The organism is Microbulbifer agarilyticus (assembly GCF_001999945.1).
Classification (GTDB): Bacteria; Pseudomonadota; Gammaproteobacteria; order Pseudomonadales; family Cellvibrionaceae; genus Microbulbifer; species Microbulbifer agarilyticus_A.
In genome coordinates, this window is the sequence record NZ_CP019650.1 from 807,401 (window position 1) to 922,743 (window position 115,343).

The following is a 115,343-nucleotide window of genomic DNA, read 5'->3' on the forward strand; positions in this document are numbered from 1 at the left end:
GGCAGCCGCAGTTGCTGTGTTGCTGCTGGCAGCGACGATAATTCTGGATGTGGGCGAATGCCAGCAGTGTAGCGCCGGCCAGGGTGAGCCCCTTCTCTACCAGTTCACCAGCATTCTCGCCCAGGACTAAGGCGAGCACCAGCAGCGCCAGCCCGGCAATCCCCATTGCGGCAAAACGATACTGCTTGTGGACCTTACAGCCCATAGCTAATGCATAGATACTAGTTGGCAGCACGGCCGCTACCATCCACTGATGGAATTGTTCGCCAGCAATGCTCAAGGTGGCAATACTCGGCACAAATAGGATCAATAGCGGCATCATAAGGCAATGCGCCGTACAAAGAATCGACAAGCCGATTGCGGCTTTATCGGTGGAGTACTGAAGTGTTGTCATTTGTCAGCTTGAATTTGGTTGGGTCACATCCGGGCGTGTGGCGCATCGATGTTGGGGCTGTTGTAATGCGGTGCTATCCAGTGGGCAGGCACTGCTGTGTCTGGGGGAGGTCTACAATGATATCATGATGATATGTTGCAGCATAACTTTTGTGTGTTTTTACTGAGCTGGATCGTGGGTTGCGTATCGGTAGACATCCCGTTTTCGAGCAATCGCGGGGCCCGGAAAGAAACTAGACTGAAAGGCGATCTCCCAATTTTTCTGTCATTTTGTTTAAAGGGATGCCGCGGAAATGCAGAGATTCCTGCTTGTCGCATTGAGTTTGTTCGCTTTTGGCCTGCTTTTCGCGGAAAGCAGTCACGCGGAGAAAAGCGTATTCGACCTGAGTGTGGTGGAGCGCAAGAACTTCGAACCGGCGATTCCCCGGCCCCATCAGGAAGAACTTGCGGCGAAAAAGCTGGAAGAGTTTGAACAGCGCGCCGGGCAGAAGCCGAATATCCTTATCTTTCTTGTGGATGATATGGGCTGGGGGGACCCGGGCGCCTTTGGTGGTGGCATCGCCATTGGTGCGCCCACGCCGAATATCGACAAGCTAGCACGCGAAGGCCTGAAGCTTACCTCGATGTACTCCCAGCCGACCTGTACCTCCTCTCGTGCCGCTTTGATGACCGGGCGCTTGCCGGTGCGCAGTGGTCTGGTACGCCCAATTCTCACCGGTGATGTTGTCACCAAAAACCCGTGGCGAATCGAGCAATCCAGCGGCAAGATGCTCACCTCCGCCGGCTACAAGACCGCGGTAATTGGCAAGTGGCATATTGGTGAGGCAGAAGGGATGCTGCCCCATGAAGTGGGCTTCGATTACTTCTTTGGCTTGCCGTCGGTACAGTCGGATTACACCCAGTTCCTGTTAAAGCGCCAGTACTCCGACATGATCAATAACCCGGAGCTGCACGAACTGGCGTTTACCCTGCGCCCGGAAGGGTTGATCGAGGGGGAAAAGGGTGGCCGGCGCAAGGTCGCGTACCCGATCAATACCGTCGACGATATGCGTATGGTTGACCAGGTGCTGAGGGATAAATCACTCAAATTTTTGAAGGACGCCAAAGCGAAAGGCACACCATTCTATCTGGTCCACTCTTTCTCAAAAATTCACAACGACTCTCTGGTGGCGCCCTCATACATTGGCAAAAGCCCGGCCGCCATGCCGGTGCGTGATGCGATGGTTGAGGTCGACGACATTGTCGGTGAGATCATGCAGGCATTGGAAGAGAATGGGCAGCTGGAGAACACCATTGTGTATTTCACCTCGGACAACGGCGCCAATGAAGACGTCTGGCCGGACTCCGGTTACCACCCATGGCGTGGCGGCAAAGGCACCACCTGGGAGGGTGGCGTCAGAGTGCCCGGTATTGTGTTTTGGAAAGGCATGATTGAGCCGGGGCAGGTCAGCAATGAACTGGTGGACCTCACCGACCTGTATATGACGTCCCTGCGCATGGCAGGTGTCCTCGATAATTTACCCAATGATCTCTATTTCGATGGCATAGACCAGACTGCATTTTTCCTGGCGCCCAACGGCCATTCGCGGCGCCAAGTAGTCTACATGTGGAACCGCTACGACTTCTGCGCGCTGCGCTGGCGCGACTACAAAGTGCACTTCAAAATCTTCGATGTAAAAGTACCACGGCGTAACCTCGATGCCAGCGTATTGTCCGACGTGGGTACTGCGCTCTGGGTGTTTAACCTCAATGTCGACCCCAAGGAGATGTCCAGCACCGGACATCAGTTCTTCGAGTGGGGAATGCCCCAGGCAGTGAAGTTTTCCAAACAGCACCAGGCGACCATGAAGGAATATCGCAACACGGATATCGGCCTCGGTTTGTAAGCAGCTGTTTACTACTCTTCCTGTTGCATCTGTTCATACATCCCGGGGCGCCAATCTTCTTTCTGCAGGTTGTGCTTCTCCATATATTTATCAAGCGCTGGGTCCTGGGCCTCGAAGCCAGGCCGCCAGCGTCCGGCGTTCATCGATTCACTGAGCGGGTTTGGCTGCCCTTTTTCCGGCGGCGGCTGCTGGGCGGTGCCGGGTACCGACCAGGCGTCGTCAGTTGAAACTGCCATGCGCTCGACGATGTCATCCTTCGTCACATTCCATACCATCATATCGGTAGCCATGGACAGCGGCCCGTCATAGGTCTCGCGGATACTCTGGTAAATCTGATAGCGGGTATCCGGCTCATTAAAAAAGTGAAAGGCCACCGCGTGCCGCGGCTGGATGGTGCTCATGATCTTGCCGAATGCCTGAGGGGAAGTATGAAATTCGCAACAGGTGCGCCAGCCCAATTGTGGTGGTTGGTTGTACAGGCGGACGAACTGTTCGGGGGTGTGCATGGATTCGTGTATTGCCAGATCCACATCTTTTCCGTGTTCGATAAACCAACGGTTCGGCACCGTGTCGCCACTGAAGAACACGCTTAGACCGGCATATTCGAGCTTGTAACTTACCGGCCCGTCGCCGGCATGCACCGCCGGATAGGAGCGAATCGTTACCCCGTTGTGCTGATACACCACCTGGTCCACCACCGCATAGTCAAACTCGGTCACGTCCAGTTGACCGGGAATCGGACTGATCTTGTACTCGCGCGTGACCTTGTCCCAGTTCACGAACTTAAGGAAATGCTCCATGGCATAAGCCGTGCCCATTTCCGGGTCTGCCCCACTTGGACCCCAAATACGCAATGCATTTGGCCGGCCCGCGGTCCAGCCGCCCGCCCACAAACTCAGGAGGTCACCCATATGGTCGGTGTGTAAATGGGAGAGAAAAACCTTGTCGAGGTACTGGTAGGGAATCATCAGGCTGGCCACATTGGCCATAGAGCCGGTGCCAATATCAAACAGAAATTTGTCTCCGTTTCCCACTTCAATCAGAAAGCAGCTTGCGGCTTGCCCACGCCGTGCTGCCGGCATTCCGGTGCCGCATGCCACTACGCGGATTTCGTCTTTCGATAGTGCTTCAGTGCCTGGGTAATAGACGTAGCGGTCCGGAGCAGTACCGGTTGGCGATGTGACTTCACCACCTGCGGCTTCGGCGGAGGGGATCGTAGTCAATGAATAGATACTGCTCAGCCAGAACGCCAAGGCGCCGAATGTTGCACCCAGCAGAAATATAAGAAGAGTCGGACGAAGAGATGAGTGAATATGAGAACGCTGCGCCATCCCGATATCCTTGCGGAGTCATGCTAATTAGCAACAAGCGTAGTGGAATGATTGCGGCACTTTTTGAAAACGATGACTACTTGTGGAGGAGTATGTAAGAGTCTTCCTCCAGTACTGACTCTGATCTGCCGAGGTCGTGATCTGGCGTGTAGTGCTTGGCCAACTCAAAATAGTTGTAGTGGGCCGTCAGTTGGTAGTGAGGTAGGTTTTCGTAGAATGATCTCGGCAGTGCCGTTGGCTGAAAATTGGGATTGTTGAATTGGCGCTGAAAATAGATCGCGAGATCTCGGTAGGCTGCCTTGCGAGATTCTTCCGGCCGAAATGACATGGCAGCGAGAGTGTCGCCTTTTTTCTGGATTTCCCCCAACCCTTTAAACAGTGTGTTTACCGCAGGCTGTGGCAAATAATAAAGCAGCCCCTCCATCAAAATAAATGAGGGTCTTCCCGCAATCCACTGATCGAGTTGTGCGGTCAGCTTTTGGATAGCTTGCGGTACCGCAAGATCACTGGCGATAAAAGTGATATCGCGCTTTGGCAGTGCACCGCTGTCTTCTAATTCCTGTAGTTTTTTCTGCTTATACTCTCCCATAAATCGCTGGTCGACTTCGCAGGTCGCGATAGGGGTGGGAAGCAGGTAGGGGTAATTGGTGAAGCCCGCACCGAGGTTCACAAAAACACCCTGTGGGTGTTGTGTTGAAAACCCACTGAGCAAGTCCAGAAATAGGCGGTGCCTGAGGCAGTGGACAAAGGGCTCGGAGGGCAGGGTGTCGTCACAGTGTTGTCGCGTCGTCGCTCTGACACTGTCGGTAACCCAAAGGCTGGCGAAATGGTCGCGACTGAGCGTGATATTACTCTCGCGAAAGCAGTTCCACAGAAAAGCGGTATCTTCCAGGTTGTTATTGCCGTCGGTGAACATAATCGATACTTGGGTGGCTTATTCGCTGGTCTTCTCGTCGGGAGCTTCGTCATTTCCCTTCTGAATGGCCGGCCCTTCCTCGCCAATCATTGCATCCGTGAACTGCTTGTGGGTCCCGTCGCAGTAAGGGATGTTGGCCGACTGTTTACATTGGCATAGATAGAAACTTCCTGTTTTCTCCGGGGTAAACAGCTTGGGTTTTAGTCCGGTTCCTGCGTGAGATCCATCGCAAAATGGCTGATTACCTGACTTGCCGCAGACACAGAAGAAATACTCTTTGCTTTTTTCGAGAGTCACTTTACAGGGCTTGTTGTTGGCAATGACTGGGTTCATCCTTTGCTCGATCCATTCACTTTATTAGGGAGTGACTCTAGTTATACACCGAGTAGCCAAGCTTTGGATCAAGGCACGTTTTGAAAGCCTATCTTGGAAGAGGTTTGCCCGCCACCGCTATGTCGTAAGCGGGGCACGGAAATTTATCGTAACAACTACTATTCAACATTCCGGTTTTGTGACGTCGGTGAAATTATGGATGGGTTGAGAATTTAGACCTGATTTTTGCTGCACGAGGTGTTGGTCTGGCTGGGGACTAAGCTGCTTACAGGTGTCAAAGAGTACTGAATTGAGTGGGTTTCCCTGTTTGGATGGTTGTCTCTTAGAGGTGTTTTAATGCGTCTGTTTTACATTGTCTGCGTGCTGGTTCTTCCTTTGCTTTTTGGCGGTGGGGGCACGTTCGCACGAGAGACCGATCAGGGGGGGATGACGATTTTTGTCGCCAAAGACATTATCACAATGGAAGATTCCATGCCCCGGGCAAGCGCTGTAGCAGTAGCCGATGGGCGTATCGTTGCTGTGGGGAGTCTTGACTCACTAAAAAGCTGGATTGATGCCAGAGGGGCAAAAATCGATCGGCGTTTCGAAGATAAGGTTTTGATGCCGGGCTTTATTGATCCTCATGTGCATCCTTCGCTTCCTGCAGTTCTTACGCAATTCCCATTTCTTGCCCCTGATGACTGGGAGCTACCTACTGGTACCTTTCCTGGAGCCACGACACCGGAGGCCTATTTGGTTGCACTCAAGAATCAAGCCAAAGAATATTTTGACGATCCTGACCGGGATGACAAGGTACCGTTTATTTCCTGGGGATATCATCAACTCTGGCATGGTGAAATAAACCGGAAAAAACTCAACGAAATATTTGGTGACAAGCCTGTTTTACTTTGGCATCGATCTTTTCACGAGTTAATTGGTAACGATGCGGCTTATGATCTCATTGGTGTCACAGAGTCTGATGTTGCCAATGTTGAAGAGGCGGACTGGGAAAGTGGCCGGGTGTGGGAGAATGGCTTTGTGGCGGTTCTGCCAAAGCTGACCTTTCTATTTGAACCTGAGCGCTACAAAAAAGGTATGAAAAATTTTGCGCTGATGCTGCAGCAGGGCGGTGTTACTAGTGCCATGGATATGGGGGTCGGAATATTTGGTGACCCGGAAGGGGAGATGGCCTTAATCAAGGAAACCATGGGTAAGGATGTACCTGCCCGTGTCGTTCTGACTCCCATTATCACTTACTTTATCGCTGAAAAGATGTCACCACAGGCTGCGTTAAAAAAGACGGAAGAGTGGGAAAAGGGTTCAACAGATAACGTAATTTTTGATAAGCACTTCAAGCTGATGATGGATGGGGCGATTTACTCTGGGCTTTCTCAATACAAGTACCCAGGTTATTTGGATGGCCATGAGGGCGTGTGGATGGCGCCGCTCGATGTGACCTACGACTTTGCCAAAACGTTTTGGAATGCTGGGTACCAGTTGCATGCGCACACCAACGGAGATAAAAGCGCTGAGGCATTGCTGGATATTCTGCGAAAATTACAGGAACAAAACCCGCGCGTGGATCATCGCATGACGCTCGAACATTTCGCTTATGCAACTAAAGACCAGTTAAAGCAAATGGAGGCGCTCGGTATGATGGTTTCGGCAAACCCTTATTACCAGTTTATATTGTCCGACATGTATGCCGACAAATGGTTAGGTGAGGATCGGGCGCGCAATATGGTCCCGTTGGGAGATGCTCAGAAACTCGGAATCAATGTGTCGCTGCATTCGGATAACCCTATGGCACCTCTCAATCCACTGTTGCTTGCATGGACGGCGACTAATCGCACCACAATAGGTGGTAAAAAAAATAATGAATCGCAGAAACTCAGTCTGGATGAGGCGTTACAAGCCATTACAATCAATGCGGCATGGCAGATGCGAATGGAAGATGAAATCGGCTCCATTCGTGCAGGTAAGAAAGCCGACTTTGTGGTCTTGGAAGAAGATCCCTATGAGGTTGGCCCTGAGGGGCTAAAAGATATCGAAATTTGGGGGACTGTGTTCGAAGGCAAGGTCTACCCGCTGGTAAATGGGGTGAGAGGTGACAGTGAGTAACGCCTGCGGCGGATAAATACCCATTGGTTGCATGCGGGCGGAGTTCCCTGCTTTGCCGCATTCCCGGTGCATCGTCATTGACGGTTTAATCGAACGATTCTTTCCGCCCATTGGTCTTGCCATGATGGATGGTGGCCTTGCGTTGTCGCTTAGCGTTTTTTTTTTCCGGAGACCGCAGTCGCGTTGTCGACATTCGCCCAGCACACCTGCTTATACTGAAAACATACGGCCAAAATTTGTAGCTATGTAAATATTTTGCCTCGATCCAGCTAAAGAGATGGAGGCGTCAGAGGTAGATTGTGAGTGTTGAAGCACCAGTAGAGCAAACCTACAGTAAGCGCGGTATGTGGACGGTGTTGGCGATGACGGCCATGTGTATGACCGTGGTCGCTTACAACACAACCGCCATTACCACGGTTATCCCAATGCTACGCAAAGACCTGGACCTCTCGCCCAGCGAGGTCCAGGGCATCATGGCGGTGTATATGGTGGCGACATCATCACTGATGCCGATCATGGGGCGCTGTGCTGATTTGTTCGGACGCGTGCGTATCTTCGTCCTGGGTATGTTGACCTTTGCCTGTGGCTCGCTGCTTGTTGCCATCTCGACCGGTGGTACCGAAATGTTGCTCGGGCGCATGCTGCAGGGGTTCGGCGCTTCGTCCCTGTTCGGCACCTCGCTTTCCCTGCTGACTTCCGCGACTCCTCCCAAAAACCGACCGGTGATTGTCGGCGTATGGGGCGCCATGATTGCACTGGGGATGAGCCTTGGGCCAATTATCGGTGGTGCGCTTGGGCAGTACCTGAACTGGCGCTGGATCTTTTACATGGATCTTATTGTGCTTGGGTTGGCGCTTGTCCTTGTGCGCATTGTGTCGAGCAATAAATACGTGCCGGCAACACAAAGACTCAATAAATCGCTGGATATTCTCGGCGGGATTCTGCTGATTCTGACCTTGGGGCCGATTGCTTATGGCCTTGCGAATAGCTCGCTTGCAGGTTGGTCAAGCCCGGTAACTCTTGCCTCTATCGGTATCGGTCTGGTATCCGGTATTGCGTTTTGGTGGCGTGAGCAGCACTGCGAGAGTCCGCTACTGCACCTCGACTATTTTCGGCATCCGCGTTTTAAAATGGCGGCGCTGGGCATCTTTATCGCCGGTTTTAACCTGCTCGGTTTTTTCATCTTCTACAACCTTTTCGTGCAGTCCCCAGCTGCGTTCGGGATGAGCCCGGTTGAGGCCGGTGCTGCGGTTCTGCCGATGACCGCGGTTATGTTGGTCTTCTCTATTTGGGGGCCGAAGATCCTCGGGCCTTATAGTTACCGCTGGCCGATTACCGTTGGCATGCTGTGTCTGGCGCTTAGCGGGATTTTGTTGTCGACGGTGTCCAACGACTCTACTTACCGCGACACCTGGTGGATGCTACTGGTGACCGGGGTCGGCTTTGGTCTCACCATTCCGCTTTTGCCGCGTATCGGTTTGCGCCTCTGTGCGGAGGAGCATACCGGGCAGGCATCGGGCATGGTCAACGCCTGCCTGACCTTCGGTGCGTCGGTAGGCTCTGTGGTGGCCGGTGCGGCGCACGTGGCATCGATTCGAAAGCACCTGGAAACCGTACTACACGCGTTGCCGGGCAAGTCCGAGCAGCGGCATGAATTGGCACAAGCGCTCGCCAATGGATCCAACAGCGACATATTGACCAAGCTCGGAACGTTAAAACCCGAGACCAGCCACGCATTACAGCAGGCCCTGCGTGATGTACAGGACGATGCATTTGGTGCCGCGATGCTGACCTGCTCTGTGGTATCTATTGTCGGGGTGGTCATCGCGCTGTATTTGATGCGCGGTCCGGTGCCGGAGGAGGGGAGCGCGAAGGAGCTTTTGCGGCACTGATCAAATATGAGAAAGATAATTGCAGTGTTAGTCACGATTTAATGAAAAGGCTCCCATCCGGGAGCCTTTTCATTACGAGTTGGATTCTATATGTGGTTACTCGAGTTCCGCTACATCCGTTCGCTCAGCAGAAATTGCTCGCTTGAACTCCTCGGACTTGGCGTCACGCAGCGCTATACACTGATCAATTATTTCAAGGCTTTGGTCAGCTGCCCTGGTTATGCCCGGAATTTTTTCTTCGGCTCCAGAGAAGAAACTGACGGCCTTTTCCCGTTGCGCTTCGTCACAGAATTGGTTTGCGGCAGATGCGGTGTAATGTTTGAATAGTCCACCGATGCCATCTACTACTAGATCAGTATTGGCTACCAAAAAGTCAAAGCTTCGGTCCTGCAAATCCCGGTTGTGTGGTAACACGAACACAATCATACGTGCTCTATCAAATCCGGATAGACGATCATCAAATAGTAATTCAGAGAATATGTGATCGATATACTGCTCATCTTTTGACTTTGATAGAGCATACAGAAGTCGGTCGCGAAGCAATTTATCTGATGTCGAAAGTGCAACATCCTCCATGCGTATAAGGACATCATAATCTGCCTTATTGGCGGTGCCGCGCAGTGCGACATTGATCCAGTCATCAGGCATAGACGATGTTTCTTCGCCGTCTTCAATTGAAACAAGATACTCTTGTCCCAGTTTATTGAGTGCTTCAACTACTTGCGTAGATCCAGCCTCCATCGCCATAACATCAATGGTGTCCCGTCGATCCAGGCGTGTAAGAGGAGTATCCTCAGAAGAGTACTCCATGCGTAGATTGTCCAATCTTTGTGCATACATATCTTCGACAAAAATGCGATAGTCGTCTGTGGCCTCTCCATCGAGTAAGCTTAAACGAAGTTTCGGTAGCACACTTGCCACAGAAGATGTCACTTCGTAACTCGAATGTTTTGCGAGTGCACGCAGTATGTCGACGTAGGCTCCCGATTTCAGTTTGCCCGCTTTGAAGGCCGACGTAGAACTGTCTGAGAGGTTTACTAATTCCGCCACCGTCAGAGAATTCCGATGTGCCATTAGCTTGGCCCAGTTTTCGGCGTCAAGGTTCCAGCGGTAGTAGCCTGTGCTTCCGGCATTCGGCATCAGGTATTCGGGACAGGATGACAGTGCAAATTCGGTATTTCGTTCTGAAATCAGTTGGCAAGCTTCGCCGCTGTCTGTCTTGTAGCAGAATGGCAGCTGCCAAGTGGTAGCTACAGGATAGCTGGCGCCGAGAGGGCGATACCGCGATTGCCGGGCAGCTAATGTAGCGCCATTGTCCTCACATCTAACCTCGACATCGAGCATCGGTGCGCCGACTTCCGTAACAAAACTTTGCAATACCTGTTGTAGCCGCGGTTCTTTCGAGCCTGTCGCCATCGATTCGAAGAATTGTGAGGAGTTGGCGACGCTATGTTCAAATCGCTGGATATGATGTCGTACACCTTCACGGAAACGCTCTTCACCCACAAAGGCCTCCACCATACTTAGCACGGCTGCGCCCTTGTTATAGGTCACTCCGTCAAAGGTTTTTCCTATCTCAGCATTGTCCAGGACAGGCTGCTGAATTTGACGTGTAGCTGCAGTCGAGTCTTGGTTAATTGTACCCAAACTATCCTTTTGCTTGGCGATATCCATGCTGAGTTCCGGACGAACCGCATGGGCTACTTTGATCGATAGCCAGGAAGCAAAAGATTCGTTTAGCCAAATGTCTTCCCACCAGTGTGGAGTGACCAAATTTCCAAACCACATATGGGCGAGTTCGTGGGCGTGTACTTCATAAAACCACCTTAGCGATGCAGGGGTTGAGTGTTCGTTGACTAGTAGACCGCTTTCTCCATACACAATCGCTCCTGGATTTTCCATAGCGCCACCGAATTGTGGGTGCGCGATCAGGTCGATTTTTTCATAGGGATACGGTGTGCCGAAGTAATTCTCGAGCTCTTCCAGCAGAGGCTGAGTATTGCGCAGTGCATACTCGGCCTTGTCGCGTTTGCCTTTAGTCACAATGGCGCGGAGTGGTACTTCGTAATCACGCAACTCGGTCGCGGGAAGATTATCCCAATCGTAGATATCGAATGGGCCTACCGCGAAAGCCAGCAGGTAGGTTGGTAAAGGTTTAGTAGTGGCAAAAATATGTCGAATATTGCCTTCGTCTCCTGATACCTCATTCATAACTGGAGTATTGAAGATAACCACATTTTTATCGGCAGAGGTTACCTCAACCAAGAAGGGTGTTTTGAACTGGGGATCATCAAACCCAGGGAATACTCGGCGCGCATCGATGGCCTGCATCTGCGAGAAAACATAGTGCTCTCCGTTTTCCTCAATACTGTGGAGCGCTGCGGATGATTTACTAAACGGAGCCGTGTAGTTGAATCGCAATTCACCAGTACCGGATACTTGGGTGGAAAAAGATACGCTGGAAACCCCCAATCTGTTGGCTTGTTCATACGAGCCGACGAAAGTCTGCTCTCCCTGCGCAAATGTGACTGAGTTCACCTGTAAGTCCTGGCCGTGCAACCAGATTTTGTTCGTCGCTTTCTCAATGTTGACCGATATCCGTGCTATACCGGAGAACTCGGCCTGTTCCGGTTGGATGTTTAGCGATAGGAAATATTCTTGTGGTTGGACATTGGTGCCAAGACTGCCTAATGGCATGGGCTCTTCGTAGGCTTCCTTTTCGGGGCTGCAGCCGGCAAAGGTAAAAATGAGCACCATTAGAAGTGCAACTCGGGTTCGCATTGCGTCTCTCCCTGTTTTTTCTGGTTAATGATTTACCTCTCTACTTCTATAAACAGCGCTTTATTAACCTTTATTTTATCCAAGCGCGCAATTACACGTGGTTGCATACTTGTACCCGTGTGTAATTGCGCACATTGTCGTCAAGGCTCTCTTCACATTTATTAGTGTGCAATGACTCATAAGGGCTAACGTGCGCCGTTGAAATCGAATGGCCTTGCGGGTGGTTTATGCTTTCTATAAGCAGGCATGTGATGCGTGAAGGAATTACTCGGGGTTAATACACAGGGTGAGGGAGGTATGCTATGGCGACAAATCGAGAAATTGGCAAGACGGGGCTGAAAGTACCATCCATCTGTTTTGGCTCAACAGGCCTGGGCAGTATTCCCGATTTATACGGTTATGAGGTGGAAGAAGCCCGCGCACTGGATACCATACGCGCGATCCTCGAGCGGCCAGATGGCTTTATCGATACCGCACCTGTCTACGCGATGGGGCGTAGCGAGGAGCGTATTGGCAAGGTGGTCAGCGAGCTCGGCGGTTGGCCGGAGGGCAGGGTGCTGGCGACCAAGCTGGATATGGACGGTGAAAGCCGCGTTTTTGATGGCCATCAGGCGCGCAAGTCGTTCGAACAAAGTCTCGAGGCGCTGTGTGTCGACCGCGTGGATATTCTGTATGTGCACGATGTGGAGTACGCCGCGGATCTATCGGATGTCACCCGCGAAGGCGGCGCGCTGGATGTATTGTTCAAACTCAAAGAGGAAGGCCTGGCGACTGCGGTGGGCCTTGCGGCGGGTAATATCGATGTGATGACGCCGATCGTGCGCGACCGTGACTTCGATGCGCTGCTCACCCATAACCGGCATACACTGGTGAACAACAACGCGGCACCAATGATTGAACTGGCCAAATCAAAGGGCATCTCGGTACTTAACGCGGCGCCTTTTGGTGGCGGCATATTGTCAAAAGGCAGTTCTGTTCAGAATCATTACGCCTATCGCGAGGCCGACGAGAAGACGCTGGCATTAGTGGGGGCGGTCGAAGAGATCTGTGTCCGTCACGATGTGCCGCTGGGCGCGGTCGCCCTGCAATCCTCGCTGAGGGACCCGGATATTACGTCCACCGTGTGTGGGGTGAGCTGGCCTGAGCATGTGCGCCAGGCCTATGAGTGGGCCGACTGGCCTATCGATGATGCAGTTTGGCAGGAGCTTGCCAAGATCAAACCTTCCGATGCCAATCCAGAGGCTGTGACAGGCTGATGTAGTGATACCACGCCCTAGGTGCTGGCTTTCTTGGTGTATTGCTGCAGGAAGGTTGTGAGTGCGGTATCCACCACCCGTGTCTCTTCATTTCGGGCAAGCCTGGGTGCCCCAGTAAGCAGTTGTGGCCAGAAGGCAAAGGTGTCCAGGATTCCCTGAATATGCCGACCGGCATACATCACATCCTTCTTCTCCAGGCGGCCATCTACGGCCGCCGCTTCCAACCAGTGCAACAGCGGCCCCGGTGTGGCATTCAGTAACTCGGTTAGTTGTTGCGCGCGCTCCGGGTCGGCCAATACCTCGGGGATACCGATACGCGCGAGTGTGACGTAGGCAGGGTCTGCAAGGATCTCCAGCTTCGCATGTAGCAGTGAACGCAGCTGCGGCTCCAGCGGCGTATCGGGCTGGTAAGTCTGGTTTACCTGCGCCACGCATCGTTCCGCCAATCCTCCCAACACGTGCGCAAACAGCACCTCTTTGGTGGGGAAGTGCCGGTACAGGGTCCGCTTGGATACCTCCGCTTGTTCCGCCACCTGGTGCATGGCCGTGGTCGCGAAACCTTTCTTCAGGAACAGGTCGTGGGCGGTGTCCAGAATCTGTTGTCGCTTCTGCTCAGAAACTTTCACTGTCTCAACTCTCATTAGTTACGCCTGTGTATCACAACGATGGCTTACACAGGCGTGGCGCAAGTATCCGTCGGACCCTGCGGTATATCGCTAAGATCGGAGGTTAGAGCGTTGCAAGCCAAAGGTAAACACCTGTGTTTACTTTTTCTCGGGCTTGACGCAATATGGCCTGAAGCTGAATTTGGGGCAGAATCGAGTCATGAAAAAGCGAATAGTTGGCCTGCTGGGGGCGGGCATTGTGCTGGTGGTGGCAATTGCCAGTGTCCGCGCGGTATTGGTGTATCCAGACCGGCAGTTAGTAATCAAAAATCCACAGCCACCGCTTGCGCTGAATGCGGAGCAAGCAGCGCAGCGTCTAGCGGATGTCATCCGCTTTCCAACCATTACCCAGGATGAAGCGCCATACCTGGAGCCGCAGCCATTTATCGATTTTCACCACTATCTGGAAGCGCAATACCCCGCGGTGACTGCGTTTGCTACACGCCATGTGTTTAACGAATACTCTCTGGTGTATGAGTTCCCCGGCACCAATCCAGAGCTGAAGCCCATTCTGTTGATGGGGCATATGGATGTGGTCTCTGTGGATGAGGACACCTTGTCCGACTGGACGCACCCGCCGTTTGCCGGCGTTATCAGCGATGGCCAGATCTGGGGCCGCGGTGCCATCGATAATAAAGCCAGTGTGATGGCATTGATGGAGGCCATGGAGCACCTGCTGCAAACCGGCGCGCTGCCCGAGCGCAGTATCTTTTTCTCCTTTGGCCACGATGAAGAAATCGGCGGTAAAAACGGCGCTGCAGAAATTGCGCGCTACTTTGCCAGTCGCGAGCTTAATTTCGAATTTGTGCTGGATGAGGGCGGTGCAATTACCGAGGGCCTGATGCCGGGCTTCGAGCAGCCGATAGCCGTCATTGGCGTTGCCGAGAAAGGCTTTGTGAATGTGCGATTGGTAGTGGAACAGCCCGGGGGCCATTCATCCAAGCCGCCCGCCAGCACCGGCGCTGGTATTCTGGCGCGCGCGATTGTGAACTTGGAAGAAAACCAATTCCCCACCACGCTCAAGTTTACCAATATGACATTTGATGCGGTTGGCCACTACGCAGGCTTTGGTGCCCGCTTTGGCATGGCAAACCAGTGGCTGACTGGCCCAATGGTTGAATCCGCGATCCTCGCTAACGAGAGCAGTGCCTCCGGCATTCGCACCTCGACCGCTGCCACCATGCTCAAAGGCAGCAGCAAGTCCAATATCCTGCCGACCCGCGCCAGTGCGGTGGTGAACTTCCGCATTATGCCCGGCGAAACAGCCGAGTCCGTCGTCGCGCGGGTGCGTTCGATCATCGACGATCCCCGAGTTTCCATTGAGCCGTTCATGGCCAGTAACCCATCGGCAGTGTCGAGCACCGATGCCTACGGCTACCGACTGATCGAAAAGAACATCCGTGAGTTGGATCCGAATGTGCTGGTAGCTCCGTATCTGGTACAAGGTGGTACCGACTCCAAACATTTCTATGGTTTGTCGGATGCGGTATACCGCTTCTTGATGGTGCGCGTTACCCCCGAAACGGTAAATACTTTCCACGGTATCGATGAGCGACTAGGCGTGGAAGATTACGCGAACGGTATTCGCTTTTTTGTCATGCTGCTTGAGCAGTCGTCTTTTCCCGATAAAGACCAGCGCGGTGGCGAAGCCACGGCAAAAGCTCACTAAATAAAACCCAAAAACGAAAACGGATAACAGAGGTTATAGATTGTGAAAAAAATCCTAAAGTACACCGGTGGCACTTTGCTCGCCGCCATCGTCGCAGCCGGTGGTATTGCCACGCATGAAGTGGTCGCGGAGAAACCCTTTTCCTTCCGTGTGTTTATCGATCGCCCGCTAGTGAGCATGGCATTTGACAGCCCAGAGATGCTGACCTCCCTCGGCTTTCTCGAGTCCATGGGAATCAAAGGCCACAACGCTCGCCTGGACGAAACAGATCCCGAAAAAACCGCACAGATGTTTGCCGACTTTAAACAGTTTCGCGCGACACTGGATCGCTATGAGGGACTGGACGAAAACGAAGAATTGACCCGCGACATCGCCACATATCTCGCAGATATGATCATTGCTGTGGAGCCTTATCGCTACCACACCTACCCGGTGAATCAGCTGTTCGGTGTGCAGAATGGCTATCCAAGCTTCATGGAAGCGCAGCATCGTGTGGAAGACCTTGAAGACGCACAGAACTATCTGTCACGCCTGCAGGCAGTGGAGTCGAAATTCGGTGCGCAACTGGCGGACCTCAAGGTGCGTGAAAAGCGCGGCATCGTTCCCCCGCGCTTCGTGATTGATCGCGTGCTCGATGAGATGCGCGGTTTTGTGGAAACGCCGGCGCAAGAGAATATTCTCTATACCGCACTGGTGAAAAAGCTCGATGAAGCCGAAGATATTGACGCGGAAGCCGGGGTGCAGATTCTTGCCACCGCCGAGCAGCACATCGAGCAGTATGTGTATCCCGCCTATCAGGACATGATTGGTTATTTCTCCAACCTTTCAGACCGCGCTGGCAATGACCACGGCTACTGGCACCTACCCGAGGGCGAAGAGGTCTACAAACTCGCTCTGAAAATGTTTACCACCACCGACTACACCCCGGATCAAATCCATGAACTGGGCCTGTCCGAGGTGCAGCGTATTCAATCGGAAATTCTCACCATCTTGAATGGCGAGGGTTTCGATACCTCCGTTGGCTTCACCGCGACCATGGCAGACCTCGCCGCGCGTCCAGAGTTTTATTATGAGGACACTGAGGAAGGCCGTGCGCAGATTCTGGAGGACTACCAAAAGATCCTCGACGAAATTGATGCGGGCATCGATGGTGCCTTCCGTGTGCGCCCTAAGGCGGGCATGGAAGTAGTGCGTATTCCTGAATTCAAGGAGAAGACCGCACCGGGTGCTTACTACGAACAGCCGGCACTGGATGGCAGCCGCCCCGGTCGCTTCTTTGCCAACCTGTACGATATCAAGGCCACTCCGAAATATGGCATGCGCACGCTTGCCTATCACGAGGGTATCCCTGGGCATCACTTCCAGATCGCCATCGCCATGGAGCTAGAAGGTATGCCATTCATGCGCCGCATGGCCCCGTTTACCGCCTACATCGAAGGCTGGGCCCTATATGCGGAGCAGGTTGCGTGGGAACTCGGCTATCAGGATAACCCCTACGACAACGTGGGCCGTTTAGTCGGCGAGCTGTTCCGCGCGGTGCGCCTGGTTGTCGATACCGGTATTCACCACAAGCGCTGGACCCGTGAGCAGGGCATCGAATACATGCTGGCCAATACCGGTATGGCGGAGAGCGATGTGGTCTCCGAAATCGAGCGCTATATCGTTATGCCCGGCCAGGCGACCTCGTACAAGATCGGTATGATCAAGATTCTGGAGTTGCGTGAGAAAGCCATGCAAGAACTGGGTGACCAGTTTGATCTGCGCGACTTCCACGATGTAGTGTTGAAGAATGGTGCGGTGCCGCTGGATATTCTGGAGAAGATTGTTGACCGGTATATTGCAGAAACCAAAAGCACTGTTTAGGTGGCCTCTATCCGGTGACCGAAGTTGGTGACTGGTACAAAGTAGCGTGGATTACGTGAATGCCCCGTAGATTCATGGAGCGGGGCATTCAACTGATACGCCAGATCAATTACTTACCAAATTAATCTGATACTTACCGCTATAGAGCTTTACAAGTGAAAGTTCAGCCCCAGGTATGGTCCCTTTGCATCAACATGAAGAGTAAGTGAATCCAGCTCGCTCGAGTCGATAGTCAGTGTGCGGTAGCCCGCTTCAATGGCGAGGTCACCTGCGGGAAGGAAGTCCCAGCGTACCTTTGCAGTGAGGTCTGCAAATCTATCGAGATCGTATTGGGTGGCATTCCCCTGTGCAATTATCGACCATCCGGTGAATGGCAAATCGAAGCGAGCGCTACCGTATACCATTGGTACCGTGCCCTTAAAGGTTGGATCGCTTGAAGTGAAGTTACCCAGCCAGGTATAGCCGTCATAAAATCCGTTAAAGTAGCGAGCGGTCAGTCCGAGGTCGAGATTTACCCAGTTATCAAGAACTTCATAGTAAAAGGTTGCGTCTGTGTGCGAGAGATCCAGCTTATTGAGGCCGGACTCGCCAACAGATTCAATCTTGCTGTTCGCTAACATTACATTAGGTAGTGGTGAGAACGGATGTTCCAGAGCCAGCTGAACGAACGTATTGCTCTCTTTCGAATACTCGTCAACGCTTGAAAACTCAAATATTTCGCCATTGTAAGTTGGTTGCCAAGCGCCAGCTGTAATGTCGACGCCAAGAACCGTATCAGCATTTGCAGCGCTAGACGCCAGAGCAGCGAATAAGGCTAAAGTAGATTTTATAAACTTCATTTTTAAGACCCCCTGTTAAAAGTGCGCAAATACTACAGTTTTTTGTTTTTCTAGTCATCTTGCGGTTTGTTGGGGCTTGTTACTGCAAGAACGATCCTCAATTAATAGGTTAAGCGCCTTTACTCTTAGGGGGCCAATGATTTATGGATGTAATAGGTTACTCGCCACCAGCTTAAATTCCAGAGTCCGGTGGCAAGTTCCAAACAATCTCCGAATTACATTACTGCTCTTTATACTTCTTCATTTTTGTGCGATCCATGCCCTTTTCATAGTCCGCCGGTTCCCAGTATAGAGTGACTCTTACATTGTCGATCTGCTGGCCAGTGTTGTTGCGAAAAACGATTAAATCGTCAGCTTCCTTTTGTGCCACTTTGCGGAATGCTGCTTTATGTTCTTCTGGTGCGCTAACACTGATCACCCGGGGTTCAACTCCGATGCCGGTTCCTCTTACATCCATTTCTACCACCGCCGACGCCGTAATGCCTAGATCCTCCAAGCCCTCCGGGTAAGGGGGGAAGTGATTTTTGATTGTGGATAATTTTGGGTGTCCGGAGAGGGTGATTTCGTTGGTTGACGGTCGAATGGAGTGAGGCAGAAGATGAATTGTTCTAATCGGCATTCTCTCTTTTGCTTTCTTGCGTGCTTCATCCGATGTGCCGACGCCAGCAAGATGGAAGCGAAAAATTCGTTCTGCCCCATTCAAGTTGGCGTTTTCATTCGAGAAAGGCAGGCGTTTCAAATAGTTGGTTGCTGATCGAACAAATGCCTGTTCATGTCCACCTGAGGTGACAGTTTGCAGCACATTGACGGTTGCTAGTTCGCCATCCACCACATCAAATTGCAGATGAACCTCTCCCTGTATGCCTTCATAAAATGCTGCGCGTGGGAACTCGAAATATACTAGTTTCGCATCTTGTAGGTTCAAAGTTGTTGGCGAACTTGCGGAAACCTGCCCCCACAGCAAGGCCAGGGATACCATAAAGGCACTGACACCTCCGGCTAAGATTCGCGCAGCTTTTGATGGCTTAAAAGCATTTTTCAAACGATTAATCCGTTTAATCATGGTCACTTTATCTCCGTAGTGTGATTGGATTGCCCAAAAACCATTCCAGTGCTCGTAAGACTGCAACATAGCCTTGGAATATTGGATTTTTTTATCTTTATTTGCCCCTAACAATACCTCTTCATCACATGCGCATTCCTGCGTCAATCGGAACCGCAGGTATACGAACCAAACGACAGGGTTAAACCAGAAAACAACGACGAGAATAAGTGCGAACAGATTCCAGAGGTTGTCATAGCGTTTTGCATGCACAAGTTCATGGGCAAAAACATAATCCAGCTGGTGGTCCGTATAGCTTTTCTTGAAATCGACGGGGAGTATGATTTCGGGGCTGAAAATCCCTTTCAGGATCGGCCCTCTGACTTTTTGCGAGGTATAAAAGATACCGTCGGGTAAACGGTCGTAGAACTGGGTATCAACGATCGGCTTTTTCGGCAACGTAGATAATTTGGCCAAGCCAATAACTAGTGCTGCTACAAGAAGGGATACCCCAGCTAGCCACACCCAAGCAACGAAGTTGTTACTGGGAGCAGTCAAAACCTGCTGATTTTGTAAGCTGTTCACCGCTTCTATGGTACTGATTACCGGTGCCTGGATTATTGGCGCTGACTCTAGCGCAGGTTGCCAGCTGTCGTGTGAAATCGAAGGCAAGTTGGCAACCAGAAGAGCCACGGGAATAAGGGCGTAAAGACGATAGGTAAATCTCGAACCCATACGCCTTGCCAGAGCGAGATCGCTAAGCCAGGTGACGAGGAGAATAAAAGTAAGTACTTCCTGCTGCGCAAAGACCCAGTTAATCATTATCTTTTTCCCACTGTTTGATAATGTCTTTGAGTTCTTCGATGTCTGACTTTTTCAAGTCACCGCCTTTTACGAACCCGGATACCAGCATGGACAGCTGGCCTCCAAACAGCCGGTCAACCAGCTTTTTACCCTGCTTTACCTGGTATTCTTCGCGCTCGAAGCAAGGGGAGTAGTAATAGGTCCTATCCCTTTGTTCGTAGCTGATAGCGCCCTTCTTGGCTAGGCGGCTGAGTAATGTCTTTACCGTGCGCTCCTGCCAGTCTTTGTGTGATTGCAGTCGTTGATATATTTCGCGGGCATTCGCTGGTGCACCATTCCACAGTGCCTCCATCACTTCGTACTCAGCTTCTGTAATTTCCATGGGCGGCCCCTTAATGATTACATCTGTAGTCTTTGTGATTACAAATGTAGTCTTTTGTGGTTTTGTGTGAAACGATTTTTACGGGATAAAAAAGGCTCTTTATATTCTTTTTAGAAATATTGCCTTGTGTGCTGAATAGCTCTGATGCTCAGGAGGCTAGGGTTTTTGTTCAAATTCTCCGTATATCTCTGCTTTTTCTATCGAAGGCAAGACCAGATGATTCCGGTTACGCCCTGATCGAAGCTAATCGTCAGGCACCGCTCTACAGCTACTTACTGCCCTGAGCCGTTTGAGCCTGAACTAGAGTTACTGGATATTCCCCAGTAATTGATGGTGTCGTAGTGAATCTTCTGAATCAGTCTGGTGCGGGAAAGTTGTACGAGAAAAACGGCTTCCTGATTCCGGTTCTCTCTGGTGGATCCCACGACATGGGAGTGCAATACGGCGCCCTGATGGTCGACGCTATGCAAAAAACTTGGGACGTACTGATAAAGCCCCAGCTGGATTCCGGAATACTCATGCAAGAGGAAATGCAGCGTTGGGCACGCCGTGCCTATATCTCCTGTTCAACTCGTAACCGCCAGTGGTACGACGGCGTTGCGCAAGGTTCATCCTGGCCGACCGAAAATGTTTGTATGCTCGACCAGGTGATGGAATATGGCATCTTCCAGTCCAAGTGCCATTCCTTCGCCGGTTGTACCTCAATCCTGTCCTGGGGCAAGCACTCTGCCAACGGGAATATGTATATCGGGCGCAACATGGACTGGAGCGAAACCTTCAATGAGTTTCCACAGGTGTTAACTGTACGCAAACCCACCGACGGTTCTTATCGCTTTGCGGCGCTCGGCTGGCCCGGCATGTATTGCCCGTTTACCGTGATTAACGAACATGGCGTATATCTGGATGTGCACGATGGCACGAGTATGGGCGGCTCTGTGGTTTATGTGGAGCGGCCTTCAATCCTCAACGAGCTGACGGACATGATGAGTGAGGCGCACACACTGTCGAGCCTTGTGACGCGCCTGAACGGCATCCTGATCAGCACCTCGATGATCCTGTCGATCGGCGATGAGCACCGCGGGGCGTCCATGGAGTGCTCTTCCCTCGGCGGCAATCGCCTGCGTTCGCCCGATGATCATTCGCTGGTGGTGGTGAATTCCTTTATGGGGGAGCACTGGGGGCTGGGTAAACGCGAGACGGTGAGTAATTCCCTGCGTCGTTTTGCGAATATGACCGAACGCCTGAAAGAGAATACCGGCGCGGTGGACGCGGACAAGGTGCGCGAACTGATGGACCTGCGTCTGTTCAATGACGATGGTACTTTCGCGGCTAATGGTGGGTCGACCAAGCCAATAAAGCAGGATGCCGACTTAACCACCCACCAAATGGTGACCGATGTCGCACAGCGCACCTTGTGGCTGAAGGTGCCAGTGCCCGATTACTTCAGCGACTGGACCGCCATCGACCTGAAGCAATTGTGGAATTGAACGTTTCAGGCCGGGGTGGTGACTGTGTGTAAGAAAGGTTACTCCCCGGGCAATTCGATCACAGCCTCGTAGGGGTTTTGCTCCCGCGCCGGCACGGTTTCCGCACTGGGAATCATCGGGAAGTTCGGCGTGAATGTGACCAGTGCCTGGCCGAGCTGATACAGCAGTTGCACGTTGCCATCTGCCTTGGCCGAGCCATCTTCGATCGCCGCTTTCAGCGTCTTCTTGCCCATCATGACCTGCTCGAGGTCGGAGCGATTGATACGCAAGGTCAGGTCTGGGTCATCAACCTCGAAGCCCTCGATGTTGGTTAGTGTGCCGTCGGATAACTCAATCGCATACTTCTCATCGTTGTCGGGTGTTATGAGGGTCATACGGAAGCCGAGATCTTCCACTTTTCCTGGGTCAAGACGCACGCCGAGAAAATCCAGGAACTGCCCGGTAGTCATCGCACGAATAACGTCGGGGCTGCTGGTGCTGGGCGGAGCACCCTTGGGCAAACCGTTGCGCAGTTCATAAGCGCCCTGCAAAAAGCTGTTGCGCAGGCCGGGGTTCTCCTGCTGGTAACCAATTTGCTCCCATACATCGGCCAGTAGTAGTCGCGCATCGCGATTGTTGGGTTCTGCCTGTACCAGCTTGTCGAGAATTTCCTGTGCAAGGAAGTAGTCGCCCGCGTCGTGCAGCTTTTGACCCTCGCGCAGAATTTTGTCCGAGCCGCCCATCATCTTCACATAGAGTGGAGCGGAGTCTGCGGGCGACAGTGGAATCAGGGTGGCGGGGTTGCCGTCCCAGTAACCCAGGTAGCGATTAATCACTGCGCGGCTGTTGTGCTCTGGTGAACCGTGATAGCCGCGGTTGTACCACTGCTTGGCGATTCCCTCGGGAGTTTCAAACACATTGTGAATTTGGTTAATGGTAACGCCCTGGTTTGCGTGGAACAGCGAGTAGTTGTTCATGTTGGCGTAGAGGTCGCGTTGCCCACGCAGCACTTCCTGTACGCGCTCATTACCCCAGCGTGGCCAGTGGTGAGAGGCCATCATCACATCGGCGTTGCGCCCATAGCGGTACAGCGCGCGGTTGATATGTTGCGACCATACGTGCGGGTCGCGCACCAGCGCGCCGCGCAGGGTGTACACATTGTGGAAAACACCGGTGACGTCTTCCCCGGTCCAGTAGACTTTGTCCTTGGGGAACCAGATATGCGCTTGCGAGGGCGCTTCGCCGCCCGGCGTGTTCATGAATTCCATTTCCACGCCGTCCACCGTCAGCGTTTCAAAGTCGTCTTCGATGATCGTGGTAGGTTGGATCAGGCCGGTCGCGCCATTGGCGACGTTCATATTCAGGCCCTGGCCGGCATGGCCAAACGGACTGGCGGGAAGTTGGGTGCCGTATTGATACTGCACCCGTCGGTTCATGGCGTTGCCGGCGAAAACATTTTCCGACACCGCGTGTTCCATAAAGCCGCGCGGTGCAATGATCTTCACCTTGCCCGCTTCCACGTCTTTCTCATCGACAATACCGCGCACGCCACCCCAGTGGTCAACGTGGGAGTGGGAATACACCACCGCGACGATCGGGCGCTCACCCAACTCCGCATCCACCAGTGCCTTTGCTGCGGCCGCCACCTCCGGTGCCGTCAACGGGTCCAATACGATCCAGCCAGTTTTGCCGCGCACGAAAGTGATATTGGCAAGGTCGAAACCGCGCACCTGGTAGAAGCCGGGAATCACCTCGAACAGGCCCACCTTCATATTCAATCGGGATACCCGCTGTAGCGACGGATGAATGCTCGGGAAATCCTTGTCGCTGCGGAAGAAGTCGTAGCGGTCGAGGTCCCACACCACATTGCCTTCCGGGCCAGTTACCTTCCAGTTGTCCGGCTTGGCGATAAACCCTTTATTGGCTTCGTCAAAGTCGCGCTTGTCGTCGAACGGCAGGTTGGCGCTGTCTTCGGCAATCACCTTGAGCGTGTGTTCTGACGGCGGCTTGCCCAGCGGGTCGAAGTGTTTCGGTGCGTCGTCTGCGGCGTGTAGCGGGTAAGTCGCCGAGAGGCCGAGAATAAAGAACAGGACGAAAAGCGGGCATCGGATATTGTGTGAATTATGCACAGGCGGCTCTTCCGGTAGCTTGCGGTAAGTTGGGGTCTCAATTGTGACTCGAGTATAGACACCGTCCCCCGTATTCCGGCGCCAAGCAGGTTTCCGCAGGCGTTTTTGACAAACCGCATGGCAGCACCGTGCGCGCAATGGCTTGATAGATGTAATCGTGTCCGCCATCCAATCGGAGCAGACGGTCCCGGTGATATACCTAACCTGACAAATTATGTGTAAGTGAGCTGTGTTATGAGTGAGTCTGAGATCAAGTGGGATATGGCCGCGGAACTGTCGATGGACTTTGTCCCGGCGTTTGTACGCGGCACTGTAAAGAAGAAAGTGGAGGCCGCCGCGCGTGAGCGGGGCATCACCGAGATCACCGTCGATTTCATTGAAGAAATCCGCAAAGAAAAAGGCCGCTAAGTCACGGTTTTATCCGCCCACTGCCTCAGCTTCCTTTATCCTAGGAGTGTCAATGTTGGCCTGAACTGGAAGCAATGCACACGGATAAGGATTCTGAAACGCTGTTTATCGGCTGGGATGTAGGGGGCTGGAACTGCGACAACAACGCTAACAGCCGCGACGCGCTGGTTGTTCTGGACCGCGGACGCAATGTCCTCGGTCGTCCATGGCGCGGTAACCTGCGAGCCATAATCAACGAGGCCGGCTCCACCCAAGCGTGGGTCCGCGCGTTACTCGATTGCTGTGGCGTCGAGCCTGCCGGTGACTTGCCGCCAGTAATACTGGCAATCGATACCCCGCTCGGCTTCTCCCAAGCCTTTCAACAGCTTGTCTCTGGCGGCTCCGCAGCCGGCGCAATTAATGAGTCGGCCACAAACCCCTACCTGTTCCGCTATACGGAACAATTCCTCTTTCGACATGGCCTGCGCCCACTGTCTCCCGTCAAAGATATGATCGGCAGCCAGGCCACCAAGGGCATGCATGCACTCGCCCGCTTTGCCCCCGAATCCACTGTTGCCGGCGTCTGGCTGGGTGGCTCTGAACTCACAGCGTTTGAAGCCTATCCATCCGCATGCAAACCATCGCCATTGGTGCGCAAGCTACTAAAGGACTACCGGACCACACCTGCGAAGCCCGCGGTGGATGAGTGGGACATGGTGGGCTATGAATTTGGCATCGACCACGAAGACAAACGCGATGCCCTGTTATGTGCACTCGTCGCCTGGTTGTTTCACTCTGAGCCGGATGCTCTGTGCTTCCCGGACGCGAATACACCGGCGGGCGAGGGCTGGATATTTGCGCCGCGGGACGGCCTCAGAGACCTAACGGACATCGAAGCTTAGCTGGAATAGTCTTGGGCCGACATTTGCTCGATCAGTGTAACGCCAGTCCAAAAGGCTCTATATCGTAGCCGCACATGCTCTTGTCATCGATCTGGCGGATATTTTCCCTTCGGCTAATCTTATAGAAGGCGCTTGTTTTAACTTGAGCGGGGTCTTCTATGCGTTTTCCCTCCCGGCCACTCATTTCAAAAGGTGGCAAATCAATTGTGTGTAAGTCTCTTTGGGGCGCCATTGTGGTGTTGGCCTCACTGGCGGTTAGTACGATATGCAACGCGAAAGAAGGGCCCGACGAAGATCAGGCGAGGGCAATGGCCAAGGAGGCCTACCTATTCACCTACCCCCTGGTTATGAACTACCGGACTATGTACAAGCAGGCCATTGAAGGCGACCGGGAATTCGGGACGTGGGTACATTTGGGGACCTCAAGCCCGAAAGATACCGATATCGTCACACCGAACAACGATACCCCTTACTCCTATGTTTGGGTGGACTTGCGCGCTGAACCATGGGTTCTGACCCTGCCAAAAATCGAGAAGGATCGGTTCTATACCAGCCAGTGGGACGACCTCTGGGGGTACGTCTTAGACAACCCCGGCTCGGTAAACGACGGCAATGATGGCATCACTGTTTTGTTGGCATCACCGGAGTGGAAGGGTGAAAAGCCTGCGGGGGTTGATCGAATTATCCGTGGTGAAAGCGACTTTCTTGGCTCTCTGACCCGCACCCAGCTTATTGAAAGTAAAGGTGGCCTTAACAAGGTAAAGGAAATTCAGCAGGCATACAAACTGGAACCGCTAAGCAATTACTTGGGAAAAGCCCCACCCAAGGCTGCTCCAAATATCGACTGGCCAAGCTGGGAAGAGGGCGCGGAAGATACGGACAAGTACTGGGATTACGTCAGCTTTATTCTTCCGCTGACTTCCCGTAACGACGCCGATGGCGCTATGTATGAGAAGCTGGGCGAGCTCGGTATGGATGCGAAGGGGGGCTGGAAGTTCAGTGAGCTGCCTGCGGCTACTCAAAAAGCGTTGCGCCAGGGTATCAAAGACGCGCAGGAGCAGATGGACCGTGTTGGCCGAGGAAAGTACGACCCCGCCGATTTCTTTGGCGATCGCAAACGCATCGGTACCGATTATGCAAATCGTGCGCAGGGGGTCTACCTCGGTATCTTCGGTAACGTTCCTGAGCAATCGATTTACCTGACCAACCCCAACGACATGAACGGCAAAGAAACCGACGGTAGCAAAGCCTCCTATACCGTAACCTTCCCAAAAGGACAGGAGCCACCTGTGGATTACTTCTGGTCCTACACCATGTATCGGTTACCGGAGCGCTATTTGGTGGATAACCCCATCAACCGCTATTCCATCGGCTCAAGTACCAAAGGGCTTAAACGTAATCCTGACGGCTCACTTACGCTCTACTTTTCCCATGAGTCACCGGGAAAAGACAAAGAAAGCAACTGGTTACCGGCACCCGATGGGCCCTTCTGGCTTGTATTACGGACTTATGGGCCGAGCAAAGAAATTCGGGAAGGTATCTACAAGCAACCAGATTATGTTCCACAAGAACTGAAGTAGTACTTGCTATGTTGAGAATCAATCGGGAGAGGTTTCGAACATGATTCGTAATAAGTTTATTGCTGCAATACTACTGTTTTCACTCGGTGTTGGCTGTAGTAGTGATCGGCAGGAAAAGCCCAATGCGGATACTGCAGCGGCGGAGCGCACGAAGTCCTCCGGGAATGCGACGGACTCGACTGCAGAAAGCTCTGAAACCGGTGCGCCGCAAGGTGGGGAAACTCTCGATACCCGTATCGGTAAACTCTCTTTTACCCACGATTTTGTCAATGGGTATCCGACAAAAGAAACGGTAGAAAAACTGTTTGATACGATGGATTTCCAGCGCGCAACCCAGGCATATCTTTGGGCAATCCCTCTTGTATCCTTCGCTCAATGGCAACATGAGCATGAAAATGTTTTCAATGCGGAATCCGGCGATATCGTTTTTTACCCGGATTATGTATCCAAACTCGGGTTGCTGACCGCCAACGCCACAACCCCGTACGCGCTGAGTTTTATTCGACTTAACGAAACCGGCCCGATTGTAGTCGAGATGCCGGAAGCGGAAGTGCGTGGTGCCATGCACAGTATGTGGCAAACCGCGATTGCGCCAATGACGGAGCCGGGCAAATACGTGTTTTACGCACCCGGCACAGAGGCGCCACAGGTGCCCGATGGCTACAAGACTTTCGAGTCTCCCACCAATAGCGTCTTCTTTGGTATTCGCCTCATGAGCAAAGACGAAGACGTACGCAAGGATGCGTTGTCGAAAATCGAGATCTATCCTCTCGCCGAAGAAGGATCAGCAGCCGACACCAAGGTGATCGAGGCGGGCGACAAGCATTGGGAGGGGTGGCAGCCTCGGGGCATTACGTATTTCGAGCGCCTCGCGGATATCCTGAATCGCGAGCCGGTGGAAGAGCGTGATCGTTTCTTTCACGCGATGTTGAAGCCGTTGGGTATCGAAAAGGGCAAGCCGTTCAACCCGGATGCGCGTCAGAAAGAAATCCTTACCGAGGCCGCACTAGTGGGCGAGGCGATGGCCAAGGCGAACGACTTCGAAAACCCGCGCCTTGAACAGTCCATCTATCATGACGGCAGTCACTGGGAGATTGCCACGGTGTCACCTCCGAACCAGCGTTGGGAAAATTACGATGCGTTGGACGGTCGCGCTGCATGGTTCTATGAGGCGGTGACCAATGATCCGGCCATGCAGTCAAAGACTCCTGGGAAGGATCAGATTTATCTTGCGGCTTACAAAGACACCGATGGTGATTGGCTCGATGGCGCCAACCAGTACAAACTGCACGTATTGCCAAACGCGCCGGCCGCCGAGTTCTGGTCCACGACTGTCTACGATGTCGCAACACGTGCGCTGATTGATAACGAGCAGCGAATTGCCGACAAATCATCCCGTATGGACCTGATCGAAAATGATGACGGGTCCTTCGATATCTATTTCGGCCCAACACCGCCGCCAGGAAAAGAGAAAAACTGGATTCCGACAGTGCCCGGCCGGGCATGGTTTACCTACTTCCGTTTTTATTCACCAACAGAGGCGTACTTCGATCGCTCCTGGGTATTGTCCGATATAGAAAAAGCAAACTGGTGATAATGTTTGTAGATGACTTTCGGAAACAATTCGTGAAGGTGTCCTATGAATCAAAGCCGCAATGCGAATCGTCAGATTACTCTGGCATCTCGCCCACATGGCGCGCCAACACCAGCCGATTTCAATTTTGTTAGAACTGCAATTCCGACCCCTGGTGACGGAGAAATCCTACTGCGAACCATTTACTTATCGCTCGACCCATATATGCGCGGGCGCATGAGTGATGCGAAGTCCTACGCGGAACCCGTCGCCATTGGTGAGGTGATGGTGGGCGGCAGTATCTGCCGCGTAGAGGAATCGAAGCATTCCGGTTTTAAAAAGGGCGATCTGGTGGTTGCCTTTGGCGGCTGGCAGGACTATAGCCTCTCGGATGGTGAAGGTGTCATCAAACTGGATAGCGCCATGCCCAACCCATCCTATGGTTTGGGTGTATTGGGTATGCCCGGGTTAACTGCGTATATGGGCTTGATGGATATTGGCCAGCCCAAAGCCGGAGAAACCCTCGTTGTTGCTGCAGCGACGGGTGCGGTGGGTAGCCTGGTGGGCCAGATTGGGAAAATTCAGGGCTGCAAAGTGGTAGGTATTGCCGGTAGCCAGGAGAAGTGCGACTACGCGGTGAATGAACTGGGTTTTGATGCCTGCCTGAATCACCATGCGGAGGATCTGGACGAGCAGCTTGCCAAGGCCTGTCCGGCCGGTATTGATGTGTATTATGAAAATGTTGGTGGCAAGGTGTTTGATGCGGTGCTGCCATTAATTAACCCCAAAGCGCGCATCCCTCTGTGTGGACTGATCGCCCAATACAATGCAACCGAGTTGCCTGCCGGCCCGGATCGCATGCCGATGCTGATGGGTAATCTATTGGTGAAGCGTGCCAAGATGCAGGGCTTTATCGTATTTGACGACTACGGGCACCGCTATGACGAATTTCAGCAGGCCATGTTGCCCTGGTTGATGTCGGGGAAAATCAAATACAGGGAAGACAAAGTGACGGGCCTTGAAAATGCTGTAGAGGCTTTCATTGGTTTACTGCAAGGTGAAAACTTCGGCAAGCTGGTGGTAGAGGTTGGCCCTGATCAGTTGGCTTAAAGCGCACCTCAGGTGCCAGAGGAGCGCTTAACGATGCCCGACGTCTCTGCAAGCCCCGCTCGTGTAACACTGTTCGCTACAGGCCTTGCGACGTTAGCGATTTCTGCGCTTTTCGTAGGCATGGTTCGAGACTTTCTCGTCGCACTTTTACTTGCTGCAATCTTTAGCGCGATGGCGGCGCCCCTTCAGGAAAAAGTAAGCGCTGCCGTCGGGGGGCGACAGGGGATTGCCGCTGTCATCACCCTTGTCATCTTATTGATAGGCGTGTTGGTGCCGACCCTCGCAATCGTGTTTATTGCCGCAACCCAAGCCAGCGATTTGGTCGCGGGAATTGGTAGTTTTATTCAGCGGCTGGACACGGACTGGACGACAATCCAGCTCCCCGACTGGGTTCCGTTTCGGGAAGAAATCGAAGCACTCGGTCCACAGCTCGCGGCGAAGGCTGGCGAACTTGCCAGTAGGCTGGCTTCACTCTTCTTGTCTGTCGTTTCCGCGGCCACCAAAGGGACAGCACATTTTTTCCTGAACCTTTTTGTCATGGCGTATGCAATGGTGTTTTTCCTGCAGGAGAAGACGACCGTGCTGGCGCAGCTTGCCCGCTATACCGGGTTGACGATCGACGCACAAAATCGGCTGGTCGATAGAGTGGTCTCCGTGAGCTGTGCGACCATAAAGGGGACTTTGGTGATCGGGGTTGTGCAGGGTGCCTTGGGTGGCATTGCTTTTTCGATCGTAGGTATCCAAGCGGCGGCATTTTGGGGCGTAGTGATGGCCTTCGCCTCGATTATTCCGGCCGTCGGCCCCTCCATCATATGGATTCCTGCTGTCCTCTATTTAGCATTTGCCGGCGAAACCGTTAGTGCAATCGGACTGGCGGCTTGGTGCGCTATCGTGGTTGGTTTGGCGGATAACCTGCTTCGTCCATGGTTAGTTGGTCGCGAAGCCAAACTGAGCGACCTGATGGTGCTGATCGGCACTTTTGGCGGTCTTGCCATGTTCGGCGCAGTTGGTTTGATCATTGGACCGGTCATCACCGGCGTTTTTATTACCGTATGGGACATCTTTCAGAAAGCGCTCGCGACCGCTCTCGCCGCTCCTGTACAGTCCTCAGTCGAGTCCAACACAGACGGAGGACCATCGGCTGGAAAGCAGCCGGGTAGCGTTTAAATCATGAATTAACGACCAGCTATCTGCTGGTCAATTCGCTCACTCTCCAAGCCATTTCGATCCACCGCGACAACCGCAATGGCTGTGACCTCATCCTGTTGCCTGAACTGATGGCTGAGGATGTCTTTGTTAAAAATCCTGTAGCGCCACTTGCTGCCCGCTTGGTAGTACAGCAGCCAGCGTGCTGCCGCCTCATCACCGCGAGGTTGCCAGCTGACACTCAGCCCATCGGTGTTTGACTGATAGCGCACCTCCGGTGCCAAAGGCGCTGCACTGTCCAGCCACGGTGAGGCGGGCACCAGTGCCTGGTGATAGAACACGGTATCTTTCAGCACTTGTGCAAACCGGGGATTTTCACTTACCGTTTTCACGTTCCAGAAAACCTGGCCGGTTTGTTCTTGTAGCAGTGCGCGGGTAAACAGGATCTGGTTAATGATTTCGTCGATGCCCTGATTCGTTTCCACTTTATTGCTGCTTAAACCTGGCCACAGGTGACGCTGCTGGTGGTTCTCACCCTGCCACCAGGCCAGCAGCATGGGGTAACTCTGTTGCACGCGGTTAATGTTCCAGTACAACTGCGGTGTGAAGTAGTCCAGCCAACCCTCGTTCAACCAGAGGCGGGCATCGGCATAGAGCTGCTCGTGCTGGTCAAATCCGGCGATGGTCTCTGGGTATTTGGGACGCCAGATACCGAAGGGACTGATACCCACTTTTACATGGGGCTTGATGCGTTTTACTTCGCTATAGATGTCTTTGACAAAGCGGTTTACCGCCGCCCGGCGCCAGTCCGACACGCCAAGCTGACCACCCTGTTGCTGGTAGGCCGTGTAGCTTTCACTGTCGGGGAAGGGCGCCCCATCGTTGTAGGAAGGGTAGGGGTAGAAATAGTCATCGTAGTGAATGCCATCGATATCGTAGCGCTGCACAATGTCTGTGATGACCGATAGTGAATGCGCAATGGTTTCTTCCCGGGTGGGCTCCATCCAGTACATGCCATTGGCCAGCTTTGCGATCAGCTCCGGCTTTGTGTTGACGATGGAGTGCTCGGATACCGGGCCGCCCTGAGTGTGGTGGGCGCGGTATGGGTTTACCCAGGCGTGCAGCTCAAGGCCGCGCTGGTGGGCCTGTTCTATCCAGAAGGCGAGCGGGTCGTAGAAGGGCTCTGGGGCTTTGCCCTGTTCACCGGAGAGATAGTAGGACCAAGGCTCCAACTCGCTGGTATATAGGGCATCGGCCTGGGGGCGGACCTGAAAAATCACTGCGTTCATGTTTGCCGCAGCAACCTTGTCCAGCAAAGCGATGGCCTCCTGTTGCTGCTGCGCTACCGGCAGGCCAGGCTTACTGGGCCAATCAATATTCGCCACCGTCGCAACCCAGGCCGCACGGAATTCTCTCGCCACCGTTTCCCGTTGCGCCCTGCCGTAGTCGGGCAGCTCCTCTTGCTCGACCGCGACCTGCTTCGGCGTTTCCTGGCCAAACCAGGCCGGGTATTGCCACAGTGCCAGCGCCATCACCACAATGACGGCGGGGTAGACCCAGCGGTTAAGGAGCTTTGCCAGTGGGATTTTCTTCGGTAGCGTCATGATTGCCTTATGGGAGTTACATCTTGTTAGTGTTCTGGCCGGCCGGTGCGGCTAAGCCCTAGTATCCTAGACCCGCTTTGACGTCTCAATAGCGTGAGATGGGGTGTCTAAATTGTGAGCGTGGCTGCGGGTCGGTGTCCACTGAGCCACACATCGGCGCAAACGATAGAAGGTCACTATCATTTGCGCGGGTATACCGTAACTTAGTCGTTAGATTTTGGATAAAAGCATCGTTGGTACAGGTATGGCTATGCAGTTAGCGCGCTTAAGATCTTCCTTTTTCATCGTGTTGACCCTGTCTTTCCTGCAGGGCTGCGCGGGTTCGCCCTCCGCTATTGGAGCTGATACCACAGCAGATACCACGGTCGATATCGGCCCGGTGGTACAAATGATGGAAGAGGTGGACATACTGCTGGTGTCTGATCACACCCTGCCGGATCACCTCAATCTATCCAGCGGCGGGGCAAATGGTGAAGAGCGTTTGTTCATTGACCCGACCCTGCAAAGTCTGAATAGCAAACTGATTAAGCGGGGCCTCAGTACCTATATTCTCAACGTTGAGGATATGGTCGCCGGCAAAGATATTCGGAACAAAGGCACTTTTGATGCGGCGTATAACCAGTACGACCAGATATTAAAAGCGGCGGTAAAGCACGGAGTTACCATCGCTTCTATTCACTATGATGCGGATAAAATCCTTGCCGAGAATTATGGTGAAAATAAAGCCTATGCCAGCGCCGAAGAAGACGGAAAAAAGTATGGATATATTGGTGGAGTGCAATTAATTCTGGACGAACGGGCCACCAGCGATGCAACGCTCGCCTTGGCGGATCAGATTATTCACCGCGACAATATCTTGCAGCAGCTTAACTCGGTGGGCCTTCGTATCCGCCCGGGCTATGGCGATAAAGTGCGCTTCCAAAGTAACCTGACATTGAATATCGCAGGCCACTCACCGAGCGGCGCCTTCTTGCTGGAGATTGCGCCGCAAGATCAGGCGGTTAGGCTTTACGGAAGCCCGGAGAAAATCGTTGCGGCCATCGAAACGCCAATGGAAGCGCTGGCAGATGCGCTTTATGGATTTCGGCAGGGTCTGTAATTGCGTTCGAGCTGAACATTTCAGTTCACTCAGTTAGCCAAATTAAAAAGGCCCGGTATCTTGCGATACCGGGCCTTTTTAATTTGGTGGAGATGGCGGGAGTCGAACCCGCGTCCGTCAGCACTCCGCCAGAGGCTCTACATGCTTAGTTCCGTCTATTAATTTAATCCACTACAGCCCAACGGGCAGGACGTAGCAGACGATTCTGAAAAAGATTTAACCGATCTACCTCAGATAAGTGTCACGGCGATCCAGTTCTGTATAACAGCCAACAGCGCGGTACTGGAACCTTGCTGAGGGCCGCTAAGGGACGAACCCTTAGTTAGTGCTTCACAAGCTGCTTACGCAGCGAGTTGGGCACCGTAGTTGTCGTCGTTGGCAACTAATAAAATGCAGCTTTGGATTTACGTGATTGGCTACCCTCACGGCATGCACCCATGGTTTCGTCACCGGCGTCGAATCCAAGTCATCCCCGGAATCTGCCGCTACGAATATCGTAGGCGTATTAGTAATTATACCGGAAGCAGGATTGTCACAATAGGTGTGTTTGCAAAAAGATTGACCGCCGGTTCTGTGCTGTTCACGCACTCATGGTGAACTACGCGGTGAACGATAGGGCCTGACTGGGTCAGGCCTTTTCGAACAAAGCGATAGATTCCACGTGGGTGGTGTGGGGGAACATGTCCATTACCCCGGCCTTGCGCAGGACGTAGCCCTGTTGGATGAGCTCTGCGGTATCCCGCGCAAGGGTGGCGGGGTTGCAGGAGATATACAGGATGGCTTTGGCGTTGAACTGACCGATATTGCGCACTACTTCCAGCGCGCCGTTGCGCGGCGGGTCCAGCAGGATGCGGTCGAAGCCGCCGCGCGCCCAGGGGCTGCGGGAGAAGTCTTCGGTCAGGTCGGCGGCCTGGAAGCGGACATTGTCGATGCCGTTGGCAGACGCATTTTCCCGCGCGCGCTCGGTGAGTGAAAACAGCCCCTCCACGCCAACCACTTCCCGCGCGCGGGTGGCCAGTGGCAGGGTGAAGTTGCCGAGGCCGCAGAACAGGTCCAGTACGCGGTCTTCCGGTTGTACGTCGAGCAGTTCCAGCGCCAGCGAAACCATCTGCCGGTTGATCTCAAAATTCACCTGAATGAAATCCTGCGGATGGAAATTCAGGGTCAGGTCGAATGCGGGCAGCGCATAGTTCAAGCGCGCCGGGCCGGATTCGGGCCAGACCTTGTGCGTGTTGGCATCGCCCTGCTCACCCTGCAGGTAGAGGTGCAGCTGGTGTTGCTTCGCAAAGTCCAGCCAGCGCTCGCGGTCCTCTTCCGATAGCGGCTGCAGGTGGCGGATTACCAGTGCGGTGTGATCCTCGCCGGCGGCAATCTCGATATGCGAGATATTGCGGCGGCCTTCGCACTGCAGGATGGCCTCGCGCAGCTGCGGAATCAGCGCAGAGGCTTCCGCGGGAAGTACCGGGCACTGCTCAACATCGGTGAGGTCGTTGGAGCCTTTTTCACGGAAGCCCAGTACCAGGCTCGCCTTGCCGCCGCTTTTCGGTTTTACGAAACGCACACCGAGGCGCGCCTTGCGGCGGTAGCCGAGCGTGCTGCCGGTGAGTGGCGGTAACACCTGCTCGGGAGTGGCTCTGGCGAACCGGCTGAGCTGATCCAGCAGGATCTGTTGCTTGGCGTCGATCTGCGCGGCAGGTGTCATCTGTTGCAGCGCGCAGCCGCCGCAGACCTCTGCGTGGGGGCAGGGCGGTGTTTGTCGGTCTGGAGAGGCTGTCAGCACCTCGGTGGCCACTGCTTCATCAAACTTGGCGCGGTTGGCGGTATAGCGGATGCGCACCGTCTCACCCGGCAGGGCGTTATCCACAAATACGGTTTTGCCCTGGTGGCGCGCAATGCCGCGCACCTCGTGGCTAAACCGTTGAATCTCTACCTCGGGTGTCGCTTTCGATGGTTTCTTGCTGCCGCCTTGCGGTGATTTACCGGCATTGCGGCGAGTGGCGTTGCGAAAGATCGAAGGTGGTTTTCTGGATGGCATAAACGCGGCGTCGTTAGACGAGTGGTTAGAACGATAACAGTGGGGGAAAGTTTGGGCTGCCGCGGCGGGCAGCCCAAGGGAATATCAGGATTATTCTAGGTCAGATAACCCGGACAGGCAGTTACAGCACGGTCTGCGCGAAGGCCGCGAGGATCAGCAGCGGGCACACGATGCGCACGTACCAGGGCCAGATTTTCCAGAACAGGGTGTTCTCGATACCTTCGTGGCCTTCCTGCATTTCCATCAGCAGCTGGTCGCGGCGCCAGATCCAGCCGGCAAAGATACACAGTGCCACACCCAGCAGCGGCTGGCCGTATTCGGTGCTGATGGAAATCACCAGGCCGAACAGGCTGTCGAAATTAAAGATGATCACGGTGCTGATCAGGAAAATAATCAGGCCCATCATCAGGGTGGCGGGCTTGCGCTTCAGGCCCAGGCTTTCGATAGAAAAGGCGACCGGCACTTCCAGCATGGAGATGGAGGAGGTGAGGGACGCGATGCTCATCAGGGCAAAGAAGGCGATGGCTACAAACAGGCCGGTGGTGCCCATGCTGTCGAACAGGGCCGGCAGTACCTGCAGGATCAGGCCCGGGCCGGCAATCAGGTCGCCCGCTTCGGAGAAGATCTGGGTACCGGCTTCCTGCGCCACATACATGGCCGGCAGGATCAGCAGGCCGGCGGTGAACGCGATACCCACGTCGATCAGGGTTACCAGCGCACCCAGGCGCGGCAAGCTTTCCTGTTTGCTCAGGTAGGAACCGTAAATCAGCATGGTGCCCACACCCAGTGACAGGGAGAAGAAGGCCTGGCCCATGGCCGACAGCAACAGTTCCGGCGAGAGTTTGCTGAAATCCGGGATCAGGTAGGCTTCGAGGCCCTGGAAGGCGCCGGGCTGCGCGAGCACGTACACGATCAGCAACAGCAACAACAGGATCAGTGACGGCATCAGCAGAGTGGACCAGCGCTCGATACCTTTCTCCACGCCGCTGGCAATAATCAGCATGGTGAAGCCGCTGAAAATGGCGGTAAAGGTGAAGTTGCGGGCGGTGCTGTCGCCGGTCATCCAGGCGGCGGCTTCTTTCGCGCCGACTAAGGTGGCAACCGGGTCTGCCAGGTGGGCAACCATCCAGCCAGCGACGATGGCGTAGAAGCTCAGAATCAGGGAGGCGACGAGAATGCCACCGAGACCGGTGAGGGTACCGGCGGCGCGGCTGACCGGGCCCGGGGAAATCTCCCGCAACGCTTTTACCATGTTGCTGCGCGCGTAGCGGCCGATGGCGAGTTCCGCCATCAGCACCGGGTAGGCCAGCAGGAAGGCAAGTACCAGGTAGATCACCACAAACGCGGCACCACCGTTGGCGGCGACGTTGGTGGGGAAGCCCCAGATATTGCCGAGGCCGACGGCGGAGCCGGCGGCGGCCATCAGGAAGCCGAAGTTAGAACTGAACTGTCCTCGCGGTGCACTCATGCTAAATCTCGTCGTTATTGTTCTGTTGTTTAAGTGAGTTGCGGATTAACGGTGGTCGCTGCGCATCAGGCGCTGTTTCTGGCGGTTCCAATCCCGTTCTCGCTCGGTCTCGCGCTTGTCGTGGCCGGCTTTACCCTTGGCCAGAGCGATCTCGCACTTGATCAGGTGTTGCTTCCAGTAGATCGCGGTACACACACAGGCGTAACCTTTCTGGTTGACCGCCGCCACCAGTTTGGCGATCTCGCGCTTGTTCAGCAGCAGCCGGCGGGTGCGGTCTGGCTCGGTAACGAAGTGGGTCGAGGCGCTGGGGAGCGGCTGAATGCGCGCACCCAGCAGCCACGCCTGGCCGTCTTTGAACAGCACGTAACTATCGGTGAGCTGGGCCTTGCCCTCGCGGCAGGACTTTACTTCCCAGCCCTGCAGCTCCATTCCCGCCTCAAACTTTTCCTCGATAAAGTAATCGTGCTTCGCCTTCTTGTTGAGGGCGATGGTGTTTGAGGACGGGGCCTTTTTCTTTTTGGCCATGAATACAACGTTGCCTGAGTTTAGAAGAAGCTATACCCGAAGTACTTCTCGGCCACTGTGTTGATGAATACCAGCAACAGGATCAGCGGGATAAAAGTACCGAGGGAAAAGTTCACATATTTCTGGGAGAGGGTACCGGCAAAGCCACTGTCACCCTCCTGGAGTTCGGCATCAAAGTTGGACTTCTTCCATTTGTAGATCACAAACAGGCAGACCAGCAGGCCGTTCAGCGGCAGGATTGTAGAGTAGAAGATCAGTTCTACAAGATCAAAGAACGACTTATTTTCACCAGCGATTGATACGAACTGGGTCAGCCAGCCGGCCATACCGAAAGACATGGCGCAGGCGATGGCGAGTACCAGCTGTGCACCAGCCACGGTGTAGATGGCTTTCTTACGCTCCATGCCTTTTTCGTCACACAGGGTAGCGACGGGTACTTCGATGATCGACACCAGAGAGGTGATGGCGGCAACCAGTACCAGGAAGAAGAACACCGAGGCAAAGGCGCTTGCACCGAAGTAGCCGATGTTGTCCTGCAGCGCGTAGAAAATCTTCGGCAGGAACAGGAAGATCATGCCCGCGGATGAGTCGCTCAATTCAGCGGGGTCGATCTGCGGGTTGAAGTGGAAAATGGTCGGCAGGATCAGCAGGCCCGCGGTGAACGCCACCATGGTGTCGGTGAGCGCAACGGCTTTCGCAGAGCCGGGAATCGCGTCCCGCTTCTTCATGTAGGAGCCGTAGGTGATCATGATGCCCATACCCAGCGACAGCGAGAAGAAGGCCTGTGCCATCGCGTTATTCACGACTTCCGCATTCAGCTTGGAGAGGTCTGGGGTCAGGTAGTATTTCACTCCCAGCATGGCGTTCTCTTGCGAGAGAACGAAGATCACCAGACCCACCAGCATCACGAACAGCATGGGCATCAGGGTTTTGGCGGCGCGCTCAATACCGTCTTTAACACCCATTGCCAAGATGCCATTGATTACCAGCATCATCACGATCAGGTATGCGAACACGATCGGTGAGTTGATAAATTGGCCGAAGTATTCGCCGCTGGCCAGCTGGTCCAGGTTGCCGGTCAGGGTGGCGAGCAGGTAGCCGAGGACCCACACGGTGACCACGATATAGAATACCGCGATCATGAACGGGGTGAGCAGGGCCAGCCAGCCCGGGATGCGCCAAAGTCGGGAGCCGCCAGAAAGCTGGCGGTAAGCGCCCACCGGGTCTTTTTCGGTTCTGCGGCCGAGCGCCAGCTCAGCCATCATCACCGGCAGGCAGATCAGGAAAACGAACAGCGCATACACCAGCAGAAAGGCACCACCGCCACTTTTGGTTGCGGCCACGGGGAAGGCCACCAGGTTGCCAATACCGACGGCAGAGCCGGCGGCGGCCAGAATAAAACCGATTCGGGAGCCAAAATGTTCTCTAGCTGCGGACATAGATTTCTCGCTTGCCTGTTATTCTTGTCATCTGAGTGATTGCCGTAGCCACGCTGGGCGCCCCTGGGTCGTACATAAAAAGTACAGGTCCCGCAGAGGATGGTCTGGGCAATAACGGTCGAGTCTGCAGAGCAGATAAAGAATGAATTGTTGCAGGATTTATCCGCCTTGAGTAGCGTCGCGGGCGAAATTTGCCTCCTGTATCGCTAGATAGATAAGAATCCGGCCTCTATGGCGCAAGTCGTGAGTGATGAAAAAGATACCCGATGACAAAAATTGAACGCAGTGCACTGGTGATGTTCAGTGCGGAACAGATGTATGACCTGGTCAACGACGTGGCCAGTTACCCGCAGTTTTTGCCGGGATGCCGCAGTGCGGAAGTGCTGCATCAGGATGAAACAACCCTGGAGGCGCGGCTCGATCTATCGCGCGCGGGAATCAGCCAGAGCTTCACCACCCGCAATGGTTTGCAGCGTCCAACACAAATGACACTGGAGCTGGTAGACGGGCCGTTTAGTTCCTTTAACGGTTGCTGGACCTTTACCCCGCTTGCCGAAGATGCCTGCAAAGTGGCTTTTACCCTGTCGTTTGATGTAGAAAACCGCCTGCTAGGGGCTGCGGCGGGCAAGCTGTTCGGCGGTATTGCCAATCAGATGGTGGACGCCATGTGTGAACGGGCCAAGAAGATTTACGGAGAGAATGCATGAGCAACCAGAAAACGATTGCGGTGGAAGTGGTGTACGCACTGCCCCATGAACAACGTCTTATGAGCCTGCTGGTAGAGCCCGGTACCACTGCGTTGCAGGCACTGGAGCAGTCCGGCATCCCGCGTGAGTACCCGGAAGTGGACCTGGCCACTGTGAAACTGGGTATTTTTGGTCAGGCGCTGGGCACCAAGGGGCTGGCGGTAGCTGCAGAATATGTATTGCAGCCGGGAGATCGGGTGGAGGTTTACCGGCCGCTGATCGCGGACCCGAAAGAGGCGCGCAAGCAGCGGGCGGCAAAGGCGAAGCGTCAGGCCGAGGGAGGCTGACGCCGTCTGCGCAGAGGGCGTAGGGGCTTAAGGCCAGCCGACCGGCTGCCAGTCGCCACTGGTGGCAATCAGCAGGTCGCCATTGAAGTAGACGGTAAAGCGCTGCTGGCTTTCTTCACCCTTGGGGCTGCGAATGCGGTTGATATAGTCCCAGCGGTTGGGATTGAAGGTGTCTTCAATCAGCGGGGTGCCTAGTACAAAGCGCACCTGGCGACGGGTCATGCCCGGCTGCAGCTTGTCGACCATTTCCTGGGTAATGATATTGCCCTGCTGAACCTGAATCCGGTGTACCCCGGGGAATTTGAACAGGCTACAACCGGTAACCAGGCTAACCAGCCCGGCGATCAGCAGAATGCGTACAACTGATGGCATTGAATGCTCCATCTGAATTTTTATGGTTCCGTAATGGGGCCCATTGCTAGGCCTTTGGTGGATTCAGCGCCCCGCGCTGCCGGCCGACGGAGATGCTGCCCGACGGTGAGATGCCGCCCTGACAGAGAATAGTCGCCTTTCCGGCGATTAAGTTCCCGGCCTGTCGGCCTAAACCGCATACTGGGTGCCAGCACCTCGGATCACGAATCCGGGTGTCGGGGTTTCGCTGTCCACCTTGGGCGTGGATAATACCCGAACTATTCGCCCGTCGACAGGCGGACGATCAATAGAGCATAAAGATCCGGAACTTGAATACCCATGTCTAACGAAAACCAGGAACTGCGCAAGGCTGGCCTTAAGGTCACGCTGCCGCGTGTAAAAATTCTGCAGCTGCTTGAGAGCGCCAGCGAACAACATCTGAGTGCGGAAGATGTGTACAAAATGCTGCTGGAGGCCGGTGAAGATGTGGGCCTGGCGACTGTTTACCGGGTATTGACCCAGTTTGAGAGTGCCGGGCTGGTGATGCGCCACAACTTCGATGGCGGCCACTCTGTATTCGAACTGGACCGCGGCGACCACCACGACCACATGGTGTGCACCGATTCCGGCAAGGTCATCGAATTCCACAATGAGCAGATCGAAGAGCTGCAGCACAAGATCGCGGCCGAGCACGGTTACGAGCTGACCGGCCACAGCCTGGTGCTGTACGTGAAGAAGAAAGAGAGCTGATCGGCCAGTACTGATCACACAGCCCAGGCATCAAGGTCTGGGCCAATAAAACCAATAAAAAAGGGAGCGATGGCTCCCTTTTTTATTGGCGAATTTTCGATCACTGGTGCTGAGGCTTAAATGGGCGGTGTGTAATCGCTCTGGTGCTTGCCTTTCTTATTGGCGTAAAACGCGCCCAGCTGCTTCAGGTCTTCTTCCAGGTTGTCGCTCATTTCCATCACCGGGCCAATGCCGGCGACCTTGTTCGGAAAGTCGACAAAACCACAGGCCACCGGAATCGCAGCGCCCCGGGCGATATGGTAGAAGCCAGTTTTCCAGCGCTCGGACTTGCCGCGGGTGCCTTCCGGAGGGATGCCGATGACCAGTTCTTCGTGGGCGTTGTACTGGTTAATGGTGGCGTCTACCAGGTTGTTTGCTTTGCTGCGGTCGACGGGAATGCCGCCAAACCAGCGCACCACTCCCCCCAGAGGAAACGGGAACAGCTTGTCTTTGCCCATCCAGTGCGGGTTTATCCCCAGTTTCAGCGCCGCCAGAATAAAGATGTATCCATCCCAGTTGGAGGTGTGAGGGGCGGCAATGAGGACATACTTTTTCAGTTTCATCGCCTGCTCGTCGGCGACGATGTTCCAGCCGTGTAGCTTCAGTAGCAGCTTGGCGATCAAACGCAGGAATGGCGTGATAATGGGGGTGTTGAAAATCGTGGTTTGCATGGTGAGACCGAATTGATTCCCGTCAGTGTAGTCGTATCCGCCGTAGCGGGCGCGGGAGTATAAAGTGAATTTTCCGCCACTTTCGGTCAATTTCGGTCCCGAAGGCCGCTTAATTGTGACTGCTTAGCCGAGTTTCCCCCCGGTCGAGGGCCCTCGATCAGGCCCGAGCCAGCATCTCTTCCGCGTGCGCCAGGGACTGCGCGGTAGCCTCGCCACCGAGCATGCGTGCCACCTCGGCACTGCGTTCTGCATCCTTCAGTTCCCGCAGGGCCACGAATGCCGCTTCGCCATCGCTGTGCTTCTCCACCAGATACTGACGGTGTGCGCGCGCGGCGACTTGGGCAAGGTGGGTCACGCAGATAACCTGGCCGCGCTCGCCCAGCTGGCGTAGCAGTTTGCCCACCACATCGCCGGTAGCGCCGCCAATACCCACATCCACTTCATCAAACACCAGCGTGGGGGTGCGCGAGGTTTGCGCAGTGACGACCTGAATTGCCAAGCTCACCCGCGACAGTTCACCACCGGAGGCAATTTTACCGAGTGCCCGCGCCGGCTGGCCGGGGTTGGTGGCGATCAGGATTTCCACTTCTTCGAGGCCTGTAGCGGTGGGCTTTTCCAGCGCAGTGAGCGCCAACTCGACGCGGGCGTGGGGCATCGCCAGATCGGCGAGCTGGCTGTTTACCGCGTCCGCCAGTTTTTTTGCTGCCGCGATGCGGAGCTTGCTGAGTTTGCCGGCGGCCGCCCGGAACGCCTGCTCCAGTTGCTCGCATTCGCCGGCCAGTTTATCGAGCGCGTCGGGTGCGCCGATCTCCTCCAGCTCCTGCTGCCATTGCTGTTGCAGCTCGGCGAGCTGGGCTGGCTGAATCCGGTGTTTGCGGGCAATGGAATAGATGGCCGAAAGGCGCTCTTCCACCTCCGTCAGGCGTTCGGGGTTCATTTCAAAGGTATCGATATGCCGCGACAGGGTGCTGCCGGCTTCATCGATCTGGATGCGCGCGCTGTCGAGCATCTGTGCCACCTCGGCCAGAGCCGGGCTTTGTTCGGGCATTGCGCTGACCAGCTGCAGGGCGCGGTGTAGCTGTTCGGCAATATCCCCTTCGCCACCGTTCAGCATGGCGGCCAGCTGATAGCTGCCGTTCAGGATGTCGCCAGCGTTGGCCAACTGGCGCTGCTCGCTCTCAAGCTCTTCCAGCTCGCCGGGTTTCAGGTCCAGTTGCGCCAGCTCTTCCAGCTGGTATTCCAGCAGGTCGCGGCGCGCTTGGGTTTCCTCGGCACTGTCTGCCAGGCGGCGGTAGCGGCGGTACTGGTCCTGCCAGGTTTTGTAGTGAATGCGCACTTCGGCGCTGTGCCCCTCGGCATGGGCGTATTCGTCCAGCAGGCGACGGTGGGTGTCTTTCTTCAGCAGCGACTGGTGTTCGTGCTGGCTGTGGATATCGATAAGCTGCTCGCCCAGGGTGCGCAACTGCATCAGGGTTACTGGCTGGCCATTGATATAGGCGCGGGAGCGGCCGTCGGCACTGATGGTGCGGCGCAGAATCACTTCGCGCTCGGCGTCCATCTCCTGGTCTTCCAGCCAGGTGCGAGCTTCCTCGTGGTTGCTGATATCGAAGGTAGCGTGGATATCGGCGCGTTTGGCACCGGCGCGCACCAGTTCGCCATTGCCCCGGTCACCCAGTGCCAGGCCAAGCGCATCCAGCGTAATGGATTTGCCGGCGCCGGTTTCACCGGTAAGGGTGCTGGTGCCGTGACCGAACTCCAGCTCCAGCTGGTCGACCAGGGTGAACTGACTGATGGACAGGTGCAGCAACATGGGAATGTATTCGTTGTTATTTCGATAGTGGTTGTTTATACAGTATTTGCACCAGGGGTTTCAATCTTCATGGGGTCTAATTGGGTGCAGATCACATTCGTCGCCGGCCAATCGCCACATTACCCTGCTTTCCCAAGGGGCTCTTCTCTTTCAGCTCGCTAGCTGCGCCTGTGGGTTCCGCCGGTGCCATGGTCAGCTGCGGCTGGTATCCATCAAGTGCGACTTGAAGTGTGCATGGATGATCCCCATATAACTTTCTCACCCGCGACGGGCCGGTATCGAACGGCCCTGTAGAGCGGGTTCTTTCTTTTGAACACCCAGCTGTGCCGTTGACGAACGGGCAGTTGACCGCAGGACACAGACGGAGAGAGCAGTGGCCAAAGAGCGCAGCGAAGAAGAGCAGATCGACACTGGTGATCAGGCGGCAGAAAACGCCGTCGAAGTAGAAAACCCGAGCGCTGAAGAGCAGCACGCCGCGGAAGAGGCGCTGACTGCAGAAAATGCGCAGGATGAGGAGATCGCCTCCCTCCATCAGCAGCTATCGGACCACAAAGACATGGTGATGCGCGCCCAGGCCGAGGTGCAGAATGCCCGCCGCCGCGCCCAGCAGGATGTGGAAAAAGCCCACAAGTTCGGCCAGGAAAAACTGCTGAAGGACCTGCTGCCGGTTGTGGATAACCTGGAGCGAGCCCTCGCCACCATCGACAAGGACGACGAAGCGCAAAAGGCGGTACGCGAAGGTATCGAGCTGACCCAGAAATCCTTTATCGACACCCTGACCAAGTCCGGTATGGAACTAATCGACCCGGCCGGCGAGCCCTTCGACCCGGAACTGCACCAGGCCATGACCCAGATCCCGAATGGCGATGTGGAGCCCAATACCGTGTTGGACGTGTTTCAGAAAGGCTATCGCCTGAACGGTCGCCTGTTGCGCCCGGCAATGGTCGTCGTCTCCAAGGCACCTTGATTTAGCGGCCGCCCTTGAAATGTGAAAGGCGGCACCAATATAAGCAGCAACCGAATACAAACGTGCAGCGCCGGTGACTGAAAATCGCGTAAAACCGGCGCGCAGCAAAGTGAGGAATTAGATCCATGGGAAAAATTATCGGCATCGACCTGGGTACTACCAACAGCTGTGTGGCAGTCCTGGACGGCGACAAGGCCCGCGTTATTGAGAACGCCGAGGGCGATCGCACCACCCCTTCCATCGTTGCCTTCACCGATGACAACGAAGTACTGGTAGGCCAGTCTGCCAAGCGTCAGGCGGTAACCAACCCGACCAACACCCTGTTCGCGGTGAAGCGTCTGATCGGCCGTAAGTTCAAAGACGACGTTGTGCAGAAAGACATCAAAATGGTGCCTTACTCCATCGTTGAAGCCGAAAACGGCGACGCCTGGGTAGAAGCGAAGGGCGACAAGAAAGCGCCGCCGCAGATCTCTGCCGAAGTACTGAAGAAGATGAAGAAAACCGCCGAGGACTTCCTGGGCGAGACCGTCGATGCGGCAGTAATTACCGTACCGGCCTACTTCAATGACTCCCAGCGCCAGGCGACCAAAGACGCCGGCCGCATTGCCGGTCTGGACGTTAAGCGCATCATCAACGAGCCGACCGCAGCCGCACTGGCATACGGTATGGACAAAGCCGGTGGTGACCGCACCATCGCCGTATACGACCTGGGTGGTGGTACCTTCGATATCTCCATCATCGAAATCGCCGACGTCGACGGTGAAAAGCAGTTTGAAGTACTGTCCACCAACGGTGACACCTTCCTCGGCGGTGAAGACTTCGACCTGCGCCTGATCGACTACCTCGCGGAAGAGTTCAAGAAAGAGCAGGGCATCGACCTGAAAGGTGATCCCCTGGCCATGCAGCGTCTGAAAGAAGCTGCCGAAAAAGCCAAGATCGAGCTGTCTTCCAGCCAGCAGACCGAAGTGAATCTGCCGTACATCACCGCAGACGCTACCGGTCCTAAGCACCTGGTTGTAAAACTGACCCGCGCCAAGCTGGAAAGCCTGGTAGAAGAACTGGTTGCGCGCTCCCTGGAGCCGGTTAAGACCGCACTGGCCGACGCCGACATGTCCGCATCCGGCATCGACGAAGTGATTCTGGTAGGCGGTCAGACCCGTATGCCACTGGTTCAGTCCAAGGTAACCGAGTTCTTCGGTAAAGAGCCGCGTAAAGACGTCAACCCGGATGAAGCCGTTGCCGTTGGCGCAGCGATTCAGGGTGCGGTACTGGGCGGCGACGTGAAAGACGTACTGCTGCTGGACGTAACCCCGCTGACCCTGGGTATCGAAACCATGGGTGGCGTGGCGACTCCGCTGATCGAAAAGAACACCACTATCCCGACCAAGAAGTCTCAGGTGTTCTCTACCGCCGACGACAACCAGACTGCAGTGACCATTCACGTAGTTCAGGGTGAGCGTAAGCAGGCGGCACAGAACAAGTCCCTGGGCCGTTTCGACCTGGCTGACATCCCGCCGGCGCCGCGCGGCATGCCGCAGATCGAAGTAACCTTCGATATCGATGCCAACGGCATTCTGCACGTGCACGCCAAAGACAAGGCGACTGGCAAAGAGCAGTCCATCGTGATCAAGGCCTCCTCCGGTCTGTCCGATGATGAGATCGAAAAAATGGTTCAGGATGCCGAGGCCAATGCCGAAGCGGATAAGCAGTTCGAAGAGCTGGTAACCGCGCGCAACACCCTCGACGGTCTGATCTCTGCCACCAAGAAGACGCTGGAAGAGGCCGGTGACAAGGTGACTGCGGACGAGAAGACCGCCATCGAAGCCGCGCTGACCGAAGCCGAAGAAGCCGTGAAAGGCAACGACAAGGCCGCCATGGAAGCGGCGACCACCAAGCTGACCGAAGCGTCTGGCCCGGTTGCACAGAAGATGTACGCGGAGCAGGCGCAGGCACAGGCCGGCGAAGCGGGTGCCGAACAGCCGCAGGGCGAGCAAGCCCAGTCCGGTGGTGACGACGCAGTGGACGCAGAGTTCGAAGAAGTAAAAGACGACAAGAAAGAAGACAAGTAAGATACAGCCGCCGCTGGGATTCCGGCGGCGTCCTGAAGCTTACGCCTTCAGAGGCGCGGACGTTCGGTCATCAGAACCGGGCTTCGCGCCTTGCGCCGTTTTAAGGCGTGCCTAAAAAGCAGTTGAAACAGAACACACAGAGCTATGTCCAAACGCGATTACTACGAAGTCCTCGGCGTCAGCAAAGGCGCCGATGATAAGGAGCTGAAAAAGGCTTACCGCCGGGTGGCGATGAAATTTCACCCGGACCGCAACCCCGACGATAAAGAGGCGGAAAACAAGTTCAAGGAGGCCAATGAGGCCTACGAGATCCTGTCCGACCCTCAGAAGAAGGCGGCCTATGACCAGTTCGGTCACGCCGGAGTCGATGGTCAGGCGGGCGCCGGTGCCGGTGGCTTCGGCGGCTTCTCCGATATCTTCGGTGATGTGTTTGGCGATATCTTTGGTGGCGCCGCCGGTGGTGGCGGCCGTCGTGGTCCGGCGCGCGGTTCCGACCTGCGCTACGACCTGGACCTGGACCTGGAAGACGCGGTGCGCGGCACCACCGTCAAGATCAAGGTCCCGACCCTGACCAACTGTGGCACCTGCCACGGTTCCGGTGCCAAGCCGGGTACCCAGCCCCAGACCTGTGGCACCTGTGGTGGCGCCGGTCAGGTGCGTATGCAGCAGGGCTTTTTCTCTGTACAGCAAACCTGCCCCAATTGTCGCGGACGCGGCACGGTCATTACCGACCCCTGCACCGACTGTCACGGTCGTGGTCGTATCGAAGAAACCAAAACCCTGTCGGTCAAGGTACCGCCGGGTGTGGATTCCGGTGATCGTATTCGCCTCGCCGGCGAGGGTGAGGCCGGGCCAGACGGCGGCCCCGCCGGTGACCTGTATGTACAGGTGATGGTGCGCGAACACGAGTTGTTCCAGCGCGATGGCAAAAACCTGTACTGCGAAGTACCCATTAGTTTTGCCACTGCGGCCCTCGGCGGTGAAATGGAAGTACCTACCCTGGATGGCAAGGTCAAACTGAAGATCCCGGCAGAAAGCCAGACAGGCAAGCTGTTCCGTCTGCGTGGCAAGGGTGTTACCCCGGTGCGCGGTGGTTCCCCGGGCGACCTGCTGTGCCGTGTTGTGGTGGAAACCCCGATTAACCTGTCCAGCAAGCAAAAAGAACTGTTAGAAGAGTTCGCCAGTACTTTGAGCGAGAAGAAAAACTCCCCGCGTCAGACCGGTTGGTTTGAAGGGGTGAAGAACTTCTTTGGTGATATGAAGCTCTGATTTTTACCAGCCTGATTCCTGCCAGTGTGACCTGGCCCGGATTGGTTACAGAAAGCCCCGCAATAGCGGGGCTTTTTTGTTTGTGTTGTCGCCCTGACATGGACTTGCAGGGAAGTTCCCCTGTAGACTTTTTGCTCCATGTGTTTCCGGTTCAGAACTCCAGATGGCAACAAAAACCGCTAAGAAAGTCCCTGCAAGCCGCCAGCATGCAGAAGCCAGTCATATCCTTACTGTGGATAATGTCATTTTCGGATGCGACGACGGCGAGTTGAAGGTGCTGCTGGTCAAGCACGGTGAAGGGAGTAGTGCTGGCAAGTGGGGCTTGCCTGGTGACTGGTTACAGCAAGGTGAAACACTGGAGCAGGCTGCCAGTCGTGTGTTACTCGACCGCGCCGGCGTACGAAATATATTTCTCGAGCAATTACATACCTTCAGCGATCTGAATCGCTATCCGGAAACGCGTATTATCACCACCGCGTATTACGCGCTTATTCGTCCCGAGGACTATCAATTGGTCGTCGGCGCATCAGAGCTCGATGCGCAGTGGTTCCCGGTGAAAAAAGTACCGCCACTGATTTTCGATCACAAAACCATTCTTGCTTATGGTCTGCGTCATCTGAAACATAAAGTTCGCCACGAGCCGATCGGTTTCAATCTGTTGCCGAAAAAATTCACGCTTTATGAGCTGCAAAGGCTCTATGAGGCGGTGCTTGATGTGGTTCTGGATAAGCCGAATTTCCGCCGCAAGATGATGAAAATGAACCTGCTGATGGCAACGGAAGAAAAGCAGTCTGGGGTTACCCATCGAGCTGCCACGCTATACCGTTTTGACCGCAAGGTATATCGGGAACTGACCGAACAGGGTTTTGTTTTCGAGGTATAAAAAAGTCCGGGCAGGCACAACTACCCGGACAAAGGTTAGGCTCTTCGGGAGGTCTAAAGACTATCGAGCCTGATACTTAAAATATGCAAAGTCGGCCGGCTTGCTCGTGCCGGAAATGTCCTGACAACACATGCCCACAAACGCGCCGGTAAAGCTGGCTCCTTCCCCTTTCCCTGCCTCGTCTGAGACGATGCTGTGGTCCAGGCTCGCGCCAACGGCTTGCCAGTTTTCACCATCCGCAGACCAGTAGAAGGTAAGTTCGGCTTCGTTCACATCGCTGCGTAAATGAATGGGCGTGCCTTCGGGAATAGAAATGACTTCTTCCTCGGTTCCCGACAGGGGGAAGTGCAGTGCTTCGCTGGGGTCGCCAAGGCAACTCATGATTGCCAGGTGTCGTCCGTGCTCTTCACTGTGGGAAATGTATAGGTAGTGGAATTTGTGTGCGTTGTAATAGCACACCAGTCCGGCCATCTGCTGATAGTTTTCCGGCGCAAACTCCACACTGGTACTGGCACTGAAACACCAGTGCTCCTGTCGCCGTGCGATAAGGGCCTGTTCAAAGTGGTTACCAATGGAGCGTTTGCCACGCAGGCGTAAATAGCCCGGGCGTTCTTCCAGACTCATGAACGATTCCGGGAACGGCGTGCGCAGCCACTGATAGTGCATCGGCAGCTGTGCGGAATTGAATTCATCAAATGTAGTTGTAGCTTCAGCAGATTGCTCGCCCATTTCGAGATCTGGCTCTGCAAATTCCTCTTCGGCGTAGCTACCACCATGGCTGAGACGGAGCCAGCCGTCCGAGCCCCACTCCGCACGCTGCAGGGCGGTTTCCCTACCCAACGGGCAACGACGAATCTCGGGGAGTGGGCGCCCGCACAGGAAGACCGCAAAGACTTCACCAGAAGGTGTTTCGACAATATCACCGTGCCCACAGCGCTGTAGGGGCAATTCCGGATGATCCACTGCCGTGACGAAATACCCGTTGGGGTCCACCTCATAGGGGCCGGTGATCTCTTTGGCGCGTGCAAATGTCATTCGGTGTTCATAGCCTGTGCCGCCTTCCGCCGTAAGCAAATAGTAGTAACCATTTCTGCGATAGAGGTGGGGTGCTTCAGTAAGGCCGGCTTCAGTACCGAGGAAAATATTCTGCGGTGTGCCTATTAGACGTTTCTGCTGAGCGTCATACTCTTGCAGCAGAATCCCGGCGAAACGATTTTTCCCGGGGCGGTGGTCCCACACCATATTCAGCAACCATTTTTTGCCGTCGTCGTCATGGAACATCGATGGGTCAAAGCCGCTGCTATTCAGATACACCGGGTCAGACCACTCGCCGTCAATTGTTTCGCAGGTGGTGAGGAAATTATCCACATCCTTGTAGTCACCCTCGAAGCGCCGGACATTGCTGTAGATCAGGTGAAACAACCCGTCGCTATAGGAAAGGCAGGGCGCCCAGACACCGCAGGAATCCGGATTGCCGCGCATATCCAGCAAGGCCGCACGGTTCAGTGGGCGGGCCATCAGCGTCCAGTTGATCAGGTCACGAGAGTGGTGAATCTGCACACCTGGGTACCATTCGAAGGTGGATGTCGCTATGTAGTAATCATCCCCCACGCGTACGATGGAAGGGTCAGGATTAAAGCCTTTTAAAATAGGATTGCTTGGCATTATTAGGTACCACTTGCTTGGGAAAGTGTTGGCTGGGAAGTTGCTTCCCGTTGTGAAGAGATAGCGTTTTCAATGACGCTGCTTGTTAATCGGTAGTGGCGCATTAGCCACCAGGCACCGAGGCCGCACAGCACCGGGCCACCGGCATAAATAACCAATATGCCTGTTAGGGCGAGTGGGCTTTGCTCCACATTGGGGACGTATCCAAACGCCGCCAAAAGCCATCCTGCACAGGCGCCGCCGACGGCCAGGCCGAGCTTCAGGGCCATGAGATGACCGGAGTAACCCATTGCCATGCTTTGACCGAGTCCTTGCCGGTTACCGTCATCAACCGTGTCGGCAACCATCGAGAACAGCAGAGGAATGGTGATCATGTGGACAAAATTGGCGATGAGCGACAGCGTCAATGCCCACCAGAACTGATTGCCATCCAAGGGTAAGAGGAACAGATGGCAGGCGATATTTACGGCGAGAGCCCAGCGAAAGAGTTGTACTTTGCAGTAGCGGCGAATGAGTACATTGGTCGCCAGTGCGCCGGCAACACCGGCCAGCATCCCCACGGTGATAAAGGTGCCGATCCAATTCGGCATGCCGAAGAAGTACTGCACATAGAATGGGGTAACCGCACCGCGCATGGCCACCAGTACCAACAGGAGAAACGTACTGGCCGCGATCAGGTTCCACTGATGGTTTTGAAACAAGTTCAAAAAATCCCGACCGATACTGCGTGCGCCACTAGGTTGCGATACCGTCACACGCTCTCGAGTGGTGGCGAAGCAAATGAAGAAGCACAGGCATGCAACTCCCGCCAGTGCCGCAACACTCAACTGGAACCCCCGGGCCTTGTCTCCCTGGCCGAAAAAATCCACCAGCGGCAACATGGCCGCGGATACCAATACCCCACCAACCATGGCCATCGCGAACCGATAGGTTTGTACCGAAGTGCGCTCTCTGACATCCGAAGAAATCACCCCGCCAAGGGCTGAGTAGGGAATATTGATTGCGGTATACACCGTCATCAGTAACAGGTAGGTCACGTAGGCGTAGATCAGCTTTCCCTGGGCTCCCAGGTCTGGAGTGGAAAACGCGAGGATCGCCAGGGCGCCGTAAGGTAGGGCCAGTAATAACAGGTAAGGACGGTAGCTCCCCCAGCGGGTGCGTGTGCGGTCTGCGATACCTCCCATTAATGGGTCGGTGATGCCATCAAAGAGCCGAACGACCAATAGCAGGGTGCCCGCAGCGGCCGCGGAAATCCCGAACACGTCGGTGTAGAACATCAAAAGGAAATTGACCACGACCTGAAAGACAATATTGCTGGCTGTGTCGCCTAGGCCATAGCCCACCTTTTCTTTCAGGCCAATTGTTGAACCCTGCATCGCTGAACGCTCCTTATGAGTAGGGGCCACCTTGAGATGGGCCCCTACTTCTTTTTATAGTCGAAATGACTATAACATCGTTTTTGTTGGGATCAACAGGGCTAATAGTCAAAAAAACTTTTTGAGATTTTCTCTTGACAAGTGATGTGTTGTTTTTAAATATAAGTCTAATAGTCAAAACGACTACAACAAGATTTTAATAAAGTTTCTAGAAGCGACCGGATACGCGATATGCGGGTCGTGGATAAGCGCGAGACAGCAGTTGTCGGGGAGAGCGAGCCCCTAATGGAAGTGCTGCAGGTTGCCGCCCAGCGTAGAATTAGCAATCAAAAACAATAAGTTAGAGCGATTTTCCAGGATGAAGAATTACAACCGAAGAGCCTTTCTGTCCTCCTCTGCCGCATTAATGGCGCTGGCGGGAGCGGCCTTTGCCGGAGCGACGTTGGGTAGTCGCTCCGCAAACAACTTGCGCGATCTGTTTGCCAGTGATTTTCGCGTTGGCACCGCACTCTCTAATCGCAGCCTCTCCGGCAGCAGTCCCGAGCTGGTTTCGCTGGTGCAGAAGGAGTTCAGTGCGATAACCGCGGAAAACGCCATGAAATGGGAATTGCTTCGGCCGACGTTGACCGAGTGGGATTGGCAGAAAGCCGACCGCCTGGTCCAGACAGGTGAGGCGGCGGGAATGCAGGTGATTGGCCATGTATTGGTTTGGCATTCCCAGGTGCCGGATGCCGTGTTTCGCGATGCCAGCGGTGCACCGCTAACAGCTTCGGCAACACTGGCACGGATGTCTGAGCATATCCAACACGTGATGGACCGTTATAAAGGCCGCGTTCAGGTATGGGATGTAGTCAACGAAGCTGTCGATGAAGGCAACGTCTGGCGAAAAAGCCACTGGCACACGCTGACCGATGGCGCCTATTTTCCGCGGGCCTTTGAGGTTGCCCATGAGGCAGATCCGGCAGCGCACCTGCTGTACAACGACTACAGCATGCATATTCCCGAAAAGCGGGACTTTATCCTGCAGCAATTAACCCGGTTTCGTCGTCAGGGCGTGCCAATTCATGGCGTTGGTATGCAGGCACACGTGCATCTGGAAGATCCGTCAATTGCTGAATTGGAGCGCAGTATCCAGGCGTATGCCCGTGCGGGGTTGCGCGTTCATATCACCGAGTTGGATGTAGATGTATTACCCAAGGCTTATGAATACATGGGCGCAGAGATTTCGAAAAGCTTTGCCTATTCCGATGCGTTGAATCCATTCGCCGATGGTTTACCACAAAAAGTTGCCGACCAGCTGGCGCGTCGCTACGAGCAACTTTTCCGCCTATTCCTGAAATATCGTGATGACATCGAGCGCGTTTCCATGTGGGGCACGGTCGATGGTGAGTCATGGAAAAACGATTGGCCGGTCCGCGGACGTACGAACTATCCGTTGTTATTCAACCGGGATGGCGAACGCAAAAGCGCTTACCACGCTGTGGCCAATTTGAAACGCAGTCAGGCTTGATTAAATGAGTTAGCTAGAACCGGTCAAGCGGAACTGCGCTGGTTCAGACGTAATGAATTTCCCGTTGTGGTGAGAGGGAGATGGGGATTTGAAAAAAATCCACGGCCGAAGAGGAGATCGGCCATCTATTTAATGATAACAATGAGAGATAACGATAATGAGAAAGCAAGCATATAAAAGGATGATGCTTCCTGTTGCGATCGCCTGCGCAATACAAGGTGTTTCGGCAAGTGCCCAGGAAGAGGTTGCGGAAGAACAAGGTGCGATTGAAGAGATCGTGGTGACGGTAAACCGTAAGGAACAGAAAATTCAGGATGTAGCCGGCGCGGTTCAGGCATTCGACCAGCAGGCGCTTGATGCCATGGGTGTGGGTGCCGATTTCACCGCGTTGCAAAACGTGATTCCCGGTGCGGTGATCAGCAACCAGGAAGGTAACGTAAACGTATCTATTCGCGGTGTGGGTTCAGCAGACAACACCGAACTGATCGACGCCTCTGTTGCCAACTTGCTGAATGGTGTCTATTTGCCGCGCGCACGCGGCATCGGTGCGATGTTTTACGACATCTCTCGCGTGGAAGTGAACAAAGGGCCGCAGGGCACCACGCGCGGACGCAATGCGGTAGGTGGCACCATGAATATTGTGGCCAATCGCCCCAATATGGATGGTTTCTACACCTCTGCACTACTTGAGGCGGGCGGCGATGCGCTGCAGCGCTATGAATTGATGGCGAACATGCCGCTGACAGACACGCTCGCAGTGCGTGCCGCGGGCTTCATGCGCAAGCAGGATTCCCAATATGAGAATGCCGGCCAGCCGGGCCTTGAACCTGCGGGCGCAATCGACGAGCAATCATTGCGCCTGTCTGCGCTGTGGGAGCCGAGTGATGCACTCAGCGTATATGCCGTGTATGACAGCACCAGTGAGGGTGGCACCGGGTACCCGGGGTTAAACTATTTCCCCGCGCTGGACAACGGTTACGATGTTTCAGATCTGGGTGATGATGCCCAAACAGGAATCTTCCGTGCGTGGCAGGGTGAAGTGGACTCCAGCCACGACGGCTTCATGGTACAGGTGCAATACGATTTCGGCGGCGTAACGGCCGAGTATATGGGGAGCAGCCGCGAAGTCGATTTCCGTCAAACCAATGCCGCAAACGATGGTGTTTTCTACCCCGGCGTTGAGCTGGGTAGCTTCGACAATTTTGGCGGCTTATGGTGGATTACACAGTCTGAATCGCAAACACACGAGTTGCGTCTTTCCTCTTCTGGCGACACCTTCGAGTGGGCAGCGGGTGTGTTCTTCTTTGATGAAGACCAGCAGTCGCTCCTGCTTTCCACTGCGGACAACAGTTTCTGTTGCTATTCCGCTACGGAATACGCAATGCCGGACGTGCAGGGTGAATCTCTCGCTTTTTATGCGGAGGCGACCTATCACCTGAATGACGAATCGCGCCTTACAGCAGGCATCCGCTCAACCGACGAGGAAAAGTCCCGCTGGGGCGTCGCGGGTAACTACGGTTTTGCCGCACCGCTGCAGCCGGACTGGAGCACGGGCACGCAATCTTTACGCTGGGCCACGCAAGGCTTCCAGTACGACCCGTTTAATGGCAACCGCGGAGATTACACGGTGCCAGACATCAGCGATGTGAACGATGTGGCTGCCTTTATGTCTGCGGCCGTTGAGCGCTGGGGCGATTCTGACAACCTGGATGACGTCTTTGCGCAGTGCCTTGGTGAGGATACCAGTGCTTGTCCGGCGGCTTCATTGAGCCTGAACGGTACCACCCTGACACAGCAGGATGGATACTATGAAGATAGCTTTGTTGACTACCGTCTCGGCTACGAGTGGGACCTGAACGATAGCAGTCTGGTATACGGCAATATTTCTACCGGCCACAAATCCGGCGGCTTCAACGATACCATCATCGTTCAGGGGGAGATGCTTTCGAATGCCTTCTCGCCAGAAAAATTGGTGATGTATGAAGTGGGTGCGAAAAACGAATTCGAGAACATTACGTTTAATGCTTCCGCCTTTTACTACGACTACACCGACTATGTAATGACGCAGTTGGTGGCCGTCGGCCCGGTGGTGGATGATCAGCCGCCGCCCACTTCGGCTCAGCGTCGCAATGTTGGTGAAGCGTCGATTACCGGCTTGGAGCTTTCTTCAACCTGGCATATCAACGACAACTGGCATATCGGCGGCAACTTGCTGTTCCTCGATGCGGAATTGACCAAGGCGGAAATCAGTGACTACCGCCAAGGCTGGGGTGCCAATCCGAATGTGGATATCAGTGGTAACAAGATGCCATTTTCTTCTGATGTAAACCTGAACATGTTCGTCAGTGGCGTGTTCCCGGTGCAGAACGGTCAGTATGACTTCACCCTGAGCTCAAGCTCGCGCTCGGATTACTATCTGTCTGCGTTTAACTCGCAAGGGTTCGACAGCGAAGGGAATCCTACCAGCCTGGATATGACACCAATTAATGGTTCGGTAGGTTCCGGCGATGGCTATTTCGATGAGGTGGAGGGGTATACCCTGTTCAATCTTGTGGCTGCACGACACTTCGATGAGCCGAATGTTCGTGTGGAAGGGTTTATCAACAACATTACCAATGAGATTGTTTCCACAAAGGCGATTATGTCGCCGAACCTCAACCTGCGCTTTATGACGAATCAGCGCACAGCGGGTATTCGGATTAAGTACAATATGTAAGAGAGAGGGGTGGCTCTAGTGGTGCCTCTCACGCGGAAAGCCCGGGTAGTGATGCCCGGGCTTTTTTGTGTCCAGAGGCGCTATCCCGAGGTGTTTTTGTCCAATTGTTTGCGGAACTCCTGGTGAAATTCCTGCTGAATTTGCTTGAGTACTTCCAGTTGTTCTTCGTTGAGTAGCTTGATCATTTCAACCCGTGTGGCGGCACGCGCTGCGATTATCTTTGCGTCCAGTGTTTCTCTCTGTTCCCGAGTGAGCGTCGGGATTTTTCCTTCACCAATTCCGTAATCTTGCAGAATGGAAAGTTGCAGCTCGAAGCTTTTCTCTAGTATTGGTAGTACTTTCTCCTCCTGCTGCGGTGTTAGCTTAAGCCGCAACGTGGTCCAGTCAGCGATGTCATCGTACTTCTCCCAGAAGTCAGAACTTTCTACATCGGTGGGTGGCACGTAGTCGGTTGCCTCATCAGGAGGTGAGGTCTTGTCGGTCGCTTCACCCGTTGAAACCAGAGCAAATAGCAGAAGAGCCACCAGCGCGGCGCACAGTGATGACAGGAAGGGGTGGTGAGACTTACGGGGCATGAGTGGCGCTCCAATCGACAGGTTACTAAAAGCCTAGTAGAGGAATGCCGTGCCGCAAGGCGTACCCGGGAGTCAGTAGGCGAAAGTTGCTGTTATTGGTCGTGGCACAGATTATTCAGTATTGCCCGGAGCCTAAACCGGAGTAGAATCCGCGGTTTTCGCCCCGCCGTAAAAACAGGAGAGTTACAGGGATCATGTCAGCAGGTACCACAGTAAATATTGCGATTACAGGATTTGGCGGCCGTATGGGCCGGGTACTGGCGGAGGCGGTGTCGTTTGCCGAGCAGGAAGGCAAGGCCAAGCTGAGCGGTGCCATTGTGCGCCCGGGCTCCAGCCTGGTGGGGGCGGACGCGGGTGAGGTCGCAGGGCTCGGGCGCAATGGCCTGGCAATCGTGGACAGCCTGGAGAAGGCCGAGTTTGATGTGCTGATCGATTTCACCTCTCCGCAAGCGACGCTGGATAACGCCGCCTACTGTGCTGAACACGGCAAGGCCATCGTGATCGGTACCACCGGGTTTACCGCGGAAGAGCGCGCGCAGATGCTGAGTGCCGGGGATAAGACGCCACTGTGCTTCGCCACCAATTTTTCCACCGGTGTGAATCTGTGCTTTAACTTACTGGAAACCGCTGCGCGGGTACTGGGCGACGACGTAGATATCGAAATCGTCGAGGCGCACCACCGTCACAAGGTGGATGCACCCTCAGGTACCGCGCTCAGCATGGGTGAGGTGATTGCCGATACCCTCGGACGCGATCTGTCCAAGGTGGCGGTGTACGGCCGCGAGGGGCAGACCGGCGCGCGCGAGCGCGAAACTATTGGCTTTGCCACGGTGCGCGGCGGCGATGTAGTGGGCGAGCACACGGTGTCTTTCCTCGCCGATGGTGAACGAATTGAAATTACCCACAAGGCAAGCAGCCGTCTGGCGTTTGCCCGTGGTGCGGTCCGCGCAGCGATCTGGTTAATCGGACGCGATGCCGGGCAATATGATATGCGTGACGTATTGGCGCTCAAATAACTTGGGCGCACTTTTGGGAGAGCGTTTTGCTTGGACAACAAAGTCATTGTTGGTAGTGAAGAATGGTGTGCCTTTCCGGGGCTAGGTATCCCGGCGATCAAGGCACGGGTGGACTCTGGGGCCAAAACCTCGAGTTTGCACGCTTATAACATCCAGCCATTCAATCGCGATGGCGAACCATGGGTGAGCTTTGAGGCGCACCCCCTGCAAGGTCAGCGCCGCCCGAGCGTTCGCTGTGAGGCCCGGGTACTGGATCGGCGCACGGTGCGCAGTTCTTCGGGAGAAAGCGAGAAGCGCCTGGTTATCAAGACCGCTATCAGTATTGGCGGCAGTGTCTGGGATGTGGAGCTGACCCTCACCAACCGTGACTCCATGGGCTACCGCATGCTGCTCGGCCGCGAGGCGATGATGGGGCGCATGCTGGTCGATCCATCGGAAAGTTTTTGTCTCGGTGATATTCCGCCGGGCCAATTGGCGGAGGTCTACCACGACGAGCAGCATATGGCTGGCACGGGGCTGCGTATCGGCGTGCTCGCGTCAAACCCGGATCTATACAGTAACCAGCGAATCATGGAAGCGGGCGCGGAGCGCGGTCACCGCATGACCTTCTTGAATATTCGCCAGTGCTACATGAAGCTGGATTCTGCCGAGCCAGAAGTGCATTACCGGGATGGCCGCATTCTCAATAGCCTGGATGCCGTTATTCCGCGTATTCGGCCGAGCCAAACGTTTTACGGTTGTGCATTGACCCGTCACTTCGAAAGTATGGGGGTGTACGCACTTAACGGTGCCCAGTCCATCAGCCAGTCCCGCGACAAGCTCTATTCACTGCAGCTGTTACAGGAAGGTGGGCTGAATATTCCGATTTCCGGTTTCGCCAACTCGCCGAGTGATACCAATGAATTGATCGATATGGTGGGCGGCGCCCCGCTGATCGTGAAGTTACTGGAGGGCACTCAGGGGCGGGGCGTGGTACTGGCGGAGACGCGCAAGGCGGCGGAGTCGGTAATCAACGCGTTCAAGTCGCTGAAGGCCAACCTGCTGGTGCAGGAGTTTATCCGTGAGGCACAGGGCAAGGACCTGCGTTTGTTTGTGGTCGACGGCAAGGTGATCGCGGCGATTCAGCGCGAGGCTGCGCCCGGGGAGTTCCGTGCCAATATCCACCAGGGTGGTACCGCGTCCGTTGTAAAGGTATTGCCTGAGGAGCGCCGGTTGGCCATCAAAGCAGCCAAGGTGTTGGGTTTGAAGGTGGCCGGCGTGGATATCATCCGTTCCAAGAAGGGGCCGCTGCTGCTGGAGGTAAACTCTTCGCCGGGCCTCGAAGGCATTGAGAGTGCCACCCGCAAGGATGTTGCGGGGTCGATGATTCTGTCGATTGAAAAGGCGCTGAAGTGGAAACCGGCCATTGTCGGGACGTCCGATAGCGCTTGATCCGGTATTGCCACCAAGTACTTTTTGGCGCTCACCTCGCGCTGCAGCGATGGTGAGCGCTGTCTGCGGATACTACCCTTTGGGTGAGCCCGCGTTGTACGTCCACAGTGTGGGGAAATCTTTGTTTTGGTGACCCCTAGTCATGTTGAAGTCAGCCTTTCATCACTCGCGCCGATCCAAGTCCATTGGGTGGCGACGTAGTGTTGTGGGCTTGTTGCTGGTTCTGGGGGTGATTACGGCGGCGCCTTCCGCTGCCGAGCAGCTCTCGGACACCGATCTCGGGCGCAAGGTAATGGTCGACTATATCGTCCACTTCGCCCACCACTTCCAATGGCCCATCGAGGTCTTTAACGGCTCCAACGCGCCTTTCCGCATCTGTGTGATGGGCGATGAGGCGCTGGTACCTGCGCTGACTGCACGTTTTCATCGCCACCGTATCCAGGGGCGTATGGTTGCGCTGGAGACTGTTAACGACGGTGAGACCATGCGCGCACGGCGTTGCCAGATTATGGTGATGGGCAGTGAGTTGGGCCTGGAGCCTGTGGCCAAGGCGGTGGGCGCCCTCGAGTTCTTCCCCGTGCTGACGGTGAGCGATGTCAGCCGCTTTAATCAGCTGGGGGGCATGGTGGAGTTTGCCGGCAGTGGCGCCAACATGTCGCTGCAGTTGAATAAGACGCGCCTCGATCGCGCCGAACTCAAGATGGGCGACAGCCTGTTCCGCCTGACACGCGAAGTGAATTAGTCGTCACTGGAGTCCAAGTGGCCCCAAATGCGGCGGCACTATGGGTTTTTCGTTGGCACTATGGATTTTTTGTTGTGGCGTAAATTTGTACTAGCGGACAACACCGTTTTCCCGTAGAATCTGCGCCCGGCTTGGAGAGGCCCCACAGTAGTTGCTCGCGCCATAATGGCCGCTGAGCCCGTGGCTTTCCTGCCAAAAATTGCGCCGGTGTTGGCGGTTAATTCTCGCCCACCAAACCATCGAGCTGGTTGCCGGCCAAACCGTGAGAGCCAAGGTGAAAGCCTCAGTGAGCGCCCGTGAAGAACTCTATAAATAAGCGAGATGAAGCAAAAGTTTCATCTCGCTTTTTTATAAAGGGCACAGGGTAAAAAGTTGCAGCTGAAACTTCGCCTGTTGTGGCACTGAAATGTGCGCCCTCTCAACCCGCCCGCAAGCTGTTCTGACGACTGGAGATTGAATTGAACAACGCTGTTCCCACGCCGGAATCCTTGATGCCCAGCACCACCCCGGCACTGCTGGTGCTCGCCGATGGCAGTGTCTTCCGCGGTCGCGCTATTGGCGCCGAAGGCTCAACTGTTGGTGAGGTAGTCTTCAATACCTCCATGACCGGTTATCAGGAAATCCTGACCGATCCATCCTACGCCCGTCAGATCGTTACCCTGACTTATCCGCATATCGGCAATACCGGTACCAACTCTGAAGACGAAGAGTGTGCCGAGATCTGGTCTGCCGGTCTGGTGATCCGCGATCTGCCGCTGCTGGCTTCCAGCTTCCGTAACGAACAGTCTCTGGAAGATTATCTGAAGGCGCGCAATATCGTCGGTATCGCCGATATTGATACCCGCCGCCTGACCCGCATCCTGCGCGACAAGGGTGCGCAGAGCGGCTGCATCATTGCGGGTGCTCCGGAAGGTGAGAGTATTGACGAGGCGGAAGCCCTGAAGAAGGCTCAGGAATTTGCCGGCCTGAAAGGCATGGACCTGGCCAAAGTGGTTTCCACCAAAGAGCAGTACGACTTCAACGAAGGTACCTGGGAACTGGGTCAGGGGCATAAGCCGGCGCCGGCGGCGCAACCCTACAAGGTTGTGGCATACGACTTCGGCGTGAAGCGCAATATCCTGCGCATGCTGGTAGATCGCGGCTGCAGTATCACCGTGGTACCGGCAGAAACCCCGGCCTCCGAAGTGCTGGCGATGAATCCCGACGGTGTCTTCCTGTCCAACGGCCCCGGTGACCCCGAGCCGTGTGATTACGCGATCAAAGCGATCAAAGAGATCCTCGACACCAGCCTGCCGACTTACGGCATCTGCCTGGGTCACCAGCTGCTGGGCCTGGCGGTTGGCGCTAAGACCGCAAAAATGAAATTTGGCCACCACGGTGGTAACCACCCGGTACAGGACCTGAATAGCACCAAGGTGATGATCACCGCACAGAACCACGGTTTTGCGGTGGATATGGACACCCTGCCGGAGAATGTGGAAATCACCCACAAGTCTTTGTTCGACGGCACCCTGCAGGGTATTCGCCTGACCGACAAGCCGGCGTTCAGCTTCCAGGGCCACCCGGAAGCGAGCCCAGGCCCACACGATGTGGCGCCGCTGTTCGACCAGTTTATCGAGATGATGGAAGCGCGCCGCTAAGCGCCGCTTTCACGGCAGGGGCTTTAACGGGCCCCTGCGATGCAAGACCAGAATTTTATCCACCGGCTGCGGCCGGCTAGATTCGGAAGAAAGATGCCAAAACGCACAGACATTAAAAGCATTCTGATCATCGGCGCGGGCCCGATTGTCATCGGTCAGGCCTGTGAATTTGACTACTCCGGCGCCCAGGCCTGTAAGGCCCTGCGCGAAGAGGGTTACCGGTGATCCTGGTGAACTCCAACCCGGCCACCATCATGACCGACCCGGCCATGGCTGATGCTACCTACATCGAGCCGGTCGAGTGGAAGACCGTTGCCAAGATCATTGAAAAAGAGCGTCCGGACGCGATCCTGCCCACCATGGGCGGCCAAACCGCGCTGAACTGTGCGCTGGCGTTGGACGAGAACGGCGTGCTGAAAGAATTTGGCTGTGAGCTGATCGGTGCCGACAAAAATGCCATCGAAAAAGCGGAAGACCGCAACCTGTTCGACAAGGCGATGAAGGCCATCGGCCTGGAAACCCCGCGTGCCAAGATCGTTCACAGCATGGACGAGGCCAAGAAGGTACCGGAAGAGTTTGGTTTTCCGGTCATCATCCGTCCGTCCTTCACCATGGGCGGTTCCGGTGGTGGTGTGGCCTACAACTGGCCGGAATTCGAAGAGATCTGTAAGCGTGGTCTCGACCTGTCTCCGACCAACGAGCTACTGATCGACGAATCTCTGCTCGGCTGGAAAGAGTACGAGATGGAAGTTGTGCGTGACAAAAACGACAACTGCATCATCGTCTGTGCGATCGAAAACTTTGACCCGATGGGCGTACACACCGGTGACTCCATCACCGTAGCGCCGGCGCAAACCCTGACCGATAAGGAATACCAGCTGATGCGTAACGCATCCATCGCGGTATTGCGTGAGATCGGCGTGGAAACCGGTGGCTCTAACGTACAGTTCGGTATGGACCCGAAAACCGGCCGTATGGTGGTGATCGAGATGAACCCGCGGGTATCTCGCTCCTCCGCACTGGCTTCCAAGGCCACTGGCTTCCCGATCGCCAAGGTCGCGGCCAAGCTGGCAGTGGGTTACACCCTCGACGAGCTGCAGAACGACATCACCGGTGGTGCTACCCCGGCGTCTTTCGAGCCGTCCATCGACTACGTTGTGACCAAGATTCCGCGCTTCACCTTCGAGAAATTCGGTGAAGCAGATGCGCGCCTGACCACCCAGATGAAATCCGTGGGTGAAGTGATGGCCATCGGCCGTAACTTCCAAGAGTCGATGCAGAAAGCCCTGCGCGGCCTGGAAGTGGGTTCCTTCGGTTTTGAACCGAAGATCGACCCGGCAGAAGTGGGCTCCATGGAGCGCCTGCGTCGCGAACTGTCCGTACCGGGCGCCGAGCGCATCTGGTATGTGGGTGATGCCTTCCGTGTGGGCATGACCATCGAAGAGGTGTACGAACTCTCCGGCATCGATCCCTGGTTCCTGGTGCAGATCAAGGAACTGATGGATATCGAAGAACCGCTGAAGTCCATGCCGACCTCTGCCCTCGACGCGCAGACGATGCGCTTCCTGAAGCGCAAAGGCTTCTCCGACCGTCGCCTGGCCGACCTGCTGGGTGTGAGCCAGAAGACCGTGCGCGAGTTCCGCCACAAGATGGGCGTGTTCCCTGCCTTCAAGCGTGTAGATACCTGTGCGGCGGAATTTGCCACCAGCACCGCGTACATGTACTCCACCTACGACGAAGAGTGTGAAGCGGCACCTTCGGACAAGAAGAAAATTATGGTGCTCGGCGGCGGTCCAAACCGTATCGGCCAAGGCATCGAGTTTGACTACTGCTGTGTACACGCAGCGCTGGCAATGCGCGAAGACGGTTACGAGACCATCATGGTCAACTGTAACCCGGAGACTGTATCCACCGACTACGACACTTCCGACCGTCTGTACTTCGAGCCGGTAACCCTGGAAGACGTGCTGGAAATCGTGCGCAAAGAAAAACCGGTGGGCGTGATCGTACAGTTTGGCGGCCAGACCCCGCTGAACTTGGCGCGCTACCTGGCTGCCGAAGGCGTGCCGATTATCGGTACCACTCCTGAGCAGATCGACCGCGCGGAAGACCGCGAGCGCTTCCAGCAGATGATCATGCGCCTGGGCCTCAAGCAGCCGCAGAACGCCATCGTGCGCTCCGAGTTCGAAGCTATTCAGCGCGCCAAGGAAGTAGGTTACCCGCTGGTGGTGCGTCCTTCCTACGTACTGGGCGGCCGCGCGATGGAGATCGTCTACAAGGAAGACGAACTCAAGACCTACATGAAGGAAGCGGTAGAAGTATCCGACGATGCGCCGGTACTGCTGGACCACTTCCTGCACTCCGCCATCGAGGTGGACATCGATGCGGTTTCCGACGGTAAAGATGTGGTCATCGGCGCGATCATGCAGCACATCGAGCAGTGTGGCGTGCACTCCGGTGACTCCGCTTGCTCCCTGCCGCCGTACAGCCTGCCGGCCGACGTGCAGGACAAGATGCGCGAGCAGGTCAAAGCCATGGCCCGCGAACTGGGCGTAGTTGGCCTGATGAACACCCAGCTGGCGTACCAGGACGGCGAGATCTACGTGATCGAAGTGAACCCACGCGCGTCCCGTACCGTACCGTTTGTATCCAAGTGTATCGGCACTTCCCTGGCCAAGATCGCCGCACGCTGTCAGGCCGGTATCAGCCTCGCAGACCAGGGTTTCACCCAGGAAATCGTGCCGGATTACTACTCTGTGAAAGAGTCAGTATTCCCGTTCAACAAGTTCCCGAAAGTGGACCCGATCCTCGGCCCGGAAATGAAATCGACCGGTGAGGTGATGGGTGTGGGCGAGAGCTTCGCCGAAGCCTTCGACAAGGGTCTTATCGGTGCCGGCGATGCACTGCCGGAATCCGGCAAGGTGTTCATCTCCGTACGTGATGTGGATAAGCAGGGTGTGGTCGAGGTGGCGCGCGAGCTGGCGAGCCTCAGCTTCGAACTGGTTGCCACTCGCGGCACCGCGAAGGTCTTGCAAGAAGCGGATATTCCCGTTAAAACTGTGAACAAGATGAGCGAAGGACGCCCGCATATCGTCGATATGATCAAAAACGACGAGATTGCGCTGGTAGTGAATACCACCGAAGGTCGTCAGGCCATCCGGGATTCCGCCGACATCCGTCGCAGTGCGGAAAACCACCAGGTTTGTTACACCACGACCTTGGCTGCAGCACGCGCCATGGCCATGGCTCTGCAAATTGCTGAGCCGCACAAGGTACGCAGCTTGCAAGAGTTGCACCAGCGTGTAGTGCGCCTGCAGGGCTGATTACCGAGCCAATAGCACCGCTTTCACCGGCGGTGCAAATGAAAAGCTCTGCCATTTGGCGGAGCTTTTTCGTTCAAGAAATACTGTATAAAAACCATCGCGGCGACTTCCCAAGTACCGCGAAACATTGAGATTCTGGAGGTTCCCCATGAACCGCGTACCTATGACCGTTGAAGGTGCTGAAGCACTGCGCACCGAGCTGGAAGACCTGAAAAAGGTGCAGCGCCCCGCTGTTGTACAGGCGATCGCCGAAGCCCGTGAGCACGGCGACCTGAAAGAAAACGCCGAGTACCATGCTGCCCGTGAAAAACAGGGGTTTATCGAAGGCCGCATTCAGGAAATTGAAGCCAAGCTGTCTCTGGCTCAGGTGATCGATGTCAAAGCTATCGAGCCGTCTGGCAAAGTGATTTTCGGCACTACTGTGACCATCATCCATATGGAAGATGACAGTGAGGTGACCTATAAAATTGTGGGTGACGATGAGGCGGATGTGAAGCAGAAGAAAATCTCTGTGAACTCGCCGATTGCGCGCGCACTGATTGGTAAGGAAGAGGGGGATATCGCTGTTGTGAACACCCCGTCCGGCGCGGTGGAGTACGAAATCGACTCCGTCGAACACATCTGATTTTTCCCGTTGTGGATAAAACAAGGCGGCCAATGGCCGCCTTGTTTGTTTGTGCACTGTAGAGCGCGATAGCGAGCGCTACTGCAAAATCACCGCCAGGTTGCCTACGCCAACCTGGGTGATGATGGCGGTTTCAGACAGTCCGTTCTGAATTACCATGGCGTTGTTCAGGCTTCCGCTCTGGCTAATCATCGCGTTGTGCCCACCGAGGCCCTGCTGCAGGATGCTTGCGTGGTTCAGGGAGCCATCCTGGGTGATGGTTGCGCTGCTATACAGGCCAAACTGCGTAATGTAGGCGTCGTTACCGAAGCCATTCTGGGTGACAACGGCGTCGTTATAGAAACCTACCTGGGTAACGGTTGCATTGTTGCCTGCACCTGCCTGGTTGACCGTTGCGGTGTGACCAACGCCGCCCTGCAGAATTGCCGCATCGTTCCCGATACCTTCCTGATACACATAGGCCGCAGAATCGGCACTAAAGAATTGACCGATGTACGCATTGTGTACCAGGCCGTTCTGCTGGATGATCGCGGTGTTGTCGGTACCGGCGACCTGATCAATACGCGCGTTGTTGCTGGTACCCTGTTGCGAAATCACCGCGCTGCTATTAAACGATCCGATTTGCATGGTGTTTGCCTTATTGGCAAAACCCTGCTGCTGAATATCGCTAAAGTTGTCGGCACCGTATGACTGCAGCGCGTAAGCATCATTCAGTGACCCTTCTTGGGTTTGATAAATGACGCTACCGGTTTCACCAACCTGCGTAGCATGCGCCTGATTGAAAAAGCCGGTTTGTGTCTGGTGAACGGTGTTGCCCATTGCGGCAGCATCGGTCTGGTCCACGCTTGCGGTATTGCCGACACCTGTCTGGGTGAGCAACGCCGTATTGGTATCGGCCATCGCAGCGCCGCTTACTGCCAGCATCGCAACGGTACTGATGTGCGCTAGATACTTCATTTGAACTCCCTCACTTCCCACATCGAAAGGAATTTTTTGAAATAGCGTGAGTGATTTTCTGTGTCGATAAATAACGAACGAGCGGCTGATTTAGCCGCTCGTCGTTAAACGCTGATTCCAGAATTACTGGAAAATCACCGCGTTGTTACCGATACCCATCTGGGTGGCAGTTGCGGTATCACCAACAAGTCCCAACTGGCCTACCAGTGCGTTGTTGAACGCACCAACCTGGGTGGTGGTTGCCATATGGCCTACACCAACCTGACCGATGTAACTGTCGTTGAAGAAACCGAACTGGGAGCTGGAACCTGAGTTTGCGGCGCCCAGTTGAGACACATCAGCTTGGTTGCCAACGCCGTCCTGCAGGATGCTGGCGTCGTTGAACAGGCCGACCTGACGGGTGTCCGCGTCGTTGCCGAGGCCCAATTGCGTGATGCTGGAGGACTGCAGGATACCTGATTGCCAGGAGTCTGCGTTGTTCAGCGCACCGTTCTGACTAATCGTCGAGGAGTCGAGCAGGCTCAGAAATTGTACAGACTTGGCGCTGTTGCCAATGCCATTCTGACTGATGGAGGCCGAGCTCAGCAGGCTCACTGTTTGCGATATTTTGGCCCAGTTTAGGAAGCCAGTTTGCACGATCGAGGCTGAGGACAGGCCAGACGCCGTTTGCTTGGTTTTCGCGGTGTTGGCGACACCTACCTGCAGAACCGATGCGGTGTTACTGAGGCCGAGGGTTTGGGTGGAGGAAGCGTAGTTCAGCGCACCCAGCTGGACTTGCATGATCATGCTGCCATTCTCGGCAGACTGGGAGGCGTCGGCACTATTGAAGAAGCCGGTTTGCACTTGCATCACGGTATTGTTGTTGGTGAGAATACCCGCCTGATTCACATTGGCGTTGTTACCAACACCGGTTTGCAGTGTTGTAGCGGTATTGTTCCCTGCAAAAGCAGAACCACTGGCAGCGAGCAAGATTGCAGCGGCAATCGGGGTAAACGTCTTCATGAGTTGCTCCTTTACTTCGGACGTTAAATACAACCAGCCCTTGGAAGCTGATTAGCGATGGCGCGACAGCATGCCTGCGCCATATACCTCGACACGAAGCCCCACGTTGAAACGTGTTCCACACAATCGTGAGGCATCGGTGCCTAAGTTCTTGAAGTTCGGTGCCCGCGCGCATACAGCGCTCTCCATTTGTGTGCGGAGAATTGGCGCGGCCCATAGCGTTGGCTACAGTCTCTCGACATATTTTTGAACGGCGCTGATCAAAAAGTATTCGATGTGTATTTGAGTGTTGTTGCTGGGAAGGTCGGGCGCTATAGGAGGGAAGTCATGAAACACTAGGAAGAAAGTACAATTTTTAATCAGTAATAATTCTGGAAATCACGCGCTCATAACTGAATAGTACAGTTATGGCGTGAAAAGTATTTTTACCAAGGAAATATCTGCCAGGAAGGCAATGTGAGTGACAGCGGGCGAATTGCGTCCTGCTTAGTGGCTGAGTGACACCGAATTACCCACACCGTACTGGGTCACGGTGGCACTGGAAGAAATCCCGGTTTGGTTAACCGTGGTTGCGTTGAGCGTACCTGACTGGCTTATGGTCGCCTGGTGATTTCCCCCGAGGCCAATAGCGTCACGCTGTTCAATCGTCAGCTGGTTGAAGTTACCACTCTGACGGGCGCCGATCTGATTGTCGTCACCTGCTTGCAACAGCGATGCCTGATTGGCGAGCCCATCCTGAAATACATCCGACTGTTGTAGCGTGCCAGACTGCTGAATCACGCTCTTGTTAAACGCTCCCTCCTGAACGGAGATTGACAGTTGGGCGACACCGGTCTGCGCAACTGCGGTCGTATTGTCATTGCCCCGTTGCGCAACAAAACTTCGTGCATAAAACGCACTGGTTTGCTGGATCTCCGCGCGGTTCTGTATGCCGACTTGTCGGATACGCAAATCATTGAAGTTGCCATCAAGTTGCTGCGCGTCTGCCTCATTGCCGAAGCCGCCCTGTTGTACCTGAGTGCGGCTGTTATAGGAAACGGATTGCAGGCTGGTTACGCGGTTCTCTGTACCGACCTGCAGGCTATGCACTTCGTTTCCAGTACCGTATTGCTGCTGTGCGTAGGCCTGATTGAAAATGCCTTCTTGTTGCTGTTGGATCAGGCTGCCGCTCTCCTGTTTCTGTGTCGCTTCCGCTGTGTTCTGTGTACCTTCCTGATCCTGCTCCAGCTCGTTGTCTGCAGTGTTAATAAACTGCTGCTGAGTTAATGCGAAGTTATCCAGCCCTTCCTGGTACTGGTATACGATATTTTGCTCAGCCTGTGCTTCCGGCAGATAAGCAGACAGCGAGCCGACAATCGCCAGAGCCGTTGCGAACGCGGGTTTGATTGCCCTGGGTGTTGCGCGGTTTTGGATGCGCGAGAAGGTGTGACTAGTCATATTGATTAATCGTGGTGCTCATGGATACGCCCGTCTGGGTGACCGCAGTGCTCAAGCCGTTTCCGCGCTGATTAATGGTGACGTTGTGATAGAGCCCTACCTGCTCGACCGTGGCAGAGTTGCGCACACCGTACTGGGTGATGCCGGCAGTATGTGCATAGCCGACCTGTTCCAGCAGGATCAGATTTTCATAACCCGCCTGCAGCAGTGCCGCGATATTGCCCTCACCAGCCTGGGTGGCAACACTACTGTTGCCGTCACCGGCTTGGTTGGCAACAACCAGGTTGTTGAACCCCGCCTGTTGGACAGAGAGGAAATTCACCGTGCCTGTCTGCTTTGCGGAAACCTGATTGAAATTTCCCTCCTGATAGATATTGGCCATATTGGCGGCAGAAAAGCCGAATGACACATCGAGTTCACTCAGTGTCGAAAGCTCGGATGCCGTGCCTTCGATTTCCTGTGCCATCAGTGATCCGGGAAATGCCAGAAGGAAAACCGACACATATCTCGAGTAGGGACTAGCAAACTTGGTGTGCCAGAGATTCATGGATGTTTCTCTTAGATTTTTCTAGCGAAAGAAAGCTGGGCAAAAGACGATCTACAAGATGGCTGTGCCTTCGTTCAGGTAGTACTGCAGTACCGGGTTATTAATATCTTCCGGGTTATCCAGTGCCCAGGAATTCGCGACAATACCCTGGCCAATTAGATGGATCACGGCGGATTCCATTGCCGACAGCATGGCGAGCTGGGCGGGTTCATTGGTGGTAGTGCCCACTTCCATTTCCAGGAGGCGCTTGAACTTCACGTAACGGAATACGTCCGCACTGATAGCCTTTGAGTACACCGTCTTTGACGTCAATACCGAGTGGAGTACGCGGCCTGAGCGTATGTCGACAGCGCGCAGATTGACCGTTACTTGATCTACCCGATATTGCTCGTCTGCGCCGATACCGAAATAGCGAATACCCGCACCACCGGTGCGGATATTGGTGTCATAGGCGACGATACCGCCTTCGAGCAGAATGTTGGCGGCGACCAGAGACGGCAGTGCCAGGTTATTTTCCGGTGCATTGGGTTTGGCCAGTGCTGCGCGCACGATCTTGCGCTCCGTCAGCAGGTTTTGCAGCCCCTCGCGCTCCAGTGGAATAAACCATCCGGATTCATTCAGTACATTCATCAACATCGACGCAGCACCCTGGGTAACTGCGGTAGAGAAGCTACTCGAAGGCGCGGGTTTATACTGGCCGGTTTGGTCACGGAAATTGTACACCGCCGCGAGAATTTTCCCTCGCGGTTGAGGCAGCCCAAGCAGGTCGCGGAAGGTGTTCTTACGCGGCGTCAGCTTCGCATCTTGAATGCCAGGTCCAAACAGGGCCTCGCCCGTTTGCTTCACCAGAACGCAGCCATTCAAGGCGAGCACAAACGAAAGGGTGGCGACGAGTCTGAAACCTCTAGTAAACATCACGCTTGTCTCCAATATTATTCGCGATTATTCGGATTGCGGATCAGTCCAGGATGCATCTAGTTGGCGCTGATAGCTTTTTCCTATTTGTGATTAACGTCTGTGGGTTCGTGTATTCGGGTCGCGTAGTGCTACATTAATTCGTCGGGTTTAAACCGCTCACCACAATTTCACTCTTGTCTCCGGTGGAGCGATCGGTAATCAGTACCGTCAGGACGCCATCGTTATCCACAATCTGGACGATGAAGTCGTCGGTGACCAATTCACCGCTATTGCCATCACCCACATCGGTCAGCAGTTGGTTGAGCAGGCGTGTTTCCAGCGAGTCGGTAAAACGGTCCAGCGCGCTGGGTTGCTGGTAAAGATCTGCCGGGCTGTCCGGATCATCGTGATCATCCTGAGACTGGGCATTCTGCAAGAGAAAGGTGCCGTTCAGTGGGTTGCCACCGAAATTCGGATTTGTCGGTTCGTAGATCAGCTCGGTAGCAAGTGCGCTGCTGCCCACCGCGATACCAGCGATAAATGCCAGTTGACGCATTATTTTGATTTTCATCAGAGTTCGTCCTTGCCTAGATCAAAGTGGTCGGTAAAGGCCGCCCGTACCTTTTCCTGTAAAACCATTTCGTGAATCATCTGTGACGCTTCTTCTGCCAGCTGGCGAATATTGTTCGTGCTAGGGCTGATGAAGCGCCGAAATACTGTTTTGTTGTTGTAGGTAATCCAGATCAGATTGCCCCAGCGGGCGGAGGGGCGTTCTTGGATCGTGAGGTTGTAGTCGCTGTCTGGATAATTCAGGTTGCGGTACTCACTCATATACCGTGCGAAATCATGCCCCGTGCGGGTAATTGTCTGGTCGATATTGAAGCCGCTAATCTCATCTTCGATAGCGGCGCTATCTTCTGCCACTACCTGGTCTTCCAGCGTACCGTTGTCCTCCTGCGAGAATGCAAGTAGCGGCGTCATTAGTGACAGGCAAAACGCGACAGCGGCTCTCATATCCGTTCAACTTGCAGATGCAATTTTGCCCAGTTACTTGCCTGTAGTCGGTTCTTCACACCAATCTTGCGAAAGATGTTGTACATGTGGTTTTTTACGGTGTGCTCACTCAAGTGCAGGCGCGACGCAATGATGCTGTTTGGCTCTCCGGTAGTGAGCTGAGCCAGGATTTCCTGCTCCCGCTTGGTTAACAGCAGCCTCGATCTCGAATCGGAATCACTTTGAAGTTGGGAACTCTGGATGCTTGAGGCAAGTTTGCTGACAAGTTCCTGTTGTCCGGTGCGGTGATCGCAGAGGAAAACAAACTTGCGCTCTTCCAGAGGGGTAGTTATGTGGGCAGGTAAATCATCGGGGAGGTTGATGAGTAGGACGCGGGAGTGTTCCAGACCCTTCAAATACTGAAACTCTGTTCCCGGGATTGATTTGGCGGCGAGGCCAAAACAATTTACGACGATTGCATCGTAGTTTTGCAGGCAGTGCTTCTGCTTGCCAAATTCCGATTTTTCCCAACTAAACGGCAATGATTCTGAAATGAGAGAGAACAGCAAATCCCCATGAAGGCCGGCATCGCTCAAAAAGAGAATCGGCATAGATGACCCCATAATTAACTCAAGGAGTCTCAGGGATATGGGCATGTGGGAGGAGATACCTGTGTGGCACTATCAGGCAAAAAATGCGTCTTCCCACGTTCCTCGCCGATGCGTCTTAAATTGCTGCGCGTTGTGGGACAAACCCACTTCTTCGTTTCGGGAGGAAAATATGCCAATCCACTTAAGTGGAAAATCTCAATCCCTGAGAAATTTGTATGGAGTGTAGACGGATTTCCCGGAAAGTCGGCGCAATCCGATGACAGAAGCTGGATTATTTATTCGCGCTGCATACTTCATCGATGGGGCAGCCCGAGTATTCTCATGTACCTATAGTTTTTAGGGGATATTTTTTGTTGAAGTGGTTTTGCCGAAATTTATTTTTTTAAAATTTGGGAGGTTTTTATGTGGCTGGCGATGATCCATGTGTCATGGGATGCTTTCGGTTCCGGTTTCACATCATATACCCCTCGCTGAATATGCTCAGTGCGTCACCGGGTTAATCTTCACATGAAGTTTGCGGCGCTAATTTGTCGCCTGTGTGTCTTGTGCCTCGTTCTTTGTGCGTGCGAAAAGCCGAAGGATATCGTGCTGGGTACGCTGGAGTGGGATCGTATCGCGCTGCCCGCACCGCTGGCTGAAAAAATCGTGCAGGTACATGTGCGCGAGGGGCAGCGGGTGGAGGCGGGGCAGTTACTGCTGGTGCTTGACCCTTCGGCGACCCTGGCGCAATTGCGTGCATTGGAAGCGAGTGTGGCGCGCCAGCAGGCGGCGCTCGTGGAACTGCGTGTCGGCCCACGGGTAGAAGAAATTGAACGCGCCAGAGCCGATCTGTTTGCCGCGCGGGCGGATCTGGTAGACAGGGAGGCGGATTACCGGCGCCTGGTGGCGCTGGGCAAAAATAATTACGTTTCGCAGGCGGATATCGATGGCGCACTGGCCGCGACGCAAAATGCGCGGGCACAGGTGCGCTCCACACAAGAGCAGTTGCTGGAACTGGAGCGCGGTAATCGGGTAGAAGACATAGAGCAGGGGGAGGCCGCTCTTGCCGAGGCCCGCTCGCAGGCGCAAGCTCAGCGCGTGCTGCTGGAGAAACTCACTGTCCGTGCACCTCGTGCCGGGCTGGTGGATAGCATTCCTTTCAAGCTAGGCGACGAGGCCCCGATCGGCGGCTCGCTGGTGGTGATGCTGGTTGGCGATACACCCTATGCCAGGGTTTACGTTCCACAGTCACTGCGCCGCGATGTCGCCGTCGGCCGCCAGGCGCGCATCGTGCTGGATGAGAGCACGACTTCAGCGAAGGCGGACAAAGCCCTAAAACCTGTAGCCTATCCCGGACGGGTACGGGTAGTGCGCGATGAACCATCGTTTACGCCTTACTACGCGTTGACCGGCAGTGATGCCGCCCGCCTCAGTTATATTGCCGAGGTGCAATTTGCGCCGGGGCAGGGCGTCGCTCGCTTGCCTGCCGGCTTGCCACTGCGTGTGGAATTTCAACCGGGAAGGGACTCAGCAGCTCCTGCACCTCAGCCCAGCGCACTACCCGGGTTCGACCGACTGGATTTCTTCAGCACAGATTCGCCGGGTCCGCTTGAGGAGTACGACGGCCGGCAAATGCCCGATGCACTGCAGCCCTCTGAACAACCGCCCATTGAACAACCCCAAGAGCCTGATGATGTCGGAAAGTGATGTCGCCATTCGCGCGCGCGGATTGAGCAAGACATTCGGTTCTCTGGTGGCCGTGGATCATGTGGATCTCTCGGCACCGCGCAAGCAGATATACGGCTTTCTTGGCCCCAACGGATCTGGCAAGTCCACCAGCATTCGCATGCTGTGTGGCTTGCTGACGCCGTCGGCAGGGGAGATCGAAGTGCTTGGTCTGAAGATTCCCGCTCAGGCGGAAGTGCTGCGCCAGCGTATCGGCTATATGACACAGCAGTTTTCCCTGTTTTCCGATCTGACGGTGCGCGAGAACCTGGAGTTCCTCGCGGCGGTACAAAATGTACCGACCAATAAGGCTCGGGCCCGTATCGACGACCTGCTTGAGGAATATCATTTCGAAGGGCGCAGCGGGCAATTGGCGGGAACCATGAGCGGAGGCCAGAAGCAGCGCCTGGCACTGGCAGGGGCGGTGATTCACGAACCGGAGTTGTTATTCCTGGATGAGCCTACCAGTGCGGTGGACCCGGAATCCAGGCGCGACTTCTGGGAAAAGCTGTTCGAACTGACCGACGCCGGCACCACCATTCTGGTTTCCACCCACTACATGGATGAAGCGGAGCGATGCCATCGCCTGGCGATCCTGAATCGCGGTCGTCTCGTGGCCGACGGTACGCCCGGTGAATTGACCGGTGCACTGAAAGGCCGAATATTATTGGTGGAATCCGCAAATCAGCGACAGGCACGGGAATGCCTGCTGAAAGTGCCCGGTGTAATCAGTGCCGCGCAGATTGGCAATAGCTTGCGCATTCTCACGGATGGGCAGGGGGAGGTGGCTGCGGTACAGCAGAAGTTACAGCAGGCGCTGAGCAGTGCCGAACCCGGTGCCCGTATTACACCAATTGCCGCGAGCCTTGAGGATGTGTTTGTATCGGCCACCCATCGTCAGGCGGGCGATAGCGCCACGCTCGCCACAGCGGAGCCGCAACGTTGAACTGGCGGCGTCTTTACGCGGTGTTGGTCAAGGAGTTTCGTCAGATGCGGCGAGACCGCATGACCCTGGCGATGATCGTTGGCATTCCCATTATGCAGCTCGCGCTATTTGGTTACGCCATCAATCTCAACCTGCGTAACCTGCCGGCGGCGATCGCCGATCAGTCTAAAACCAGTGCATCCCGTCAGTTTGTGATGGACATGATTGCGACGGAAGTCATCGAACCAGTCACGCCAGCACAAACCCCGGATCAACTGATGGGCATGCTGCGCCGTGGCGAGATCAGCGTAGGGGTGGTGATTCCCTACGACTACGAACGCCGCCTGGCACTCGGCCAGGAAGCGGTGCAGATACTGGTGGATGGCAGTGATACGGTAGTGCAAAGTGCGGCCCAGCAGCTGGCGCAGATTCCGGTGGGAGAACCGCCGCCAGAGACCGACACTGCGTTGCCGAACCGGCAATCAACAGTGCCCTTACCGGATGGGCCTATCAGCATCGTGGCCTTCTACAATCCGCAGCGCGTTTCCGCGATCAATATCGTTCCCGGCCTGATCGGCATCATTCTGACCATGACAATGGTGATGTTTACTTCGGTGGCGATCGTGCGCGAGCGCGAGCGGGGCAATATGGAGTTATTGATTGCCACGCCCATCAGCCGTGCGGAACTGATGATCGGCAAGGTATTGCCCTATGGGCTGATTGGGCTGGTGCAAACCAGCCTGATCCTGTTGCTGGGGGTAGTGCTATTCAGCGTGCCCATTCGGGGTAGCCTGTTGGATGTGTACATCGCCGCGTTACTCCTCATTCTGGCGAACCTGGCTATGGGGCTGCTGATCTCCACGCGCGCACAGTCGCAATTTCAGGCCATGCAGATGACGTTTTTCGTCTTTCTACCGTCGATCCTGCTGTCCGGCTTTATGTTCCCTTTTGACGGTATGCCCAAGGCGGCGCAGTGGCTCGCGGAGATATTGCCGCTTACTCACTTTCTGCGCCTGATTCGGGGCATCATGTTGCGGGGCGCCGATATTCTGGAGCTGTGGCCGGATCTGGTCGCGTTACTGGTGTTTGTGGTGGTGATGATGACTCTCGCCATTCTGCGCTTCCGCAAACGGCTCGATTAGCGGCCCTATTGCACGTTAAATCCCCCGTCTCAATCCGTTCTCACACCTGTCCCTTGGCGGTACACGCTATCTTTTGGCGCTAAAAGCCTCTTTTTTGTAGTTCGCGCTTCCGTCTGGGCTAGTCAACCGCGGATATCCGCCTTTTGCCGCATTTGTGGCGTGGCGCACGGGATTCCTTTCGCGGCACTTGATAGCATGGGGTGTTACCCCGGCCCGAATCGAATAAAGCGAAGTTATCCATCAGGACTTAAACCAGGACTTACACAGCAGTACTTAGGTCTGTGCATCCAATAAGCATTGCTGCCAGTCAGCAGGGAGGACGTTGTACCATGGCCGAATTATTCCAAAGTTTGCCGCCGTGGATGTGGTTTGTCATCGCACTGGTTGCGCTGTTTCTGGCGCGCAGACCCGCCCATCAGGGCATCTACGCATTGGCGCGCTTTTTTCACCAGTCCCTGCGGCTTGGGGCCAATGCCGTTGGGGCAGCGGAGACACGCCTGCAACTGCGCAATCGCGAGGTTCTGCTGGCCGCGGGACGCGAGGCGACCGAGCGACAGCTTGAGCGGGACTTTGGCCGCATCGAAGCGGCGATGAAAAAAGATCTCGCCCAGTACCCATCCCTGCACCGGCGTTTGTGCGAGCAGCTCACTACCATCGACGAAGACTATGTGCGCAGCGCCGAGGTCCCTCCCGAACCCACCAACTGGGCCAAAGCCATCAAGGCGGTTGCCGAAATTCCTTCCAAACACGACGGCGTGGTTGGCGATGTGCTGGAGACGATCCATGGCTCCATGCGCAAGGCGGAAGGCCGCGCGCTGGAAGCCTACCGGGAGTCCGCGCGTGAACGTCACTTGTTGTTAAAACGCATGATGCCGGGCTGGCGTGGCATTCTCACCAGTCTCGGGGATATGCACAAAACCGTGACCACAGTGCAGCAGCGTTCCAAAGCCATCGACGGACATATGGAGCGCTATGAGGAAATTCTGCAGGGCAGCGACCGCGCGCTACGCATTTTGTCTTCCTCCTCACTGATTCAGTTTTTCATCGCGACACTGGTGCTGGCGATGGTCGCCGGCGGTGTCTTGGTGAACTTTCACCTGATTGCCCGCCCGATGGCAGAAATAGTCGGCAGCGCCAGTTCCCTCGGTGCCTTCAAGCTGGCCGATATTTCTGCGCTGGTGATTATCTTTATGCAGATCTCGCTGGGCGTGCTGGTTATGGAGAGCCTGCGGATTACCCGTATGTTCCCTGCTGTCGGTGCACTCGCCGACAAATTGCGCAATCGTATAAAGTCGACAGCGCTTGTCCTACTGGTGCTCTTCGCCACGATGGAGGCGGGTCTCGCGTATATGCGGGATATCTTGTTGCAACAAGATCTTGCTCAGGGTGCAGCGCTTGCTGGCAGCGATGCGGTGGGAAGCCCGGTGCACTGGATCACCGTGGCCGTGCAAATGGGGATGGGTTTTTTCTTGCCATTTGCACTCGCGTTTATGGCGATTCCTCTGGAGCGATTCGTGCTGTCTTTACGCACGGTGGTCGGCGTGGTTTCCACGTTCACCCTGCGCCTTCTGTCGATGGCCCTGCGGCTGACAGGCGCGGCGGTTACCGGTTTAGGCGGTATGCTGGTACGAGTTTACGACATTGTGATCTTCTTCCCTCTCTGGCTGGAAGCCCTGTTATTGCGTTGGCGCGAACAGCGCGCTGCGCGCCTGGCTGCGAACCTGACTGCGAGTGAATTGTCCGAAAATGCTTAAACGCCTGTTGTTACTACTGGTTCTGGCTGCTTTGCTGTTTCTTGGCTGGCGCTTTTTGGCCGCACGCCCTGCGCCAGACACCGGTCTGCAGTTCCCCAGTTACCAACAGGAAGGGTTTCGCCGACCGCTGGTGATTGCCCATGCGGACGATTCCGGCAAGGGCCTGTTCCCGGGCAATACGGCGATTTTTCTCGAGCAGATGGCCGCCCTGAAGGTCGATGTTCTTGAGATGGATGTGCACCTGACGGCAGACGGTGCACTGGTGCTGATGCACGATGACACCGTGGATCGGACCACGGATGGGCAGGGCGCGATTCGCGATAAAACCTTGGCGCAACTGCGCCAGTTGAACGTGGCTTACAATTGGACCAAGGATGGCAGCAGTTACCCCTACCGGGAGAACCCCCAAAGCATCCTTACGGTTGATCAGGTATTCAAAGCCTACCCGCGCTATCCGATGATTGTTGAGCTGAAAACACCGCAGGCAGAAGCCGCGCGTTTGCTGTGTCAAAAGCTCCAATCCTTCCAGAAAAGTAATCTGGTGATTGTTTCCTCCTTTCACCAGGAGGCGATAGACGCATTTCGCCGCGACTGTCCGCAGGTGGCCACTGGAGCAGGGGCTGACGAAGTAAAAGCCTTTGTCGCGACGAGTCAACTGCGCCTCTTCCGCCTGTTGAGTCCCCGCTATCAGGCGCTGCATATTCCGGTGCGTTATTCTGGTATCACCCTGGTGGATCGTAGTAGTGTGCAGCAGGCGCAGATCCGAGGCGTTCGTGTCGACGTATGGACCGTCAACGACGAACCCGAAATGCGTCGGTTGATCGCCCTGGGGGTGGATGGGATCATGACCGACAGGCCGGATCGTCTACAAAAAATAATTGAAGAACTACAGGAATTTGAGGAGATGAATCAATGAAGAAAGCGTTTTTGGTGAAACTGGCGGCGCTTGGTTTAAGCTTGAGTGCGGCCATGTCCGCGCAGGCGCAGCGCGACTTTTCCAAGGTGGAAATCAAATCCGAACCTGTAGCTGAAAACCTGTATATGCTGACCGGCCTCGGCGGCAATATCGGACTGTTCGTGGGGGAAGACGGTGCGTTTATGGTGGACGATCAGTTCGCCCCGCTGAGTGAAAAAATACTCGCGGAGGTGGCGAAGCTCACCGATAAACCCCTGCGCTTTGTGATCAACACCCACTGGCATGGCGACCACACCGGTGGTAACGAAAATATGGGCAAGGCGGGTGCACTGATTGTTGCGCACGAGAATGTGCGCAAGCGCATGAGTACCGAACAGTTCACCAAGCTGTGGGACCGCACCACCCCGCCGGCCCCAGCGGATGCGCTACCAGTCATTACCTTCACCGATGCCACCACCTTCTACTGGAATGGCGATGAAGTCCGTGTACAGCATGTGGGCCCGGCACACACCGATGGCGATTCGATCATCCATTTCAAAAATGCCAATGTGGTCCATATGGGCGATACCTTCTTCAATGGCAGCTACCCCTATATCGATATTTCCGCGGGCGGTGTGTTGGACGGCGTGATCGAAAATGCGCGCAAAGTGATCGAGATGTCTGATGACAACACGCGCATCATTCCCGGTCACGGACCGCTCACGGATAAGAAAGGGCTGCAGAGCTACCATGACTTGCTGGTGAAATTGAAAGGCAACATCAAGGCGCTGGTGGACAAGGGCATGAGCAAAGAAGAAGTCATAGCGGCAAACCCCACCAAGGAGTTTGATGAAAAGTACGGCCAGGGCTTTATGAAGCCCGATGTGTGGACCGGAATTGTCTACGACTCGATCAAGCAGCAGTAATCGTGCAGTAGAAATAAGGTGATAAAAAAGGGCCAAGAATCGCAGATTCTTGGCCCTTTTTCTTTGTTTGGTCTTTTGTTTAGCCTGTCGGCTCGATTAATGGTGTCTCGGCTGATGCTACAGGCTGGGTATCGCTATTCGGTCGCTTGACCCGATACCAGGCGGCGTAAAGCGCCGGTAAGAACAGCAGTGTCAGCGCCGTCGCCACGATGAGCCCTCCCATAATCGCGACCGCCATGGGGCCAAAGAAGTCGCTGCGTGAAAGTGGAATCATCGCCAGTACCGCGGTCAGTCCGGTGAGTACGATTGGGCGGAAGCGGCGTACGGTGGACTCAACAATCGCATCCCATACGGAGAGTCCCTGGCCTTTGTCCTGTTCAATCTGGTCCACCAGAATCACCGAGTTACGCATGATCATCCCCGCCAGCGCGATGGTGCCGAGCATCGCCACAAAGCCAAATGGTTTGTTAAATAGCAGCAGGAACAGGGTGACGCCAATAATGCCCAGCGGTGCGGTAAGGAATACCATCGTTGAGAGCGAGAAGCTGCGCAGCTGCAGCATCAGCAGGGTGAACACAACGAATACAAACAACGGCATTCCTGCATTCACCGATTTCTGACCCTGTGCGGATTCTTCTACGCTACCGCCGATTTCCAGCAGGTATCCTGCGGGCAGCGCGTCGCGCAAGTGCTGTAACTGTGGCCAGAGTTCGGCGACGACCGAGGCCGGTTGTTGGGTACCGTAGATATCTGCGCGCACGGTAACGGTGGGCAGGCGGTCGCGACGCCAGATGATGCCTTCCTCAAAGCCATAATTCAGTGTGGCAATTTGATTCAGCGGCAGCGAGTTACCAGTGTTGGTTTGTACCGCCAGATTGCCCAGTTGGGCCAACGCTTGCCGCTCGCGTTCTTCACCGCGTACCGCCACGGTGATCAATTCATTGTCTTCACGATACTGCCCCACCGCAGTACCCGACAGCGAGCCTTGTAGCGCCTGTGACAGGGATGAACTGCTGACGCCCATCTGCCGTGCGCGGGCTTGGTCTACCGCCAGGTTGACCACCTTGCTGGGCTCTTCCCAGTCCAGGTGCACATTGGTGACCGCTTCATTACCGCGCACCACGTTGGCAACTTCGCGAGCAATACGCCGCGCTTCACCGATATGCTCGCCCGATACGCGGAACTGCACCGGATAGCCTACCGGCGGGCCGTTTTCCAGACGCGAAACGCGGGTGCGCACTTCGGCGAACTGTTCACTCAGCGTGGAGATTAGCCAGGCACGGACCTGCTCGCGCTCGTCAACACTGCGGGTGAGCACCACAAACTGTGCAAAGCTGGCAGCGGGCAGCTGTTGGTCCAGTGGCAGGTAAAATCTGGGTGACCCGGTACCTACATAGGCGACATAGTTTTCGATCTGCGGGTGCTGAGACAGCAACTCTTCCAAACGCAGCGCCTGTTCTTCGGTGGCATAGAGGGATGCGCCTTCATTCAGCTTCAGGTCAACGATCAGTTCCAGGCGTGCGGATGAAGGGAAAAACTGCTGCGGTACAAAACGGAACAGAAACATCGCGCCGAAGAAAATCAGTGCGGTGAGTAGCAGTACGGTTTTGCGGTAGTACAGGCACCAGTTGAGAATTCGGCGAAAACGCTGATAAAACGGCTTGTTGTATGGATCAGCGTGACCGCTTCCGCCATGGCCGCCGCGCTCTGGCAGCAGGCGGTTCCCCAGATAGGGAACAAAAATCACGGCGGCAACCCACGAAGCCAGTAGCGACAGGGTAACCACCTGGAAGATGGAGCGCGTGTATTCACCGGTGCCCGATTGCGCGGTGGCAATGGGCAGGAAGCCGGCCGCAGTAATCAGGGTTCCGGTCAACATCGGGAACGCAGTCGTGGTCCAGGCGTAGCCGGCGGCTTTGATGCGGCTCAGCCCCTGTTCCATTTTAATCGCCATCATTTCTACGGCGATGATGGCATCATCCACCATCAGGCCAAGGCCGAGTACCAGCGCGCCGAGAGAAATCTTGTGCAGTCCGATACCGAAGTAGTTCATCAGCGCGAAAGTCATTGCCAGTACCAGCGGGATCGACAGCGCCACCACAAGCCCTGTGCGGAAGCCCAGTGAGAAAAAGCTCACCAGCATCACGATCACCAGTGCTTCAATCAGCACTTTGACGAACTCGCCCACACCACTTTTTACCGCTGCCGGCTGGTCAGATACTTTCCTGAGCTCAAGACCGATGGGTAGGTCTTGTTGCAGCTCGATCACCGCAGCATCCAGGTGCTCGCCAAGCTGTAAAATATCGCCGCCTTCTTTCATTGAAACGGCAATGCCAATAGCGTCCTCTCCCATAAAGCGCATACGGGGTTGGGGGGATCACTGAAACCACGCTGTACTTTGGCGATATCACCCAGCGTCAGGGTGTGGCCGTTGGCGTAAATTGGGAACTGGCGTATTTCCTCGACACTGCGAAATTGCCCACTGATTCGGATTCGCACACGGTCGCTGACCGCTTCCACAATGCCAGCATCGGCCATCTGGTTTTGCGCCTGCAATACCGCCTGCACCTGAGAGAGGGAAATACCCAGTGATGCCAGTTTGGTATTGGAGATTTCTACCCAGATTTTTTCGTCCTGCAGTCCCAGCAGTTCGACCTTGCCGACATTGTCGATACGCTGCAGCGCCAGCTGCAAGCGGTCGGCATAGTCTTTCATCAACGCATAATCAAAGCCTGCGCCGGTAAGTGCGTAGATATTGCCGAAGGTGGTGCCGAACTCATCGTTGAAAAAGGGGCCCTGAATATCCGGTGGCAGGGTGTGGCGAATGTCGCCCACCTTTTTCCGTACCTGATACCAGAGCTCCGGGATCTTGTCCGAGTGCAGGCTTTCCCGGGCGACAAACATCACCTGGGATTGCCCTGGGCGTGAGAAGGACGTGATGCGCTCGAAGTCCCCGGTCTCCATCAATTTTTTCTCGATGCGCTCGGTGACCTGGCGGGATACCTCTTCCGCACTGGCTCCCGGCCACTGGGTATTGATCACCATTACCTTGAAGGTAAACGGCGGGTCTTCACTTTGGCCGAGCTGGGTATAAGAGATGGTACCGATCACCCCGAGGATGATCATGGCGTAGAGCACCAGTGGCCGGTTATTGAGAGCCCACTCGGAAAGGTTGAATCGCATCTTTGGGTTTCCGGTCGTCCGCTATGGCGGATGGTTAGCAGGGAATAAGGTTACTTCCGCAAGCGGTTATTGCTGGTGGGCGATACGGTTATCGGCCTCGATGGGGCGGTTCTGTCGGTCGACAGGACGCACTCGCTGCCCCTCGCGTACCAGCTGGGTGCCTGCGGCAAGGATCCAGTCCTGTGGGTTGAGCGTGGAAATAACTTCGGCATCTTCGTGGCCGTAGTTGGCAATGGTGACGGCCACCTTGTGTAGGGTGAAATGCTCCGGGTCCATACGCCATACATAGGGATCGGCGCCCTCTGCGGTAATTGCGGACATGGGCAGGCGCTGCGTCGGGCGTGCGCTGCTGGTGCGCGCGTAAACCCGGGCGCTCTGGCCGAGCTTGGGTGTAGGCTGATTTACCGCGCTGTCGGCGACCGGGACTAAAGTGACGCGTGCTTCGAAGGTGCGCAGCCCCGCTTCGGCGGCGGGGGAGAGCTCGCGCACAGTGCCATTAATTGGCGCGCCGGGCGCTGACCACAATTCGATGGAGACGGGCTGACCAACCGCAAAGCGCGTTACCTCGTGCTCCGGCAAATCGATACGCACTTCGCGCTCACCGTCTGCGGCCAGCACAAATACCGTTTGTCCGGCACTCACTACCTGTCCGGCATCGACACTGCGACGGGTGATGACGCCATCGCTGGGGGCCTTGAGCACCGCGTAGGCGGCCTGGTTTGCTGCCACCTGCAGCTGGGCGCGGGCGCGTTCCAACTGCGCAACACTGCTGTCGTGTCGGGTATTGACCGCATCGAACTGCGATTCACCAATGAGTTTGCGCTTCAGCAGGTCGCGATAGCGCGCCAGCTCGTTACTGGCGTTGCGGTTTTCGGTTTGCGCGGCCTGCAATTGCGCTTTGGCCGCATCCCGCTGCAGGTTCAGGTCCTGAGCGTCGAGCTCGGCAAGAGGTTGTCCCTGCTTTACTCGCTGCCCGGTTTCTACCAGTCGGCGGGTGACCGCTCCACCCACGCGAAACGCCAGTGCAGACTCATGCCGGGCGTGGACCTCTCCGGGGTAGACGGCCAGCTGGCTGCCGGACGCCTTGGGGTTTACCACGATTGCCGGGCGCGGCGGTGTGGCCTCGCCACTTTCGGGCGCCGAGCAGGCGACCAGTATCAGCGAGCCCAGCAACAGGCTGGAGAGTTTGAGTGCGTGGCCCAGATGGCCCAGATGATTTCGGTATCCTGGGTGAGCAAAAGCGCGGCGCATGAGTACCTCATTCCTTGTGAATCATTGGGCGCAGTAGTGACGAATAGTGGGGATCAGGGCGGATACTGGTACAGTTGTCTGCCACGTCACACCGGCGCCCATTGCTACCTATTAATATGTAGGAGCGTTAGATTTGAGCTTGAGAGGCCAAGTCTGTAGTAAACTGGCCATTAATGAACTGAAGAGTATAGTAAGTATATTAAACTCGTGAGTCCACTAATTCAGTGGAGGCGAGCGCGCACTTCAACCTGAATGACCGATTCGGTTGCTCGATTGGCGGGAAGTGCGTGAGAACGACGGCGATGAACCAGAACCATGAGTGAACAGAATCTATCCAGCCCTAAAGACGCACCGGTCAGTCGCGGTCGCCCCAAGGATCCTGCCAAGCGGCTGGCGATCCTGAATGCGGCCAAAGACCTGTTTCTTGCCCTCGGCTTTACCGGCACAAGCATGGATGCCGTGGCGGCGAAGGCGGGCGTGTCCAAGTTGACGGTGTACAGCCACTTTTCCGACAAGGAAACGCTGTTCTGTGCGGCGATAGAGGCCAAGTGCGGCAGTCAGATGCCGGAGGAAATGTTTACCCTAGACGCGGGCGCACCGCTGTCAGATAGGCTGCAGGCGATTGGCGAAGCGTTCCTGGATATGCTCTACCACGATGATTCACTGCAGCTTATGCGCCTGATCAGCGCGGTGGGGGCTCAGGACCAGACCATGGCCAACCTGTTTTACGAAGCGGGGCCGGTGCGCACACGCAGTGAGATGATTCGTTTCCTTAATCGGGCGGTGGAACTGGGGCTGATGCAAGTGCCGGACCCGGAACGGGCCTCGGAAGTGTTTTTTGGCATGTTGCAGGGCGGCTGCACCCATATTCAGATCATCATTGGTTGTGCCGAGCCACCGTCGCGCGAGGAAATCGCCCAGCATGTGACGGAAGTCGTGCGCGTGTTTATGCGTGCCTATCAGTCGGCATAAGCAGTCGGTATAAGCAGTCTGCATAAGTAATTCGCAGAGACCAGAATGTAAAAAGCCCGCGAGAAAAACTCGCGGGCTTTTTTGTTGCTGCCTTTGGGGTCAGGAGCGAATTTTGTAACCGGTGCGGAAAATCCACCAGATAGCGGTCAGGCAGGCGAATAGAAAAAACAGGGTCATGCCCAAACTTATCACTACGTTGACATCGGACACTCCGTAGAACGCCCAGCGGAAACCGCTAATCAGGTATACCACGGGGTTAAACAGGGTTACCTTCTGCCAGAACTCCGGCAGCATATTGATGGAGTAAAAGGCTCCGCCCAAGAACGTCAGGGGAGTGATGACCATCAACGGGATAACCTGCAACTTCTGGAAATCGTCCGCCCAAATGCCGATGATAAAACCGAACATGCTGAAGGTAACTGCGGTGAGGACTAGAAAGCCAAACATCCAGAACGGGTGGGCGATTTCATAGTCCACAAAAAAGCGCGCGGTGATCAAAATCAGAATGCCGATGACTACAGACTTGGTTGCCGCGGCACCCACATAACCGGCAACAATTTCAAACGCGGACACTGGTGCAGACAGCACTTCATAGATGGTGCCGGAAAACTTCGGGAAAAAGATACCGAAGGATGCGTTGGAAATACTCTCCGATAGCAGCGAGAGCATAATCAGTCCGGGAATAATAAACGCCCCGTAACTGACGCCCTCGATTTCCCCCAGACGGCTGCCGATGGCCGTGCCGAACACGATAAAGTATAGGCAGGTGGAAATTACCGGCCAGGCGATACTTTGCATCAAGGTGCGGCCGGTACGAGCCATTTCGAACTGGTAGATGGCACGGATGCCATAAATATTCACGATGTTACTTCCTCTTTCACCCAGCCGCTTTTACCCGGCTTTTTGGCGTTCAGCCTGGTTCTGGTGCACCAGGCTGACGAAAATTTCTTCCAGTGAGCTTTCACTGGAGTGCAGGTCCTTGAACTCCATACCCTGTTGGTTCAGTGCGCGCAGTAGGGTGGCGATCCCGGTGTGCTCGCGCTGGGTGTCGAAGGTGTAAATCAGTTGATTGCCTTCATCGGCGATATCCAGTTCGAACTCTTTTAGTGCGTCTGGCAGTTCGCTGATCGGGTTTTGCAGGTGAATGGTCAGCTGTTTCTTGCCGAGCTTTTGCATCAGCTCATGCTTTTCCTCCACCAGCACCAGTTCGCCATGGTTGATCACGCCGATACGGTCCGCCATTTCCTCGGCTTCTTCGATGTAGTGGGTCGTTAGAATGATGGTTACACCATTCTCGCGCAGGCCGCGCACCATTTCCCACATGTCGCGGCGCAATTCCACATCCACGCCGGCGGTTGGTTCGTCGAGGAACAAGATGGAGGGTTCGTGGGATAGCGCCTTGGCGATCATCACGCGGCGTTTCATACCGCCCGAGAGCGCCATGATTTTGCTGTCTTTCTTATCCCACAAAGACAGTTGGCGCAGTATCTTTTCGATATGTTGCGGATTTGGCGCCTTGCCAAACAAGCCACGGCTAAAACTGACGGTATTCCACACGCTCTCGAAGGAGTCGGTGGAAAGCTCCTGGGGTACCAGGCCGATCTTGCTGCGCGCAGCACGGAATTCCCGTTGGATATCGTAGCCGTCGGCGGTGACCCGCCCGCTGGTTGGGTTGACGATGCCGCAGATGATACTGATCAGTGTGGTTTTGCCGGCGCCATTGGGGCCGAGCAAAGCAAAGATCTCTCCGGAATTAATGTCGAGGTCGACAGACTTTAGTGCGGTAAAACCACCGGCGTAGGTTTTACCCACACCGGCAATGGAAATGATGGGTTGCACGCTTCCCCCTTTGGAATGACTGGCAGTGCAGAATGCAGCCGCTATTGTCCCTGAACGGTACGGCGGCCGCCACTGCCAGCCGTCTCATGCTAGGCATAGAAGCGGGCGAGTGGCAGTAATTACTGCTGGAAGATTTTGTTGTAGAAGTTTACGGCACCTTCGTAGGCGTCGTTGGCGGCTGCTTCATCGTATTTCAGTGGGATACCAAATTTTTCACCGCGTGCGGTAGCGGCAGGGTTGGTGAAGCCGTGTTGCACACCGGGGTAGCTGGTTACGTCGAAGCGCACGCCGGCGGTTTGCATTTCCTGTACGAAATTGGCCACGTGCTCTGCGGGGATCATGGCGTCGTCGCCGCCGGTGTAGACCTGCAGCTCGGCAGTGATGTCACCGGGTTTTACTTTGACGTCGCTTTCCAGCGCACCGTGGAAGCTGACTACGCCTTTGAGTGGCAGGCCAAGGCGGGCCATGGTGAGGGCAACGGCGCCGCCGAAGCAGTAACCCTGGGCAGCGACCTGACCCGCCTGCACGGTTGGGTGGGTATTGATGAGGTCGAGGGCGGCCTGGAAGCGTTTCAGTGGTGCGCCTTCGGTTTCGATAGTTTTGGTCATCAGGGCGCCGGCGTCGCTGGGGTTGTCGGCGCTTACGCCGGTGCCGTACATGTCGAGGGCGAAGGCGGTGAACCCTTCGGCGGCGAGGCGTTCGGCTTCTTCACGGGTGAAGTCGTTCATACCCCACCATTCGTGCAGCAGGAGAATAGCGGGGCGCTCGCCCTCAATGCTGTCGTCGTAGGCCAGGTAGCCGGTAAAGGACTCGTCGTCGATATAGTATTCGATGGCTTCGGTATGCATTGCGTCCTCCCTGAGGAATGCTTGGTCTTGGGAATAGTGAGCCAAGGTTAGTTGGATAGGGGAGGGGGTGCAATGGGCCGCGGTGGCTTACTGGTTGTGTGGCGGCGAAGCAGCGGGCGAGGGTGTTCAGGGCCGTTGCAAGTACATCCATGTACACTGCGTCGGCGACGTCCCTGTCGCCGACGCTCCTGAACACCCTCGCCCGCTACTTCGCCTTCGCCTCCAGCCCTTTGCTATTGGCCAGGCTGTCGGTATTTCGGATCTTTCGGAGGAATGATATCGCCGTCTTCATCCAGCTCCGGAAATGGCAAGTTGTGTTTCTCGCAGTACTTCACCATTTTCGGGTGCATCCAGCGGAACAGGATATCTTTTATGGCCGGATCTTCTTCATCCAGCACCTTATCTTCATACATGCCGGCTTTTTGGCGCTGATGCATCGCCTCTTGCAGAATGATCGCTGCGGCCACGCTCACGTTGTAACTCTCGACCATACCGATAATCGGAATGGTGACATGGTCGTCGGCATGCTCTGCGGCGTAATCGCTCAGGCCGTGTTTTTCGGCTCCCATGATCAGGGCAAAGGGTTTGGTGTAGTCGGCTGCGCGAAAGTCGATGGCGCGGTCGGACCAGTGCGCAGCATAAAGGTGCATGCCGCGGTTCTTGAGTTCGACCATACCGGATTCGATATCGGGGTAGACGGCATTGCCGGTGAAGCGGCCACTGCCACCGGCGGTGTTGTGATACAGCAGGTGGCCGTAGCTGGGTTGCACCATGTGGATTTCGGGGATACCGACAGCGTCGGCGGTGCGCAGCATGGCGGAGATGTTCTGGCCCTTGTGCACCTGGTCGGTAAGCAGGGTCATATCGTGCTGGCGCTGGCGGAGCACCTGTTTAAATTTTTCGTAACGGCTGCGGCTCATGGTACTTCTTGTTGTGGACCCATTTCAGACTGAGTGCGTTTGGCCGCGGAGTATAGCACTGGCGTCGTTGGGCTATTTCAGCGGCGCATTAAATGGCTCGATGGTGACCCAGTCGCCGGTCTCACAATCGCCACCTTCCCGCGACAGCACCACAAAACAATTGGCGCCGGCGAAGCCTGAGAGAATGTGGCTGCCCTGAATACCTCGGGTTTCTACCACTTGAATACCGTCGCTATCGCAATAGGTAAAGCCGCGTTGGTAGTCGGTGCGGCCGGGGCGTTTGCGGATGTTGTTCAGTAGGCGTGCGCGCGTTTGCAGTGGTGGGTGACGGTGTTCTGCGGAAGTGCCGCGCAGTTTTTCCAGTGCCGGTACTACCAGCTGATCCAGCGTGACAATCGCCGAAACCGGATTGCCGGGTAGGCCGAAGAACAGTGTTTCACCTTTATCCTTGGGCAGGCGCCCGAAAGCGAAGGGTTTGCCCGGTTTGATGGCGAGCTTCCAGAAGCCAATTTCACCGAGTTCCTGTAATACGGTTTTGGTGAAGTCGGCTTCGCCCACGGATACGCCGCCGCTGGTGATTACGAAGTCGGCGTTGTCGCGGGCCTCGATAAATGCCTCGCGGATTTTTTCCGGCTGGTCCGGCCAGCAGCTGAGGTCGAGAATCTCGACACCCAGTTGTTCCAGTGCGGCGCGCAGGGCGATGCGGTTGCTATCGTAAATGTCGCCGTCACCGAGTTCAGATACCGGGGTGCCGATGGGCTTGAGTTCATCGCCGATGGAAAGCAGGGCGGCTTTCAATTTGCGGTATACGGTGATTTCCGCCACGCCGGCGCCGGCGAGTAGGGCGATGTGTGGGACTTTAATTTTTGCACCCACCGGTACCAGGCTCTGGCCGGTGTGGACGTCTTCACCCCGGCGGCGAATGTTTTCGCCAGGCCTGGCGGGGCGGCTCATGGTGAGTTGGTCGGCTTCGATGCTGCAATTTTCCTGCATCTGTACGCGGTCGGCGCCGGCGGGTACCGCAGCGCCGGTGGTGATGCGGGTGGCCTGGCCGGGTTCGAGTGCGCCGTCGAAGGGGTGGCCGGCGAGGCTTTTGCCGATCAGGGTATAACTCTGGTGGTCTCCGCACAGGGCGTAGCCGTCCATGGCGGAGTTGTCGCAAGGGGGGAGGTCTAGCGCTGCCAGTACCGGTTCGGCCAGCACCCGGCCGCACGCCTGGGCGAGGGGGATTGTCTCTGTTGCGGTAATGGGCTGAATGCTATCGATCAGCATCTGTTTGGCGGTTTCTACGGAACGCAGACCATTTTGTGCACAGACATCGGACATGAAGCTCGCCTTTTCTTTGTCGACTTGAGTTGCAAGATAGCTTTCTAAGGGCCGTGGGTTCAAGTGTTGGGGGGCTTGGGATATGGGTAGGGGTGGTTTGGACTCGTTGCCCGGAGGTAGGTGGTACTTACTTGACTGGTTGTGTGGCGGCAAAGCGCCGGGGATGGGTTTTCGAAACCGCCACAAGTACATCCCTGTAGGCTGCGTCGGCGACGTCCATGTCGCCGACGCTTTCGAAAACCCATCCCCGACACTTTGCCTTCGCATTAAGTAGGTAGGTCGTCGACGGTTTCGGAGAAACCAGTCTAGCCGACGGCGACTGCGAGGTTGGTATTGAGCAGTGCGGAGATCTCCGGCTTGCAGGAGCCGCAGTTGGTTCCGCAGCCCAGTAGCTCACCCAGTTCGTCCACCGAGGCGGCGCCCTCTGCAATAGCGGTTTCGATTTCTTTACGGGAGACCTGTAGGCAGGTGCATACCATCTGGGCACCGGCAGGTACGTCGTGCAGAAGTTTTGCGGGTGCGTCGGGTAGTGGCTCCAGTAGCGCATTCTCAAGTGTCTTGCGGTCTGGCAGGGAGTGCCATTCGGCGCTGGTGAATACCAGGAATTCCATTTGCTCGCTGTGCAGTAGCCAGCGTTCACCACTGGGTAATTGCAGCTGCTTGCGATTGAGTTGTTTGTCGCTGAGCTTAAACAGTTTGTCGGCGAGCGCTTGCCAGTCCGGCTGTTTTTTCAGTGCCAGTTCGAAGCGGTAGCCGCCTTCAACCGGTACCCGGTACCAGTGGAGAATGGTTTCAAACAGTTTGGCTTCGCCAATTTGCAGGCGGCTGTGTAGTTCTTCTGCGGCTTCGGTGCGCAATAACAGGCATGCGTAGCTGTGTGCGGTGAGCGGCTCCATATTGACCGCGACCTGTTTTAATTCCGGTTGCCCCGAGAACGGGTCGGTATAGGGAATGGCCAGGGCGCTGACGGTGGCGTTGTGGGCGAGGCTGTCGCTCCAGTGAATGGGCGCGAACAGTTGACCGGGTTTCTGGCTGGGGGTGACTCTGGCGCGGCCGAAGAACTGGCCTTTTTCGCTTTCCACACGGACCAGCTGTTCATCCTGAATACCAAATTTTTCCGCTTCCTGCGGATGCACGTGAAGTTCTGGGGCCTCGCTGTGGTCCAGTAGTTGGCGTGCGCGGCCGGTGCGGGTCATGGTGTGCCACTGGTCGCGCAAGCGGCCGCTGTTTAATACCAGTGGGTATTCGTCGCGGGTTTCCTGCTTTGGGCTCTGTGGCTGTACGGCAACAAAACGGGCGCGTCCATTGGGGGTGTAGAAATCGCCATCGCTAAACAGGCGCGCAGTGCCCTGTGGGTTGTCTGCGTTTACTGGCCACTGTACCGGGGTGAAGAAGTCGTATTCGTGGTCGCTGATATTGGCCAGCGCGGAGATATCAAACGCGCGACGGGCCTGTTCGCGGTTGTTTTCAAAACCGGAAAGCGCGGCGTGTTCGCGGAAAATATCGGCGGGCGACTGGAAGTCGAAGGCTTCACTGAAGCCCAGGCGTTTTGCTACATCACAGATAATTTCCCAATCGTGGCGGGCTTCGCCGGGTTTGGGGAGGAAGCCTTTCTGGCGGGACACGCGGCGTTCGGAGTTGGTAACGGTACCGGTTTTCTCGCCCCAGGTTGTGGCGGGTAGGAGTAGGTCGGCACAGCGTGCGGTATCGGTATCGCCAACACAGTCGGAAACAATGACGGTGGGGCAGTTCTTCAGTGCATTTGCGACGCGGCGTGCGTCCGGCATGCTCACCGCCGGATTGGTGGCCATAATCCATACGGCTTTGATTTGACCGCTTTCCACTGCATTAAACAGCTCAACCGCTTTCAGGCCCGGCCCTTGGGCCATGTTACTGGCATTCCAGAAGCGACCGACACGGTCGATATTCTCTTCGGTAAAGTCCATGTGCGCGGCGAGCATGTTCGCCAGCCCGCCGACTTCACGCCCACCCATGGCATTGGGTTGCCCGGTGATGGAGAAGGGGCCGCAGCCCGGCTTGCCAATACGGCCGGTGGCCAGGTGGCAATTGATAATGGTGTTGTTCTTGTCGGTGCCGGTACTGGACTGGTTGACGCCCTGTGAATAAAAGCTGATGGCTTTTTCGGTATTGCGGAACAGCTCGTAGAATTCGAGAAGCTGTTCCAGTTCGACGCTGCAATGGTCTGCGACTTTTTCGGGGGTCCACTCTGCGGCGGCGTATAGTGCGTCGGTAAAGTTTTCGGTGTGGTTGTCGATAAACGCCTGATCAAGGGCACCGAACTCGGTGAGGTAGTGGAGCAGTCCATTAAACAGAGCGGCATCACTGCCCGGGGAAATGGCCAGGTGCAGGTCTGCCATTTCGCTGGTGGCGCTGCCGCGAGGGTCGACGACCACAAGCTTGGCTTTACTCGCCTGCATACGTTGGAACAGGATCGGATGGGTCCAGGCGGCGTTGGAACCGATCAGTACCACCAGTTCTGCCTCGTCGAGATCTTCGTAGTTACAGGGTACCGCGTCTGCGCCCAGCGAGCGCTTGTAGGCGGCAACCGCAGAAGACATGCACAGGCGCGAATTGGTATCGACGTTGGCGGTGCCCACATACCCCTTCATCAGTTTGTTGGCAACGTAATAGTCTTCGGTCAGCAGCTGGCCGGACAGGTAGAAGGCCACTGAGTCCGGGCCGTGCGCATCGATTGTCTCGCGCAGTTTCGTAGCGGCAAAATTCAGTGCGGTGTCCCATTCACACTCTTCGCCATGCAGTTGTGGCTTCAACAGGCGCCCGTGGTTTCCCAGCGTGTCCGCAAGGGAAGACCCCTTTACACAAAGTTTACCTTTGTTGGCTGGATGCTGATCGTCTCCCTGGATTCGGATCACATCTTCTTCGCCACCTTGATTGTCAGGGGTGGTTTCCCTGGTTGCGGCGACTCCACATCCCACGCCGCAATAGGGGCAGGTGGTACAGGATCTATGGGCGCTAAACAGCTCTGTTAATGCCATCTTCGACTGCTTATTTGTTGTTATTGATCGACCTGAATCAGTACGTCATCGCCATCGAAAGCGACAGGGTAGACCGCGAGCTGGATAGCTTCTTCTTCCAGACACTGGCCATCGGTCAGTCGATAGTGTTGTTTGTACAGCGGCGATGCCACGGTGACTTCACCATCGATTTCCGCAACAAGACCGCGGCCAATAACACCGGCTTTGGCGACAGGATCCCAGTTATCGATCGCGAATAACTGGGGTTCCTGTTCGGGTAAAAAAAACAGGGCAATCTGTCGATCGCCCACAAGAGCGCACACTCCGGAATCGGCTACAAGATCTGATCGCTTGCAGACTTGCAGCCACTCGGTGCGGGTTATGGCAACTTCGCTCATTTCGGTTCTCCACAATGGTATGGAAAGAATAGGGTTATGAAATCTTCAACGCTGTTTACTAATGTGAGCCGGCTTATGCCGGCTCTGCGATCTTGACGATCTCTTCTTCGGTAGCTGGGCGACGCTGCTGGCGCTCTTCTACGAATACGATCTTTTCGTCTTTCTCGTCGGTGTTAACGAACTGGCGGAAGCGTTTGAGCATTTCCGGGTCGTTGATCGCGGTTTTCCATTCACACTGGTAGGTGCCAACCACGTTGGTCATCTGACGCTCCAGCTCGTCGCAGATGCCCAGCTTGTCCTCGATCACAACTTCGCGCAGGTAATCGAGACCGCCTTCCAGGTTTTCCAGCCATACAGAGGTACGCTGCAGCTTGTCGGCAGTGCGCACGTAGAACATCAGCACGCGGTCGATGTACTTGATCAGGGTGACGTCATCCAGATCGGTCGCGAACAGGTCGGCGTGGCGCGGGCGCATACCGCCGTTACCACATACATACAGGTTCCAGCCGTTTTCGGTAGCGATCACACCGATGTCTTTGCTCTGTGCTTCCGCACACTCGCGCGTACAGCCAGATACTGCCATTTTGATTTTGTGCGGAGAGCGCAATCCCTTGTAGCGGTTCTCAACAGTGAGGGCCATGCCCACGCTGTCCTGAACACCAAAGCGACACCAGGTGCTGCCCACGCAGGACTTCACGGTACGCAGTGACTTGCCGTAGGCGTGGCCGGTTTCGAAGCCAGCGTCGGTCAGTTCGCGCCAGATCTCTGGCAGCTCTTCCAGGCGGGCGCCAAACAGGTCGATACGCTGGCCGCCGGTGATCTTGGTATAGAGGTCGTATTTCTTCGCCACTTCCCCGAGTACGATCAGCTTGTCCGGGGTGATTTCGCCACCGGCAATACGCGGAACAACGGAGTAGGTGCCGTTCTTCTGCATGTTGGCCATAAACGTATCGTTGGTGTCTTGCAGGCCAACGTGCGGCTTCTCATGAATGTGTTCATTCCACAGGGAGGCGAAAATTGAGGCTGCAGTGGGCTTACAGATCTCGCAACCCTTGCCAGTGCCGTGTTTTTCCAGCAGTTCTTCAAAGGTTTTGATTTCTTCCACTTGCACCATGTGGAAGATTTCCTGGCGGGTGTATGGGAAGTGCGGGCATAGGTCGTTATTGACCTCGACACCCAGCGCGGCCAGTTCGGTGTCCACAACATTTTTCAGCAGGGCAGCACAGCCACCACAGCCAGTCGCTGCTTTGGTGCAGTCTTTCACTTCACCTACGGAGCAGCAGCCACCCTGAACGGCGCCGACGATGTCGCCTTTGCTGACGTTGTGGCAGGAGCAGATGGTGGCTGTATCCGGCAGGGCATCGGCACCCAGAGTTGGTGCGGCGCCATCCAGCGCTGGCAGGATCAGCTGTTCGGGATGCTCCGGCAGATCCATGTCATTCAAGTGGTATTGCAGCAGAGTGTCGTAGTCGCCGGTGTCTCCGACCAGTACTGCACCGCGCAGCTTTTTCCCTTCGCTGTCGGTGATCATGCGCTTGTACACGCCGGTCTGCTCATCGACGAAGGTGATCGCGGCTGAACCTTCGGCGCGGCCGTGGGCATCCCCGATGGAGCCAACTTCCACGCCCAGGAGCTTCAGCTTGGTGCTCATGTCCGCGCCGTTGAATTCCGCTGCCTCACCACACAACAGGGAGACCGCGGTGCGCGCCATGGTATAGCCGGGAGCTACCAGGCCGTAGATGAAGTTATTGAACAGGGCACATTCGCCGATGGCGAAAATACTTTTGTCCGAGGTACGGCAGTTGTTGTCGACAACGATACCGCCACGCTCACCCAACTCGATGCCGGCAGATTTGGCCAAACTGTCTTCAGGGCGGATACCGGCAGAGAAGACAATCAAATCGGTATCGAGAGATTTGTCGCCCTTGAAGTTCATGCGCAGGCGGCCGCCGTCCACTTCTTCGATCAGCTCGGTCGCGGTGCTGGTGTGTACAGTTACACCCAGCTCTTCAATCTTTTCGCGCAGTAGGTTGGAGCCGCCTTCATCCAGCTGCACAGACATCAGGCCGGGAGCGAATTCCACCACGTGGGCTTCAAGGCCCAGCTGCTTAAGAGCATTGGCCGCTTCCAGCCCCAGCAGACCGCCACCTACAACTACACCAACCTTACCGTCGTTGGCGGCCGCTTGGATCTTGTCGAGATCTTCTAGGGTGCGGTAAACAAAACACTTGCTGTGTTCATGGCCGGGGATTGGCGGTACGAAAGGATAGGAACCGGTGGCGAGCACCAGGTGATCATAGGTCTCGCTGGCACCGCTGGCAGAGGTGACGATTTTGTTTTCGCGGTCGATGCTTACTGCGGCGTCGTTGAGACGCAGGTCGTAGCCCCATTCGCGATACTGCTCAACCTTGCCCATCGCCAGATCGTCGGCGGTACGTCCACCGAAGTACTCGGAGAGGTGGACGCGGTCGTAGGCTGGGCGGGGTTCGGCACAAAATACCAGTACGTCGAACAACTCCCGCTCGGGGCGATTCGCCAGTTGTTCCAGGAAGTGGTGGCCCACCATGCCGTTGCCGATGACGACGATTTTTTGCTTAACCATAATCTCTGCCGTGATTTACCAGGTTGTACCCGGAGTCTTACCGAGTATTGGTACCTGACATGTTCGACAGAAAAGTGGGGAGCCACAGATGCAGGGAGATGCTAAGGCTGCACGGGCTTACCCTCTTCTGTCGAAGAGTGTCAGGCGCCGTTGCCTTGCTAAAAGAATTTCAGATTGTGACTAAAGGTATTCAATCTCTGTGCCAACTTTTGTTGAGCCCGCTGGCACCGGGAAACCGTAGAGTTTTTGTGGTTAATTGGCGTTTTACGAGGGTTGGATGCTGCAAATTGGTGCGCGCTACTTCTGTGCGCCCCAGATTGGGACGCGACGATGTACTTTGGTTGCGCGCTTAGAGGAAGTACAGCAGGTGGGAGAGTACCGCGAGCACGGCAACGGTTTGCCAGAAGAGCAATGGGTTGCGCTGGATTAGTGGTGGCTTTTCCGCCGTGTCGAATTTTTTGTTCGGGGTGCGAAGGTCGTGAACAAACTCTGACAGTGCCGGGTAACGGTTTTTTGGATCTGGCGCGCAGGCCTGACGCAGGGCGCCGTCAATCCATTCCGGAATGTCCTCGCGATATTGCCGCGCGCTGATGTAGCGCAAACTCGCATAGTTCTTCAGTTGATAGTGGCTGCTGCCGAAACGTTCTTTATATGGGTAGTTTCCAGTCAGCATCTCATACGCAATGACACCGAGGGAGAATATATCTGAGCGATGACTGGCGGCGTCACTGAAGAAATACTCCGGCGCGCAATAGTTTTTGCTGCCCGGCGGTGCACTATCCTGGTAGCGCAGTAATTCCTGCAGACCTGCAGCGTTAGCGCCACCCAAGTCGATCAGCTTCAGGCGCCCTGCCGTATCGATCATGATGTTCTCTGGCTTAAGGTCGCCGTGCACGATTTCTAATCGTTGCAGGCGGCGCAGGGCGCTTACCAATTGCTCTACCAGGTTACGCACCTGATCCAGTGGCGGCTCAGGGTTGAGTTGCATCCACTGGCGAAGGTTTTGCCCGTCCACATACTCCATAACGTGGTAGAGAAACTTACGTTGCTTGCGGGGCGGATATATTTGCACGATCGCCGGGTGTTCCAGGCGGCGTCCTGTCCACTCTTCGGCAATAAAGCGCTCGATATAGGCTGGATCATCACTGAAGTTTTCCGATGGCGCCTTGAGGGCCAATAGCTGCTCAGGTTGACCGTCCGTATCGGCGTCCATGTCCCGCACTAAATACAGGTAGCTGCGGCTGCTTGCATGCAATTCCTGCAATACTTCGTAGCCGTCAATTTTATTTCCGGGCTGTAGGGCTGGTGGGAATGGCAGTTGGCTGGTGGCCACCATAACATCGTCCGCCTGCACCGCATCCACCAAATTAACGCGGCACAACGCCAGGCTCAGATTATCTTTACTGCCATTATCCAGCGCTGCTGCCATCAATGGTTTCGCTGCATCCATTTGATGCCTGATGAGCAGCTCGGTGAATTGGCTTCTTGGCAAAAAGTCGTGAATGCCGTCGGTGGTAACACAGAAGAGGTCGCCGGCTTCCAGAGGCTCTCGCCGATAGTCCACCTCGATATGCGCATCCATACCGAGCGCACGACTTAAAAAGGTGCGATCCGGGCCGAGTGCACGGCTGTGATCTCGAGTCAGGCACTCCAGATTACCGTCACGTAACCGGTAAATACGCGAGTCACCGATATGGATTAGGTGCGCGGTAGACCCCTTCAAAATCACCGCAGAAAAAGTGGTTAGCCAGCCGCGCTGTACCTCGTCGGCGCCACCACTTTGTCGATACAGCCAGCTATTTAGGGCATGAAGCACCCGCGCACTGGCCTGTTTTACCGACCAGGAGTCCGGCGTGCTGTAGTAGTCGGAAATAAAACCGCTGATTGCTGCCCGCGCTGCCGCACCGCCTGCCTCGGCACTACCAACCCCATCGGCGATTGCCGCTATGGAGCCGCGATAGCGCAAATCGCTACCGGTAGCCCGGTATGCGGCCACGGCGTCGTCATTGTAAGCGCGCAGCCCGCACTCGGTCGCAGTGGCGAACTCTAGGTTTTCGGAATTGGAGGCTTTTTGATCCGAGTCTGACACAGTAGTGGTTTCGCAGGTGTGGTTCAAAGTGGTCCTCTCAGTATCGGCAGGGCTGAGATTTATGCGATAAGCGGTGTGCCGGAATCCGTTTTCGGGACTGTCTGCGAGAGGGATCTCGCGGACAAGCCCCCAGGGACGGGCTCACGGCGTGTCTCGAAAATGGATTCCGGCACGCCGCGCCACAAAACTACCTAAGTGGTTACCCCATTACCTGAATTAAGCAACGTCGATCAGTGAAACGCTACCATCCGGCATAACCTCGGCCATCTGACCTTCTGGCTCTTCAAGGAATAGCAGGGTAACAAAGCCCAGTACCGCGGTACCAGCAATCACCAGGAAGAAGGTCTGGTAAGACACCATGCTCAGCACGGTCAGGTAGAACACCGCACCCACATTGCCGTAAGCACCCGTCATACCAGCGATCTGGCCGGTCAGGCGACGTTTGATCAGCGGTACCACCGCAAACACCGCACCTTCACCGGACTGAACAAAGAAAGAGCACGCCATCGCCGCAGCTACTGCCAGATACAGCGGCCATTCAGCGTCGATCATACTCATGGTCAGATAGCCCAGCGCCAGGCCCGCAGTCAAAATCAGCAGCGTGCTCTTACGACCAAAGCGGTCACTGATCAGGCCGCCGGCAGGGCGGGACATCAGGTTCATAAACGCATATGCGGAAGCCAACAGGCCAGCTTTTACCGGATCGAGAGTGAAAGTTTCGGAGAAGAACAGCGGCAGCATGGAAACAACCGCCAGCTCGGAACCAAAAGTCGCGAAGTAAAGAATGTTCAGAACCGCAACCTGCTTGAACTGATAGCGATGGATCGGCTCTGGCAGTTTTACGAAAATCTCTTTGTTGATGTCGTAACACTTCTTCGCATCAAACGCATACAGAGCGGCGAGAGCCACGTAAATCACAATAGCGACAGATTGCGCCAGCATACCGACACCGGACGGGGACAATTTCCAGGTAAGCAGTGCCAGTGCCGCATACATAGGCACTTTCATGATCAGCAGCAGTACGAAATCCGCAGGGCTGGAAACTTCCATGCCGCCAATTTTTTTCGGCTTGAAGTAGGTACCACCTTTGGGGGTGTCGGTCACGGAGCGGTAGTAAATCACACTGTAAACCAGCGCAATCGCACCAGTCAGACCCACCGCGTAACGCCAGCCGTCGTCGCCGCCAAACAGCAGTGCGATGGTTGGCAGACTCATAGCCGCGGCAGCAGAGCCGAAGTTACCCCAGCCGCCATAGATACCTTCCGCAGTGCCCAGCTGTTTGGCTGGGAACCACTCGGAAACCATGCGAATGCCAACTACGAAACCGGCGCCAATGAAGCCCAGCAGGAAGCGGCCAATCGCCGCCGCGGTAAAGCTGTCGGCCAGCGCGAAAATAAAGCAGGGGATACTGCCGATTGCCAGCAGCAGAGAATACGTCAGCCGCGGACCGTACTTGTCCGTCAACATACCGATAATCACGCGCGCAGGAATGGTTAGCGCGACGTTCAGGATCAGCAGGGTTTTTACCTGTTCCGAAGTGAGCGACAGACTGTCGGCAATTGCCATCAATAGTGGTGCATGGTTGAACCAGGCAAAGAAGGTAATAAAGAAGGCAATCCAGGTGAGGTGCAGTACCCGGATTTTTCCCTTAAAGGAAAATAGGTTTAAGGAGTCACTGGACATAATGTTATCCCGTTAGTTTGTGTTCTGAATCTGTCGGCTTGCTCGGCAAGGCTCCAAACGGCGGGCATAAAAAAAGCCCACGGGGCACCCTGGCTGCCGCCGGTGGACTTCGCTGTCCTACTGATAAGTGTCAACAAGTTAAAGTAAGCATCACCTGCGAGGTTCTCTACCATGCAGGTGGCTCTGCTTGTGGTTAATTACGATTTAGCTACTCAATAACTACGTAATAGCTATTCAATAACTGTGCCATGGTTGTGCGTAAACCGGGTCGCAGGCCGAAACTGGTGCGCTGTGTTGCAAAAAAATGGCGCATTGGACGCGAAACCTGACCGATAACGCGCGGTAATGTTCCAGCGCTAGTTACTTGTGAGCGGTTGAGGGGCGCAGCCAGATATCGGCCTCGCCCCGTTTTGGTGTGCTTTGAGTGGGGTGGTGCACGATTGTGCACCGAGGGTGGGCGTGTGCGGATTTCACTTTAGGGCTGAATAGGGCGGAAGACGCTAATAGCTTGTGTGTGGCTTCGGTGCTCAAGACTTGGGAGTACGGGACTTGGGCGAATGCCTCTCGCGCAAGCGGAGGTAGTCGAGGGTTTGCTGGTAGAGGTCGGAGTCGAAGAGCTCCGCAGTATCGGTATCAACCGGCGCGATCTCGTTACACAGGGAAAGCAACTCGCGTGCTTTTTGCGGGGATGGGCGCCCGTGATCTGTCTGTGGGTGGGCGAACAAATGCCAGCCTGTATTCTGCTCGGGAGGCATGTCCTTTTTACGATACAGCTGATCGTTCAGGGACACTGCTACTACGTCATCAGGAAGATTGAGGTATTCCGGACGCGCCAGAATTCCCGCTGCGTCACGACGGTTGGTGCGATCGCTGAGCCATCCGCACGCTTCCAGTAGTGCAGCGCGCAACGCCATATGGGTGGCGGGATTTGCTTCGTGCCAGCTGCGTGTAACCGCGAGTACTTTTTCTGGCATTGCGGGCATCAGGGCGTTGTTCGGGGTGGCGATAACCCCGATACCTTCCTGGGCGGCAAAGGTGTTCCAGGGTTCGCCAACGCAGAAACCATCAATATCCCCACGGCGCAGGTGGTCCACCATTTGCTCCGGTGGCAAGACCTGTAGGCGTACATCGGTGTTGGGGTTAATCCCGGCACTGCTTAACCAATGGCGTAGCTGCAGGGTGTGACTGGCAAACGGATACACGCTGGCAAACGTGAGCGGTGCTGCATCCGATGCTTGTTCGTCAACAAACTGCTTCAGCGCCGTACCTACGCCATCCGCATCGTCAGATTGTGGGTTTAACTTGCTGTAGAGGTCGCTGGATAAGGTAATCCCATTGCCATTACAGCTGAGGATCAGGCCGCTGAGCAGCTCTTCTTCGCAGTTTGGCAGGGTTTGCTTGAGGGTGAGCGGCATGGGCGCAAGCATCGCGGCTGCGTCCGCGGCACCGCCGATGAGCTTATCCCGCAATGTGGCCCAGGACGTTTCCCGCTTTAATGTCACTTGCAGCCCATGCTGCTCAAATAGTCCGAGCTCATGGGCGATGATCAGTGGGGCGCTATCTGTCAGACGCAGATAGAGCAGTTTGAGTTTTGGCTTTTCGACTTGCAGGCTGCTCACGGTATTACTCTCGGCAATCTTTAAAATTCTGTGTCAAATCTCGCTATCTGGCCGGTGTTTGCAGATGCGTGACGATTTGTTCGGCGACATTGCGCATGGTGGAGTTGCTGTTCATCGCCAGGGTGCGCAGGGTCTGATGGGCGGCCTGCTCGCTGATATTTTTGCGGGCCATTAATAGCCCCTTGGCTCGCTCAATAATTTTGCGTTCGTCCAGCTGTTGCTGGGTGCGCTCCAGAGACTGCCGCAGCTGCTGATAGCTGCGGAACTGTGCCATGGCGATTTCGATGGCCGGCGCGACGCGTTCCGCAGAAAGGCCTTCCGCCATATAGGCACTGACACCGGCGTCCACCGCGCTACTGATGAAATCTGCGCCACCGCGGGCTGAGAACATCGCCACCGGCGTAGGGTTGTGCTGGTTGATTACGGAGAGGCTTTCAAGAATGTCCCGGTCGGGAGATTCGATATCGATCAACACGATATCTGGGCGGTGTTTTTCTACCTGATATAGGAGGCCTTCGGCGCTGGAAAGCTGCGCTAACAGGTTGTATCCGGCAGCGGTGAGCTGCTCGGACACCATGGTCGCGCGCTCGGTCTGGTCATCGACCAGTAAAATGCTGATTGGGGTGCTCGTCATCGCTCTATTAAAACTTCAATTCGAACTGCAGCCAGAATTTGTCCGTATCGCTGCTGAAGGTGTCAGCGTCGTAGGTGGCGTATTTGGCGAGCAGGTCGATATTTTTTGTTATGGCATAGGTCGCCACCAGGTCGAGTTCGTTACCGTACTCGCGGCTGAAGCGATCGCTATAGAATTTATGCAAAGTTGCTGCAAACTTAATGCCAGAAATAACCACTGAGCCGCCAGCATAGTAGTCGCGGATGCCGTCGACGGGTGTGGTCAGGAATTTGTCTGCATAGCCCTGGAACTTGTGCAGCGTGGCCAGCGGGGTTTGAAATGCCCACTGATCATCACCGGTGAGCCACTCGGTACCGACAAATCCGGCAAACTTGTATTTCTGTTCTGGCTTGGTGCCGAACTCCGCGTTGTAGTACTCCGCGCGGTAATCGTAGGGGTTGCGTCCGGTATCGCTCTGGGTGGCTGCACGCAGGTGCCAGCGGAAGGTTTCGCAGTCCACACTCCACTTGAAGCCGGCGGTGACGCTCGCTAATTCGTCAAATTCGTGGAAATCGAGGCTATAGAAAAAGCCGCTGAGGGTTTGATTTGGACGTACCTTGTATTTTAGTCGCAGCGCGTTTACCGGCCCGCCAATGTCTCCGTCGGCACCATCCGGGCCGAAGATCCGGTTGACGTTCCAGGAATAGAAGTAGTCACCTGTGAACCGGTCGTCGAATGCCCACTCACCGCGTAACGCATCGTATGTCTGTTCGTTCTGGCGCCAGCCAACGCCGCCAATAAAGCGCTGATCGTCAAAATTAATACGCTGTCTGCCCAGGGTGAGTAGGTTCTTGTTGTGCTTGTAGCTCAGCTGAACGCGGTTCACCTCGCTGTATTCCGGGTCGGCAATGACCGGGTACTGGGTGCGTCCGTTCTCTGTGTTGTTGAATTTCTCGCTACTGATGTAGGTGACATTGTCGCCTTCCAGCAAGAACTCCCAGCCATCCCAGCGGGCACTGGTCCAGGTCGCGCGGCTGCGCAGAGTACCGGCAGTGGCATGATTGGGAAAAGAAACTTCGCGCACATGCTCGTAGCGAGGGCGAAAATTGAGGTCGAAGGTACTGTTGCGAATCATGTCCCCGGGCATTTGGGCAATGTTTTCTTCCGCACCAGCGGCAGTTGTCGCACTAAATAGCAGCGCAGCCCCGAGAGCAGCTTTGCTGAGCTGAAGGTATATGGCGGTAGTCTGGTCTGCACATGGGCTGGCAACCATGGACATCTCCCTGGATATTCGCGTGCAATAGAAAAGGCCCGGCGGCACGGATTGTGCGGCCGGGCCTCAGTGCCACTGGCATCTGGTCAATCAAAACTCGTACCAATGGGTGCAAATTTAGTAGAGCGTGTGCTTTATATGGGAGATTCAGTATCGATTCGTCGCCTTCTGGCGCGGGATTGCGCTCTAGTGGTGCAAATGGCGATGATGCGCAGTGAGTACACCATTGGTTGCGTCATCATTTGGATAAATATGGTTTGGTGTGGCTCGGTATGGTGCGCAGATGGGCGTTCGCGCGGCAATATGGTGCAGAGCTCGGAGTGCACCGGGAGGGTCCTTTTGGGCTACATTTTCTAAAGATGGAATATGCGAAGCTAATTTGCGGTAATTTTGCTGTATGGTTTCGCCATTCACCGAACGTGGCAAGCTGGTGCCACGGGGTTCAAGTGTCAGGATGCAGTAATAAATGACATCGCCATCAGGTCATCATTCAACGCCGAGTACTCGGGTGTGCCCGGTTGTTCTCGCTGGCGGACTCTCAAGTCGTATGGGGCGGGACAAGGCACTGCTAAAATTATCCAATGGGCGGACACTGCTCGAGCAGGCGAAGCATCAGCTGGAGCAGGTTCAAGTGCCCGAGGGCATGGAGATGATGGCGCCGCTGGTGAGTGGGCGTCGCCCTGGCGGCATTCCTGACCAGGTAGAAGCTGCTGGTCCGCTCGGGGGGCTCCAGGCCATTGATCAGCATTTACGTCAGTGGGAGCTTGCCTGCGATGCACTGCTGGTGGTGCCAGTGGATATGCCACTGGTGTCGTCGGCCCTACTGGAGCAGCTGTGTGTGGCTGGGCAGACCGTAGAGCAGGCGGTGTGCTTCGGTGACTACTTTCTACCGTGCTGGCTTCCTCTGGGCGCGCGCAGCCGCAAGTACCTGGGTGCTGCAGCCGCAGGGAATGCGATCGCTTCGGTGCGGGCGCTGTTTGGTTTTGTTGGCTGTGTGCAACTGCCTGCCCCGGAGGGTGATTGGCACCTGAATCTGAATCGGCCGGAGGATTACAGCCTACTGCAGGGGTAGCACAAAGATTGGTGCTGTTTTCAGAATGGTGCTAACCCGTCAGCGGACCGTGGGGGTGTATTCGAATTGAGGTATTTGTATTCGAATGTTGGTACGAGACTCGAGCTTTGCCCTTAATTTTAAGAGCGGTAAGTTACTTCGGCGGCTGTTTGCGATCATCTTTGCTATCGCGGCCGCTGTCGCCCTGTCCAGTTGCGGCGAGCGCACCCCGAAGGTGCTGCGCATCGCGGTAGACGCCAGCTTTCAACCGGCGCTTGAGGCATTGCGGCCATCTTTCGAACAGCATTGCCGTTGCCGCCTGGTGATCACCGCCGGCGCCAGCGGCCTGCTTTACAGTGAGATTCGCGCTGGCGATGCTGAACACCCTTTCGATCTGTTTCTCTCTGCCGATATGGCGCGCCCGGTGCTGCTGGAGAAAGCGGGACTGACCGTTCCTGCCAGTCGTCAGACCTATGCGCGCGGACAGCTGGCGGTGTGGGCCAGCGCCAAGATCTCCACCAACAAGTCCTCGGGCTTCTCTACCCTTGCTGCACTGGCGTCACAGGGCGCTTCCGGTGCGACACTCACCCCTCGCCAGCTCATCCTGTTATTGGGGCGCGGCAAACACAAGTTGGTCGTGGCGGACCCGCAGCTCGCCCCCGACGGGGATGCGGCGGTCAAGATGTTAAAGAAACTGCGATTGTGGCCGAGGGTAAAGAACCGCGTGGTGTACGCGGGGCATTCGGGGCACGCTCAGATCATGTTGCACCAGGGCGAGGGTGATCTGGGGTTGATCCCTTACGGTCAGGCTCTGGCATCTGGGCGCCGTGCGCAGTTTATGCGTATCCCCTATCAGTTCCACCCGCCGCTGGACCAGCAGCTGGTAATTTTGCGGGGTACCCGGCAGCGCAACCTGGCCATTCGCTTCCTGCAATATTTGCGCTCAGACCCGGTGCAGGCGCAATTGCTCCCTTTAGGATTTTTACCTGCTCAAACCCACTAATGTGCCATATAAAATATGGTTGCAGCGGAAATCGATTCACCTAATACGATTTATATAGGCCGTAAAACTTATTCAAATATTGGTTTTATTTGATACCTATTCCAATGCCGCATCGATTCCATTTCAAAGGGTTATTACTTAACTAAACGGTTTGGAATAGTTAATTAAATAATCCCTTATACGACTCGTCCTTAGGCATATAGCGCTTTTTCGCGCCATTATTTTCATTTACCCCTCTGCATGTATTTAAGTACGTTTTGTCATGATATATATGTTCTTGTGTCACTTTTTCGTTTCAGGTGTAACGTAATCTGCTGTTTTTTGAGCGATTTTCGATATTTTTAATAAATTTCCTTAAAGCGACTAATAAGAATCCTCTATTTCCGTCGCCGAAATTTATTCTCTTTAATGCAGCGACTTACCGAAAAGGTTTTAATTTCTCCGGAAACTGTTTTTTCCGGGGCAGGCCTGTCTTTGCCTTTTAATTTGTTGTTTCGGGGCGACCCGAATAAAAGGCTGCGCTGGTGGAATTAAATTCGGCGGTAGTGTTTCGTCCTACAAAGGACAGCCCAAATGGTCGTATCAGGGTCTTGGGTTTATAACAACGACAAATCTTTTAACGGGAGCACAAACGGTGATTATTGCCATACCAAAGGAGACTGCGCCTGGAGAGTCGCGGGTCGCCGCAACGCCAGCCAGCGTAAAGCGTTTGCAGTCGCTGGGCTTTGACGTTGTCATTGAGCAGGGTGCCGGTGAAGGAGCTAACTTCCCCGACACAGAATATGAACAGGCCGGTGCCAAGCTGTGCGCCAACGCGGCCGATTGTCTGAGTCAGGCCGGCATCGTACTGAAAGTACAGCAGCCAAATGAGGTTGAGCTGGACCTGATTCCCAGTGGCGCCACGCTGGTGGCATTTCTGAAGCCGGCGCAAAACGAAGCGCTGCTGAAGAAATTTGCAGATAAAAACATTAACGCGCTGGCGGTGGAGTCTATTCCACGTATTTCCCGCGCACAGAAAATGGATGCGTTGAGCTCCATGGCCAACATTGCCGGCTACCGTGCAGTGATTGAAGCGGCCCACGAGTTTGGTCGCTTCTTTACTGGCCAGATCACTGCCGCCGGTAAGGTTCCACCCGCCAAGGTGCTGGTGATTGGTGCCGGTGTTGCGGGCCTGTCTGCAATTGGCACTGCCAAGAGCATGGGTGCCATCGTGCGCGCCTTCGACACCCGCCCGGAAGTACGCGAGCAGGTGGAGTCCATGGGCGCGGAATTCCTCACCGTGGAAATCGAGGAAGATGGTTCCGGCACCGGCGGTTACGCCAAGCAAATGTCCAAAGAGTTCATCGACGCCGAAATGGCTCTTTTCCGTGAACAGGCCGAGGAAGTGGACATTGTCATCACTACCGCTCTGATCCCCGGCAAGCCGGCACCGAAGCTGTGGCTGGCGGACATGGTAGAAACCATGGCCGACGGTTCTGTGGTTGTGGACCTGGCGGCGGAAATGGGCGGTAACTGTGACTTCACCGAAGCCGATAAAAAGGTTGTGAAGAGTGGCGTCACTATTTTGGGTTACACCAATCTGGCCAGCCGCGCAGCCACTCAGTCTTCCACCCTGTATGCCACCAACCTGTGCCATCTGTTGACGGATATGACACCGGAAAAGAACGGTGAAATCGAAATCAACTTCGAAGATGAAGCTATTCGCGGTGCCACTGTGGTGAAGGAAGGTGAAATTACCTGGCCGCCCCCCCGCCGAAAATCTCTGCCGCGCCGCAGCAAAAGCAGCCGGAGCCTCAGATCGAAGTGGAGCCAAAGCCGGAGAAGAAGTCTTCCCCTCTGTCTCTGGTGGCCTTTTGGGCCGTTGCTGGCCTGTTGCTGTTGGCATTGGGTAAATCTGCCCCGGCGGATTTTGTTGCCCACTTTACGGTGTTTGTTCTGGCCATCTTTATCGGCTGGCAGGTGATCTGGAACGTGTCCCACGCGCTGCACACCCCGTTAATGAGTGTGACTAACGCCATCTCAGGCATTGTGATTATCGGTGCTTTGTTGCAGGTAGGGGCCACCGGTTCCTTCCTGGTAACGGTAATGGCGTTTGTGGCGGTACTGTTTGCCAGTATCAATATCTTCGGTGGCTTCTTCGTAACCCACCGTATGCTGAAAATGTTCCGTCGATAAGGAGAGGCAGACATGAATGGCGTAATTTCTATGGCGTATCTGTTCTCCGCGGTGATGTTTATCCTGAGCCTCGGCGGACTGTCTACACACGAAACCGCAAGACGCGGTAATTTTTACGGCATGGTGGGTATGGCTGTTGCCATCATCGCGACCATCGCCGGTATCACCTCTGGTGCCTACCTGCCGGTGGCTATTGCCATGGGCGTAGGTGCTGTGATTGGTATCCATCTGGCGCGCAAGGTCGAAATGACTGCGATGCCGCAGCTGGTGGCGTTGCTGCACAGCTTTGTTGGTCTGGCCGCAGTGCTGATCGGCTGGGGTGGCTACCTGGATCCGCGTATCAATCTTGAAGGTGCCGCACACATTGTGCATAACTCCGAGATTTATATCGGCGTATTCATCGGCGCGATCACCCTGACCGGTTCTATCGTTGCCTTCGGCAAGCTGCAGGGCCTGATCTCCGGTAAACCGCTGATGCTGCCGGCACGCCACTGGCTGAACCTGATCGCGCTGGTGATTTGCTTGGTGCTGGGTGCCCAGTTCATTCCAGCGGATGTGAGCAATGCCACCATCATTAACCTGCTGGTTATGACGGGTATCGCACTGTTGCTGGGTATCCACCTTATCGCGGCGATCGGTGGTGCGGATATGCCGGTAGTAATCTCCATGCTGAACAGCTACTCCGGCTGGGCCGCTGCGGCGACTGGCTTTATGCTGAGCAACGACCTGCTGATTGTTATCGGTGCTTTGGTTGGTTCCTCCGGTGCCATCCTCAGTTACATCATGTGTCGCGGTATGAACCGCTCCTTTATCAGCGTGATTCTGGGTGGTTTCGGTTCCGATGGTGAAGTGGCTGGTGGTGACAGTGAAGTCGAAGGCGAAGTGGTTGCAACTAGCCACGACGAGCTGGCGGATGACCTGAAGGCAGCCAAAAACATCGTCATCGTTCCAGGCTTCGGTATGGCGGTAGCCCACGCGCAGCAGGCGGTAAGTGATCTCACTGACAAGCTGCGCAAAGCTGGCAAGACTGTACGCTTCGGTATCCACCCGGTGGCGGGCCGTCTGCCTGGGCACATGAACGTGCTGCTGGCAGAGGCCAATGTGCCCTACGACATCGTGCTGGAAATGGAAGAAATCAACGATGACTTCCCGGAAACCGATCTGGTACTGGTAATCGGTGCGAACGACACCGTGAACCCGGATGCAGTGGAAAAGCCCGGTTCGCCCATCGCCGGCATGCCGGTACTGGAAGTGTGGAAGGCTGGAAAAGTTGTTGTGCTGAAGCGTTCTATGGCCTCCGGCTACGCCGGTGTTGCCAACCCGCTGTTCTACAAAGACAACTCGCGCATGCTGTTTGGTGATGCGAAGGAGAGTCTGCAGAGCGTACTGGGTAAGATGAATCCGGCCTGATTTTCCAGAACCGGTTCGTACAAAAAACGGCCCCCCGCAAGGTGGGCCGTTTTTTTTGTCTGAATATTGACCAAGGTCAAACGTAGGCGGGGTTTTACCTGGAGTGCAGCTGGGATAATCTAATCGGCTGTACCAATTATAAAAACATCGCAACGCACGGAGCGACCATGTCCTTACATCGTTCTTCAGCCCTCCCAGTCCGCTATTTGCGCGCTCTGGGTAAATCACTGTGTTTTTTGGGGGCCACTTCCCTCATAGCCTGTGGTGGTGGCGGTGGGGGATCATCCTCAAATTCTCAGAATTTCACTCCAGACCCGGTTGGTGATACCGATACTGGTTGGCAGCAGGGGGTATTTCTACCCGCGGAAACGTTTGCCAACCGCTGTGATATGCCGCGTACAGGTATCGATCCTTTTTCGGGGGAGGCATACGCCGATGTAAAAGGCACCACACTGGATGAAAATATGTGGATGCGCAGTTGGAGTAACGACCTGTATCTCTGGTATGACGAAATTGAAGACCAGGATCCAGACGGATTTACCACGGAAGACTACTTCGACACCCTGAAAACCAACCAATTAACCATGTCAGGCACGCCCAAGGACCAGTTCCATTTTCTGGTACCCACGGACGAGTGGATTGCACAGTCCCAGTCTGGTGTATCGGTGGGCTACGGTCTGGAGTGGGCATTGCTGAGTTCCTTGCCGCCGCGGGAAGCGCTCGTTGCGTACACCGCTAAGGCAGATGCTGTAGGGCTGCCACCGCGCGGCGCTCGCATCCTGGAAATCGATGGTTACAGTATCGACGTGACATCTGAGGTGGGTGTGGATGCTTTGAATGCAGGCTTATTTCCATCAAGTGAAGGTGAGCAGCATACCTTCTTGTTTGAATACCCCGATGGACAACTGCAGGAGATGACTTTGACGGCGAACCCGGTGGTTTCGGATCCTGTGCAAAACGTCAAGGTGGTGGACGGCGCCATGGGGCGCAAGGTCGGTTACATGTTGTTTAACGACCATATCGCCACAGCAGAGCTAGCGCTGGTAAATGGCGTTTCTGAGTTGAGCGCGCAAAATATTGATGAGCTGGTGTTGGATCTTCGCTACAACGGTGGAGGTTATCTGGCGATCGCGAGCCAACTGTCCTACATGATCGCCGGTGAAACTGCGACAGCAGGCAGAATCTTCGAATTGCTCCAGTTTAATGACAAGCATCCGGAAACCAACCCTGTTACCGGAGAGCCGCTACTGCCCAATCCATTTTATGATGAAACACTGGGCTTTTCCGCGGCTCCTGGCCAACCTTTGCCGACGCTCGATCTAAACCGAGTTTTTGTTTTGACTGGCCCCAATACCTGCTCGGCCAGCGAGGCGATTATCAACGGTCTGCGTGGTATTGATGTTGAAGTGATACAAATCGGTGCGACGACCTGTGGTAAACCATTTGGTTTTTATCCTACCGACAACTGCGGCACCACCTATTTCAGTATTCAGTTTCAGGGTGTAAACGACAAAGGTTTTGGTGAGTATGCCGATGGTTTTACACCGCTGGGCTCTGGCCAGGCGGGTGTTGAAGTTACTGGCTGCCAGGTGGCCGACGATTGGAATAATCCCCTGGGTGATGTGAATGAGTCACGCTTTGCGGCTGCACTCAATTACATTAATACCGGGTCCTGCGATGCTCCTGCCACAAGCATGGGTGTGGTGCGATCCGCTTCTGCAGACATGCTTTTGTTAGAAGGAATCGTGCCGAAACCTGTGTGGCGTCAAAGCCGGATCTATGTAAGGTGATCGGAATGGGGAAAAAACTGAAAGCGCTGATCGCTTGTTGCTTGCCCGTCGTATATACCGCGTGTGGATCCATGACGGCTGCGGGATCAGATCAGCCAGCGCTGTTGATAGAAGTTACACCCGAGGTCATTGAAGAGCTGCAACAAGCTTTGGTGGACGCGAGCAGTGGGGCCCCAGTCACAATTGCCGACGATGTGTTTACCAAAAGTAGTCTGTTGGCCCTTGAGCAGGGCAGACTTGCCGATGGCCCTGGCCGACCACTGACCGGGCGAGATCTTTTGGCGCCGAGAATTTTTCGGCTGGTGAAAAATGCGCAAGGGTGTTGGTTGGTTCGTGAGGCCGATAGCCAGCGCTGGTCTCTACGAAACGCATCTTGTGTTTCTGAAAATGGCTAGCCGCATAGTGGCAGATCGGTGAGTTGGGAGGGTGCCCCCCGACCGCTTAACGTCGACTGGGGGCAGGTGATCTGGAAGTCCGCAGATCAAGGGCGCAGCAAATTGGAAAGCCGCGCGTTGGGCTTCTCCGCCTTGCGGAAGATCAGCGCGATTTTGCCGATTTCCTGCACCAGCTCGGATTTGCTCTGCTTGCACAGTTCGCCAATCAGTTCCCGGCGAACATCGCGGTCATTGACCGCCAGTTTCACCTTGATCAGCTCGTGATCCTCCAGCGCGCGATTCAACTCTTCCAGAACGCCTTCGGTCAGACCTTTGTCGGCAACGGTCACGATTGGCTTGAGGCTGTGGCCACGGGCGCGCAGCGCTTTTTTGCGGTCAGCGGTTAAAGGCATACAATACTCCATCCTTAAACCCATACTTGGGTATTCGACGTGTGGGCAACCCGCGTGGACAACCCCATAAATTAGCGATGTATTGTAACTGATGGGCCGATCAAAGAGCAGCCACCGTTGGCTGCGTGAACATTTTAACGACCACTACGTCAAACAATCCCAGAAAGACGGCTACCGTTCTCGTGCCTCCTACAAGCTGCAGGAGCTGCAGGGAAAGGACCGCCTGATCAAGCCGGGCATGACCGTGGTTGATCTCGGCGCCGCCCCTGGTGGCTGGTCTCAGGTGGCTGCAGAACTTGTTGGTCACAAAGGCCGGGTGCTGGCGTCGGACATCCTGCCCATGGACGCCTTAGCGGGCGTGGACTTTGTGCAAGGTGATTTCACCGAGGAAGAAGTGTTCAACGAGCTGCTGGAAAAGCTCGGAGAAGAGCGCGCCGACCTTGTGATTTCCGATATGGCCCCCAATATGAGTGGAGTGCGTGCTGTCGATCAGCCTGCGTCCATGTATCTGGTGGAGCTGGCGGTGGATATGGCGCGCCAGACCCTGAAGTCAGGCGGCGCGTTTGTGGCCAAGGTCTTTCAGGGGGAAGGATTCGATGAACTGATTCGCGACCTGCGCAGTCAGTATCAGACGGTAGTAACCCGCAAGCCCGGTGCATCCCGCCCGCGTTCCCGTGAAGTCTATGTGGTAGCGCGTGGCTTTAAGGGGTAAGACGGGGCGAGAAGGGCTGACTTGCGAGGCTTTAATTGCCGAGATTTGATAAAGTCCCCATGACCGGGGCGACAGGTTTACGATTTTCGCCACCTATACTGGGTGGGATGGAAGGAATGGATAAAGTTGCCAAGGCGCAAACCAAGGCACAGGCAAGAGGGCATACCCTTTGAACGATATGGCAAAGAATTTGGTGTTGTGGCTGATCATCGCCGCGGTGCTGCTGATGGTTTTCCAGAACTTCAAGCCGCAATCCCGGGATGAATCCCTCAACTATTCCGACTTTGTCCAGGATGTGCAATCCGGCCAAATCAAGAATGTGTTGGTCGATGGTCTCGTCATTACCGGTGAGAAAGCCGACGGCAGCCGCTTTAAGACCATTCAGCCGCAAATTATCGACGACGAGCTCACTAATGAAATGGTGCGCGGCGGCGTTGAGTTCAACGGTCGCGAGCCCGAAAGCGCCAGTCTCTGGCAGCAGCTATTAGTCGCCAGTTTCCCGATCCTGATCATCATCGCCGTGTTTATGTTCTTTATGCGCCAGATGCAGGGCGGTGCCGGTGGTCGTTCCGGGCCCATGGCGTTCGGCAAGAGCAAGGCGCGTCTATTGGGCGAAGACCAGATTAAAACCACCTTCGCCGATGTGGCGGGCGTGGATGAAGCGAAAGAAGATGTGCAGGAGCTGGTGGAGTTCCTGCGCGACCCGTCCAAATTCCAGCGCCTCGGCGGTGCCATCCCTCGCGGCGTGCTGATGGCGGGCCCTCCCGGTACCGGTAAAACCCTGCTGGCCAAAGCCATTGCCGGTGAGGCCAAGGTGCCGTTCTTCTCGATTTCCGGTTCCGACTTCGTGGAAATGTTTGTCGGTGTGGGCGCCTCCCGTGTGCGCGACATGTTCGAACAGGCCAAGAAGCAGGCTCCGTGCATCATCTTTATTGATGAGATCGACGCCGTTGGCCGTCACCGTGGTGCCGGTGTAGGCGGTGGCCACGACGAACGCGAACAGACCCTGAACCAGCTCTTGGTAGAGATGGACGGCTTTGAAGGCAACGAGGGCGTAATCGTGATCGCCGCGACCAACCGCCCGGACGTGCTCGACTCCGCGCTGCTGCGCCCGGGCCGTTTCGACCGCCAGGTATTTGTCGGCCTGCCGGACATCCGCGGCCGTGAGCAGATCCTGAAAGTACATATGCGCAAGGTGCCGCTGGACGAGAAGGTGGACCCGCAGACCATTGCCCGCGGTACCCCCGGCTTCTCCGGTGCGGATCTGGCCAACCTGGTGAATGAGGCTGCCCTGTTTGCCGCCCGTGCCAACCGCCGCATGGTGACCATGGACGAGTTCGAGCGCGCCCGTGACAAGATCATGATGGGTGCCGAGCGCAAGTCCATGGTGATGAATGAGAAGGAAAAGACCAATACCGCGTACCACGAAGCGGGTCACGCCATTATTGGTCGGCTGGTACCGGAGCACGACCCGGTGCACAAGGTCACCATCATTCCGCGCGGCCGCGCTCTGGGTGTTACCCAGTTCCTGCCGGAAGAAGACAAGTACAGCCTGTCCAAGCGCGCGCTGGAATCCCAGCTGTGCTCCCTGTTCGGCGGCCGTATTGCCGAAGAAATGACCCTGGGGGTGGATGGTGTAACCACCGGTGCCTCCAACGATATCGAACGCGCTACCGATATTGCCCGCAATATGGTCACCAAGTGGGGCTTGTCCGAGAAGCTCGGCCCGCTGCACTACGGCGAAGACGAGAGCGGCCAGCCCGGGCAGGGCAATCCTGTGTCTGGCAAGACCTCGAACGAAATTGACGAGGAAGTGCGCCGCATTATCGATACATGCTACGACCGCGCGAACAAGCTGCTGGAAGAGAATCGCGATATTCTCGAGGCGATGAAAGACGCGCTGATGGAGTACGAGACCTTGGATGCAGAACAGGTAGATGATTTGATGGCACGCCGCAAGGTGCGCCCGCCGAGAGACTGGCACGACAACGACTATACCGGTGGAGATTCTTCCGACGACGTTAAGCCGGAAAGCAAGTCCGAGGACGGTGACAGCTCCGTAGGTGGCCCGGTTAACGGTCACTGATTTAGAGGCGGACTCTGTCGATACGCTTCCAGTGTCGACCGCGAAGCGGGCCTGCTATTCACTAGCAGGCCCGCTTTGTATATCTAGCAATACCAAGTGACGCGTGCAGATTTTCCCGCGGCGCCGCTTGAATTGCATCAAGCGATAAAAATTGTATGAAGTTACTCTGCGGCCAGCGCACGCTGGACCTGTCCCGTCCCCAAGTGATGGGCGTCCTCAACACCACACCAGATTCCTTTTCCGATGGCGGCAGCTATTACGGCGACGGCGGTTTGAATCTGGATCTGGTGTTAAAGCGCGCCGAGCAGATGGTGCGGGATGGCGCATCCATTCTCGATATTGGCGGCGAGTCGACCCGTCCGGGTGCGGCGCCGGTATCCGAACAGGAAGAGTTGTCGCGCGTGGTGCCGGTTGTGGAAGCCATCGCGGCATGTCTGGATGTTGTGATCTCTGTCGATACCAGCACCGCCTCGGTGATGCACAATGCCGCCGCAGCCGGCGCCGGCATCATTAACGATGTGCGCGCACTGACCCGTTCAGGGGCACTGGAGGCCGCTGCCGCGACCGGCTTGCCGGTGTGCCTGATGCACATGCAGGGGCAGCCCGGCACCATGCAGGACAAGCCCGAGTACGCGGATGTGGTGGCCGAAGTACGTGCTTATCTCGATACGCGCCTGCAGGCCTGTGTGGACGCGGGTATCCCGCGGGAAAAGGTTATGTTCGACCCGGGCTTTGGTTTCGGCAAGAACGACGAGCACAATCTCGCGCTGCTGCGCCATCTGCCGGAGCTGGCGCCGGAGGGCGTGCCGTTGCTGGTGGGGATGTCCCGCAAGTCCATGATCGGGCGGCTGCTGGGTCGCGAGGTCGATGAACGCCTCGCCGGCAGTCTGGCGCTGGCCATGCTGGCCGCCCAGCGTGGAGCCGCAATTATTCGTGTGCATGACGTTGCGGCCACGGCAGATGTGCTGAAGTTACAACAATTAGTGGATTGCCCTTGAGATGGGCCGAAAATAATAGAAGTGAGTTATCAGATGACTAGAAAGTACTTTGGCACAGACGGTATCCGTGGCCAGGTCGGTGAGGGGGCAATCACTCCAGATTTTATGCTGCGTCTTGGTTACGCGGCGGGCAAGGTTCTGGGTGCCAATCAAGAAATTAAAGGGCGCAGCCGTATTCTGATCGGCAAGGATACCCGTGTTTCGGGCTATATGTTTGAGGCCGCGCTGGAAGCGGGTCTGATCAACGCCGGTGTCGACGTTGGATTGCTGGGCCCCATGCCCACCCCGGCCATTGCCTATCTCACGCGTACCTTTCATGCCCAAGCCGGTATCGTGATCAGTGCCTCGCACAACCCTTATCAAGATAATGGCATCAAGTTCTTCAGCGGCGACGGCAGCAAACTGCCTGACGAAGTTGAAGCCGAAATCGAAGCGGCGTTAGAACTGCCTATGGAAACCGCCAAGGACCTGGGTAAGGCCTGGCGCATTGATGATGCCGTGGGCCGCTACATCGAGTTCTGCAAGGCGAGTACCCCCTGGCGCTATTCACTGCAGGGGCTGAATATCGTTCTGGACTGCTCCAACGGTGCCACCTACCACATTGCGCCCAAGGTATTTAGCGAGCTGGGTGCCGAAGTGCACTCTATTGGTGTGCAGCCGGACGGCCTGAATATCAATCTGGATTGCGGTTCCACCAAGCCCGAGAAACTGCAACAAGCAGTCGTGGAGCGCGGTGCGGATCTGGGTATCGCGTTTGACGGCGATGGCGATCGGGTGATGTTTGTGGATAAGAACGGCAAGCTGATCGACGGTGACCAGTTACTGTTCCTGATTGCCATCCATCGCCAGCAAT

Annotated in this window: 92 protein-coding genes, 1 other RNA gene and 2 pseudogenes (2 of these 95 running past the window's edge); 48 read left to right on the forward strand and 47 right to left on the reverse strand. The window is 55.5% G+C overall.

Features of this window, described 5'->3' with window-relative positions; all coding sequences use genetic code 11:
- Window positions 1-394, reverse strand: partial view of a MerC domain-containing protein gene (locus Mag101_RS03355; RefSeq protein ID WP_077400792.1) — the 5' portion only. It extends 5 nt beyond the left edge of the window; the window shows 394 of its 399 coding nt (coding positions 1-394); it begins with the start codon at window positions 392-394; its stop codon lies off the left edge, out of view.
- 292 nt (window positions 395-686) lie between these two features.
- Between Mag101_RS03355 and Mag101_RS03360 the strand changes: the two genes are divergently transcribed.
- Window positions 687-2,279: a sulfatase-like hydrolase/transferase gene (locus Mag101_RS03360; protein ID WP_077400795.1), complete on the forward strand. Its 1,593-nt coding sequence runs from the start codon at window positions 687-689 to the stop codon at window positions 2,277-2,279.
- An 11-nt stretch (window positions 2,280-2,290) separates the two neighbouring features.
- On the opposite strand, the gene gntH is transcribed toward Mag101_RS03360, so the two are convergent.
- The 3 genes from gntH to Mag101_RS03375 form a co-directional block, all read right to left on the reverse strand.
- Window positions 2,291-3,502 (reverse strand): guanitoxin biosynthesis MBL fold metallo-hydrolase GntH, encoded by a 1,212-nt coding sequence (gene gntH, locus Mag101_RS03365; protein WP_198040077.1) that lies wholly within the window; start codon window positions 3,500-3,502, stop codon window positions 2,291-2,293.
- Between the two features lie 184 nt (window positions 3,503-3,686).
- Window positions 3,687-4,526 (reverse strand): class I SAM-dependent methyltransferase, encoded by an 840-nt coding sequence (locus Mag101_RS03370; RefSeq protein WP_077400801.1) that lies wholly within the window; start codon window positions 4,524-4,526, stop codon window positions 3,687-3,689.
- A gap of 18 nt (window positions 4,527-4,544) precedes the next feature.
- Complete coding sequence (locus tag Mag101_RS03375) at window positions 4,545-4,859, reverse strand: CDGSH iron-sulfur domain-containing protein (RefSeq protein ID WP_077400804.1); 315 nt, start codon at window positions 4,857-4,859, stop codon at window positions 4,545-4,547.
- Between the two features lie 336 nt (window positions 4,860-5,195).
- On the opposite strand from Mag101_RS03375, the gene Mag101_RS03380 reads away from it, so the two are divergent.
- Window positions 5,196-6,959 carry an amidohydrolase gene (locus tag Mag101_RS03380; protein ID WP_077400807.1) on the forward strand — a complete coding sequence of 588 codons (1,764 nt, stop codon included), beginning with the start codon at window positions 5,196-5,198 and terminating at the stop codon, window positions 6,957-6,959.
- 299 nt (window positions 6,960-7,258) lie between these two features.
- On the forward strand, window positions 7,259-8,851 hold the full coding sequence (locus Mag101_RS03385; protein ID WP_077400810.1) for an MFS transporter: 1,593 nt from the start codon (window positions 7,259-7,261) through the stop codon (window positions 8,849-8,851).
- Between the two features lie 96 nt (window positions 8,852-8,947).
- Here Mag101_RS03385 and Mag101_RS03390 read toward each other — a convergent pair whose 3' ends face one another.
- Window positions 8,948-11,632: a M1 family metallopeptidase gene (locus Mag101_RS03390; protein WP_077400813.1), complete on the reverse strand. Its 2,685-nt coding sequence runs from the start codon at window positions 11,630-11,632 to the stop codon at window positions 8,948-8,950.
- A gap of 302 nt (window positions 11,633-11,934) precedes the next feature.
- Between Mag101_RS03390 and Mag101_RS03395 the strand changes: the two genes are divergently transcribed.
- Complete coding sequence (locus tag Mag101_RS03395; protein ID WP_077400816.1) at window positions 11,935-12,888, forward strand: aldo/keto reductase; 954 nt, start codon at window positions 11,935-11,937, stop codon at window positions 12,886-12,888.
- A 17-nt stretch (window positions 12,889-12,905) separates the two neighbouring features.
- On the opposite strand, the gene Mag101_RS03400 is transcribed toward Mag101_RS03395, so the two are convergent.
- Window positions 12,906-13,529 carry a TetR/AcrR family transcriptional regulator gene (locus Mag101_RS03400; protein WP_077400819.1) on the reverse strand — a complete coding sequence of 208 codons (624 nt, stop codon included), beginning with the start codon at window positions 13,527-13,529 and terminating at the stop codon, window positions 12,906-12,908.
- Window positions 13,530-13,713: 184 nt separating this feature from the next.
- Here Mag101_RS03400 and Mag101_RS03405 point away from each other — a divergent pair, with 184 nt between their 5' ends.
- Window positions 13,714-15,222, forward strand: a complete 1,509-nt coding sequence (locus tag Mag101_RS03405; protein ID WP_077400822.1) for a M20 family peptidase — start codon at window positions 13,714-13,716, stop codon at window positions 15,220-15,222.
- A 42-nt stretch (window positions 15,223-15,264) separates the two neighbouring features.
- Window positions 15,265-17,085 (forward strand): DUF885 domain-containing protein, encoded by a 1,821-nt coding sequence (locus Mag101_RS03410; protein ID WP_077400824.1) that lies wholly within the window; start codon window positions 15,265-15,267, stop codon window positions 17,083-17,085.
- 149 nt (window positions 17,086-17,234) lie between these two features.
- Here the strand turns inward: Mag101_RS03410 and Mag101_RS03415 are convergent, their stop codons facing one another.
- From Mag101_RS03415 to Mag101_RS03425, 3 genes are all read right to left on the reverse strand, one after another.
- On the reverse strand, window positions 17,235-17,924 hold the full coding sequence (locus tag Mag101_RS03415; RefSeq protein WP_077400827.1) for a TIGR04219 family outer membrane beta-barrel protein: 690 nt from the start codon (window positions 17,922-17,924) through the stop codon (window positions 17,235-17,237).
- A 220-nt stretch (window positions 17,925-18,144) separates the two neighbouring features.
- On the reverse strand, window positions 18,145-19,788 hold the full coding sequence (locus Mag101_RS03420; protein WP_077400830.1) for a M56 family metallopeptidase: 1,644 nt from the start codon (window positions 19,786-19,788) through the stop codon (window positions 18,145-18,147).
- On the reverse strand, window positions 19,781-20,152 hold the full coding sequence (locus Mag101_RS03425) for a BlaI/MecI/CopY family transcriptional regulator (protein WP_077400833.1): 372 nt from the start codon (window positions 20,150-20,152) through the stop codon (window positions 19,781-19,783). Before Mag101_RS03425 ends, Mag101_RS03420 begins: the two co-directional genes overlap by 8 nt.
- A gap of 341 nt (window positions 20,153-20,493) precedes the next feature.
- Here Mag101_RS03425 and Mag101_RS03430 point away from each other — a divergent pair, with 341 nt between their 5' ends.
- On the forward strand, window positions 20,494-21,639 hold the full coding sequence (locus tag Mag101_RS03430; protein WP_077400836.1) for a C45 family autoproteolytic acyltransferase/hydolase: 1,146 nt from the start codon (window positions 20,494-20,496) through the stop codon (window positions 21,637-21,639).
- A 38-nt stretch (window positions 21,640-21,677) separates the two neighbouring features.
- Here the strand turns inward: Mag101_RS03430 and Mag101_RS03435 are convergent, their stop codons facing one another.
- A complete protein-coding gene (locus Mag101_RS03435; RefSeq protein ID WP_077400839.1) occupies window positions 21,678-23,747 on the reverse strand; it encodes an alkyl/aryl-sulfatase in 2,070 nt (689 codons plus the stop codon).
- Between the two features lie 234 nt (window positions 23,748-23,981).
- Between Mag101_RS03435 and Mag101_RS03440 the strand changes: the two genes are divergently transcribed.
- The 6 genes from Mag101_RS03440 to Mag101_RS03465 all read left to right on the forward strand — a co-directional run bounded on the left by Mag101_RS03440 (window position 23,982) and on the right by Mag101_RS03465 (window position 30,466).
- A complete protein-coding gene (locus Mag101_RS03440) occupies window positions 23,982-24,155 on the forward strand; it encodes a hypothetical protein (RefSeq protein ID WP_077400841.1) in 174 nt (57 codons plus the stop codon).
- 74 nt (window positions 24,156-24,229) lie between these two features.
- A complete protein-coding gene (locus Mag101_RS03445) occupies window positions 24,230-25,036 on the forward strand; it encodes a hypothetical protein (RefSeq protein ID WP_232325120.1) in 807 nt (268 codons plus the stop codon).
- 206 nt (window positions 25,037-25,242) lie between these two features.
- Entirely contained in the window at window positions 25,243-26,616 is a 1,374-nt protein-coding gene (locus Mag101_RS03450; RefSeq protein WP_198040078.1) for a DUF1254 domain-containing protein, read from the forward strand.
- A gap of 40 nt (window positions 26,617-26,656) precedes the next feature.
- Window positions 26,657-28,210, forward strand: coding sequence for a DUF1254 domain-containing protein (locus tag Mag101_RS03455; RefSeq protein ID WP_077400850.1), 1,554 nt, complete (start codon window positions 26,657-26,659; stop codon window positions 28,208-28,210).
- Between the two features lie 45 nt (window positions 28,211-28,255).
- Window positions 28,256-29,299, forward strand: coding sequence for an NADP-dependent oxidoreductase (locus Mag101_RS03460; protein WP_077400853.1), 1,044 nt, complete (start codon window positions 28,256-28,258; stop codon window positions 29,297-29,299).
- Window positions 29,300-29,332: 33 nt separating this feature from the next.
- Entirely contained in the window at window positions 29,333-30,466 is a 1,134-nt protein-coding gene (locus Mag101_RS03465; protein WP_077400856.1) for an AI-2E family transporter, read from the forward strand.
- Between the two features lie 8 nt (window positions 30,467-30,474).
- Here the strand turns inward: Mag101_RS03465 and Mag101_RS03470 are convergent, their stop codons facing one another.
- Window positions 30,475-32,049 carry a glycoside hydrolase family 10 protein gene (locus tag Mag101_RS03470; protein WP_077400859.1) on the reverse strand — a complete coding sequence of 525 codons (1,575 nt, stop codon included), beginning with the start codon at window positions 32,047-32,049 and terminating at the stop codon, window positions 30,475-30,477.
- Between the two features lie 244 nt (window positions 32,050-32,293).
- On the opposite strand from Mag101_RS03470, the gene Mag101_RS03475 reads away from it, so the two are divergent.
- Window positions 32,294-33,148 carry a hypothetical protein gene (locus Mag101_RS03475; protein ID WP_157520139.1) on the forward strand — a complete coding sequence of 285 codons (855 nt, stop codon included), beginning with the start codon at window positions 32,294-32,296 and terminating at the stop codon, window positions 33,146-33,148.
- 84 nt (window positions 33,149-33,232) lie between these two features.
- Here the strand turns inward: Mag101_RS03475 and ssrA are convergent.
- The 5 genes from ssrA to Mag101_RS03500 all read right to left on the reverse strand — a co-directional run bounded on the left by ssrA (window position 33,233) and on the right by Mag101_RS03500 (window position 38,615).
- Window positions 33,233-33,622: a transfer-messenger RNA gene (ssrA, locus tag Mag101_RS03480) on the reverse strand.
- 154 nt (window positions 33,623-33,776) lie between these two features.
- Window positions 33,777-35,183 carry a 23S rRNA (uracil(1939)-C(5))-methyltransferase RlmD gene (gene rlmD / locus Mag101_RS03485; protein WP_077400865.1) on the reverse strand — a complete coding sequence of 469 codons (1,407 nt, stop codon included), beginning with the start codon at window positions 35,181-35,183 and terminating at the stop codon, window positions 33,777-33,779.
- A 121-nt stretch (window positions 35,184-35,304) separates the two neighbouring features.
- Window positions 35,305-36,651 (reverse strand): sodium-dependent transporter, encoded by a 1,347-nt coding sequence (locus Mag101_RS03490; protein WP_077400868.1) that lies wholly within the window; start codon window positions 36,649-36,651, stop codon window positions 35,305-35,307.
- Between the two features lie 45 nt (window positions 36,652-36,696).
- A complete protein-coding gene (gene smpB / locus Mag101_RS03495) occupies window positions 36,697-37,176 on the reverse strand; it encodes an SsrA-binding protein SmpB (protein WP_077400871.1) in 480 nt (159 codons plus the stop codon).
- Window positions 37,177-37,196: 20 nt separating this feature from the next.
- Complete coding sequence (locus tag Mag101_RS03500; RefSeq protein WP_077400874.1) at window positions 37,197-38,615, reverse strand: sodium-dependent transporter; 1,419 nt, start codon at window positions 38,613-38,615, stop codon at window positions 37,197-37,199.
- A 266-nt stretch (window positions 38,616-38,881) separates the two neighbouring features.
- Between Mag101_RS03500 and Mag101_RS03505 the strand changes: the two genes are divergently transcribed.
- Both Mag101_RS03505 and Mag101_RS03510 read left to right on the forward strand, forming a co-directional pair.
- Window positions 38,882-39,322: a type II toxin-antitoxin system RatA family toxin gene (locus Mag101_RS03505; protein WP_077400877.1), complete on the forward strand. Its 441-nt coding sequence runs from the start codon at window positions 38,882-38,884 to the stop codon at window positions 39,320-39,322.
- Entirely contained in the window at window positions 39,319-39,648 is a 330-nt protein-coding gene (locus tag Mag101_RS03510) for an RnfH family protein (protein ID WP_077400879.1), read from the forward strand. The genes Mag101_RS03505 and Mag101_RS03510 overlap by 4 nt, the downstream gene beginning before the upstream one ends.
- A 27-nt stretch (window positions 39,649-39,675) precedes the next feature.
- Here Mag101_RS03510 and Mag101_RS03515 read toward each other — a convergent pair whose 3' ends face one another.
- On the reverse strand, window positions 39,676-40,020 hold the full coding sequence (locus Mag101_RS03515) for an outer membrane protein assembly factor BamE (protein ID WP_077400882.1): 345 nt from the start codon (window positions 40,018-40,020) through the stop codon (window positions 39,676-39,678).
- A 318-nt stretch (window positions 40,021-40,338) separates the two neighbouring features.
- Here Mag101_RS03515 and fur point away from each other — a divergent pair, with 318 nt between their 5' ends.
- Window positions 40,339-40,749, forward strand: coding sequence for a ferric iron uptake transcriptional regulator (fur, locus tag Mag101_RS03520; protein WP_077400884.1), 411 nt, complete (start codon window positions 40,339-40,341; stop codon window positions 40,747-40,749).
- A 116-nt stretch (window positions 40,750-40,865) separates the two neighbouring features.
- Here fur and Mag101_RS03525 read toward each other — a convergent pair whose 3' ends face one another.
- Both Mag101_RS03525 and recN read right to left on the reverse strand, forming a co-directional pair.
- The gene (locus Mag101_RS03525) at window positions 40,866-41,459 is read right to left on the reverse strand and encodes a lysophospholipid acyltransferase family protein (protein WP_077408019.1); all 594 of its coding nucleotides are present in this window, start codon (window positions 41,457-41,459) and stop codon (window positions 40,866-40,868) included.
- A 157-nt stretch (window positions 41,460-41,616) separates the two neighbouring features.
- On the reverse strand, window positions 41,617-43,269 hold the full coding sequence (recN, locus tag Mag101_RS03530; protein WP_077400887.1) for a DNA repair protein RecN: 1,653 nt from the start codon (window positions 43,267-43,269) through the stop codon (window positions 41,617-41,619).
- Window positions 43,270-43,642: 373 nt separating this feature from the next.
- Between recN and grpE the strand changes: the two genes are divergently transcribed.
- From grpE to Mag101_RS03550, 4 genes are all read left to right on the forward strand, one after another.
- On the forward strand, window positions 43,643-44,236 hold the full coding sequence (gene grpE / locus Mag101_RS03535; protein WP_077400890.1) for a nucleotide exchange factor GrpE: 594 nt from the start codon (window positions 43,643-43,645) through the stop codon (window positions 44,234-44,236).
- Between the two features lie 125 nt (window positions 44,237-44,361).
- Window positions 44,362-46,305, forward strand: a complete 1,944-nt coding sequence (dnaK, locus tag Mag101_RS03540; RefSeq protein WP_077400893.1) for a molecular chaperone DnaK — start codon at window positions 44,362-44,364, stop codon at window positions 46,303-46,305.
- Between the two features lie 144 nt (window positions 46,306-46,449).
- Window positions 46,450-47,574, forward strand: coding sequence for a molecular chaperone DnaJ (gene dnaJ, locus Mag101_RS03545; RefSeq protein ID WP_077400896.1), 1,125 nt, complete (start codon window positions 46,450-46,452; stop codon window positions 47,572-47,574).
- Window positions 47,575-47,737: 163 nt separating this feature from the next.
- A complete protein-coding gene (locus Mag101_RS03550) occupies window positions 47,738-48,457 on the forward strand; it encodes an NUDIX hydrolase (RefSeq protein ID WP_077400899.1) in 720 nt (239 codons plus the stop codon).
- Window positions 48,458-48,517: 60 nt separating this feature from the next.
- On the opposite strand, the gene Mag101_RS03555 is transcribed toward Mag101_RS03550, so the two are convergent.
- The gene (locus tag Mag101_RS03555; RefSeq protein WP_077400902.1) at window positions 48,518-50,122 is read right to left on the reverse strand and encodes a glycoside hydrolase family 43 protein; all 1,605 of its coding nucleotides are present in this window, start codon (window positions 50,120-50,122) and stop codon (window positions 48,518-48,520) included.
- Window positions 50,123-50,124: 2 nt separating this feature from the next.
- A complete protein-coding gene (locus tag Mag101_RS03560; protein ID WP_077400906.1) occupies window positions 50,125-51,498 on the reverse strand; it encodes a glycoside-pentoside-hexuronide (GPH):cation symporter in 1,374 nt (457 codons plus the stop codon).
- A gap of 358 nt (window positions 51,499-51,856) precedes the next feature.
- Between Mag101_RS03560 and Mag101_RS03565 the strand changes: the two genes are divergently transcribed.
- Window positions 51,857-53,008: an endo-1,4-beta-xylanase gene (locus tag Mag101_RS03565; RefSeq protein ID WP_077400910.1), complete on the forward strand. Its 1,152-nt coding sequence runs from the start codon at window positions 51,857-51,859 to the stop codon at window positions 53,006-53,008.
- Between the two features lie 181 nt (window positions 53,009-53,189).
- Window positions 53,190-55,724, forward strand: coding sequence for a TonB-dependent receptor (locus Mag101_RS03570; protein ID WP_198040079.1), 2,535 nt, complete (start codon window positions 53,190-53,192; stop codon window positions 55,722-55,724).
- An 80-nt stretch (window positions 55,725-55,804) separates the two neighbouring features.
- Here the strand turns inward: Mag101_RS03570 and Mag101_RS03575 are convergent, their stop codons facing one another.
- Window positions 55,805-56,299 (reverse strand): hypothetical protein, encoded by a 495-nt coding sequence (locus Mag101_RS03575; protein ID WP_077400916.1) that lies wholly within the window; start codon window positions 56,297-56,299, stop codon window positions 55,805-55,807.
- 194 nt (window positions 56,300-56,493) lie between these two features.
- Between Mag101_RS03575 and dapB the strand changes: the two genes are divergently transcribed.
- The 7 genes and pseudogenes from dapB (at window position 56,494) to greA (ending at window position 65,076) form a co-directional block, all read left to right on the forward strand.
- Window positions 56,494-57,315: a 4-hydroxy-tetrahydrodipicolinate reductase gene (dapB, locus tag Mag101_RS03580; protein ID WP_077400919.1), complete on the forward strand. Its 822-nt coding sequence runs from the start codon at window positions 56,494-56,496 to the stop codon at window positions 57,313-57,315.
- 30 nt (window positions 57,316-57,345) lie between these two features.
- Window positions 57,346-57,699 (forward strand): annotated as a pseudogene (locus Mag101_RS18100) (ATP-dependent zinc protease); the annotation flags it as partial.
- Window positions 57,700-57,831: 132 nt separating this feature from the next.
- A complete protein-coding gene (rimK, locus tag Mag101_RS03585) occupies window positions 57,832-58,746 on the forward strand; it encodes a 30S ribosomal protein S6--L-glutamate ligase (protein ID WP_232325194.1) in 915 nt (304 codons plus the stop codon).
- Window positions 58,747-58,888: 142 nt separating this feature from the next.
- The gene (locus tag Mag101_RS03590; protein WP_232325121.1) at window positions 58,889-59,488 is read left to right on the forward strand and encodes a YfiR family protein; all 600 of its coding nucleotides are present in this window, start codon (window positions 58,889-58,891) and stop codon (window positions 59,486-59,488) included.
- A gap of 491 nt (window positions 59,489-59,979) precedes the next feature.
- On the forward strand, window positions 59,980-61,128 hold the full coding sequence (carA, locus tag Mag101_RS03595; protein WP_077400925.1) for a glutamine-hydrolyzing carbamoyl-phosphate synthase small subunit: 1,149 nt from the start codon (window positions 59,980-59,982) through the stop codon (window positions 61,126-61,128).
- Between the two features lie 93 nt (window positions 61,129-61,221).
- Window positions 61,222-64,451: pseudogene (gene carB / locus Mag101_RS03600) on the forward strand (carbamoyl-phosphate synthase large subunit).
- Window positions 64,452-64,599: 148 nt separating this feature from the next.
- Complete coding sequence (greA, locus tag Mag101_RS03605) at window positions 64,600-65,076, forward strand: transcription elongation factor GreA (protein WP_077400928.1); 477 nt, start codon at window positions 64,600-64,602, stop codon at window positions 65,074-65,076.
- Window positions 65,077-65,154: 78 nt separating this feature from the next.
- On the opposite strand, the gene Mag101_RS03610 is transcribed toward greA, so the two are convergent.
- From Mag101_RS03610 to Mag101_RS03645, 8 genes are all read right to left on the reverse strand, one after another.
- The gene (locus Mag101_RS03610) at window positions 65,155-66,033 is read right to left on the reverse strand and encodes a hypothetical protein (RefSeq protein WP_077400931.1); all 879 of its coding nucleotides are present in this window, start codon (window positions 66,031-66,033) and stop codon (window positions 65,155-65,157) included.
- A 123-nt stretch (window positions 66,034-66,156) separates the two neighbouring features.
- On the reverse strand, window positions 66,157-67,035 hold the full coding sequence (locus Mag101_RS03615) for a hypothetical protein (RefSeq protein WP_077400934.1): 879 nt from the start codon (window positions 67,033-67,035) through the stop codon (window positions 66,157-66,159).
- Between the two features lie 486 nt (window positions 67,036-67,521).
- A complete protein-coding gene (locus Mag101_RS03620; protein ID WP_077400937.1) occupies window positions 67,522-68,472 on the reverse strand; it encodes a hypothetical protein in 951 nt (316 codons plus the stop codon).
- Window positions 68,465-69,019, reverse strand: coding sequence for a hypothetical protein (locus tag Mag101_RS03625; protein WP_077400940.1), 555 nt, complete (start codon window positions 69,017-69,019; stop codon window positions 68,465-68,467). The genes Mag101_RS03620 and Mag101_RS03625 overlap by 8 nt, the downstream gene beginning before the upstream one ends.
- Before the next feature lie 51 nt (window positions 69,020-69,070).
- Entirely contained in the window at window positions 69,071-69,934 is an 864-nt protein-coding gene (locus Mag101_RS03630; protein ID WP_077400943.1) for a CsgG/HfaB family protein, read from the reverse strand.
- A 136-nt stretch (window positions 69,935-70,070) separates the two neighbouring features.
- The gene (locus Mag101_RS03635; protein ID WP_077400946.1) at window positions 70,071-70,487 is read right to left on the reverse strand and encodes a curli assembly protein CsgF; all 417 of its coding nucleotides are present in this window, start codon (window positions 70,485-70,487) and stop codon (window positions 70,071-70,073) included.
- Entirely contained in the window at window positions 70,487-70,930 is a 444-nt protein-coding gene (locus Mag101_RS03640) for a curli production assembly/transport protein CsgE (RefSeq protein ID WP_232325122.1), read from the reverse strand. The genes Mag101_RS03635 and Mag101_RS03640 overlap by 1 nt, the downstream gene beginning before the upstream one ends.
- The gene (locus Mag101_RS03645; protein WP_077408023.1) at window positions 70,927-71,520 is read right to left on the reverse strand and encodes a helix-turn-helix transcriptional regulator; all 594 of its coding nucleotides are present in this window, start codon (window positions 71,518-71,520) and stop codon (window positions 70,927-70,929) included. The genes Mag101_RS03640 and Mag101_RS03645 overlap by 4 nt, the downstream gene beginning before the upstream one ends.
- A 585-nt stretch (window positions 71,521-72,105) precedes the next feature.
- Between Mag101_RS03645 and Mag101_RS03650 the strand changes: the two genes are divergently transcribed.
- The 6 genes from Mag101_RS03650 to Mag101_RS03675 all read left to right on the forward strand — a co-directional run bounded on the left by Mag101_RS03650 (window position 72,106) and on the right by Mag101_RS03675 (window position 78,866).
- Window positions 72,106-73,206 (forward strand): HlyD family secretion protein, encoded by a 1,101-nt coding sequence (locus tag Mag101_RS03650; RefSeq protein WP_077400952.1) that lies wholly within the window; start codon window positions 72,106-72,108, stop codon window positions 73,204-73,206.
- Window positions 73,193-74,170: an ABC transporter ATP-binding protein gene (locus tag Mag101_RS03655; RefSeq protein ID WP_198040152.1), complete on the forward strand. Its 978-nt coding sequence runs from the start codon at window positions 73,193-73,195 to the stop codon at window positions 74,168-74,170. Before Mag101_RS03650 ends, Mag101_RS03655 begins: the two co-directional genes overlap by 14 nt.
- Window positions 74,167-75,291, forward strand: a complete 1,125-nt coding sequence (locus Mag101_RS03660; protein ID WP_077400955.1) for an ABC transporter permease — start codon at window positions 74,167-74,169, stop codon at window positions 75,289-75,291. Before Mag101_RS03655 ends, Mag101_RS03660 begins: the two co-directional genes overlap by 4 nt.
- Window positions 75,292-75,620: 329 nt before the next feature.
- The gene (locus tag Mag101_RS03665; RefSeq protein WP_077400958.1) at window positions 75,621-77,045 is read left to right on the forward strand and encodes a hypothetical protein; all 1,425 of its coding nucleotides are present in this window, start codon (window positions 75,621-75,623) and stop codon (window positions 77,043-77,045) included.
- Window positions 77,038-77,961 (forward strand): glycerophosphodiester phosphodiesterase, encoded by a 924-nt coding sequence (locus tag Mag101_RS03670; RefSeq protein WP_077400962.1) that lies wholly within the window; start codon window positions 77,038-77,040, stop codon window positions 77,959-77,961. Before Mag101_RS03665 ends, Mag101_RS03670 begins: the two co-directional genes overlap by 8 nt.
- A complete protein-coding gene (locus tag Mag101_RS03675) occupies window positions 77,958-78,866 on the forward strand; it encodes an MBL fold metallo-hydrolase (RefSeq protein WP_077400966.1) in 909 nt (302 codons plus the stop codon). Before Mag101_RS03670 ends, Mag101_RS03675 begins: the two co-directional genes overlap by 4 nt.
- A 79-nt stretch (window positions 78,867-78,945) precedes the next feature.
- Here the strand turns inward: Mag101_RS03675 and Mag101_RS03680 are convergent, their stop codons facing one another.
- From Mag101_RS03680 to Mag101_RS03685, 3 genes are all read right to left on the reverse strand, one after another.
- Window positions 78,946-81,219: an efflux RND transporter permease subunit gene (locus tag Mag101_RS03680; protein WP_269466562.1), complete on the reverse strand. Its 2,274-nt coding sequence runs from the start codon at window positions 81,217-81,219 to the stop codon at window positions 78,946-78,948.
- Complete coding sequence (locus tag Mag101_RS18255) at window positions 81,183-82,049, reverse strand: efflux RND transporter permease subunit (protein WP_269466563.1); 867 nt, start codon at window positions 82,047-82,049, stop codon at window positions 81,183-81,185. Before Mag101_RS18255 ends, Mag101_RS03680 begins: the two co-directional genes overlap by 37 nt.
- Window positions 82,050-82,115: 66 nt before the next feature.
- Window positions 82,116-83,300, reverse strand: coding sequence for an efflux RND transporter periplasmic adaptor subunit (locus tag Mag101_RS03685; RefSeq protein WP_077400969.1), 1,185 nt, complete (start codon window positions 83,298-83,300; stop codon window positions 82,116-82,118).
- Between the two features lie 315 nt (window positions 83,301-83,615).
- Here Mag101_RS03685 and Mag101_RS03690 point away from each other — a divergent pair, with 315 nt between their 5' ends.
- Window positions 83,616-84,272: a TetR/AcrR family transcriptional regulator gene (locus Mag101_RS03690; RefSeq protein WP_077400972.1), complete on the forward strand. Its 657-nt coding sequence runs from the start codon at window positions 83,616-83,618 to the stop codon at window positions 84,270-84,272.
- 99 nt (window positions 84,273-84,371) lie between these two features.
- Here the strand turns inward: Mag101_RS03690 and Mag101_RS03695 are convergent, their stop codons facing one another.
- The 13 genes from Mag101_RS03695 to Mag101_RS03755 all read right to left on the reverse strand — a co-directional run bounded on the left by Mag101_RS03695 (window position 84,372) and on the right by Mag101_RS03755 (window position 102,478).
- On the reverse strand, window positions 84,372-85,133 hold the full coding sequence (locus Mag101_RS03695; protein ID WP_077400975.1) for an ABC transporter permease: 762 nt from the start codon (window positions 85,131-85,133) through the stop codon (window positions 84,372-84,374).
- Window positions 85,134-85,163: 30 nt separating this feature from the next.
- Window positions 85,164-86,111 (reverse strand): ABC transporter ATP-binding protein, encoded by a 948-nt coding sequence (locus Mag101_RS03700; RefSeq protein WP_077400978.1) that lies wholly within the window; start codon window positions 86,109-86,111, stop codon window positions 85,164-85,166.
- A 119-nt stretch (window positions 86,112-86,230) separates the two neighbouring features.
- A complete protein-coding gene (locus Mag101_RS03705; RefSeq protein ID WP_077400982.1) occupies window positions 86,231-86,959 on the reverse strand; it encodes a dienelactone hydrolase family protein in 729 nt (242 codons plus the stop codon).
- Between the two features lie 233 nt (window positions 86,960-87,192).
- Complete coding sequence (trmH, locus tag Mag101_RS03710) at window positions 87,193-87,879, reverse strand: tRNA (guanosine(18)-2'-O)-methyltransferase TrmH (protein WP_077400985.1); 687 nt, start codon at window positions 87,877-87,879, stop codon at window positions 87,193-87,195.
- Between the two features lie 72 nt (window positions 87,880-87,951).
- Window positions 87,952-89,205 (reverse strand): gephyrin-like molybdotransferase Glp, encoded by a 1,254-nt coding sequence (glp, locus tag Mag101_RS03715; RefSeq protein ID WP_077400988.1) that lies wholly within the window; start codon window positions 89,203-89,205, stop codon window positions 87,952-87,954.
- A 305-nt stretch (window positions 89,206-89,510) separates the two neighbouring features.
- Entirely contained in the window at window positions 89,511-92,222 is a 2,712-nt protein-coding gene (locus Mag101_RS03720) for a nitrate reductase (RefSeq protein ID WP_077400991.1), read from the reverse strand.
- 20 nt (window positions 92,223-92,242) lie between these two features.
- Window positions 92,243-92,599, reverse strand: coding sequence for a nitrite reductase small subunit NirD (nirD, locus tag Mag101_RS03725; protein WP_077400994.1), 357 nt, complete (start codon window positions 92,597-92,599; stop codon window positions 92,243-92,245).
- Window positions 92,600-92,672: 73 nt separating this feature from the next.
- On the reverse strand, window positions 92,673-95,201 hold the full coding sequence (gene nirB / locus Mag101_RS03730; protein ID WP_077400997.1) for a nitrite reductase large subunit NirB: 2,529 nt from the start codon (window positions 95,199-95,201) through the stop codon (window positions 92,673-92,675).
- Window positions 95,202-95,550: 349 nt separating this feature from the next.
- On the reverse strand, window positions 95,551-97,290 hold the full coding sequence (locus Mag101_RS03735; protein WP_232325123.1) for a bifunctional protein-serine/threonine kinase/phosphatase: 1,740 nt from the start codon (window positions 97,288-97,290) through the stop codon (window positions 95,551-95,553).
- Window positions 97,291-97,506: 216 nt separating this feature from the next.
- On the reverse strand, window positions 97,507-98,973 hold the full coding sequence (locus Mag101_RS03740) for a NarK family nitrate/nitrite MFS transporter (RefSeq protein ID WP_077401003.1): 1,467 nt from the start codon (window positions 98,971-98,973) through the stop codon (window positions 97,507-97,509).
- 527 nt (window positions 98,974-99,500) lie between these two features.
- On the reverse strand, window positions 99,501-100,592 hold the full coding sequence (locus Mag101_RS03745) for a CmpA/NrtA family ABC transporter substrate-binding protein (protein ID WP_077401006.1): 1,092 nt from the start codon (window positions 100,590-100,592) through the stop codon (window positions 99,501-99,503).
- Between the two features lie 43 nt (window positions 100,593-100,635).
- Complete coding sequence (locus Mag101_RS03750; RefSeq protein WP_077401009.1) at window positions 100,636-101,226, reverse strand: ANTAR domain-containing response regulator; 591 nt, start codon at window positions 101,224-101,226, stop codon at window positions 100,636-100,638.
- Window positions 101,227-101,233: 7 nt separating this feature from the next.
- Window positions 101,234-102,478, reverse strand: coding sequence for a hypothetical protein (locus tag Mag101_RS03755; protein WP_077401012.1), 1,245 nt, complete (start codon window positions 102,476-102,478; stop codon window positions 101,234-101,236).
- A gap of 466 nt (window positions 102,479-102,944) precedes the next feature.
- Here Mag101_RS03755 and mobA point away from each other — a divergent pair, with 466 nt between their 5' ends.
- From mobA to Mag101_RS03785, 7 genes are all read left to right on the forward strand, one after another.
- Window positions 102,945-103,550, forward strand: a complete 606-nt coding sequence (mobA, locus tag Mag101_RS03760; RefSeq protein WP_077401015.1) for a molybdenum cofactor guanylyltransferase — start codon at window positions 102,945-102,947, stop codon at window positions 103,548-103,550.
- Window positions 103,551-103,635: 85 nt separating this feature from the next.
- Window positions 103,636-104,532, forward strand: a complete 897-nt coding sequence (gene modA / locus Mag101_RS03765) for a molybdate ABC transporter substrate-binding protein (RefSeq protein ID WP_077401018.1) — start codon at window positions 103,636-103,638, stop codon at window positions 104,530-104,532.
- A 634-nt stretch (window positions 104,533-105,166) separates the two neighbouring features.
- Entirely contained in the window at window positions 105,167-106,495 is a 1,329-nt protein-coding gene (locus Mag101_RS03770) for a Re/Si-specific NAD(P)(+) transhydrogenase subunit alpha (protein WP_198040080.1), read from the forward strand.
- Window positions 106,417-106,707, forward strand: coding sequence for a proton-translocating transhydrogenase family protein (locus Mag101_RS17970; RefSeq protein ID WP_198040081.1), 291 nt, complete (start codon window positions 106,417-106,419; stop codon window positions 106,705-106,707). Before Mag101_RS03770 ends, Mag101_RS17970 begins: the two co-directional genes overlap by 79 nt.
- Before the next feature lie 12 nt (window positions 106,708-106,719).
- Window positions 106,720-108,117 (forward strand): Re/Si-specific NAD(P)(+) transhydrogenase subunit beta, encoded by a 1,398-nt coding sequence (pntB, locus tag Mag101_RS03775; protein ID WP_077401022.1) that lies wholly within the window; start codon window positions 106,720-106,722, stop codon window positions 108,115-108,117.
- A gap of 167 nt (window positions 108,118-108,284) precedes the next feature.
- On the forward strand, window positions 108,285-109,907 hold the full coding sequence (locus tag Mag101_RS03780) for a S41 family peptidase (RefSeq protein WP_232325124.1): 1,623 nt from the start codon (window positions 108,285-108,287) through the stop codon (window positions 109,905-109,907).
- A 5-nt stretch (window positions 109,908-109,912) separates the two neighbouring features.
- A complete protein-coding gene (locus tag Mag101_RS03785; RefSeq protein WP_077401025.1) occupies window positions 109,913-110,302 on the forward strand; it encodes a hypothetical protein in 390 nt (129 codons plus the stop codon).
- Window positions 110,303-110,388: 86 nt separating this feature from the next.
- Here Mag101_RS03785 and yhbY read toward each other — a convergent pair whose 3' ends face one another.
- A complete protein-coding gene (yhbY, locus tag Mag101_RS03790) occupies window positions 110,389-110,694 on the reverse strand; it encodes a ribosome assembly RNA-binding protein YhbY (RefSeq protein ID WP_077401028.1) in 306 nt (101 codons plus the stop codon).
- A gap of 91 nt (window positions 110,695-110,785) precedes the next feature.
- Between yhbY and rlmE the strand changes: the two genes are divergently transcribed.
- From rlmE to glmM, 4 genes are all read left to right on the forward strand, one after another.
- Window positions 110,786-111,406, forward strand: a complete 621-nt coding sequence (gene rlmE, locus Mag101_RS03795; protein ID WP_077401031.1) for a 23S rRNA (uridine(2552)-2'-O)-methyltransferase RlmE — start codon at window positions 110,786-110,788, stop codon at window positions 111,404-111,406.
- Window positions 111,407-111,584: 178 nt separating this feature from the next.
- Window positions 111,585-113,492 (forward strand): ATP-dependent zinc metalloprotease FtsH, encoded by a 1,908-nt coding sequence (gene ftsH / locus Mag101_RS03800; RefSeq protein ID WP_077401034.1) that lies wholly within the window; start codon window positions 111,585-111,587, stop codon window positions 113,490-113,492.
- 155 nt (window positions 113,493-113,647) lie between these two features.
- A complete protein-coding gene (folP, locus tag Mag101_RS03805; RefSeq protein ID WP_077401037.1) occupies window positions 113,648-114,490 on the forward strand; it encodes a dihydropteroate synthase in 843 nt (280 codons plus the stop codon).
- Window positions 114,491-114,523: 33 nt separating this feature from the next.
- Window positions 114,524-115,343 carry the 5' portion of a phosphoglucosamine mutase gene (glmM, locus tag Mag101_RS03810; RefSeq protein WP_077401039.1) on the forward strand. Its footprint extends 527 nt past the window's final position, so only the first 820 of its 1,347 coding nucleotides appear in the window; the start codon lies at window positions 114,524-114,526; the stop codon falls past the right edge of the window.

Excerpts from the sequence above, each read along its gene's own strand:
- Mag101_RS03405 (WP_077400822.1), top strand. The coding sequence starts at position 13,714 with ATGAAAAAGCGAATAGTTGGCCTGCTGGGGGCGGGCATTGTGCTGGTG.
- Mag101_RS03460 (WP_077400853.1), top strand. The coding sequence starts at position 28,256 with ATGAATCAAAGCCGCAATGCGAATCGTCAGATTACTCTGGCATCTCGC.
- Mag101_RS03515 (WP_077400882.1), bottom strand. The coding sequence starts at position 40,020 with ATGCCATCAGTTGTACGCATTCTGCTGATCGCCGGGCTGGTTAGCCTG.
- dnaK (WP_077400893.1), top strand. The coding sequence starts at position 44,362 with ATGGGAAAAATTATCGGCATCGACCTGGGTACTACCAACAGCTGTGTG.
- Mag101_RS03500 (WP_077400874.1), bottom strand. The coding sequence starts at position 38,615 with ATGTCCGCAGCTAGAGAACATTTTGGCTCCCGAATCGGTTTTATTCTG.
- nirB (WP_077400997.1), bottom strand. The coding sequence starts at position 95,201 with ATGGTTAAGCAAAAAATCGTCGTCATCGGCAACGGCATGGTGGGCCAC.
- Mag101_RS03675 (WP_077400966.1), top strand. The coding sequence starts at position 77,958 with ATGAAGAAAGCGTTTTTGGTGAAACTGGCGGCGCTTGGTTTAAGCTTG.
- Mag101_RS03465 (WP_077400856.1), top strand. The coding sequence starts at position 29,333 with ATGCCCGACGTCTCTGCAAGCCCCGCTCGTGTAACACTGTTCGCTACA.
- Mag101_RS03640 (WP_232325122.1), bottom strand. The coding sequence starts at position 70,930 with ATGAGAGCCGCTGTCGCGTTTTGCCTGTCACTAATGACGCCGCTACTT.
- Mag101_RS03525 (WP_077408019.1), bottom strand. The coding sequence starts at position 41,459 with ATGCAAACCACGATTTTCAACACCCCCATTATCACGCCATTCCTGCGT.
- Mag101_RS03750 (WP_077401009.1), bottom strand. The coding sequence starts at position 101,226 with ATGACGAGCACCCCAATCAGCATTTTACTGGTCGATGACCAGACCGAG.
- Mag101_RS03510 (WP_077400879.1), top strand. The coding sequence starts at position 39,319 with ATGAGCAACCAGAAAACGATTGCGGTGGAAGTGGTGTACGCACTGCCC.
- nirD (WP_077400994.1), bottom strand. The coding sequence starts at position 92,599 with ATGAGCGAAGTTGCCATAACCCGCACCGAGTGGCTGCAAGTCTGCAAG.
- greA (WP_077400928.1), top strand. The coding sequence starts at position 64,600 with ATGAACCGCGTACCTATGACCGTTGAAGGTGCTGAAGCACTGCGCACC.
- Mag101_RS03375 (WP_077400804.1), bottom strand. The coding sequence starts at position 4,859 with ATGAACCCAGTCATTGCCAACAACAAGCCCTGTAAAGTGACTCTCGAA.
- Mag101_RS03420 (WP_077400830.1), bottom strand. The coding sequence starts at position 19,788 with ATGATTAACTGGGTCTTTGCGCAGCAGGAAGTACTTACTTTTATTCTC.
- Mag101_RS03380 (WP_077400807.1), top strand. The coding sequence starts at position 5,196 with ATGCGTCTGTTTTACATTGTCTGCGTGCTGGTTCTTCCTTTGCTTTTT.
- Mag101_RS03555 (WP_077400902.1), bottom strand. The coding sequence starts at position 50,122 with ATGCCAAGCAATCCTATTTTAAAAGGCTTTAATCCTGACCCTTCCATC.
- trmH (WP_077400985.1), bottom strand. The coding sequence starts at position 87,879 with ATGAGCCGCAGCCGTTACGAAAAATTTAAACAGGTGCTCCGCCAGCGC.
- Mag101_RS03680 (WP_269466562.1), bottom strand. The coding sequence starts at position 81,219 with ATGGGAGAGGACGCTATTGGCATTGCCGTTTCAATGAAAGAAGGCGGC.
- Mag101_RS03645 (WP_077408023.1), bottom strand. The coding sequence starts at position 71,520 with ATGCCGATTCTCTTTTTGAGCGATGCCGGCCTTCATGGGGATTTGCTG.
- Mag101_RS03720 (WP_077400991.1), bottom strand. The coding sequence starts at position 92,222 with ATGGCATTAACAGAGCTGTTTAGCGCCCATAGATCCTGTACCACCTGC.
- Mag101_RS03550 (WP_077400899.1), top strand. The coding sequence starts at position 47,738 with ATGGCAACAAAAACCGCTAAGAAAGTCCCTGCAAGCCGCCAGCATGCA.
- Mag101_RS03575 (WP_077400916.1), bottom strand. The coding sequence starts at position 56,299 with ATGCCCCGTAAGTCTCACCACCCCTTCCTGTCATCACTGTGCGCCGCG.
- mobA (WP_077401015.1), top strand. The coding sequence starts at position 102,945 with ATGACATCGCCATCAGGTCATCATTCAACGCCGAGTACTCGGGTGTGC.
- Mag101_RS03370 (WP_077400801.1), bottom strand. The coding sequence starts at position 4,526 with ATGTTCACCGACGGCAATAACAACCTGGAAGATACCGCTTTTCTGTGG.
- Mag101_RS03685 (WP_077400969.1), bottom strand. The coding sequence starts at position 83,300 with ATGCGCCGCGCTTTTGCTCACCCAGGATACCGAAATCATCTGGGCCAT.
- Mag101_RS18255 (WP_269466563.1), bottom strand. The coding sequence starts at position 82,049 with ATGCGATTCAACCTTTCCGAGTGGGCTCTCAATAACCGGCCACTGGTG.
- rlmD (WP_077400865.1), bottom strand. The coding sequence starts at position 35,183 with ATGCCATCCAGAAAACCACCTTCGATCTTTCGCAACGCCACTCGCCGC.
- Mag101_RS03635 (WP_077400946.1), bottom strand. The coding sequence starts at position 70,487 with ATGAAAATCAAAATAATGCGTCAACTGGCATTTATCGCTGGTATCGCG.
- Mag101_RS03610 (WP_077400931.1), bottom strand. The coding sequence starts at position 66,033 with ATGAAGTATCTAGCGCACATCAGTACCGTTGCGATGCTGGCAGTAAGC.
- Mag101_RS03395 (WP_077400816.1), top strand. The coding sequence starts at position 11,935 with ATGGCGACAAATCGAGAAATTGGCAAGACGGGGCTGAAAGTACCATCC.
- Mag101_RS03455 (WP_077400850.1), top strand. The coding sequence starts at position 26,657 with ATGATTCGTAATAAGTTTATTGCTGCAATACTACTGTTTTCACTCGGT.
- Mag101_RS03705 (WP_077400982.1), bottom strand. The coding sequence starts at position 86,959 with ATGCATACCGAAGCCATCGAATACTATATCGACGACGAGTCCTTTACC.
- glp (WP_077400988.1), bottom strand. The coding sequence starts at position 89,205 with ATGTCCGATGTCTGTGCACAAAATGGTCTGCGTTCCGTAGAAACCGCC.
- dnaJ (WP_077400896.1), top strand. The coding sequence starts at position 46,450 with ATGTCCAAACGCGATTACTACGAAGTCCTCGGCGTCAGCAAAGGCGCC.
- Mag101_RS03780 (WP_232325124.1), top strand. The coding sequence starts at position 108,285 with ATGTCCTTACATCGTTCTTCAGCCCTCCCAGTCCGCTATTTGCGCGCT.
- Mag101_RS03445 (WP_232325120.1), top strand. The coding sequence starts at position 24,230 with ATGCACACGGATAAGGATTCTGAAACGCTGTTTATCGGCTGGGATGTA.
- Mag101_RS03665 (WP_077400958.1), top strand. The coding sequence starts at position 75,621 with ATGGCCGAATTATTCCAAAGTTTGCCGCCGTGGATGTGGTTTGTCATC.
- Mag101_RS03590 (WP_232325121.1), top strand. The coding sequence starts at position 58,889 with ATGTTGAAGTCAGCCTTTCATCACTCGCGCCGATCCAAGTCCATTGGG.
- recN (WP_077400887.1), bottom strand. The coding sequence starts at position 43,269 with ATGTTGCTGCACCTGTCCATCAGTCAGTTCACCCTGGTCGACCAGCTG.
- Mag101_RS03740 (WP_077401003.1), bottom strand. The coding sequence starts at position 98,973 with ATGTCCAGTGACTCCTTAAACCTATTTTCCTTTAAGGGAAAAATCCGG.
- Mag101_RS03490 (WP_077400868.1), bottom strand. The coding sequence starts at position 36,651 with ATGAGTGCACCGCGAGGACAGTTCAGTTCTAACTTCGGCTTCCTGATG.
- yhbY (WP_077401028.1), bottom strand. The coding sequence starts at position 110,694 with ATGCCTTTAACCGCTGACCGCAAAAAAGCGCTGCGCGCCCGTGGCCAC.
- fur (WP_077400884.1), top strand. The coding sequence starts at position 40,339 with ATGTCTAACGAAAACCAGGAACTGCGCAAGGCTGGCCTTAAGGTCACG.
- Mag101_RS03560 (WP_077400906.1), bottom strand. The coding sequence starts at position 51,498 with ATGCAGGGTTCAACAATTGGCCTGAAAGAAAAGGTGGGCTATGGCCTA.
- smpB (WP_077400871.1), bottom strand. The coding sequence starts at position 37,176 with ATGGCCAAAAAGAAAAAGGCCCCGTCCTCAAACACCATCGCCCTCAAC.
- ftsH (WP_077401034.1), top strand. The coding sequence starts at position 111,585 with ATGGCAAAGAATTTGGTGTTGTGGCTGATCATCGCCGCGGTGCTGCTG.
- Mag101_RS03390 (WP_077400813.1), bottom strand. The coding sequence starts at position 11,632 with ATGCGAACCCGAGTTGCACTTCTAATGGTGCTCATTTTTACCTTTGCC.
- folP (WP_077401037.1), top strand. The coding sequence starts at position 113,648 with ATGAAGTTACTCTGCGGCCAGCGCACGCTGGACCTGTCCCGTCCCCAA.
- Mag101_RS03425 (WP_077400833.1), bottom strand. The coding sequence starts at position 20,152 with ATGGAAATTACAGAAGCTGAGTACGAAGTGATGGAGGCACTGTGGAAT.
- Mag101_RS03565 (WP_077400910.1), top strand. The coding sequence starts at position 51,857 with ATGAAGAATTACAACCGAAGAGCCTTTCTGTCCTCCTCTGCCGCATTA.
- Mag101_RS03670 (WP_077400962.1), top strand. The coding sequence starts at position 77,038 with ATGCTTAAACGCCTGTTGTTACTACTGGTTCTGGCTGCTTTGCTGTTT.
- Mag101_RS03690 (WP_077400972.1), top strand. The coding sequence starts at position 83,616 with ATGAGTGAACAGAATCTATCCAGCCCTAAAGACGCACCGGTCAGTCGC.
- Mag101_RS03620 (WP_077400937.1), bottom strand. The coding sequence starts at position 68,472 with ATGACTAGTCACACCTTCTCGCGCATCCAAAACCGCGCAACACCCAGG.
- Mag101_RS03415 (WP_077400827.1), bottom strand. The coding sequence starts at position 17,924 with ATGAAGTTTATAAAATCTACTTTAGCCTTATTCGCTGCTCTGGCGTCT.
- Mag101_RS03630 (WP_077400943.1), bottom strand. The coding sequence starts at position 69,934 with ATGTTTACTAGAGGTTTCAGACTCGTCGCCACCCTTTCGTTTGTGCTC.
- Mag101_RS03400 (WP_077400819.1), bottom strand. The coding sequence starts at position 13,529 with ATGAGAGTTGAGACAGTGAAAGTTTCTGAGCAGAAGCGACAACAGATT.
- modA (WP_077401018.1), top strand. The coding sequence starts at position 103,636 with ATGTTGGTACGAGACTCGAGCTTTGCCCTTAATTTTAAGAGCGGTAAG.
- Mag101_RS03785 (WP_077401025.1), top strand. The coding sequence starts at position 109,913 with ATGGGGAAAAAACTGAAAGCGCTGATCGCTTGTTGCTTGCCCGTCGTA.
- Mag101_RS03360 (WP_077400795.1), top strand. The coding sequence starts at position 687 with ATGCAGAGATTCCTGCTTGTCGCATTGAGTTTGTTCGCTTTTGGCCTG.
- pntB (WP_077401022.1), top strand. The coding sequence starts at position 106,720 with ATGAATGGCGTAATTTCTATGGCGTATCTGTTCTCCGCGGTGATGTTT.
- rlmE (WP_077401031.1), top strand. The coding sequence starts at position 110,786 with ATGGGCCGATCAAAGAGCAGCCACCGTTGGCTGCGTGAACATTTTAAC.
- Mag101_RS03655 (WP_198040152.1), top strand. The coding sequence starts at position 73,193 with ATGTCGGAAAGTGATGTCGCCATTCGCGCGCGCGGATTGAGCAAGACA.
- Mag101_RS03440 (WP_077400841.1), top strand. The coding sequence starts at position 23,982 with ATGAGTGAGTCTGAGATCAAGTGGGATATGGCCGCGGAACTGTCGATG.
- Mag101_RS03570 (WP_198040079.1), top strand. The coding sequence starts at position 53,190 with ATGATGCTTCCTGTTGCGATCGCCTGCGCAATACAAGGTGTTTCGGCA.
- Mag101_RS03625 (WP_077400940.1), bottom strand. The coding sequence starts at position 69,019 with ATGAATCTCTGGCACACCAAGTTTGCTAGTCCCTACTCGAGATATGTG.
- dapB (WP_077400919.1), top strand. The coding sequence starts at position 56,494 with ATGTCAGCAGGTACCACAGTAAATATTGCGATTACAGGATTTGGCGGC.
- Mag101_RS03505 (WP_077400877.1), top strand. The coding sequence starts at position 38,882 with ATGACAAAAATTGAACGCAGTGCACTGGTGATGTTCAGTGCGGAACAG.
- Mag101_RS03755 (WP_077401012.1), bottom strand. The coding sequence starts at position 102,478 with ATGGTTGCCAGCCCATGTGCAGACCAGACTACCGCCATATACCTTCAG.
- Mag101_RS03615 (WP_077400934.1), bottom strand. The coding sequence starts at position 67,035 with ATGAAGACGTTTACCCCGATTGCCGCTGCAATCTTGCTCGCTGCCAGT.
- Mag101_RS03470 (WP_077400859.1), bottom strand. The coding sequence starts at position 32,049 with ATGACGCTACCGAAGAAAATCCCACTGGCAAAGCTCCTTAACCGCTGG.
- carA (WP_077400925.1), top strand. The coding sequence starts at position 59,980 with ATGCCCAGCACCACCCCGGCACTGCTGGTGCTCGCCGATGGCAGTGTC.
- Mag101_RS03475 (WP_157520139.1), top strand. The coding sequence starts at position 32,294 with ATGGCTATGCAGTTAGCGCGCTTAAGATCTTCCTTTTTCATCGTGTTG.